Below are 92,976 nucleotides of genomic sequence, written 5' to 3'. Positions count from 1 at the left end.
AAGCGTTGAAAAAGGACATTTTGCCTCAGGCAAAAGTCCGGTGGCGCGGGGTGGAGCAGCCCGGTAGCTCGTCAGGCTCATAACCTGAAGGTCACAGGTTCAAATCCTGTCCCCGCAACCAAATACATAAAAGCCCCGCCACAAGCGGGGCTTTTGTGTATTTACATGCTGGTGACGGTCGATCTGAAACCGCATCAGCGGCCCGCAACAAGGCAAAGCCGACGAAGCGGGACAAAAAGGCCAAATCCTGGCCCACCAACCAAATACAAAAAGCCCGCCGCGTGCGGGCTTTTTGCTATCTGGATGCCAGTGCCCGCCGAGCCGAAACCGCAGCCGCCGCTGGCAACAAGCTCCGCTTCCCCGGCGATGCGACCATCGCGGTTCACGGAAGAGCAGATAATCGGACCTGAGACCGCAATCTCCTCCGGTTTGAGGGAGAGTCCTGGGTTTCGTTTCTGGCCTTATGCGGCCTGTTTTTCCAGCGTGGATTTCCTTGCGAACTCGACCGGCGACATGTTGCCGAGGGCCGAATGTGGTCTGTGGTGATTGTAATCCTCCTTCCATGAGATGATGGCGCTGTGGGTCTCGGATAGGGTCGAGAACAGCGTGTCGTTGAGACACTCGTCCCGGAAGCGCCCGTTGAAGCTCTCCACGAAGGCGTTTTGCATCGGCCTGCCCGGCGCGATGTAGTGCCATTCGGCGCCGGTCCGCCGGCACCATCGCAGGACCGCTATCGAGGCTCGGTGCCGTTGTCGGAGACGATCGTGTCGGGCCGGCGGCGCCAGCGGATGATGGTGTCGAGCTCGCGCACGACGCGCAGGCCCGAGAGCGAGGTGTCGACAACAAGCGCCCTTCGGGCTCGATCCCTGCGCCACTTGCAGTCATGCCGATCAAGTAGCGCGGATTGTTCTTACAATTGGCCAAAATGGCAGGCTGCGCGATGCGTCGGATGAGTGCGCAAATCCAACTTGTCTTATCTTACTATTGATAGTATGTTCATCACATTGGCGAGCATGCAAATGGCTTGGCCCAACAGAGCGCAATCCTGCTCTCCAACTTCAAATGTGAGGAACGATGTCCGACTCGTCCAAGCCTGTAATCGGAATCATTGGTGGAACTGGAGACCTCGGTTCCGGCCTGGCGAAGGCCTGGGCTGCCGCCGGCTACAAAGTCGTGATCGGTTCGCGTAGCCGTGACAAGGCAGTTGCTCTCGCATCCGAACTTGGAGCAGGCATTGTCGGTGAAGACAATGTTGGCGCCGCCAGGCTGGCTGACGTAGTCGTGCTGGCCGTGCCATTCGCAAGCCATGACGCAACGATCGCCGAAATCAAGGACGTCGTTCAGGGCAAGATCGTCGTTGACGCGGCTGTGCCGCTGGTGCCTCCGAAAGTCTCCACCGTACAGCTTCCCAGCGCTGGTTCCGCGGCCCAGATCGCCCAGGGACTGCTGGGGGAGGGGGTCCGCGTTGTCTCCGCCTTTCACAATGTTGGTGCGGCCAAACTGCACAAGGGCGGACGAGCCGAGTGCGACGTTCTGGTGTTCAGTGACGACAAGGAGGCCCGCAATCAGGTCATTGAACTCGCCGGCGCCGTCGCCAACCGTGGTGTCGGTGGTGGCGTTCTCGCAAACTCGGCCGCGGCCGAAGCGCTCACATCGGTCCTGATCTGGATCAACCGTCAATACAAAGTTCCCGGTGCCGGCATCGCAATCACCGGACTCGAGGACGCAAACGCTGCGTAAACTGCCATGGCATCCGTCTCGCTCTCGCTTCATGCAATACCTGGATTGCCCCTGATCGCTCCCGGGGACGATCTCGCCGGCCTGATCGAAGAGGCCCTGCGCAAGTGTGGGCTAGGTCTGATGGACGATGACATCGTCGTGGTGGCGCAGAAAGTCGTCTCCAAGGCAGACGGTCTCTACGTCGAACTTGATAGCGTCGAGCCGTCGCAACGTGCCCGCGACATCGCCGCACAAGTCGGCAAGGATCCGCGCCACGTCGAAGTGGTGCTGCGCGAGGCCGAGGAGGTCGTCAAGGTCGGGCCGCACGTTATCGTGGTTGCTCATAAGCTTGGCTTCGTCATGGCGAATGCCGGCATCGATGAATCCAACATCGAGCATGCCAACGGCAGCCGCGTCCTGTTGCTCCCGCGCGATCCCGATGGCTCTGCATCTGTCCTCAAAGCTCGGCTTGATCAGATGTTCGGGGTCTCTTGCGGCGTCGTCATCAACGACAGCTTTGGCCGCCCATGGCGCAATGGCGTGGTTGGCGTTGCGATCGGAGCTGCAGGAATGCCGGCGCTGGTTGATCGGGTCGGCGCCGAGGACCTGTTCGGCCGAACACTGAAGGTGACCGAGATCGCTGTCGCAGACGAGATCGCCTCGGCAGCCTCGCTGATGATGGGGCAAGCCAACGAAGGCTTGCCGGTGGTTCTTATTCGCGGATATCGGCCAACCGCGCCCGCGCGGCCGGCGGCATCATTGATCCGCTCCCGCGAGAGGGACATGTTCCGATGAGCGCTTCCAAATCAACGGGTCGGGTGGTTGCCCTGTGTGGCGGTGTCGGAGGTGCCAAGCTCGCGTTCGGTCTCGAACGGCTTCTCGGCAACGATCTCACGCTGATCGTCAATACAGGCGATGATTTCGAGCACCTCGGCCTGAAAGTCTCCCCCGACATCGACACCGTTCTCTATACGTTGTCGGGCCTCGCCAATCGCGAACTCGGCTGGGGCCGGCAGGACGAGAGCTGGAATTTCATGAAGGCGCTGTCGACACTCGGCGGCGAGACCTGGTTTCAGCTCGGCGATCGAGATCTTGCCATCCACGTCGAACGAACGCGGCGTTTGAGGACCGGCGAGACGCTTTCCGCCATCACCAGCAGTTTCGCAGCACATTTCGGGATTGCCGCGCAGGTTCTGCCGATGAGTGACGACCGAATCAGCACCGCCGTGGTGACATCGGAGGGAGTGCTGCCGTTCCAACGCTATTTTGTAGAACGGCGTTGCGCCCCGCGCATTGACAGCATTCATTTCGAACGTTCGGTGCGAGCGCGCGCCTCATCTGAGGTTCTGTCCGCTCTGGGTGATCCGCAACTGACGGCGATCATTGTTTGCCCGTCAAATCCTTTTCTCAGCATCGATCCCATCCTGTCGGTGCCGGGCATCAGGGCGGCCATCAAGAAGTCGAGCGCACCCGTGGTCGTAGTGTCGCCCATCATAGGCGGCAAGGCCGTCAAGGGGCCGACGGACAAGATCATGACCGAGCTTGGCGTGCCCAGGACATCGAAGGCAATCGCCGAGCACTATCTCGACCTGATCGATGGACTGATCATCGACCACAGCGATGAACAGGAACGCGAAATCGCCGGCTGCGCGGTTCGTACGGCTTCATCGCTGATGAACACGGATGAAGATCGCGTCCGGCTCGCAGGCGAGGCGCTCGATTTTGCGCGCCACCTCGTGTCGACCCCGCAGCGGCAATTCGGAGGCTGACACTGATGGCCACGATTGCTGCAGCTTCGAAGATATGCGCTCTCGTTCCTGTCAAACGATTGGGCTGGGCAAAATCCCGCCTGGCTCCGCATCTGACGACAGGCGAGCGGAATTGCCTTGCGGAAGCAATGTTGCGCGATGTGCTCGATGTCCTCTCCAAGGTCCCTCAGCTGGGGGGGATTGCGGTCATCACTTCCGACACCGCCGTCGCTTCAATAGCAAACGACTACAACGCCGTAGTCATTGACGACCTCGATGATGCCGGCATCAACAATGCCGTAAGGCGTGGGCAAAGGGCACTCGCAGCCGAGGGCTATGCCGGTGTCTTGGTCATCCCAGGCGACATCCCCTTTCTGAGTGCCCAGGAGATCGAACTGGCCCTGTCGGCGCTCGCCGACTGTAACGTCGTGATCACACCGGCAAACCGTGATGGCGGAACAAACCTGCTCGGGTTCTCTCCGCCCCACGTCATGGACCCCTCCTTTGGGCTGCACAGCTTCAGGCGCCACCTTGCGATAGCCCGGGCGATGGGCCTGGAAGTTGTCGTGCTCCCCCTCGAAGGAGCCGGACACGATATCGATGTGCCCGCCGATCTCTGGTCGGACACGGATGGACCAGCAATTCAGACACGCCGGCTGCTCGCGCGCCTTGGGAAGGATGTTCCCCCTGCTTGCCCCGGCCCTACCCAGGAGCCTCTGTCGCCATGAACCACGCTGCGCTTCTCAACGATTTCGCGCCTGAACGGAGACTGAACCGCGAAGAGGCGCTGAACCTGGTCGAGATCAATGATCTCCAGCCGCTGCTGTCTGCTGCGCGCCATCGTCGGGACTGGGCTCACGGCGACCAGGTCTCGTATTCCCGCAAGGTGTTCATTCCGCTGACCCAACTCTGCCGAGACGTCTGCCACTACTGCACATTCGCGCATCCGCCGCGCAAGGGGCAGCGGGCATTCCTGACCCGCGACGAGGTTTTGGCGATCGCCGAAGCCGGCAAGAAGGCGGGCTGCAAGGAAGCGCTGTTCACGCTCGGCGACAAGCCGGAGCTGCGCTATCGCGTTGCGCGCGAGGAACTGAAGGCACTCGGGCACGAGACGACCATTTCTTATCTTGCCGAAATGGCTGCGGTCGTCCTCAAGGAGACCGGACTTCTGCCGCACATCAATCCAGGTTTGCTGACGAGCGAGGACCTCGCGGCCCTGCGGTCCGTCTCGATCTCGCAAGGAATCATGCTGGAGAGTGTATCGAAACGGCTGTGCGAGAAGGGCGGCGCCCATCACGGTTCCCCCGACAAGGCACCTGCGGCGCGATTGGACACCATCCGCCGTGCCGGCGAAAAGAAGGTTCCGTTCACGACGGGCATTCTGATCGGCATAGGCGAGACGCGGGCCGAGCGCATCGACTCGTTGCTGGCGCTGCGCGACCTTAACGATGAATTCGGGCACATCCAGGAAATCATCATCCAGAATTTCCGCCCCAAGGCTGGAACCAGAATGGCCGACATCGAAGCGCCGGCGCTTGAGGATCATCTTTGGACCATTGCCGTCGCGCGGCTGTTGTTCGAGCCAGGGATGAACATCCAGGCCCCTCCCAATCTTAGCCCAGGCGCGCTGGAGCAGATCGTTCACGCAGGCATCAACGATTGGGGAGGGGTTTCGCCGGTCACGCCGGATCACGTCAATCCTGAAGCACCCTGGCCGCAACTCGTCGAACTCTCTGACGTGACCTCAATGGCGGGCAAGGACCTGGTCGAACGGTTGGCGATCTATCCCTCCTTTGCCAGAAAACCCCTGGAATGGGTCGATGCGGATCTGCGCTTTCCTCTCTACAACCGGATCGACGCCGAGGGCTGGCCACGCAGCGATGACTGGTGCCCAGGCCGCTCCGATCCCATCCCCGCAACCGAGGCGTTTCTGCTCAGCGCAGCTCCCAACCGTGTCGGTGGGAGAGTGCGTGCCGTCCTGGACAAGGCGGCCGAGGGGACGATGCTCACTGAAAACGACATCGTCACACTGTTCCGGGCACGGGGTGGCGATTTCGCCGCTGTTTGTCGGGCGGCCGACGCTCTGCGCCGGCGGGTCAACGGCGACACCGTCAGCTATGTCGTGTGCCGCAACATCAACTACACCAACATCTGCTACTTCAAATGCCAGTTCTGCGCCTTTTCGAAGGGCAAGCTCAGCGAGAACCTGCGCGGCCGCCCCTACGATCTCGAGATGAGTGAGGTCGCAGCGCGTGTGCGCGGTGCCTGGGAGCGCGGCGCGACTGAAGTCTGCATGCAGGGAGGTATCCATCCGTCCTATACGGGCGCGAAATATCTCGAGATCTGCCAGGCGGTGAAAGAGGCGGTTCCGAACATGCACATGCATGCGTTTTCGCCGCTGGAAGTCTGGCAGGGCGCAAAGACACTTGGCATGTCGGTTTCCGATTTTCTCGCGCAGCTGAAGGCGGCCGGTCTGAGCACATTGCCGGGTACGGCAGCCGAAATCCTTGATGACGAGGTGCGGGCGACCTTGTGTGCGGACAAGATCAACACGCAGGAATGGCTCGACGTCATGCGCGCTGCCCACAAACTCGGCTTCCGCACGACGGCAACGATCATGTTCGGCCATATCGAGGGTTACGAACACTGGGCGCGCCATCTCATCAGGGTTCGTGACCTGCAGATGGAAACGGGCGGGTTCACCGAATTCGTGCCGCTGCCATTCGTTCACATGGAGGCGCCGATCTATCTCAAGCGCCGGTCGCGTCCAGGGCCGACCTTCCGCGAAGCCATCCTTATGCACGCCGTCGCGCGTCTGACACTGCATCCGCACATCACCAACATCCAGGCGTCATGGGTGAAGCTTGGGCAGGAGGGCGTGCGGCACTGCCTGAACGCCGGCGTGAACGATCTCGGTGGAACCTTGATGGACGAAAGCATCTCAAGGTCCGCCGGCGCCAGCCATGGCCAGGAGATGACCCCTCAGCACATGGAGGCCATCATCCGCAAAGCGGGCCGCCAGCCGAGGATGCGCAACACTGTTTACGGCGATGCCCCCGCAGTCTCGCGCGAACGGGCCTTCGCCGCTGCCGCTGCGCGAACTGCCTCTGAAAGCACCTCTGCACGCGAACCGGTCTGCGCTGGCTGACAGCCCTATTGCGAGCTGGTTTCGCCGTGGAAATCTTTTGCTATAGGCTAGTCATACTAACATTAGGATGATAATATGACTTAATGATTGCGCGACAGCCAGACTCTACAAGGAGATGACGGAAATGCCTGCACCTGGAGGCGGCCTTCTCGACAAGGTTGAAGTGGTTGATGGCGACATTCGCAGGTCCGCCGTCGAATGCGCGCGCAGCCGTGGCGTTGTATTGCCAACCTTCTCCCAGCTTGCTGGGTCGGCGCCAATTCCGCCATCCATCCTTGACCGTTTGCAGTCGGTTGACCCTGACGCGCCAGATCCTTTGAACCTGTGGCGTGTGAACTGGTTCAATTCGGACGACCGGCGAGGGCAGCAAGCGGTGCCTGCCCATGTCGTATTGCCGCGCAGTCTGACTGGGGTCGAGGCACCGATAGTGGTGTTGCTCGGCGCCCGCTTTCCGATGATCGGTGCACATAAGGTGCTGCCGGCTTACGCCGGGCTGGTGACCTATTTCGTCTCGGGACGTTTTGATCCGCGCCGGCATCGGGCGGTTTGGCCGTCGACGGGCAACTACTGTCGCGGCGGCCTTGCGGTATCACGAATCCTTGGCTGCGATGGTGTCGCTGTCCTGCCCGAAGGCATGAGCCGAGAACGCTTCGAGTGGCTTGAGCGCTGGGCTTCTGATCCGTCTCACATCATTCGCACTGTCGGCACCGAAAGCAACGTCAAGGAAATCTACGACAAGTGTCACGAACTGGCGCAAAGCGCTGACAACGTCATTCTGAACCAGTTTTCGGCCTTCCCGAACTATATGGCGCATTTCGCCTGCACGGGTGCTGCCTGCGAGCGGGTCTTCGACGATGTCCGGGACCAGAACAGCCAGGCAAGGCTGGCTGCGTTCGTCTCGGCAACGGGGTCAGCAGGGACGATTGCAGCCGGCGACAAGCTCAAACAGTCTTACGGGACGCGGATCGCCGCCGTCGAAGCGTTGGAATGCCCGACACTGCTCGAAAGCGGATACGGCGAGCACAACATCCAGGGCATCGGCGACAAGCATGTGCCCCTGATTCATAATGTCCTAAATCTGGATTTCGTGGTCGGTGTTTCGGATCGATCGACGGATCGGTTGAACTATCTCTTCAACACCCCCGGAGGCAGGCATCTGCTGGCATATCGCCTTGGCCTGAAAGACGAAGAGCTATCCTTCCTCGACGACATCGGCATCTCGGGCATTGCCAACATCATCGCCTCGATCAAGCTGGCCAAGCATATGAATTTCGGGCCGCACGACGTTGTCATGACGATCGCGACGGACGGCGCCAGCCTCTATTCGAGCGAGATGGAGGCGATTGGGCGCGGTGAATTCAGCGGCGGCGTTTCCGAGGCAGATGTCGAGCATCTGCTGGCTAGCTGCCTGCACGAAGCTGTTGCTGACAGCCTGATCGAAATGACGGCGCGCGAGCGGCGCAGGGTTTTCAATCTCGGCTACTACACCTGGGTTGAACAGCAGGGCGTGACGCTGAGCGATTTCGACGCCCGGCGCGACCAGTCGTTTTGGCGTGCGGCCGCCGACGCCGCATCCGCCTGGGACGAACTCATCACCGAATTCAATGCCGAAGTCGGCCTGAATTAGCTGCGGACGCTGTCCGTGGCGAGCTAAAGGAGAAACGAAGTGCTTGAAGCTCAACTCGAGCCATACTCACGGCTGAGGGAAAACCTCGCAGCACGTGATCGAAGCCTGCGCGAAAAAGTCATGTCGCTAGAGGAAGCGGCAGGGCTCGTCCAGGACGGCATGAAGGTCGGCATTGGCGGCTCGACCATGTCTCGGACACCGATGGCTTTGATCTGGGAGATCATCCGCCAGCGCCGGCAGAACCTTTCCTGTTCGCGCTGCATCGTGTCGACCGACGGTGACCTTCTCTTTGGGTCCGGGGTTTCGGACCACATCATCACCAGCTGGTTCGCCCAGGGCATCCTCTGGGGCCTCTCCAAGGTGATGCGCCATCACGTCGAAACGCAAGGCAGGCGCTACGAGGAGTGGAGCCATATGGGTGTCGGAATGCGGTTCCGCGCCGGCGGCATGGGCGTTCCCTTCCTGCCAATGCGTGCAATGCTCGGCTCGGACGTGATGCGGCAGCGACCAGAGGCAAAGCCCATCGATTGCCCATTCACGGGCGAAAGGCTTCTGCTTGTGCCGGCGCTCAACCCTGATGTTGCGCTCATCCACGTTCAGCGCTGCGACGCCTACGGCAACGCCCAGATCGATGGCCTGCAATTCATGGACATCGACCTCGCGCTTGCAGCCAACAAGGTCATCCTGACCACCGAGCGCATCGTGTCGAATGACCAGATCCGCCGTCACCCCGATCAGACGAAGATCGCCTTCCTCTGTGTGGATGCGGTCGTCGAGGTTCCTTACGGCGCGGCCCCGCATGAATGCTTCGGCATCTATGAACCAATGCTCAAGCATATGGACGCCTACGTGAAGCAGGTCAATGCCGATCCGGTGAAGGGGATGCAGGAGTACCTTGAGAAGTACTTCTACGGGCCGAAAAACTGGAACGAATACCTGGAGTTGATTGGGCTTGAAGAGCTTCTCGAAGCAAGTCAGCGCGGCAGGAGCATCTACAATGACTGAAGCCCGCAACTACACCGCCTCTGAAATTCTCGCGATCCTGGCGTCGCGCCAGCTCAAGGATGGCCAGGTGGTCTTCGCCGGTGTCGGAACACCGTTGCTGGCGGCAACTCTTGCCCAGCAACTGCGCTGCCCAGGCCTGACCATCCTGTTTGAAGGAGGCGTTGTCGGCGCCTTCGTGGAGGCGGGAAAACTGCCACCATCGACCAACGATCAGCGCTGCACCAAGCGCGCCAACATGGTGCTCGGCAGCGCCGACGTTCTGCTGCTTCTGCAGCGCGGTTATGTCGACATCGGTTTCATGGGTGGGGCCCAGATCGACCAGTTCGGCAATCTCAATTCGTCCTTCATCGGCGATCCGGCCGCACCGAAGACGCGCCTGCCTGGCACGGGTGGCGGCAATGACATCTCGAGCCTCACCAACATGATCGTTGCGATGAAGCACGAGAAGCGGCGCTTCGTCGAGAAGGTCGACTTCATCACCAGCCCTGGCTTCATCCGGGGCGGCAACTCCAGACGCGAAAGCGGTCTACCTGCTGGCGGAATGTTCCGCGTGATTACCGAACTCGCGATCTTCGGTTTCGACGAGACCACCCGTCGAATGCGCGTGCTGGCACTTAATCCCGGCGTTTCCCGCGAGGAAGTGCAGGACAACACCGGCTTCGAACTCGAATTCGATGAGAATCTTCACCTCACCGAGCCGCCAACCACCCGTGAACTGCAAATCCTGCGACAGCTCGATCCCGAGCGGCTTTTCACTGCCTGATTTTCCCGGAGGAAGAACCATGACACTGATTACAAAGACTTTCGGCATCGCCGCGCGCAATTTCGTGGCCTATCCGAACATGCCCGACGCCCGCAAGCTCGTGGAATACGGCGTGCGCGTCGAGGAACTCGGTTACGACTCCGTGTGGGTCTGGGACCACATGCTGCTTGGCGTCGACCCCAACTTCCCGATCATCGACTCGCTGACCGCACTCACCGGGATCGCGGCAAGGACGACCAAGATCCGCATGGGTACGGGCATCCTCGTACTGCCGCTGCGCAATCCCGTGGCTCTCGCCAAGCAGCTGTCATCCATGGACCAGCTGTCCAACGGACGCATGATCATGGGCATGGCGGCCGGTTGGTACAAACGCGAATTCGATGCGATGAGCCTGCCTTTCTCCAAGCGCGGCAAGATCATGGACCAGAACCTCGAGATCATGCGCCGGCTCTGGACCGAAGACCGCGTGACCGGGAAATACAGCATTGCGGATCCGGAAACCGGCGTCCAGCTCGAGTACAACATGTCGAAAGCCGTGATGTACCCCAAGCCGGCACAGTCGCACCTTCCGATCCTCATCGGCGGCTATGCGGATGCGGCACTCAAGCGCGCAGGAACCACCGGCGACGGCTGGCTCACCTATTTCTACCGTGCCGAGGATTTCAAGAAGTCGTGGGACAAGGTCCTCGGCTTCGCCAAGGAAGCGGGCAAGGACCCGAACTCCGTGATGAGCGCCTCGCAGCTGCCGATCATGGTCGGCGCTTCGAAGGAAGCCGTCCGCGAAGACATGATGGATTGGCTCAACAAGGAATGGGATTTCCCTGAACACAGCGACTGCACCCGCGAGAGCGCGATCATGGGCTCGGTCGACGACTGCGTCGAGCAGCTCAAGGCTCACATCGATGCCGGCGTCCAGAAGATCATCTTCGTTCCCTACAAATACGAGATGAAGCAGATCGAAACCATCGCGCGTGAAATCATCCCCCGCCTGAAGGCTCTCTGACCCCAACTCCGTCCTGTTTGCGCTCACCGCGGGCAGGACGGATCTCTTTTTTGCGAACGACACGCCGCCTTATCGGGAGATTGAAATGACTGACCCAAACCGCAAACGAATATTGGACAAAGTTGACGCCTCAAAAGACGAAGCGGTGCGCTTCCTGCAGAAGATGGTTTCGATCCCCAGCGTCACCGGCGACGAGGCGGCAATCCAGGCGTTTCTTCACGGATACCTGAATACGATCGGCCTCGATGTCGACATCTGGGACACCGACTGGCAAGAGCTCAAGAAGCATCCCGGCTACCGACCCGTCGCGCGTGGCTATGAAGGGCGGCCCAACATCGTAGCGAGCGCGAAGGGTTCTGGCGGCGGGCGCTCGCTGCTGCTCAATGGCCACACCGACGTTATTCCCGTCGGCAACGGCGAGGGGTGGAGCGACAATCCGTGGTCGGCGAAAATCGAGAATGGCCGCATCTACGGCCGCGGATCCTGCGACATGAAGAGCGGTGTCGCCAGCCACATCCTGGCCGTGCAGTATCTCAAGGAGCTCGGCATCGATCTCAAGGGCGATGTGCTGATCAACATCGTGATCGATGAGGAAGTCAGCGGTCATGGGACGCTCGACACTGTCATCCGCGGTTACTCGGCCGACGCTGGCATCTCGGGCGAGACCAGCGACCTGCATGTGCAGCCCGCATGCATCGGGCGCATCTGGTTCGAGATCGAAATTCAGGGCAAACCGGCGGGCATCCAGCAGCGCTATCTCGGCGTCAGCGGCATCACGCTCGGTCAGAAGATCGTCGCTGCAGTGCAGGAGATGGAAGACGAGCGCGTCGCAACGGTCACGCATCCGCTTTATCCGAGTGCAATCGATTCCTTGCCGTGCATCATCGGTTCGTTCCAGGCCGGCAACTATCCGAGCGCCTTCCCGGCGACGGCACTTCTCAAGGGCTCGATCGGCACGGTGCCCGGAGAAGATCACGAAGGGGTCAAGCAAAGCCTGGTGAAGAAGATCGCCGAGGCGGCGGCCAAGGATCCGTGGATGAAGGACCACCCCCCTCAGGTGCGGTTCGTCGGCTACGATGCCGAGGCCTCCGAAATCCCGCGCGACCATGCCATCGTGCAAACCGTTTCCCGCAACTATACGGAAATCACCGGCAAGGAGCCGACCATAAGCGGACGCCAGGGTGCTGCCGATACCCGCTTCCTCAACAGCTATGGTCATACACCCACGGTGATCTTCGGCCCTGGCTCGACCGCCATCATGCACGCCAATGACGAGTATGTGTCGATCGACGACTACATTGCGTCCATCAAAGTCATGGCACTTTCCATTTATGACTGGTGCAACGCGGCGCCCTTGGCGAAGTCCTGAAGCCGTAGGTCGTTACCTATCCACGATTTCCGTCAAAGGGGCCGCAAGGCCCCTTTTTCACAAGGCCCCTTTTCACAAGGCATGCCGTCTTTCACATGCATGCCCATCTTTCATAGTGCTCGTCAAAATTCATTCTATCTTACTATAAATAGATTGACTTTGCGAAGAGCCTGACGCACGGTCCTGTCAAGCTCGGCTTGGCCACCAAACTCGAGTGTATGACGACGATGCTCCGCCTGAACTGTTCAGCCAGTTCAAGCTGGCGGCTCAAATCCAGCTTCGCTGTATCGGAGATGCACCTATGCGCTTCGCAACAATTGACCAATCACGCGCCGGGAAAGGCGCCGGAGGAGTTATGGCACCATGAAGGTCGGCGCATTAAAAGAGACGTTTGCGGGAGAGACGCGCGTGGCGGTAACACCGTCGTCGGCGGTGCATCTGGCGAAACTCGGTCATAAGGTCTTCATGGAAGCCGGCGCAGGCAAGGCGTCAGGCTTCAGCGACGCTGATTACATCAAGGCCGGCGTCGCAATCGAGAAGTCGGCAGCCGATCTCGTCAAGGCCGTCGACGTCGTGGTCAAGGTGCGTCAGCCGACCGAGGTGGAACTCAAGCGGCTGAAGATCGGCCAAACGCTGATTTCCTTCTTCTATCCGGGGCAAAACGCGGCACTGCTGAAACTTGCGGAAAAGCAGGCCGTCACGGCGGTCGCCATGGACATGGTTCCACGCATCAGCCGCGCGCAGAAGATGGATGCGCTGTCTTCAATGGCCAACATTGCCGGCTATCGCGCGGTGATCGAAGCGGCCAACAACTTTGGCCGTTTCTTCACCGGTCAGATCACGGCCGCCGGCAAGGTGCCGCCGGCCAAGGTCCTGGTGATTGGTGCCGGCGTGGCGGGGCTTGCGGCAATCGGAGCGGCACGTGGCCTCGGTGCGATCGTGCGGGCTTTCGACGTGCGCCCGGAGGTGGCCGAGCAGATCGAATCGATGGGCGGTGAGTTCCTGTTCCTCGATTTTTCCGACATCCAGGACGGGGCTGCCACGGGCGGTTATGCCGCGCCGTCATCCCCGGAGTTCCGCGCCAAGCAGCTTGAACTGTTTCGTTCTCAAGCTCCGGATGTCGACGTCGTCATCACAACCGCGTTGATCCCCGGCCGCGATGCGCCAAAACTCTGGACCGCCGATATGGTGGCCGCGATGAAGACGGGCTCGGTGATCATCGACCTGGCAGCTGAGCGTGGTGGCAACTGCGATCTGACCGTGCCCAACGAAAAGATCGTCACCGACAACGGCGTCACTGTCGTTGGCTATACCGATTTCCCAAGTCGCATGGGCGCGCAGGCGTCGGAACTCTATGCGAACAACATCCGTCATTTCCTGACCGATCTCACGCCCGGCAAGGACGGCGTCATCAAGCACAATATGGAAGATGACGTCATCCGTGGCGCAACCGTCGCGCATGGCGGGTCGATCACCTTCCCGCCGCCACCGCCCAAGATTGCCGCCATTGCGGCGCAGAAACCCAAGGAAAAGACAAAGGAACTCACAGTCGAGGCAAAGCGCGCCAAGGAACTGGCGGATTCCCGGGCGCAGACCCGCTCGCAGTTTGCGCTGCTCGGCATTGGCGCGGTGCTGATGCTGATCATCGGCCTGTTCGCGCCGCCAAGTTTCCTCGGCCACTTCATCGTTTTCGTGCTTGCCTGCTTTGTCGGCTTCCAGGTGATCTGGAACGTCAGCCATTCGCTCCACACGCCGCTGATGGCTGTCACCAACGCGATCTCCGGCATCATCATTCTGGGCGCGTTGCTGCAGATCGGACTTGGCTCCCAGTGGGTTGTCGTCCTGTCGGCCGTTTCCGTGCTGATCGCCACGATCAACATCGTCGGCGGCTTCCTCGTCACCCGGCGAATGCTCGCCATGTTCCAGAAATCGTAAGGGGAAACCGACATGGAAATCGGACTCACGACCGCAACCTATGTCGTTGCCGCCATCTTGTTCATCCTGTCGCTCGGCGGGTTGTCAGGGCAGGAAAGCGCCAAACGGGCCGTCTGGTACGGCATTGTCGGCATGGCGCTCGCCGTACTTGCCACTCTATTCGCCGCCGGCCCAGTCAACTGGCATATCACCGCGGTTATGATCGCCTTCGGAGCGTTGGCTGGCTGGTATGTGGCCAACCGCGTGCAGATGACGGAAATGCCACAGCTGGTCGCAGCCCTTCACTCCTTTGTCGGCCTTGCCGCAGTGTTCATCGGCATCAATGCCGAGATCACGCTGATGGATGTGTTGGCGGCAAAGGCGTCTGGGGCGACCGAGACTTTCACTGGCTTTGCGGCAGTCCTGGCGCACAAATCACCAGCGGAAATCGCGGTGCTCAAGATCGAAGTGTTCCTTGGCATCTTCATCGGGGCGGTCACTTTCACCGGTTCGATTGTCGCGTTCGGCAAGCTCGCCGGGAAGATCGACGGGAAGGCCAAGAAATATCCCGGCGGCCATGCTTTGAACGCCGCTGCAGCTCTTATCTGCCTGGCGTTCGGTGTTGCCTACTGCATGGGTGTCGGCATTCTGGGCGCCGACGGCATTCTGGGAACGAGCTTCGCCCAACTCGTGCTTGTTTCGCTGGTTGCCGGATTTATCGGCTGGCACCTGATCATGGGCATCGGCGGCGCCGACATGCCTGTGGTCGTCTCCATGCTGAACAGCTATTCCGGCTGGGCGGCTGCGGCCATCGGCTTCACCTTGGGCAACGATCTGCTCATCGTTACGGGCGCGTTGGTCGGCTCTTCCGGTGCGATCCTTTCTTACATCATGTGCAAGGCGATGAACCGCAGTTTCATTTCGGTGATCCTTGGCGGCTTCGGTGGGCCGCAGCAGTTGACCATGCAAATCGAGGGTGAACAGCTCGCCATCGACAGCGACGGCGTGGCTGCGGCACTCAACGAAGCCGAAAGCGTGATCATCGTGCCAGGCTACGGCATGGCGGTGAGCCAGGCCCAGCAATCTGTCAGCGAGCTGACCCGCAAGCTGCGCGCTGCCGGCAAAAAGGTGCGCTTTGCCATCCATCCTGTCGCCGGTCGCTTGCCGGGTCACATGAACGTGCTGCTCGCGGAAGCCAAGGTGCCTTACGACATCGTTTTGGAAATGGACGAGATCAACGAGGATTTTCCGAGCACCGACGTCGTTATCGTCATCGGCTCCAACGATATCGTCAATCCGGCCGCACAGGACGATCCAGGCAGCCCCATCGCCGGCATGCCGGTGCTGGAGGTCTGGAAGGCGAAGACCGTCTTCGTTTCCAAGCGCGGCCAGGGGACCGGCTACTCCGGCATCGAGAACCCACTGTTCTTCAAGGAGAACACGCGGATGTTTTATGGCGACGCTAAAAAATCCATCGACCAGCTGCTGCCGATGCTTGGCTGAACCCCATACGGTACAGTCTTGATGACGCAACAACGTGACGGGTCGACACCGTGAGGCCCTGCGTTTAAATTCATACTATCATCTTATTAATAGTATGATACGATCTGGTTTGAATTGGCTGGCGTCTGTCCTATCAGGATAGGCGCCAACCAGACAAAATGGGAGAGACATCAGCATGACCGAACAAGGCGTCGGCGCGTCATTGCTTCGTAAAGAGGACGATCGTTTCTTGCGAGGACGCGGCCAGTATGTCGGAGACATACGGCTTGCCGGCATGAAGGACGTTGCGTTCGTACGGTCTCCTCTGGCGCACGCCAACATTCGCTCGGTCTCAGCCCATGAGGCCATCCGTGGCCAGGTCGTGCTGCCGGCTGACTTGAAAGGGGTGAAACCGATCGTTGCGGTTTCGGGCTTGCAAGGCTTCAAGGCCTCAGAGCAGCCCATTCTGGCGCATGACAAGGTCCGGCAGGTGGGCGAGCTGCTTGCCATGTGTGTAGCCGACACACGGGCTGCGGCCGAAGACATCGCTGCACAGGTCGATGTCGACCTCGAGGAATTGCCAGCAGTCCACGACATGCTGAAAGCCCGCGAACCCGGCTCGGCCCTGCTGCATGAGCATTGGGGCGACAATGTCTTTCTCGAGACTTTCGTCGACGTAAATTTCGCGGCGGCACTCGACGCTCCCATCAAGGTGACACGCGAAATTTCGACCGCCAGGCAGAACATGTCGCCGATGGAAGGCCGGGGCACGGTTGCCTATTGGGACAGCCGGATGGAGCATCTCGTGCTCTATACCGGGAGCCAGATGCCGCACATCGTGCGCAACGGCCTTGCCGAATGCCTGGGTCTCGACCAGGTTCAGATCCGCATCATATCGCCGGATGTTGGCGGCGGGTTTGGCTACAAAGGGATCTTGCTGCCCGAGGACATCTGTCTGGGGTGGTATGCGATGCGGTGCGGCCATCCCGTTCGATGGCTGGAGGACCGCCGCGAGAATCTGACTGCCGGCACCAATTGTCGAGAGCACCACTACCGCATCACTGGCTACGCTGATCGCGATGGCAAATTGCGTGGTATCGACTGCGAGGCTACAGTCGACTCTGGCGCTTATTCTTCTTATCCGTTCTCGGCATGCCTGGAAGCTGCCCAGGTTGCCTCGATCCTGCCTGGGCCCTACGATTTTCCATCTTACCGCTGCCATACGTGGTCGATTGCGACTAACAAATGCCCGATCCTGCCTTACCGGGGTGTGGCACGTACCGGCGTCTGCTCGGCAATGGAGTTGATCATCGACGCCATTGCGCGCGAATGCGAGCTCGAACCTCATGAAGTACGCCGGCGCAATCTGGTTCGTCCCGAACAGATGCCTTTCGACAACATCACCAAGAAGCACTTCGACAGCGGCAACTATCCTGAAGCGCTCGACAGGGCCATTGCGGCCATTGATCTGCCATCGATCCGCGTGCGTCAGAAGAAGGGGGAGGCAGACGGCCGGCTGATTGGCGTCGGGCACTCGGTCTATTGCGAGCAGGGAGCCCACGGCACATCCGTCTATGCTGGCTGGGGCATTCCGATGGTGCCGGGCCATGAGCAGGCGACCGCGCGTATGACACCCGATGGCGGACTTGAACTCCGGATCGGGGCGCATTCGCACGGCCAGAGCATGGAAACCACCCTGCCACAGGTCGCGCATGAAATCCTCGGCATCGACACCCGCAAGATCAAATTGGTGCATGGCGACACGGAATACACGCCCTATTCGACCGGCAGCTGGGGCTCTCGCTGTGCTGTGATGTCGGGTGGAGCCGTGGCTACGGCGTCGCGTGAGTTGGCGGGCCTGATCAAAAAGATCGGAGCGCACCTTCTGCAAACAGAAGTCGACTCTTTGGAATTGTCCGGCGGGCAGGTCCATGGCGCCAATGGCAGCGTCACCATCGAGGAGATCGCCCACACCTGGTATCGTCGACCCCAGGACCTGCCGGCCGGCGTCGATCCGCGCGGATTGGAAGTGACCATCGGCTACAAGCCGCAGCGCGATTCCGGCACCTTTAGTTACGCTGCCCACGCGGTGGTCGTCGCCGTCGATCCTGAAATGGGTGACATCGAGATCCTCGACTATGTCATTGTCGAGGATGGCGGCAAGCTGATCAATCCGATGGTGGTCGATGGCCAGATCTACGGCGGGTTGGCCCAGGGCATCGGCACTGCTCTTTACGAAGAAATGAATTTCGACGCGTCCGGGCAGCCGCTGGCGTCGACTTTTGCGGACTACCTGTTGCCGGGGCCGACCGAGGTGCCTGCTCCGCGACTTGATCACATGGAAACGCTCGCGCCCTATACCGAATTCGGGGTCAAGGGCATCGGGGAAGGCGGAGCTATCGCGCCTCCTGCCGCAATCAGCAACGCCGTCAACGATGCGCTAAGAGGTTATGGCGTTGAGCTACTTCGATCACCCATCACGCCGCGCCGTGTCCTGGAGGCTATCCAGCGATCGCAGCACAACCAGCCAGCCCGGCAACTGCAGGGAGCCGTAGCGTGAAACCGGTCAATTTCGACTACGCTCGTCCCAAGGACGTCGCTGGTGCCATCGCGCTCATCGGCGATGAGAGCCGTACTGTAAAGGTCATGGCCGGCGGGCAATCGCTTGGTCCGATGCTCAATATGCGTCTTGTGCAACCAGACCTGGTCGTCGACATCACTGGCATTGGCGAACTCAAAGCCGTTACCGATCAAGGCGACCGGATTGTCGTCGGCGCTTGCGTGACGCATGCGGATTTCGAGGATTTGCGCGTGCCCGACGTCACGCACGGTGCGCTGCCGTCTGTCGCCAGCGGCATTGCCTACCGAGCTGTCCGTAACCGCGGCACGATCGGCGGAAGTCTGACACATGCCGACCCGTCTGCCGACTGGATTTCCATCCTGTCCGCCATTGGCGCTTCGGTAACGGTCGCGGGACCCGCTGGTAGTCGTACAATGTCGGTTGAGGACTATATGCTTGGCGCGCTCGAGGCGGATCTGCGTCCCGGCGAGATCCTGGTTTCGGTCAGTATCCCCAAGCTCGGACATGGTGCCCGCTGGGGCTATTACAAGAGTTGCCGCAAGACGGGCGAATTTGCACACGCGATCGGGGCGTTTCTCCATGATCCGGAGAGGGGTGCAAGCCGGGCCGTTATCGGTGCGACAGAAAGCAAGCCGATCGTTGTGGCTGCTGCTACCGCCTTCATTGGTGATGGACAAGGCGACAAACCTGCAAAAGGCTTTGACGCCAACGCCACGGCAAAACTCCTGGAAGCCTCTGGCATGGTCGATCAGATCGATCGTCAGACCCATGTCGTCGCCTTGCGACGCGCCATCGAGCGAGCATACCCAGCATGACAACAATCAATCTCACCGTTAACGGCAAGCAACTTTCAGCAACGGCAGAACCTCGGACGCATCTCGCCGACTATCTTCGCGACTGCCACAATCTGACCGGAACCCACATTGGCTGCGAGCATGGCGTCTGCGGCGCGTGCACGCTTCTCGTCGATGGCGTGCCGACCCGGTCCTGCATTACATTTGCGGTGACGTGCGAACATGCCCACGTCACGACGATTGAAGGTCTGGACAACGACGAGATCGCTACCGAACTGCGGGCAGCCTTTAAACGGGAACACGCCCTTCAGTGCGGCTATTGCACACCAGGGATGATGGTCTCGGCACGCGACGTCGTGCTGAGGATGGAGAGCCCGAGCGAGCATGACATCCGCGTTGCCATGAGCGGGAACCTTTGCCGCTGCACGGGGTATGTCGGCATCGTTCGAGCCGTTCAAAGCGTCATTGAGGCACGACGCAAACGCGGTGCAGGTGCCATTGCCGACGGCAACCGCAAGGTGCTCGGACCGGCGGGTTCCGGCCATTCCAGCGCCGTTGCCGCCAATGGAGCTGCAAAGCCACGCGAGACCTCGCCGACAAAGGCTGCTGCCTCTGTGGCAGTTGCACCGGCGCGCGCCGATGCGAACTGGACGCCACAGACGACGTTTGTGCAGAGCTTCACGGTCGAGCACCCGGTGGATCAGGTGTGGGAGTTCTTCGGACGCATCGGCGAGGTGGCGACTTGCCTTCCCGGCGCGTCACTCAATGGCGAACCTGTCGATGGACATGTCGAGGGGCGCATCAAGGTCAAGGTTGGCCCCATCAGCGCTGAATTTCAGGGTGTTGCAGACGTCAGTCGTGACGATGCCACACGCACCGGCACCATTAGCGGCACTGGCAAGGACCAGCGCAGCAATTCGGCAACGCGCGGCCTGATCGGCTATGCTGTCAAACAGGGCGATAGACCTGGGCAGACCCGTGTTGACGTGACGGTTGGGTTCACACTGACCGGAATGCTGGCGCAATTCAGCCGATCCGGGCTGGTGCAAGACATTGCCAACCGATTGATCGCTGCCTTTGTTCAGAATCTGGAAGCCAAGCTTTCAGCCGGCGAGGGCGCAGCGCCTGCCGTCGCTGCCGAATTTGACGCTGGCTCGCTGTTCACATCGGTGATCATCGGCCGGATAAAGGCGCTCTTTGCCAGCGTGTTCCGGCGCCGGTAAGCCGCCAAGCTGTCAAATCGTCGTCGACCGAAATTTAGAGCAATTCCAGGAAAAGTGTGCAGCGGTTTTCAGTCCGGAATTGCGCAAAAACAAGAAGATAGAGAGTTTCCGCGATTCGAAGAAAAGCGGAAACAATCTACTGGTGCAGCCGGCCTGGCTTGGTCCATTTCGCGCCCTTTGCACAACCAAGTTTGATCGCACCGGGGCTGGATAAATGGTTCTATTTACCGTATATTAGGCTCATGAACATCACATCCAAAATCTACGATCGCAGCCCTACGCCGCTCTACATTCAGGTCGCCTCGGTCATGCGGCAGCGCATCGACCGCGGCGTCTGGCTGCCTGGCGACAAGATATCCACGCTCGAGGAGCTGGAGGTCGAGTTCTCCGTAGCGCGCGTCACGATCAGGCAAGCCATCGACCTGTTGCGACAGGAGGGTCTGCTGGACGCCCAGCAAGGCCGCGGCACCTTTGTTTCGCTTAAGCTCAAGAAGAACCGTTGGTTGAATCTGGCGACCGATCTTGATGCAATGATCGCCAACCTCAAAGACAATGTGCTCAAGCGTGTTCACATCGAGGAAGGCGCTGCCGCTCCCGAACTGAAGGCCGGAGAAGGAACGCCCGCGGAGGGGTATACCTTCCTCAGAAGCGTGCAGTACAACAACGGCGAACCCTTCTCAGTCGTCAATCTGCATTTGGCGAAGCATATCTTCGACAAGGATCGCAAGCGCTTCACCCACTCTGCGGCATTGCCGCAGATCCTGGAAATGCCCGACGTCACGATTTCTCAGGCGCCCCAGACATTCACGATCGGCGTTGCAGATCCCGAGACAGCGAATTTGCTCGAGATCGGTCTTGGAGAACCCACTGCCGACTCCCGGCTTATCCTGATCGATGACAATGGCGTCGCCATCTACGTGGCAAGCATCCATTATCACAAGGACTGCTTTGCTTTGCGGGTCGAACTGCTGGACCACAGCAAGCGCCGCCAACGGACGGCGAAATGACCATCGTCGATGCCGCTCGCTGATATCCTCAACAAAAGCGGCATCGATCGATTTCGTCACCGCCGCTTAACGCGACCCAAGGACTTCAGCCGGCGAGCGGCCAACGATCGCTTCATATCGCGCCCGGTCGGTCGCCCCTTCGGTGTTGATGACAAATACACGCGAGGAAGCATCAAGCCCGAGTTTCGCCCGGGCCTCGTTGGACGCGAGCGCCTGCAACAAACCAGCCAGTCCAGCGCCACCGCTCTCGCCCGCGACGATTGCGGGATCTCCGCCCTGTGGATTTGCCAGCTGGCGCATGGTGTCGGCGGCATTCTCCTCGCTGACCGTCATGAACGCGTCGGCTTTGCGGCTGAGGATACGCCAAGCCACAAGCGATGGCTCATAACATTCGAGCATGGCCATGATGGTGGGCTCCCCGTGCTCGATCTTGACGGGCCGACCGACAACCCCGCTCTCGTAGAGACATGCGGCACGGTCCGGCTCGACCACGATGAATGTCGGACGTTTGGCGCCATAAACAATATCAAAGTGGCCGGCAACCGCTGCAGCCAGGCCGCCAACACCTGCTTGCATGAAGACGTGGGTCGGTGCGGCCGGGAGTTCCTGCAAAGCCTCCTGCAGCATGGCCGTGTAACCCTGCATGACCAACCCCGGAATGCGTTCGTAACCCGGCCACGACGTATCGGACACGACGATCCATCCATGCTCTTGGCAGACACGCTCGGCTTCTGCGACGGAGTCGTCATAGGTGCCCTTGACGCGGATCATCTCGGCTCCGAATTGTGCGATGGCCGCGACACGCTCGTCCGTCACACCCGAATGAACGAAGATCGCAGCCCTGGCTCCGACCAGCGTAGCTCCCGCAGCGACCGACTTTCCATGGTTGCCGTCAGTCGCGCAGCCGACCGTGATGCGCTCAGCTATCTGCCTGACGGCCGGCGTTTGCAGCTCGCTGACATCGACCTCTCTTCCGAGCTCACGGCTCGCTTGCTCGAGTACGAGCCGGATCACGGCATAAGATCCACCGAGAGCCTTGAAGCTGCCGAGTCCCAAACGCTGCGATTCATCTTTCACATGGATTGCCGCAACCCCGACCTCGCTCGCCAGCTGCGTCAGCGCGCGGAGCGGAGTAGGGGTGTGGTTGGGCCGAAAGGTCAGGAACCGTTCCACGGTCCGGGCCGCCTCAAGCCCGAGCATTTCGGCATCGGACCGATCGAGCGGCCGGTTGAGGTCGGCATGCGTATTCATCAGCAGCATGGGATTATCCTTTGGCGAATTCACTGAAGAATAGTCCGCGCGGCCCTCAAAATTTGCGCGATTTAGCCACATCGCACGCAACATCTTTGCAAGTTTGGGGGTGACATGCGCGGCATTGATGCTGGAAGCCTGGATAGCTTCGACCTCGCGATACTCGACATCCTCCAGCAGGACAATTCGACATCCCAGCGGATCATCGGGGAGCGGGTCCATCTTTCCGCCGCAGCGGTCAATCGCAGGATCCAGCGCATGCGCGATGCTGGGGTCATTGTCGGCAATTACTCGACGCTGGATCCCGCAAAAATGGGCAGGCCGATTACAGTCATCGTCGAGGTCCGCATCGAAAGTGAACGGCTGGATCTGCTGGATGCCGCCAAGCGGAGTTTTCAGGCAGATCCGGATGTCCAGCAGTGCTATTACGTCACGGGCGACGCGGATTTTGTTCTCATCGTCACGGTGCCGTCGATGCGCGAATACGATGCCCTGACGCGCCGATTGTTCTTCGAAAACCACAACGTCAAGAAGTTCCGCACACTCGTCGTCATGGAGAGGCTGAAGGCAGGCCTCGCCATCCCGCTTCACAATGCATGAAACATGAAAAGGCCCGGCGGTTTCCCGCCGGGCCTTGAAACTCAGTTTTCGGTGTCGTCGTTTATCAGGAAGACGGCAGGACCACCTTGCCGTCCGTGATGGTGATCAGCGTGCCCTTGGCGAGGTACTGTCCGCTTTCCTTGCCCTCTGGTCCGTCCTTGGTGAAGGTGACATTGCCGTTGAGGGTAGGCACATCCACACCCCAAAATGCCTCGCGGATTGCCTCGGGCTCTGCTTTTCCAGCCTTCTCGATTGCGGTCTTGATGACGAAAATCCCATCGTAACCACGATAGCTCTCGGTCATGCCGGCCGCATTATGGCCAGCCTTTGCCCAGGCGTCGATGAAGACCTTCGACTGGTCCGGATGCGGCGTCTTGGCTGCATCCCAAGGCGCAAAGAAGACCATATGCATGGTGTTGTTGGCGGCGGCGCCGGCCTGCTGGATCAGCTGGTCAGGGTTCTGCGACCCGCCGGTGGTGATGATCTTCTTGGTGATGCCGAGGGCTGCAACCTGCTTCAGCACCAGCGTCAGCTGCTCGACGCCCGTCGTGACAATGATCGTGTCGGAGTCGGACGCTTTGATCTTCGACAGCTGGGCACCCATGTCCTCGGCGCCCTGGTCCATGGTTTCAGCAAGGCCGACCTCGACGCCGTTTTCCTTGAACATCGCCGTGAAGTCCGTGATCGTGCCACGACCCCAGTCGTTGTTGATGCCAAGGAAGTCGACCTTCTTGATCCCGAGCGAAGGAAGCAGCGGCTGGAAGATCTTGGCCTCCACCCAGGATGGCGGGGAGATGCGGAAGATATAGGGATTGCCCTGTTTGGTGATCTTGCTCGACGACGACGTTTCGACCAGCATCGGCACCTGGTACTGCATGAGCTTGGGCATCACCGCAAGCGTGAGGCTCGAACCCCAGGCACCCATCATGATGGGAACCTTGTCGCTGGTGATCAGCTTTTCCGCGACGGCTGCCGCCTCGGTCGGATTGCTCTTGTTGTCTTCGATGACAAGCTCGATCTGTTTGCCGAGGATACCACCGGAAGCATTGATCTGTTCAGCTGCCAGCTTGGCGCCGTTGACGATGTAGGTGCCGGAGGCGGCAAAGGCGCCGGTCAGCGGTTCGTTGACACCAATTTTGATGGTGTCTTCAGCAGCTGCAGTTCCATACGCCACACCCGCCATTACCAGCGCGACGCTGACTTTACTCACGATGTTAATGAGCCTACTCATGCGAATTCTCCCCTTATTTGACTGCACTTTGCGCGCTCTCACGACAACGCCGCCTCTTTCGTGGCGGCGCATCACTGCAAGGATTGGAAACAGGCAGACGAACTTGCGCTCCTCCCGAGTGCGAGCAAGCAGTGGTACTATCATCCCATTATTAGTAAGATAGCGCAAGCGCTTTTCGCGTTGATTGACCAGCATCCTGGCGCGGCCTACCGGCGGTCGCCAAAGCCTCGTGGGCAGGCATTGCCGGTTCATCCCACATTCACCTGGATATCACGCTGCAACTGGCACGCGTTTCCGGTGCGGGTGTCATGCAGGTTTCGATCAAGAAAATCCTCTTCGCTAATCGCTCGGAGATCGCGATCCGCGTCTTCCGCGCCGCCGACGATCGAAGACTGTCGCGGTCTAGGCGGAGGAGGACAAACTCCCGGCTGGCTGCGTGGAAACGCGGCGAACGTCCGCTCGACGAACACTGCCAGCGCTGGCGGTCCTTATGGCGAGGTCTCGGCCTTGCCCGGCGACATGCGCGCCCGTGCTGTTGCCAGCGCAATGGCCGCCCCATGGGTCGGCTTGGAGTTGCTGCGCGCGGCAAGGAGCCAGCCAACGGGAACGACGCTTAGGCGAGGGCGAGCAAACTCGCATCGTTGTGTTTATCGGAACAATGCGACCGAGGGACGCTTTCTATGACGCCCCTCGATCAACCGTTCATCCGCTACTGCAGCTTTGGGAACGCACAAGCTATGCGTGAGCCAGCCCTGCTCCCAGATATGCCTCGCGGACATGCGGATCATTGATCAGCTTTTCGCCAGGCCCCTCGAGGACCATGGAGCCCGCTTCGAGCAGATAGGCATGGTTACACATATCGAGCGCGGCGAAGGCATTTTGTTCGACCATCAGAACTGTCGTCCCGGCATCGCGGATACCTTTGATGATGTCAAAGGTCTGAGAAACGATGTTTGGGGCGAGACCGAGCGAAGGCTCGTCGAACATGATCAATTTGGGCCGCGACATCATCGCGCGGCCGATCGCAAGCATCTGTTGTTCGCCGCCCGAGAGGGTTCCAGCGATCTGCTTGCGCCGCTCGGCCAGTCGTGGGAAGAGGCCAAAGATGTGGTCAATGTCCTGCCGGATGAGAGCGGTGTCCTTGCGCAGATAGCACCCGACCTCAAGATTCTCGAGCACGGTCATCTGGCCGAAGACGCGCCGTCCTTCCGGGCAATGGGCAATGCCCAGGGACAGAATACGGCTTGCGGTTCGACCTGTGATCTCCTCGCCGTTGAACAGGATACTGCCGCTGGCGGCCGGTACCAAACCCGAGATTGCTCTCAAGGTGGTGCTCTTGCCGGCACCGTTCGCGCCGACAAGGACCACGAGCGAGTTTGCCGGAACCTTCAGCGAAACGCCTTTCAGCGCGGTTACCTTACCATACCGACATACAAGATTCTTTATCTCGAGCATGTGTTCACTCCTTGACCGGGGTATGCAACGAGGTCCGGATGCGAATTGTTGCTTCCTTGGGTTCAGACCACGACCCGGTCGGATTTGCCCCGATCAGCACCACCATCGCGTTCGCGAAATCCTTGAGGGACGGATTGCCGAAGGAGACGGTTTTCCCAAAGCGGCAGATAAGCTTCTTGATCTCAAGCATGCTTCACCCCTTGACCGAGATATGCCTGGATCACTTCCGGATCATTCTGGATTTCCTTTGGGGTTCCGTTCGCGATGATGCGCCCGTAGTTCAGGACCACGATCCGGTCGGAAATGCGCATCACCATTGGCATGTCGTGCTCCACGAGCAGGATCGTCGTGCCGCGACTGCGGAGCTTGTTGATCAGTTCGATGAAGCGCCCTGTCTCTGTGGCGTTCATGCCTGAAACGGGTTCATCGAGAAGCAGGGCTGAAGGCTGTGCTGCGAGGGCGAGCGCAACGCCGAGCAGTCGCTGATCGCCATACGGCAAACCCGAAGCCCGCTCCTTTGCCTGGTGCTCGATGCCAACGAGGCGCAGGATTTCCCACGCCTGATCACGCAGCTCTGCCTCGGCCTTACGTTCCCGCGGCAGTGACAACAGCGTGCCCAGCAATCGAGCGGACGTCTTCCGGTGCAGACCGATAAGCACATTGTCGAAGACGGAAATCTTGTCGAACAGATTGGTGCGCTGAAAGGTGCGTACCAGCCCAAGTGACGTCACCTGGTGCGGTTTGAGCCCGGCAAGCGACGTGCCTCGAAACGAAACCCGTCCCTTGGTCGGTCTTTGAAACCCGGTGATGATGTTGAATGCAGTGGTTTTGCCGGCCCCATTGGGGCCGATGAGGCTGACCAACTCACCCTCATTGACATGGAAATTCATGTCGGAGATCGCGATCAATCCACCGAAATGCATCGCCACGTTTTCGACACTCAAGATGGCCTTGGTATTCTGCGCTGAGGTCACGAACGTGCTCCTTTGCCGGGCTCCATTGCAAGCTCGGCACTTTTAGCGGTTGCTCGGCTGAACCAGCGCTCGATCGCCGGGACAATCCCTTCAGGCAGGACGAAGACGATCAGGATCATCAACGCGCCGTAGAGGATCCATTGAACCTCCGGGCCGACGTAGTTGCGCAAAATGACCGGAGCAATTCCGAAAATAAGGCCCCCGACAACCGGCCCGGCAAGCGTTCCCTTGCCGCCGGTGATGACCATGATCACCATGGTCACAGTGTTGAGGAACATGAAGATCATCGGGTCGATAATCTGGATGTAGTGCGCGTAAAGTGTCCCGGAGACGCCGGCAATCGTGCCGGCAAAGACGGCTGCAAGCACCAGGTAGCGCGTGACGCTTATGCCGACGGAGGTCGCCAGAATCTCGTTCTCGCGCAGTGCGATCATCGCCCTGCCGTAGGGAGAGTCGATCAGCCGCTTGATGATGATGTAAGTGATGACGATAAAGGTCAACACGACGTAGTAGTTCGCCCCCTTGCTCCACAGCGTGGCGTAGCCGATCGGCTCGAAGCCAAGCGTCAGCGGCGGGATGCCGGGCAATGCCAAGGGGCCATTCGTCAGTTCGATCCAATTGAGTGCGATCAGCCGGATGACTTCGGCAAAGCTGACGGTGACGATGACGAAATAGGCGCCGCGCACGCGGAATGCGAGCTTGCCGATCAGATAGCCACAGAGCCCCGCTACCGCGCCGCCCAAGACGACGCCGATGACTGGAGGCCAAGGCTCATGGGTGATTTGATAGGCGAAGATTGAAACGCTGAAGCCAAGCGACGTCAGCGCGCTGACATAGGCGCCAATTCCGAAAAAAGCGACGTGCCCTAGGCTTAGCTGGCCCGTATAGCCGAGCAGCAGATTGAGACTCATGGCCGCGAGCATGAAGATGCCGCATACGACGAGCGTGTGGAGGTAATATTGGTCGGTCAACCAGAGCGGAACGCTGAGGAAGAACGCCAGCACCAATAGGGTAAAAATACGGCTCATCCGACGCGCTCCGATCTGGCGAACAGGCCCGTGGGCCTAAACAGCAGGACGATGATGATGATGAGGAAGCCCATGGCGTCGCGGTAACCGGACGAGATGTAGCTGGCTCCCATTTCCTCGGCGAACGCCAGAATGAAGCCGCCAAATGCCGCGCCGGTAATGTTTCCCAGGCCGCCAAGAATGACGATGGCGAATGCCTTCAATGAAGCCAGGTCGCCCATCGCCGGCGCAACCACGAAAACAGGGCCGAGGAGCGCCCCGGCGGCCGCGGCGAGAGCCGAGCCTAGCCCGAAGGTGATGGTGTAGATCGCGCTCGTGTTGATGCCCATCAGCGCCGCGGTCGAGCTATCCTGGAATGTTGCTCGCATCGCCTTGCCAAGCTTCGTGCGATTGATCAGCACGTAGGTGGCTGCGATCAAAGCCAGCGCGACGAAGAGAACAAAGACGCGGACGCTGGAAAGCGATACTGGGCCCAGAGTCAGGGGCTCAATCGGGAAAGGCGAGTTGATGGACTTGGCAACGCTGCCCCATATCAGGATTTCGGTGTTCTGAAGCACGATCCAGGCGCCGATCATGATCAGCATGGTGGTGTCGATATCGGCACCGCGCTTGGATCGGAGCAGTAGATATTCGATCGCAGCGCCAAGAACCATGCCGGCGCAGATCGCGAAGGCGATCGCCATGTAGAAGTTCAGTCCCAGCACGACGGCAAAGAAGTACATCATATATGCGCCGAAAGCGTAAAGCTCACCATGTGTGAAATTTACAATACGCATGATGCCGAAGATAAGCGTGAGACCTATCCCAAGCAGTGCATAGGTCCCGCCCATGATTAGGGCGTTGGCTAAGTGTTGTAAGAACTGATCCAAGACGACTCCTCACCTCTTTTTATGCTGTTGCGATTCTGATCGCCTAGGCAACCACGCCGCATTTCCTTAGGGAGACAGCCAGAGACGACGCCGTCACGAGACGCAACCGTCGCCTCGATTGGTTGGCTTCCGCGGACCTTTATCGGTCGGCGGAGGTCCGGAGTCCCATCAGGCTAGTTCCTCCCTGACAACGGCGCTGCCCGCCCTCAAGGCCAGGGCAACCCGGCCAAAGGCAATTCTTACTATCATTAGAATAACCGTATCTTAGAATAACCGCAAGGCCTTTTTGGCTGCTACGCGCCATTGTGTTTGACAGGGCTTTCCACGCTCGCGGAAGCGAAATGGTTCGCTGGCGGGGGCGACCCTGTCAACGCTGTCGATCGAATGCGGAACTGGCATTGCCAGTTGACCTGCAATTCAAGACGATCAGGGCTTGCCGAGCATAAGGAGAAGCCGTTGGTGGTCAGCTATCATGGCCGCTCCATGAAGCCGGCCTGCCACGTCACGGAGGTGAAGGCGGCATCGTTTGCCGCGCTTGACAGCGGCGCCAATCCTCGAGTCCTGGGCCGAGATCCATGTGAACGGGGGCATTTCCGCTGGAAAATCCCGAGCCATCATAGGCAAGGCAGGCGAACAAGTGGCAGTGAAGCCCGCCGCAAAGCTGACCTTTGAGGTCGCGATGGCATCGCTCCGATACAGCTTCACAAGGCATCGATGCCGTTAATCCGAAGCAGCGAAATGCGTGTCGCACCAGCCGGCTGCGCGTCGCGTTGCAAGCCGCGGTGCCGATGGCTGGCGGAGAAGGGTCGCCAGGACAGTTTCTTCAGATCAGTTTCTTATTGTGGGGATAGCTCGCCATCCGGGACGCAACCCTGCTGCGGCTAGGATCGGGCCAAGCTGCGGCAACCGGCGCGTTTCCGGGGCACGTTCGATGCAGCAAATCACAAGCGTGGCATGCCCGCCGGTCGCATATGCCGTTTTTGAGCGGCGATGCGGAACGGCGCATTCGAGGCGCCGTATCCCGTGTAGTTGCCGCGACGTTCGACGATCTCGAAGATGAAGCCTTCGCCCCAGGTCGGCGCGTAGAGCTGGAAATATTCGCCGAAATCGTCTCGGTCGTAGAGCATATTGTGATCGCGCAACCTGTCGGCCAGTTCCGGCTCAAGGCCAAATCTCGCTTCCACATCGTCATAATAATTGGGTGACATCTGCAGTGGTTCAAAACCCCGTGCCTTCAGCGCGGCGGCGGTTGAAAAAATGTCATCGCAGGCAAAGGCGAGGTGTTGGACGTTCGAGCCGAAGCTCTCTGCGATGAAATGGCCGGCAAGTGTCCGGCGGTTCCCGGCACCATTGAGCGTCAGGCGCAACGAACCATCGTCATTTTCAATTGCCTGGCTTCGAACGATGCCGGAGGGGTCAATGACGTCGACCAGGGGAGCTTTGCGGGTCTGGAAGATCGACGTATAGAACAAAAGCCAGGTCAACATCTCGCCGTGATCCATGGTCTGCCCGACGTGATCAACGCGGGTTAGTCCATCTGCAAGAAGTGCCGCGTTGCCTTTGAGGGGGCGGAACTCGACGTCCCAGACGCGCGACAGCTCCGACTTGTCGTCGATAAAGTAGAGCAAGCTCCCGCCGACGCCGCGGATCGCCGGTATCAGGAGTTCGCCCGAACCGACAGGCTGTTCGAACGGCTCAGCACCCAGCAGACGTGCGCGCTCTACGGTTGCCTGTGCATCTTCCACCTTGAGCCCGATAGCGCAGACGGACGTACCATGCACAAGAAAGGACGAGTGAGCGAAGCCCTCCTTTTCGGTGTTGACCACTATATTGATCTTGCCCTGCCGGTAGAGCGCGACACTCTTGGAGACGTGGAGACCGCAATGGCCAAAGCCGAGGCCATGCAGGAAGCGGTCGAGTTCGGCAGCGCCAGCCCGGTCGGTGGCGAATTCGACAAACTCGACGCCATGAACGGCAACGCGATCCGGCATTTCAGGCAAAGTGACCTGCAGTGCTGGCTCTGCTCGGTGTACCTGGTCCATCAGATTGACCAGCGACCGGCGGCCATCGATGGCAATCGCCCTGGCTGCCCCGCCGCGGAACGCGTCGTTGAATATCTCGAGCGAAAGGTAGCCGTCGTAGCCGGTGGCTGAGACCGCCTGCATGAATTCGCGGACGGGCAAGTCACCTTCGCCGGGCATGTTGCGAAAGTGGCGGCTCCAGTAGAGCAGATCCATGTCGATCGCCGGTGCGTCGGCGAGCTGGACGATGAAAATCTTGTCCTTGGGGATGGAGCGTATCGAAGAGACGTCGATGCGGCGCGCCAGCGTGTGGAAAGAATCCAGGATCAAGCCAATGTTGGGGTGATCGGCGCGGCGCACGATCTCCCATGCGTCGCGATGGTCGTTGACATGCTTGCCCCAGGCGAGTGCTTCATAACCGACACGAAGTCCGCGCCTGGCTGCGCGTTCGCCCAATTCGCGGAAGTCTGCGGCGGCGCGGTCGATGCCGCCCAGTGCTACGGGCGACACGCTCGAGCAAACCAGCATCAGCTCGGTGCCAAGCTCGTGCATGACATCGAATTTTCGTTCGGCACGGTCGAATGCGCGACTGCGCTGCGGTTCAGGCAGGCCTTCGAAGTCGCGAAAGGGCTGGAACAAGGTGATCGCCAACCCGGCATCGCGCGCCATCTTGCCGGCATCCGCCGGCGAGCCGTCGAAGGCGACGAGGTCATTCTCGAAGATTTCGATCCCGTCAAAGCCCGCTTCAGCAATGGCCGCCAGCTTGTCGGCAAAACCGCCGCTGATCGAGACCGTAGCGATCGAAGTCTTCACCAGTGCCTCCCGCATGCGCATAATGTACGAACTAGTTCGTTTACACTATGCCTGTGGGTCTGATGGATCAAGGCCGCGCAGTGCCGCTCCTGCTCAGCGCATCGCGAAGCGCAGCACCATGTCGATGGAATTGCGCTTCAGTCGCGCCAGCTGTTCTTCGGTGCCGAAGTCGCGGCCAAATATCTTGGAGAAGGTGGCTCGGTTGGAAACATTGAAGAAACACAGCGCACTGACCTGCCAGTGCAGTTCTACCGGGTCGATGCCCTCGCGAAAGACGCCTTCGGACACGCCTCGCGCATAGATGCGCGCAATGTGGTCGATTGCGGTGACGTTGAGTTCGCGAATTGCCTCCGAGCGCTCCAGAAACTGGCCGTGATGAATGTTTTCGATCATCACCATACGGATAAATTCCTCGTGCTGGTGATGATGGTCGAAGGTGAATTCGACCAGTCGCGACAGTGCCGCAACAGGGGGCAGCCCCTCGATGTCGAGTTTTGCCTCGCCCTCGCGCACAAGACGGTATGCGTTTTCCAGCGCGCTGAGGTAAAGCCCTTCCTTGTCTCCGAAGTAATAGTAGATCATGCGCTTGCTGGAACGGGTGCGCGCTGCGATCTCGTCAATGCGGGCGCCCGACAGACCGTTCAGCGCAAACTCCTCCGAGGCGATTTCCAGAATATTCTGCCGCGTCCCTTCCGGGTCCTGCGTGCGCGTCGTCGCCCCCTTGGCTCTTCGTCGGTTCCTGGCCTGGTCCGCCTTTACTTCACTGTCCATCGTGCTCCTCGGCCCTGGTCGTTGACTAAACTAACCAGTTCGTACATTGTGCGTCAAATCGGGCGCAGCCATTTACCGGCCAAGCCCGAACAAACACAAGAGCAGCGCTGAGGCTGCCGACCAGCAGTATCACATGCGGCCAGGGAGGAACGGTTGCAGCTTTCGGACGCTTCGTTCGCCGACATGCTTGGGCGCCTGGTGGCCAAGACCAAGGCTGGGGACGCAGGCTCGTCAGGCTCCGTGCAGGTCGGTTTGGTGGGCCGCGGTATCCAGTTGTCCCGCTCGCCGGTCATGCATGAACGCGAGGGAGCGCGGCTTGGCATCAGCTACAGCTATGTGCTGATCGACTTCGACCGACTTGGCTTGGAAGACAATGCGTTGGGGAACGTCATTGCGGCTGCCGAGAAGATGGGCTTTGCCGGACTGAACATCACCCACCCCTTCAAGCAAAACGTGATCGGGCATCTCGACTGGCTGGCACCCGAAGCCTCGGCGATAGGTGCTGTCAACACCGTGGTTTTTTCGAACGGTGCGCGCCAGGGGCACAACACCGACAGCTGGGGCTTTGCCGAGAGTTTCCGCGAAGCGATGGCGCGTTGTTCACTGGGCCGCATAGTGCAGTTCGGCGCCGGCGGCGCTGGCGCAGCGGTGGCTTGTGCGCTTGTTGAACTCGGTGCCGGCGAACTGCGCATCATCGACAGCAACGAGGAGAGGGCGCATCGTCTGGCAGAGCGGATGACGGCGGGTTTCGGCAAGCATGTGCTGGCGGCGACCGATGTTGCCGGTGTGATCGCCGCCGCAGACGGTATCGTCAACACAACGCCCGTTGGCATGGCCAAATATCCCGGCATGCCGTTTCCGGCCGTATTGCTTCGGGCCCATCACTGGGTTGCTGAGATCATATATTTCCCCGAAGAAACCGAATTGCTGAAGCGGGCACGAGCATTGGGCTGTCGGGCGCTCTCGGGAACCGGAATGGCGGTTTACCAGGCGGTTCGCGCCTTCGAGTTGTTCACCGGCATGGCCCCGGACCGCACGGCAATGGCTGGCCACTTCGAGGCGGCGCCATGACGCGGTTGATAAGGATTTGGCCCGGACAAGAACGATCGCCGCCATAAGGGCGGCGCGGTCGAAAGATCAACGCGCTTAGAAGGCGCTTGAGCAATGGAATGGAATTCAAGGGAGGAAAACCATGACACTGAATGTGACACGCAGACATTTCCTGATTGGATCAGCGCTGGCCGCCACGGCTATGCCGTGGCCGGCGCTGGCCCAAGACAAGCCCAAGCTGCGCTTTTCGGCGGTGTTCTCGGAGAAGGATATCCGCGCCGAAATGATGAGCATGTTTGCCGACGCCATCAAGGACGACTTCGTTTTCGAAGGCTACTATGGCGGCAACCTGTTCAAGCAGGGCACCGAACTCGTCGCGCTCCAGCGTGGCAATCTCGAGATGGGCAACGTCGCGCCACAGGACATCTCCAAGCAGATACCTGCCTGGTCGATCCTGACTGCGGGCTATCTCTTCCGCGATGCCGCCCACCTGAAGGCCTTCTTCGCCAGCGAGGCCGGCGCCGAGATGAAGAAGCTGACCGAGGACCAGCTTGGCATCAAGGTGCTCGGTCCAACCTATTTCGGCGTGCGTCAGGTCGGGCTGAAGTCGGACAAGGAGGTCAAGACCCCTGCCGACCTGGCCGGCGTCAAGCTGCGTATGCCAGGTGGCGATGCCTGGCAGTTTCTGGGTACGGCCCTTGGCGCCAACCCGACGCCGATGGCCTATGCCGAGGTCTACACCGGCCTCCAGACCGGCGCGATCGACGGCCAGGACAATCCGCTGCCCAATGTCGAGAACATGAAGTTCTACGAAGTGATGTCGCAGATCGTGCTGACCTCGCATCTCGTCGGCTTCGACCTGCTCACCATCTCGAAGAAGACGTGGGACGACATGGGCGCCGACAAGCAGGCGAAGGTCCAGGCGGCCGCCGATGCGGCGATCGACTTCTCCACCGAAAAACACCTGACCCACGAGAAGGAACTCGTCGAGACGTTCAAGGGCAAGGGGCTGAAGATCTACGAGCCTGACGTCGCTGCATTCCGCAAGCACGTTCAGGAACAATACCTTGCCTCGGAACTTGCCAAGGACTGGCCGGCTGGAATGGTCGACAAGATCAACGCGCTGTAGACGCGGCTTGCGGGGCTGGCCATGGCGGCCGGCCCCGCCTTCCTCCATCGCAGCGGCTGTGCCTTCCGGACTGATGATCATGAATCCCAGGATGAACCGAATAGGCGGCTGGCTCTATCGCCGCGCGGAAGACGTTCTTGCCGCCATGCTGGCAGTGATGTTCTTCGCCTTTCTTCTCCAGATATTCTTTCGCTATGTGATGAACTGGCCAACCGGCTGGACCAACGAGCTGAGCGCCATCCTTTGGATATGGATCGTGCTGTGGGGCGCCGCGTTCGTGCTGACTGAGCAGGAAGAGATGCGTTTCGACCTGATCTACGCTTCCGTCGGCCCGCGCGTTCGAAGTGCCATGTTCCTGATCTGCGCGGCATCGATCATCTTGCTTTATGGCATCTCTTTACCGGCTGTCGTCGACTACGTCAGCTTCATGAAGGTCGAAAGCAGCGCCTACATGAAGATCCGCTTCGACTGGGTGTTTTGCATCTACGTCGTCTTCGTCATCGCCATCATCATGCGCTACCTCTGGCTCTCGTGGCAGGTTCTGCGCGGCTCGGCGCCGGAGGAGTTTGATCCAACCAAGGCAGGATCCGGCGTATGAACCTCGCCAGTCCCTTTTCCCTCGCGATCGTCGCGATCACGGCGCTGGCACTGCTGGGCCTGCCCGTAGGGCACGCGATGATTGCGGGCTCGATCCTCTACCTGTTCATGGCCGGTCTCGATATGGGCACGGCCGCGGAGCAGTTTCTCAACGGGATGTATTCCAACTACATCATTCTCGCCGTGCCGCTTTTCATCCTTGCTGCCGAGTTGATGAACATCGGCTCGATGACAGAACGGCTGATGACCTTCTGCAACGCCTTCGTTGGCCGTTTCCGGGGCGGGCTTGCCCAGGTCAACGTGCTCCAGTCGATCATCTTCGCCGGCATGTCGGGCTCGGCCATCGCCGACGCCGCCGGCTCGGGCAAGATCATGCAAAACATGATGACGGCCGACGGCAAGTACCCGGCGAGCTATGCTGCGGCGTTGACCGCGGCAACGGCGGTGATCGGCCCGATCATCCCGCCCTCGATTCCGATGATCATCTATGCGCTCGTCTCCGATGCCTCGATCGGCTACCTGTTTCTCGGTGGCGTCATCCCCGGCCTGTTGATGGCGCTGTTCCAGATCATCCTCGTTGCCGTCCATGCCCGCACCCGCAATTTCCCCGTCGAACCACCGACGCCTGTCCGCGAACTGCCGCTCATCACCTGGCGGGCGCTGCCGGCCCTGTTGATGCCGGTCGTCCTGCTCGGCGGCATCTATTCGGGCATCACGACGCCGACCGAAGCTGCTGCCATCGCCGCCGCCTACGCACTGCTCATCTCGGTTGTGCTTTATCGAAGCGTCAGCTTGAGCGACTTCTACAGATCGGTGCTGGCGAGCGCGCGGACCAGCGCCTCGATCGGCATGCTGATCGCTGGCGCGATGGTCTTCAACTATGTCGTCACGGTCGAGAACATCCCACATTCGCTGAGTGTTCTGCTGACGGGCTGGGATTTGTCACCGACAGGATTCCTGATCCTGGTCAACATCGTGCTTCTGGTGCTGGGCTGCGTGCTGGAGGGAACGACGATCATTCTCGTCATCCTGCCGGTGTTCATCCCGACCGCCAACGCGCTCGGTATCGACCTGGTGCATTTCGGCGTGATGAGTGTGGTCAACATCATGCTCGGCCTGGTCACGCCGCCTTATGGCCTTCTGCTTTTCATCATGACCAAGATAGCCAACGCGCCGCTACGCCACATCGTCCGCGATGTGCTGCCTTTCTTCTATGCAATGATCGTGTCGCTGGCGCTCATCACCTTTTTCCCCTCGCTGGTGCTTTGGCTGCCCAGGTTGCTCGGCTACCAGGGCTAATTTTTCGACGGAGACCAACATGTCCAAGCCGATCTTTGTCATTAACGGCCCGAACCTCAACCGGCTCGGCAAGCGCGAGCCGGAAATCTACGGAACCACGACGCTTGCCGAGGTGGAGGCCATGTGCCGCAAGGCAGCGGGGGAGCGCGAGCTTCGCTTCCATCAGTCCAATTTCGAAGGCGAGATCGTCAATTGGATCCACGAGGCGATCGACGAGGAGGCGGGCATCGTCATCAATCCCGCTGCCTTTACCTTCACATCCATCGCCATCCTTGACGCGCTGAAGATGTCATCTCGACCGATCATCGAGTTGCACATATCCAACATCCACCGGCGCGAGGCGTATTATCACAGTTCGTTTGTATCCAAGGTTGCGACAGCCGTGATTGCCGGTCTTGGACCGAATGGCTATGCAGTCGCGGTGCGTGCGATGCTGGAACTGCCCGGTTCTTGATGTTCGCACCGCCCAATGCTTCGGTCGATGCAGAGCATGCGCCAAGGCAGCGACACACGGGTGATGACTTGGCGGAGAACATCGCGAGGTTGCCCGATACGCCCAGACAGACGGCGTTGGAATGATCGTTCCCGCGGCAGCTCCACTCCCGAACCGCCTGCTGCGATGCCAGTGTCGCGGACAGCTTTGATTCAGAAATCGGAAACCAGGCTGTTTGGGCCTAGCCGGTTGGGACCAACCAACCGGATACCCCAGAACGCGACGAAAGATCTGATCTCAATACCTATGACACTGAGCCGACTGGTTCGCCTGACCGCCTGCTGGTGTCGCAGGCGGCCAGAGTTCTAAAGCACTTCTATCCCACGGCGTCGTCCTTTGGCGAGCTTGCCGAACAAGTTCCGTCCTGAGATCCCCGGCGAGGCCACGGATCAGGTTTCAACCTCAGCAAGGGCTCACACCCACGATCGGCTGGGCATAGAGAAGCGCGCCGAGGAAATTCACCTCAACGAGGTGTGCTTAATTTTGACCGCGGCAAAAGAATGCCTTGACCCCATGTCTATCTAGCGTTACGCGTAACATATTACTACGTACAACGTCTCGTTTGACATGGAGGAATGTCGTGTCTCAGCTTCGGGGTGTCTGGAAGTCGTTGCTAGTTGGGGGATTGGTCGCGTTGCTTGCAGGCGCCTCCCTAGGTCCTACTCAAGCCCAAGAAGCCCTTGAGCGGATTAAGGCTCAAAAAACGGCGCGAATTGGACTGTCGAATTTCGCCCCGACGTCATTTGTTGGCGCTGACGGAGAGGTTACCGGCGTGTCCCCTGAACTCGCGAAGGCGTTTCTCAAAAGCGTTGGCGCGGACAACGTCGAAGGTGTCGTCGGCGAATTTGGGTCGCTTATTGGAGGGCTCGAAGCGGGACGGTTCGATATGATCGCCGTCGCAATGCAGATTCAGCCCAAGCGTTGCGAACAGATCGCGTTTGGCGACCCAGAGCTGCAGTTTCTGCAGGGCTTTGTCGTGAAAACGGGCAATCCGCTCGATTTGCGGAGCTTCAAGGATATCGCGACCAACCCGAACGCACGCCTAGGGCTACTCACTGGAGCCGGGCAAATCCGGTTCGCGGACGTCGCAGGAATCGGCAAAGACCGACAGGTTCTATTTCCAGATTTCGAGAAGGCGGTGGCCGGTCTTCAAGCGGGAAGGGTTGAGGCGGTGACGGGGGCCGGCATCGCGTTAAAGCATATCGTCCTGACCCTCGGCCAGCCGGATGTCGAATTCGCTGAGCTCGAAGTGCAGCCGTCGGACGAGAACGGCAAGCCGGTAATAGCTGTTGCAGGAATGGGGTTCCGCAAAGCCGATAATGACTTGCGCGAAGCCTGGAACGCCTGGTTCCATCAGGCTCGGCAGAGCGGCGAGGCGCTAAAGATCGTAACACCGTTCGGTATAGCAGAGAGTGATATTCCGGGCCTCGACGTCACCGCAGCCTCGATCTGTCCCTGAACCCATCACGATCACGGCAGCTCCTGCTTACAATGGATAGCCCCATCGAAAGCCTGTCTCCGATCAGCTTGCGCAACCAGGCAATAAGTGTGTTGCGGGCGCAAATCCTGATCGGAGCCCTCGAGGCAGGTCGGCTCTATTCGGTCGGCGAAGTTGCCGATCAGTTGAAGGTCTCACCAACACCTGTGCGTGAGGCGCTCCTGCATCTCGCCGACGAGGGATTGGTCCTGATGGTACGCAATCGGGGGTTCTCGGTACGGGAGTTTGACGCTCACGATCTCGAGGAACTGGTTGAATGCCGCCTGATGCTTGAGGTGCCGATGGCGGGAAAGCTTGCCCGCGGTGGCAGGCTGAAGAATCTCGAAGTGCTCAGGTCGCTGGCCAGGCGGACGGAAGTTGCGGCGGAGGCTGGCGACATGGCCGATTTCCTGGCTTCCGACAGGGAGTTTCACGCTCTGCTTTTGTCAAATTCGGGGAATCAGCGGCTGGTTAGAATGGTCGGAGCGCTGAGGGACCAGACTCGCCTCTACGGCCTTGTCCATCTTCGTGGTTCCCGCGATCTACTGGCGACCGCCAGAGAGCATCGTCAGTTGCTGGACCTAATCGATGAAGGGCAAGCGTTTGGCGCCAAGCGCTTGATGCGAAAGCACCTGCTTCACACCCGCGGCATCTGGGCAGCCGAAGCTAGGAGCAATCCACAAAACGCTAATCTTAATGCCCCTCCCAATAGTGGGCTGACTGACCTCGGACCCGCTCAACGCACTCCAACACAGTGAATAAGGTAAGCAGCTATGTCGAATGACCGAAATCGCGCTAAAGTCGCAGAGGCGGCAATGTCCTTGCGCGGGGAAGCCGTAAGGATGCTTGCCGAGATGTCGGCCATTCCGGCAGATGGAACAACCGGCGAAGGCTATCCCGAAACGGTCGGTTACATCGCGACGGCGCTTTCAGAATTTACGCGCGCCGAGAAGATCGATGTCCCAACCAGCTACCTGGAAGCGTTGTGGGGTAAAGATTTGGCTTTGGCCCGGGAGTACCTTCCCGTCTCGCAATTTGCCCCACGGACGATCGTGACCGCAACAGCTGCCGGCGCGAGTAACGAGATCGCCCTCCACCTGACCAACAATTACGACCTGTACTGGGGAGCGCGTAAGGAACGTGCTGCAACCGTCGCACAAATTCTAGCGCTCAAGGCTCTGATGCTGAGTGGGGTTCGCCTAAACCGATCGGTCTTCCTGTCGGCAACACCGGATGCCTACATTGGCGGGGAAAGCGGTGCAGGCTACCTCGTGGCGCATGACATCGGTCGCGCAAAGGCCGTTCTGGCAGGCAGCCTCGGTGGACCCGACATAATAACGGCGGGCTACAAGGGACATTTTTGGGCGAAAATCACAACCCACGGGAAATCAACTCACGGCTCCCGCCCGATGGAGGGGAAGAACGCCATCGACGCCATGATGGTGGTCCAGGAGAAGATCAAACGTCTGGCGGCGGAACTCGCGACAAACGTCTCGCCTCTTCCCATAGTCCCCGAACATGCCAATGCCCCTACCATTGCCATGTGCCGCATCGAGGCTAACCTCGAGGCGACTTTCATCCCGGACAGATGCTCGCTCGGCATCGACCGCCGGCTCAACCCCGGTGAGACGCTGAGTCGGGCGATGCGAGATCTTGAGGACCTGGTTTCCGAGGCGGCCCGTGAGACGGGCTGCTCGATCAATATTCATTTTCCGCATAAGGTGGAGCCGACCTACACGCCGCCAGAAGACGCGCTCCATGCCACGTTGCGGCAAAACGTCAGGAACACCATCGGGCGCGAGCCCCGATCACTCATTTGGTCGCATTATCTAGGTCTGCATTATTTTTCGGACGCCTGGGGCAGCGCCGCAATTGCCTATGCACCCGGTACAGTTGACCATGGAAACGTTCATGTAACCGGAAGCGAACGCACGGTGACTGACGACGAGCTCGCAGCTACGGTCCAAATCCTGGCGTTGACGATTCATGACTATGTCAATCGCTCCTCGACGGCGAACGCGTCGTCCCCGCAGGAGGAGTAGTCATGCCGAAGTCAAATGTTGCATTGGTGACCGGAGCGGGTTCGGGTATCGGTCGCGCTACGGCGATCGCGTTCCTGAAGGCTGGCTACAAAGTCGTTTTGGCCGGCCGCCGGACCGAACCTTTGGAGGAGACTGCGACGATTTCCGGGGCGAAGTCCGCCCAAGTATTGGTGGTGTCCTGTGACGTCACCAGTCCTGAATCGGTCGGCAGGCTCTTTGAGCGCTGCCGCGAAAGGTTCGGACGGCTCGATGTCCTTTTCAACAACGCAGGCGTCACGCGCGGAGGATCGATAGAAGAAATTTCTTTCGATGACTGGACCTCGACCGTGGCGACGAATCTGACGGGTCCTTTCCTGTGCACGCAGGAGGCGTTTCGCCTAATGAAGAGCCAGGTGCCGCGTGGCGGCAGGATAATCAACAACGGCTCATTGTCCGCGCAAGTGCCGCGTCCGGAATCAGCTCCATATACGGCGACAAAGCATGCCATTACGGGTTTGACGAAAACGACCTCCATCGATGGTCGCAAATACGATATCGCCTGCGGACAGATCGACGTCGGCAATGCGCTCACTGAAATAGCGCGTGACATGATAAAGCGTTCGAGGGCAGGGGGCGCTTACACGAGCGAAGAGCCGGTCATGGACGTCGAGCATGTCGCGAGCTCGATCATCCATATGGCGAGTTTGCCGCTGGATTCCAATGTACTGTTCATGACCGTGATGGCAACGAAGATGCCGTTTGTCGGGCGAGGATAAAACAACTTCTCGCTTGGCAGAGCCTCAAGCGTCCTGCCATCTAGAGCGCGTCGATTCGATATGATCGGTGATTATTTTCTTCAACGCATTCTCGTCCCTGCGCGACGCGGCGGCAACCAGCTCGAGATGCTGATTTGCCGCTGCGACGATCTCCCGCGAGCCGAGCTTCGAGCGGAGTCCGCGCAGTCGCGCACGGTCCTTGTAATTGATAATGAGTTCGCTGAGGTGCGGCATCCTCAATGGCTCCAGAAAGGTCGCGTGAAACCTGCGGTCGACGTCAATGTAGGCGACCACGTCGCTCGAGTGCGCGGCCTCGACTGTTCCTTCGGCAATGGTTGTCATATGCTTCACGTGCCCTTGGTTCATCAGCATGCCGGCTTCGACGGTCGCTGGTACTTCGAGCAGCATGCGAATTTTGTGCAGTTCCTCGAGTTCCTCGGCTGTGACCTCGGGGATGGAAAAGCCCACGTTCTTGTGGATCTCAAGGAAGTTATCCCGCGCGAGATCGAGCACCGCCTCCCTGATCGGGGTCGGGGAAACCTTCAGAGTCGCCGCAAACTGACCCACCGAATATACCTCTCCGGGCGTCAGTTCACCCGACATGATCTGAGCAAGCAGGATTTGCCTGACACGTTCGCGCAGGCTCGGCGCTTGGGTTATCGCGATGTTGTCCATGTGGCTTCCTCGCTTCAACATTTGTCGGCAGCTTCTTAAAGGGTAGCGGAAAAACGGTCGAGAGAAAAGTGTTGACGGGAACACGTAATATGTTACACATAATATGGTAATGGAGAGAGAAGATCGATGCGCCAAGCGATTACGTTGCCGGGACAGCCGGCGAAGCTTTATTCGGATGTTGTCAAAGCGAAGGGAACGCTCGTGTTTCTCGCCGGGCAAGTAGGGTGGAGAAGCGACGGCTCCTGGGGCGAGAGTTTCGAAATCCAGACTGAGCTTGCTCTCGACAACATGAACGCGGCGCTGGCGGCTGCTGGCGCATCACTAGAGCAAGTGGCGAAGGTCACCGTTTATCTGGCGGACGCCCGATACGGCGATGTCTTCAATGAAATCTACGCACGATATTTCCAGTCCGATCGACCTGTACGGACGCGCATCCAGACAGGATTGCTGGCTCGCGAATGCTTGGTCGAGATAGATGTCATCGCAGTGGTTGCGTCATAGAACGCATAAGATGGAGGTGGGTATGAGCTCGAATTCGCTTTCCCGCATGTCGCGGCGGGTCCTCATTAGTAGTTGCTTTCTGGGCGCGATTTCCCTGTCGATCGGCACAGCTGTGGCCCAGGACGACAGCCTCGCCAGAATCCAGGCAGCCGGGAAGGTCAAGATCGGCTTCGCCAACATCAACCCCTACGGCTACGTCGGGCCAGATGGCAAAATCACTGGCCAGTCTCCCGAATTGACCAAGGCTTTCTTCGCGGACATGGGCATCGCCGACATAGAGCCGGTCATCACCGACTTTGGCACGTTGATCGGCGGACTTGTCGCTCAGCGTTTCGATATCGTCAGCACCGGCATGCTCATCCAGCCGGAGCGTTGCAAGATCGTCTCTTTCGGCAATCCGGAATACCAGATGAACCGGGCCTTCGCTGTGAGAGCTGGCAACCCGAAGGCGCTTACCAGCTTCGTCGCGCTCGCCAAGAATCCGGCCGCCAAGCTAGGAATGCTGACCGGCGCAGGCGAACTGCACCTCGCGGAACTCGTTGGTATTCCCAAGGACAGGCAAGTTCTATTCCCGGACCTGTCTGCAGCGGTTGCCGGGCTGCAGGCTGACCGGGTCGATGCGGTGGTCGCATCCACAGTGACGATCCGCCAGGCGCTGGCGCGCGCGAACGACGCGCAGTTGGAATTCGCAACGCTGACCGAGCAGCCGGCTGACGAAACAGGCAAACCCGTCGTCGGATATGGAGGAATGGCCTTCCGCAAGGAGGACAAGACGCTGCGAGAGGCATGGAACGCCTGGTTAGCGGAAAACCTCAAGAACGGCAGAGTCGCGAAGATCATCGAACCCTTTGGTTTCGGTGCCGAGACACTTCCGCCCGAAGGCATCACCGCTGACGACGCCTGCGCCGCGAAATGACAATAAACGAAGCTACAAGGAGCGACGTTATGAAAGGTATCTCACGCCGCAGCATACTCGCTGCATTCGTCGCGACGACAACCATCATCTCGCCTGGTTTGTCATTCGCGCAGTCTGAGAGTGCCACCACGCTCACCAAGATCAAACAAGATGGCTTCGCGCGGGTCGGGTTCTCGAACTTCAAGCCATGGGGCTACGTGTCGGATGCTGGCGAACTATCCGGTGTCGAACCTGCCGTCGTCAGGGCTTTCCTGAGTTCCGTCGGCGTCGAGGCGATGGACGGCGTATTGACCCAGTTCGTATCCATGATCCCGGCGCTGGAGGCAGAGCGGTTCGACTTCATCGCTGCGGGAATGCAGATCAGACCGGCACGCTGCGAACAGATTGCGTTCGGCGAACCGGAGTGGAAAAGCACCCAGGCATTCCTGACGCGCGCCGGCAATCCTTCGAACCTCACGAGCCTCGACGACATAATTGCCAATCCCAAGATGCGCCTTGGCGTGGTCGGTGGCGGGACTGAAAGGGAATATGCGAGCATCAATGGAGTTCCTGATGCGCAAACGGTCATCTTTCCCGACCTGCCGACAGCAACCGCCGGGCTCAAGGCTGAACGCGTCGACGTCCTGATGTTCACGTCGATCACGGGGCGGGGATTGGTGGCGAAGGGAGAGCATCCCGAACTACAATATGTCGCTATGTCCAAGCCGCCGTTAGACAAGAACGGGGCACCTGTCGTCGGGTACGGGGCGATCGGTTTTCGCAAGTCGGATCCCGAACTCCTGGCCGCGTGGAACGGATGGTTGAAGCAGGCGAAGCAATCAGGCGAATTGCTAAAGCTGCTCGAGCCTTTCGGTTTCACCAAGGACGACCTTGCGCCCGAAGACGTCACGACCGGCGAGCTTTGTGAACCGAAATAGGCGAGCGCAGTATCGACATGGATTTCCTGCTCCAAATCTATCCCGCATTGCTGCGGGGCGCCTTCGTCACCATGCTGCTCACGTTGACGTCAGGCGCCGCCGCGCTGGCGGTGGGCTTTGCCGTCGGACTCGCCCGGCTCATTCCGTCGCGATGGGTGTCCGTCCCGCTCACGATTTACGTCGAGGTGTTCAGGAACACCTCCTCGCTAGTGCAGATCTTCTACTTTTTCTTCGTGCTGCCACTGGTGGGGATAAGGTTTGAGGCATTCACGACAGGTTGCGCCGTGCTTGCGCTGAACTTCGGAGCTTATCTCTCCGAAGTTGTCCGCTCATCGATCCTGTCAGTTGACAAGGGGCAGTACCACGCAGCGATCGCTCTCAATATGCCGGTTCTGCTTCGCTATCGCCGCATCATCATTCCGCAGGCGATTCCAGTGATGCTTCCCGCATTCGGCAACTACGCCCTGGAAATGCTCAAGGCGACGTCGCTGGTATCCCTGATTACCATTACCGAACTCACTTTCTCCGGGGCCCAGCTCGTTCAGTTCTACGGTCACCCGACGGAAATCTACCTGTCGATCTTCGTCATCTACCTGATCCTCGCCATCCCCTTCATTGTTCTCAACCGCAATCTCGAAAAGCGGGCGGGTGGCAAATGGAAGGCAAGGGTGCCAACGACATGACCTTCAGTCTGCAAACCATGTTGGACGTGCTTCCAGCCTTGCTGCGGGGAACCGTGGTCACGCTGCAGGCCACCGCCGCCGGAATCCTGCTGGCGCTCGCACTCGGCCTTTTCCTTGCGATCGCACGGCGCGGCAGCAACCGCGCAATCGTCGTGGTCATCGACCTGTTCGTTACCGTGATCCGCAGCACGCCGCTGCTGATCCAGCTTTATCTGCTGTTTTACGTGCTGCCGCTCTACGGACCTTCCCTCAGCCCGCTCGTCACCGGCGTCTTGGGACTCGGCGTCCACTACAGCAGCTACCTCTCGGAAGTTTTCAGGGCCGGCATCGACGCCGTTCCGAAGGGCCAGTGGGAGGCGTCCGTTGCCCTTCAGATGCCCCGAGCAAAAACTTGGTGCCGGATCATTCTTCCGCAGGCGTTTCGGATTGTTCTTCCACAAATCGGCAACTACATGATCTCAATGTACAAGCATGCGTCACTATTGGCGACGATAACGGTCGTAGAACTTCTTGGTGCAGCTTTAAATTATGCCGGAGAGACATTCAGATATCTTGAAGTCCTTACACTTGTTGGCGTTATATATTTTATCATCGGCTATGTGTTCTCCAGAATTATCAAGTATATCGAACTTAAGTTGGCGTACTGAGGAAAGGTGTGGTCATGGGCATTGCCGTCATCCCCAAGGGAGGTCACGTGTTGGACAAGTTTGAAAGCCCTGCATCCGAGCTGCCTGCGGTCGAATTCGTAGATGTATCCAAATCGTTCGGCGCTCTGCGCGTCATTGACAATCTAAGTCTGAGGATAAGGCGTTCGGAACGGGTGTCGTTGATCGGTCCGAGCGGATCTGGCAAGACAACCATCCTGCGGCTTCTGATGACGCTGGAGAAGCCCAGCGAAGGGACAATCAAGGTCTTTGGCGGCGCGCTCAGTGCCGGCGGCCGTGGATTGCGCGAAAGCGAAGTCGCACCGCTGCGCGCCAAGATCGGCATGGTTTTCCAGCAGTTCAATCTTTTCCCGCACATGACAGCGCTTGCCAACGTGATGGAGGCGCCGGTCCAGGTCTTGCGGATGCCGAAGCCCGACGCCAAGGCGCTGGCCGAAAGCCTGCTCGAACGAGTTGGATTGAAGGAAAAGGGCGCATCCTACCCTTCAGAGCTGTCGGGCGGCCAACAGCAGCGCGTGGCCATTGCCAGGGCGCTGGCGATGAAGCCGCAGATCATGCTTTTTGACGAGATCACGTCGGCGCTCGATCCTGAGGTCATCGGAGAAGTGCTCGATGTGGTCCACAGCCTGGCGCACGAGACAAAGATGGCCATGCTGGTCGTCACCCACGAGATGGGTTTTGCCCGCGATATCGCCGACCGCGTAATCTTCATGGAGAAGGGAAGGATCGTGGAGGAGGGCAATCCGGCTAAGCTATTCGCCTCACCGGACAATATTCGCACGAAAGCCTTCCTCAACGCCGTCAAACGTTGATGTCGCGGCCGCTGATCCGATTATCTTGAAACTCAGGTAGTGAATGTGAAGAATATACGGTTCATCGACGAAGCTCAGTCGAAGGCGGGGCTCGGCTTCCGCGAGCTGGTCGACGCTTTGGCGGCTGGCTTCCCCGTCGGCTGCGAGGCGCCGCTTAGACACCACCACGTCATTGCAAGTCCGGGGCAGCCGGACTCGACGTTGCTGCTCATGCCAGCCTGGGACAGCGTCGCGGGACCTGACCGGCTGCTCGGTGTCAAGCTGGTGACCGTTTATCCCGGCAACACTGCCAAAAGGCTTCCCGGCTTGGCATCCACCTATTTGCTCTTCGATGCCGGGACAGGCCAGGAGATCGCGCTAATCGACGGCAACGTTATTACGGCAAGGCGCACCGCGGCCACGGCCGCGTTGGGTGCGCGCTTCCTATCGCGTGTCGATGCGGGTACGCTGCTCCTGTTCGGTTCCGGAAGGGTCGCAAGCCTTGTGCCCGAGGCAATGCGGACCGTCCGTCCGATCGAGCGGGTGATGATATGGGATATCCGGCGCGATGGCGCGGCGAGCCTGGCTGACGAGCTCGAGCGCCAGGGTTTCGAGACATCGATTGTCGACGACGTCCAGGCAGCCGTGGCGTCCGCAGACATTATTTCGGCGGCTACGCTCGCTACCGAGCCGCTGTTCGACGGGGATTGGGTTCGACCTGGGACACATGTCGATCTCATCGGCTCCTTCACGCCAAAGATGCGAGAGGCCGACGATAGGCTCATCGCCAAGGCGGCCCTCTATGTCGACACGCTCGACGCGCTCCATGAAACCGGCGACTTGATCCAGCCGATCGAGGCGGGAGCGATCGATGCCGACCACATAAGGGGCACCATTGCCGACCTGTGCCGCGGCACGGTCGTCGGCCGAAGCAATGACAGGGCCATAACGCTCTTCAAGGCGGTTGGGAGTTCGCTCGCCGATCTGATCGCTGCGCGGCTGATCTATCATTCGTTGTCCATATGAAACCCGGTCGTGTCGCCAACGCATGAATTGTGTGCGGACAGGCCAGCCATTGATAAGGTGACTTGATGCGTTCCGATCGGCTTGTTCAGATCGTCAGCAGCCACGCCGAGGGCGAGGCAGGAGATGTTATAATCGGTGGCGTGGCGCCGCCGCCGGGGGCTTCAATCTGGGAACAGGCGCAGTTCATTGCGAAAGACGAAAGCCTTCGCAATTTCGTCCTGAACGAGCCGAGGGGTGGTGTTTTTCGTCACGTCAATCTGCTGGTACCGCCGAAAGATCCGCGTGCGCACATGGGATGGATCATCATGGAACCGGCCGACACGCCGCCGATGTCCGGCTCGAATTCAATGTGCGTTTCGACAGTGCTGCTGGAATGCGGCATCGTTCCGATGCAGGAGCCGGTCACGCGGCTGGTACTCGAGCCCCCGGGCGGCCTGATCGAAGTGGAGGCAGACTGCCGCAATGGCAAGGCCGAGCGCATCCGTGTCCGCAACCACGCCTCGTTCGCCGACAGGCTGGACGTCGTGCTGGAAGTTGCCGGTATCGGCACCATCAAGGTTGATACCGCCTGGGGCGGCGACAGCTTCGTTATCGTCGATGCATCCCTTCTAGGGCTTGAGATCAAGCCCGATCAGGCGCGCGACATCGCCGAACTCGGGGTTCGTCTGACGAACGCAGCGAACGAGCAAATCGGCTTCTCGCATCCGGTTAACGGGTGGAACCACATATCGTTCTGCCAGGTAACGGAGCCCGTCCACTACCGAGAGGGTGTGCTCAGCGGTGCCAGTGCCGTTGCAATACAGCCGGGAAAGATCGATCGCTCGCCTTGCGGCACCGGTTGTTCGGCTCGCATGGCGGTGATGCACGCCAGGGGAGAAATGCAGGTCGGTGACCGATTCAGGGGCATTTCGATCGTCGGCACGGAGTTCGATTGTGTCATCGACAGCGAAGTTGATCTCGCCGGCCGGCGTGCAATCTCTCCGATCATCTCAGGCCGCGCTTGGATAACCGGCACGCACCAGCACATGCTCGACCCGTGCGATCCGTTTCCCACAGGATACCGGCTCTCCGATACGTGGCCGGTAACGAAAAACTTCTGAAGGCGTGAGACCACGGCCGCCTTCATCACGTGCAGCGCAGCAACGCTTTATCGCCAAACAGAGCATTCGCTCGCAAAGGCATTATTCAGGGACATATACATGAAACAAGCGATCACTCTTCCCGATCATCCGGCCAAATATCCCTACTTTTCCGACATCGTCAAAACGGAAGGCACGTTCGTCTTCGTGTCGGCGCAGGCGGGGCGCGGCGACGACGGCAACTGGAGCGGAAGTTTCGCCGAACAGCTCGACAGAGCCATTGCCAACCTGCGCCGGACGCTGGAGGCAGGCGGTGCGAGCCTCGACGATGTGGTACAGTTGACGGCATTTCTGTCGGATGCCCGCAACGGCGACGCCGACTGCCGCCACGGCAACGTATTCAACGAGGTCTATGCCCGGCATTTCAAGGCGAATTGGCCGGTGCGCTCACGCGTGCAAGCAGTGCTGCACGATCCTCGTTGCCTAGTCGAACTGGACGCCATGGCGGTGATCGACGACTAACGACCGAGGTCTGCAACCTAGCTGGCCCGCAGGGATTGGCGCACCGCTTCGATCAATCTCGATAATCATCGAGGCGGCGCTTGCCGGCATGGGTAATGCACTGCTCTCACGGCACCTGATCGAGCAGGAGTTGAAATCCGGCGAGCTTCGGGTCGTTCTCAACCTTGGATGACATCGTGCTACCGGAGGTGAGTACGCCCTCCGCCACAAACCAGCACTTCTTCCTTTGGCTGACAAGTCAGGTTGGACGTCTAGGTTGAGCGCGGCCATGTCCCGGCCGCCGAGGCGTTGGCGAATGTCAGCTATCCGCCGAGCTCGCTCCGATAGCGGACCAACGGCTTCCGGCCCCAAGTCGGTCATTCCAGTCGCCGCTTCCGTGCACCGTTTTGGGTGCCGTCTGTCTACCCCATATGGATGTTTCCTGGGGCTATCTCTTCTTAAACTGCGATCTGAAGCAAATGTCGGATTCGGTAGTTGCGTGTCCCCGCAACCAGATACCAAAACAGCCCAGCTTGTCTGGGCTGTTTTGGTATTGGGACGCTGGTGACGGTCGCGTTGAAGCCTCAGCCCCGCCTGCAAAGGAGGCGACGGCCGAAAAAGCGGGACAAAAAACCAGGTCCTGTGCCAAACCAATCCTTCCAAACTCTCCAAGTTCGATCGCCGGCAACAAGCTCCGCTTCCCTGGCGTTGGTAGCTCATCGTCTTCACCGACCATAAGCTCAAAGTCACAGGCGCAAAGCCTGGCACAAAAACCTTGATGACGACACTCTCGTGAGCCTTGCCCAGCAGCCTGTCGCTCGGTCCAGTTCAGGATCGTGCCCAGTTCCCCATACAGCGTAGCTCGATCTCGCCGCGCTTTGCGCCAGGTGTCAGAATGAAGCGGGCGGCCGTCGGTCGGACTTCGTCGGCTTCCTTGATCGTGTAGTGTCGGATGGTCGAGACGTCCTGCTCGAGATCCCGCGAACTACCGTCAACGTGATTGCGGCGCGGCCATGATTTCGATCAACGGGGGAATATCGCTTTGCTTGGTTGACATGCCGGAACAAAAAGGCCTGACTGCCCAGCACACTGTCTACACTTTTTGTGATGGCGGCGGCGCCTGTCAGGCGACGCTCCTGAAGCGACATATATTGAAACCGAAGCGATTTATATTGAAGGATATTGGCCCTTGAAGATACATTTTTCCCTTTTGATGACCACTGCGTTGATTGCGATGAGCGCGGGGACGGCGCGGGCGGAAAACGTGACTACCGAGACCGCCCCCGCCGGCATGGCGTATGCTGACGCGACGGACTGGAGTGGGATCTACGCCGGCCTGCATGTCGGTTTCGCCGACGGCGCCGCGACGCAAGGGGAACAATGGGTTCCTGGTTTTGAGGCAGGCTTCGAGCTTGATGGCTTGCTCGCCGGCGGCCAGGTCGGCGCTCTGGCGCAGTTCGGTCACTTTGTGCTCGGTGTGCAGGGCGATGTCTCCGGGGCTGGCCTGAGCGGCAACTACGACTTCGGCTTCGGGCCATTTCCCAACATCTCCATGGAGGTCAACTGGCTGGCCAGCCTGACCGCCCGTGGCGGTGTCGCCTTTGACAGCGTGTTGCTCTACGGCCTGGCCGGTCTGGCCGTGGCGGATACTACAATAAAGTACCCGGGAGGATCCGCCGACCCCACATACACCGGCTACACGGCTGGCGCAGGCGTCGCTTTGAAACTCAATGCCAATTGGTCGGTTTTCGGTGAGTACGCCTATTACGGGCTTGGCGAGCAAGAGTTCGATGGGGATACCTACGACCTCAACTTTTCAAGCGGCAAGGTCGGCTTGAACTACAAGTTCTGATCCGTCCTGACGGGATTGGCTGCGCCGGCGAGAAGCACTTCCGCCGGCGAGAAGCACGCTTCCGCCGGGCCGACGACCTGAAGGTGGGCCTGTCCTTGCTCGATAGACCGCTGACCTATCCCACCGGCGGCACATAAGCCTTGAGGCCAAACGCCGTCAGCACCATCGACAGCAGGAAGAAACCGACCGCCACGCAAAGCGCAATCCGCGCGAAACTACCATAGACGTCGCGCATGACGGTGCCGAACACCCGCCGCGCCGGATCATCGAGCGGGCGCGACTTCTCGTCGAGATAGAGCCAGATCTCGGTGCGCCTGGGGGCCTTGGTGCCGGCGGTCATCGCTTTCCACATCAACACCAGCGCCATCATCAGTGTGAGGAAAGCGCCGCTGCGGAATGCCGATACCGGATTGAAGGAGAAGCCGACCATGACGCATCCGATCGCGAGCGATCCGAACATGACCGCGCGCCCGACGCACTCCACAGCGACCCGCCTGATCTCGTGCATTGACACATCCTGGCGATGAACCCGCCCAAGGTGGACCGACGCCCAGGCTGCGCGCAAATCACATTAAGGCGAATGCCGCGCGGAAAAGCACCTCAAGGATCGAGCTTCACGAAACGGGCCGGCTTGCCGACATGTTCGGTGCGGCTGTCGGACCCGCCTTCGACGTGGCGTGCCGGTCGCCCTATGCCGCGGTGGAAAATTGGCCGATATTGTCGGCGCTGGGAGACAAGCGGGACATCCGAGCTGGGCATTCAGCAAACTCGCAGGAGCGGACATGAAGCCGGCGACCGGCGCGACACCCCTGATTTCAATGGCGGCGACGGCGCTCGACACCGAAACGACCGGGCTCGACGCCACCAAGGCCCGTATCCTGCAGATCGGCGCAGTCGGCATCTGGCATGGCAAGATCAAACCGGAACGCCGCTTCGAACTTCTCGTCGATGCCGGCGAAGCTGTGCCACCTGCGGCTTCCCGCATCCACGGCATTACCGACGACCAGCTCGTCGGCCAGCCGGATTTCACCGCAGCCTGGGACCGGTTCCAGCATTTCACCGGACCGCGTGTTCTCGTCGGCCACTCCATCGGCTTCGACCTGGCGGTCATGGAGCGCGAATGTCGGCTTGCGAACCTGCCCTGGACGAAACCGCGCGCGCTGTGCGTGCGCCTTCTTGCGACGGTGGCCAATCCCAACCTGGCGGACCATTCGCTGGACACGCTCGCCGCCTGGCTGGGCGTGGAGGTTGCCGGCCGCCACACGGCTCTGGGGGACGCGATCACGGCAGGCAAGGTCTTCGTTTCGCTGCTGCCCGAATTGCGCAGGCGCAACGTCCGGACGCTGGGCGAAGCCGAACTGGCGTGCCTTGCCCTTTCGCGCGATCTTGAAGCCGGCCATCGCGCCGGCTGGAGCGAACCGGTGTCGCGTCCTCAAACTCCTGTTTTCCAGTCGGTCGATCCCTACGCTTACCGCCACCGCGTCGGCAGCCTGATGAGCCACCCCCCCGTGGTGGTGACATCGGGCCAAACCATGCGGCAGGCGATAGAGCTGATGGTCACGCGAAAGATCAGCTCCCTGCTGGTGTCCGATGCTGGAGAACCGAACCGACCGGTCGCCGACTACGGCATCGTCACCGAGCGCGACGTGATGCGGCGACTGTCCGGCAGTGGCGCCGATGCGCTGGACCTGCCGGTCGGCACCTTCGCCTCCAGGCCGCTCGCCGCCGTGCGCGCCACAGCCTTTGCCTATCGCGCCATCGGGCGCATGGACAGGCTGAAGATACGTCACCTTGCCGTGCGTGACGATGCCGGAACGCTGGTGGGCGTGCTGTCGGCGCGTGACCTGCTGCGACTGCGTGCCAGCGAAGCGATCAACCTCGACGACCAGATCGAACATGCGACGGGCGCCGCCGAACTGGCGGCGGCATGGGCCACGCTTGCCGGCGTCGTGCGCTCGCTGCTCGCCGAAACGATCGACCCGCGCGTCGTCGCCGAGATCATCTCCGAGGAGTTGCGCGCCATGACCCGCCGGGCCGCCGTGCTGGCGGAGCTTGCCATGCAGGCGCAGGGTCACGGCGCGCCGCCCTGTCGATACGCCGTGCTGGTGCTCGGCTCCGGCGGACGCGGCGAAAGCCTGCTGGCTCCCGATCAGGACAACGCCATCGTCTTCGAGCGCGGCGAACCCGATGGTCGGCAAGACCTCTGGTTCAAGATGCTTGGCGAAAAGCTTGCCGATACGCTCGACGCTGCCGGCGTGCCATACTGCAAGGGCGGCGTCATGGGCCGCAACGCGGCGTTCCGCGGCAGCCTCGAAACGTGGAAGAACCGCGTCGAGGAATGGGTCCGGCGCTCGCGGCCCGACGACCTGCTCAACGTCGACATCGTCTATGATCTGAAGCCCGTGCACGGCGACCTGGCGTTGAGCGACGCGCTGTTCGACCATGCCTATGCACGCGGCCATGCCGAGCCGGTCTTTGCCAAGCTCCTCGGCGAACAGATCGTTTCGGACAACCCGTTCACGCTTCTGGGCGGCCTGCGGCTCCACGACGGCCGGCTCGATATCAAGATGCATGGCCTGTTCCCGATCGTCGCGGCGGCGCGGACGCTGGCAATTCGCCACGGCATCCGGGCACTGAGCACGCGCGACCGTCTCGAGGCGTTGATCGCGCTCGATGTCGGCGGCGAGCAGGACATGAAGGCAATGCTGGCCGGCCATTCGTTTCTGATCGGGCTGCTGCTCGATCAACAGATTCGCGACGTCTATGCCGGCGTAACCGTCTCCAACCGCGTCGATCTGGCCGCAATCCCGCGCGAGCAGCAAGGCGAGTTGAAGACGCTGGTCAGGCGTCTTCAGTCTGTGCCGGGGCTGGTGCGCGACCTGATGTTCGCCTGAGACCCGTCAAGCGCCGGGCGGGCCCAAAAGTTCATCGACGATTGCGGCGCGATCGGCCAGTTCCAGCAGGTCCTCATGCGCTCTCAGGATGTTCATCCTCAGGAAGTTGAAGATGTAGTCATAGTCGTTGGTCAGCAATTCGGGATGGATCGGCACCGCCTCGAACACCATCCGCGCCAGCGGATCAGGGATCTCCCGCACCGGCCGCGGCGCTCCGGCCTGGGCCGCCGCAAGTCTGCCGCGCACCAGCGCGGCCGCGTCCTCCCAGAAGGTCTCAGGCGAGCCGTTGGGAACCGGGTGTTTTGCAAAACTGATGCGGGCGACCCGCTCGATCGCTGTCTCGAGGCTACGCTGGCGCCCGGCTGCAGCCTCGCGCAGCGACCCTTCGACCATCTCCGCGACCATGGCGTAGCAGGGCGGGTAGGCACGCCAGCGCGCCTGATCGAGCGCGCTCTGGAACTCCTTTTCGCTGAACAGCTTCTGCCAGAACACGCCCGCACGCACGCGACAGAATTCGACGATGCACTTCTGCGCCAGGAACGAGGCGCGCGCATCCATGAAATCTGCCAGATCGGCGGTACTGTGGATCGGCGTGGCCTTGCGGAGAAATCCCGGAAGAAGACCATCGAGAAGGCCCATTGCAATTTTCCCTTCGTCTGCCGCGCGCTGCCAAGCGTTAGCCTTCGCGACACCTCTTAGCCAGCCCGCCGAACCGATTCTAAAGTCGAATAACGGGCGGTTGCAAATGTAGCTATCGTGCACGCAGCGTCGGCTGAGTCCATCATGACGCCAACGCTTGCCAGATTCCCGTTTTGGGGGAGCTTGGCGACTTGCTGAACGGCCGGTTGGTCGGGGAGAATCTGCACAGGCTGTCAACCAAGGGAGGGATCAACGCGATGGCGACGCCGGACCGCGTAAGCTACTGGAATAAGACCCGCAGTCTCATGTTTCTAATGCTTGGGCTGTGGTTTTTCTTCGGATATGTCATCCATTTCTTCGTCGGCCCACTCAACAATATCGTCATTCTGGGCTTCCCGCTGGGCTTCTACATGGCCGCGCAGGGTTCGCTCATTGCTTTCGTCGTGATGCTTTTCTGGTTTGCACGCAAGCAGAACAGCATCGACGAAGAGCACGGCGTGTCGGAAGAGTGAGGGGGGAACCATGGCAACGACGACAACCAGCGGCGGCGGAGATTTCGTCTCCAATCTAGGCCGCATCTACACAATCTACACCGGAGGCTTCATAGCCTTCGTCATCCTCATGGCGATCCTGAGCGCCGCCGGCGTGCCGAATGTCATCATCGGCTACATGTTCGTCGGCTTCACCATCCTGATCTATGCCGTCATCGGCATTCTTTCGCGGACCATGCAGGTCGGCGAATATTATGTCGCCGGCCGCCGCGTGCCCGCGATCTACAATGGCATGGCGACAGGTGCGGACTGGATGTCGGGCGCTTCTTTCGTCGGCATGGCCGGTACGCTCTATCTGCTCGGCTATGATGGCCTTGCCTTCGTCCTGGGCTGGACTGGCGGCTACGTTTTGGTCGCGATCCTGGTCGCGCCATATCTGCGCAAGTTTGGCGCCTATACGGTGCCCGACTTCCTTTCAGCGCGCTATGGCGGCAATCTGGCCCGCTTCATCGGCGTGGTCGTGCTGTTTTCGTGCTCTTTCACCTATGTCGTCGCGCAGGTCTATGCGACCGGCATCATCTCGGCCCGCTTCCTCGGCCTCGACTTCAACGTCGCGGTTTATGTCGGCCTTGCCGGCATTCTGGTCTGCTCCATGCTTGGCGGCATGCGCGCAGTCACCTGGACGCAGGTTGCCCAATATATCGTGCTGATCATCGCCTACCTCATTCCGGCGATCTGGATGTCCACGGTCAAGACCGGCGTCCCGATCCCGCAGCTCATGCAAGGTACGGCGCTGGCCAACATCACCGCGCTCGAAACCGCCCAGGGCATTGCGGTCAACCACATCACGCCGTTCGTCCATGGCGGCTATAACGCGCTCAACTTCTTCCTGCTCATCTTGTGCCTGATGGTCGGCACCGCTTCGCTGCCGCATGTCCTGATGCGCTACTTCACCACGCCTTCGGTGCGTGAGGCGCGCGTCTCGGTGGCATGGTCGCTGCTGTTCATCTTCATCCTCTACTTCACGGCGCCGGCCTATGCCGCCTTCGCCAAGTGGACCATGCTCGACCTGGTGGCTTCCGGCCTGACACCCGACAACATCGCCGAGAAGGCGGGATGGATGATGCGCTGGGCCGCAGCCGACAACGCGCTGGTGCAGATTTGCGGCAAGGCTGCCATCGACACGGCCGCCATCGCCGCAGCCTGCGCGGAACAGGGCGTGACCAATATCGGCTTTGCCAACATCAACCTCAATGCCGACATGATCGTGCTTGCCACGCCCGAAATGGCGGGCATGCCCTATGTCATCTCGGGCCTTGTCGCAGCCGGCGGTCTCGCAGCCGCGCTGTCGACGGCCGACGGCCTGCTTCTGGCCATCGCCAACGCGCTCAGCCACGACATCTACTACAAGATGATCGACCAGAACGCGCCGACGGCGCGCCGTCTGGTGGTGTCGCGCGTCCTGTTGGTGGTGGTGGCGATCGCGGCGGCCTATGTCGCCTCGACCAAGCCGGCCGACATCCTGGCAATGGTGTCCTGGGCGTTCTCGCTTGCGGCGGCAGGTCTCTTCCCGGCGCTGGTTCTCGGCGTCTGGTGGAAGCGTGCCAACTCGGCAGGCGCGATTGCCGGCATGATCGCAGGTTTCGGCATCTGCCTCTACTATCTGCTGGGCACCCGCTACGGCGCGGTCGGCTTCGTGGAGATGTGGAGTGGCCTGTCGACGGCAACGGCCGAGCAGTTGGCCAAGTTCGAGGAGCTCAAGGCCGCCTTTGCAGCCGCCGCTCCCGATGCTCAGGCAGCCGCCTGGGCTGCGTTCGACAAGCATGCGCAGACCATCGCGAACTGGGGCGGGGTGAAGAACCTGTCGGCCGCGGCGTTCGGCCTGCCTGTCGGCTTCGCAGTCATGTATGTCGTCTCGCGCCTGACCAAGGAGCCGTCACACGAGCTGCAGGAGTTCATCGAGGAGATCCGTATTCCTCGCGGCAAGACGATCATGGAAGAAAAGACGGCCTGATCATCGCATCGGACGTCAAGGGAGGGGTCCGCACAGGACCCCTCTTTCTTTTTTGCGCGATGCCGCTATGGCTCGCATGATCGCCAAATGATCCCCATTGGACCCCGCGCATGAACGAATTCTGGAGCTACTGGTATTTCCACCTGCCCAATTTCGTGTTGGCGGCAGTGATGTACACCTTGATCGGGCGGCTGGTTCTCGGTTTTTTCGTGCCCGAGAACTGGGACAACTTCATCTGGCGCGGCTTCCGCTTCGTCACTGACCTTGTGGTGCGCGCCGTGCGCTACGTCACGCCTGGTGTGTTGGCCCAGCCGGTCGTGCTGATTTTTGCGGCACTGTGGCTGATGGCGCTACGGCTTGGCTATTTCGTGTTGCTCTTCAACGCCGGGCTGGCACCCGGCGCAACGGCGGGGAACTGAGACATGGAACGAACGGGTCTGGTTCCGGTGATGGCGATCGCCATCGTCAACGGTATATTCTCCCCCTGGGTGCTTGTGCTTTTCGTGCTTTACCCGGTCTGGTACCCATCCTGGGCGCCACCGACCAGCCAGTTCGTCTATATGGCGAGCGCACTCATCCTGTCGACGCTGACCCTTATGGTGGCAGGCGTTCCGGCTGCGCTTTACGAACGGCTTTCGGCGCGCCCCCAAAGTGTCGTCGTTGCGTCGATCTGGCTTGGGTGCGCAGCGCTTCTGACGCTGCCTGCAGTGCCTAACATCATGCGGGCCTTAGGCGGCTGATCTGATCGCTGAGCGGTCATGAGATCCACCGGCACGACCGAATGTTCACATCGCGCATGAGGCGACGTTGCCACGACCGATGCAGATCCGAAAATCATGGCGTTGCAGACATCAAGAATCGCCGGTACCGCGCGTCTGGCGATTATCTGTCCGCATTGATACGGTCCGCCGGCAAGACCCTCTATGGCGACGGTCATGAAATCTAGGCGTAGCCGAGACCGGCTCACCGTCGAAACCCGTCAACAGGCAGCGCTACCTCGATTGCACGACCCTGACGTCAAATCTCCGCGAAGATGAGCTTGGCAGCCGATGAACAGACAGGAATTATTATGGTTCTTGCTGCTTGTGGCCACCGGGCTGGTCGTCGCATCGTTGGTCATAGCGCCCTTGCAATGACACAGGCTCCTCGTCCTCGCCAACGTGACGGCGAAAGTCTCCAGCGGGCCATTTCATATCGGGGCCTGTAGGTCCGCTGCTGAAAACCTGAGTTGCCAGGCTGCCTGTCCGTTCCCGGCCCCGATGCTGCCGACCAGCAACGCGCCGCAAGTCGGCCGTCAATTTGCACTAGGCGCCTGCCAGCCGTGCTCGCTGCAGCGGCACCAAGCTACTCCAGAGCCGCCGATTTGTTTGGCGACCTGGAATGCCTCTGCAGACGTCTACCGCTGGATTGTCCAGAAGGTTTCAAAGGGCAGCCACCGGGCCCAAACGGTAAGCCCGTATCATTCCCCATCATTCGATCCGGGGAGCTCGAGGTACCGAGCGCACGGCGTTGCCGAGATCGCTGACGAATGCGCCTACGCTGGCGGCGGCTGAACCCATCGCAACTCCTCTGGCGATGGCGTGCACGATTTCACTGCCGACGACGACACCGTCAGCGATGGCTCCAAATGTTTGCACGTCATCGGCGGACTTGATGCCGAACCCGACACAGACGGGCAATGCGGTAAAGGCTCGGATGCGCCTGACGAGTTGACGTACCTTTTGCGGATCGGGTGTAGCGAGGCCGGTAGTCCCATGGGTCGAGACGCAATAGACGAAGCCGCTCGCCTGACCCAGCTGTTGCTTGAGCCTGATATCGCTGGCATTCGACGATATCAGGCGGATGAAGTTGATGCCGGCCTTGAGTGCGGGGATGCACAGCTCGGCGTCCATCTCCGGCGGCAGGTCGACGATGATAAGGCCATCGATGCCGGAAGCGACCGCGTCGGTGAGGAAGCGGTCGACGCCGTAGATGTAGATCGGGTTGTAGTAGCCCATCATGACGATCGGCGTGTCGTTGTCGCCGGCGCGGAATTCGCGCGCCATCTCAAGTGTCCTGGCCAGTGTCTGGCCGGCCTTCAGCGCGCGCAGGCCGGCAGCCTGGATCGCCGGGCCGTCGGCCATCGGGTCGGAAAACGGCATGCCGAGCTCGATGATGTCGCTGCCGGCCTTGGGCAACGCCTTCATGATCGACAGCGAGGTCTCGTAGTCGGGGTCGCCGCCCATGAAGTAGGTCACCAGTGCGGGGCGTCCCTCGGCCTTCAGCTTCGCCATGCGGCGGTCGATGCGGGTGGTCGTCATGATCAGATCTCCATGCCCAGCATCTTGGCCACCGTATGCACGTCCTTGTCGCCGCGGCCCGACAGGTTGACGATCATCACCTTGTCCTTGCCCATCTCAGGCGCGACCTTGACCGCATGCGCAATCGCATGGGCGGATTCGAGTGCCGGGATGATGCCTTCGACCTTGGTGGTCAGCTGGAACGCCTCGAGCGCCTCGTCGTCGAGGATCGGCACATAGTCGACCCGGCCGCTGTCGCGCAGCCACGAATGCTCGGGGCCGACGCCGGGATAGTCGAGACCGGCCGAGATCGAGTGACCGTCGAGGATCTGGCCATCGTCGTTCTGCAGCAGGTAGGTGCGGTTGCCGTGCAGCACGCCGGGCTTGCCGGCGCTCATCGAAGCGCAATGCTCGATGCCGTCGAGACCACGGCCGCCGGCTTCGATGCCGACGATCTTGACGCTGCGGTCGTCGAGGAAGGGATGGAACAGGCCAATCGCATTCGAGCCGCCACCGACGGCAGCGACGATCATGTCGGGCAAACGCCCTTCCTGTTCGAGGATCTGAGCGCGCGCCTCGGTGCCGATCACCGACTGGAAGTCACGCACGAGCTCCGGGTAAGGGTGCGGGCCGGCGGCGGTGCCGATCAGATAGTAGGTGTCGTGGACGTTGGTGACCCAGTCGCGCAGCGCCTCGTTCATCGCGTCCTTCAACGTGCCGTGGCCGGCACTGACCGGGCGCACTTCGGCACCGAGCAGCTTCATGCGGAAGACGTTGGGCTTTTGCCGCTCGACGTCAGTGGCGCCCATATAGACGAAGCAGGGGAAGCCGAAGCGGGCGGCAACGGTGGCCGACGCCACGCCATGCTGGCCGGCACCTGTTTCAGCGATGATGCGGGTCTTGCCCATGCGCTTGGCAAGCAGGATCTGGCCGAGGCAGTTGTTGATCTTGTGCGAGCCGGTGTGGTTGAGGTCCTCGCGCTTGAAATAGATCTTGGCGCCGCCGCCAAGGCCCTTCGCTGCGGAAACGTCACGAAGATGGCGGGTCAGGCCTTCGGCGTAATAGAGCTTGGAGGGCCGGCCGGCATAATGGGTCGACAGGTCACTCAACTCGGCCTTGAAAGACGGATCGTTCTTGGCCTCGTCCCAGTGGCGCTGCAGGTCGAGGATCAGCGGCATCAGCGTCTCGGCGACGAAGCGGCCGCCGAAAATGCCGAACATGCCCTGTTCGTCGGGCCCGGTGCGGAAGGAATTGGGCTCAGTCGGCTGGTTCATGGCTATTCCCTGGTTTGGTGGCGCATTGTCACCTTGCGACAAGGGAACAGGTCAAACCGTATCGGTGTCCTTGCGGGGCGCTGAGAGGCCAATGATTACAGCTCGTTATGGTGAAATGAGCGGATAATGTGCTGCCCTACCTGTCCCCTCGGTGCAGATGGACAACCAGTGTCGCCATGCCTATCCTCTTTTCCAGGATGGTGCCCGACCTGACTTACGCTTCAAATCGGCTCGCCAGCGTGCCGGGCCTTTGGTTCGGCAGCGCGCCCGAAGCTGTGGCTGCCCTGTCCACGCGCTACCGTCCGCATCGGCTCTTGCTTGCCGACACCAAGGCAGGCCTTGATTTCCGTCATCACGCAATCGTCTGCGAGGGCGCTTCCCTCAACCTTCTCCGTTATGGTCCCGAACTCGTCGTCGATGCCGGTACGTTCGACACCTTCTACATGCTGGAGTTTCCGCTCAGCGGTGGCGTCGACATCCAGTATGGCGACCGACGCGTATCCTCACGTCTGGGCAGCGGTCTCGTGTTGTCGCCGGGCAGTCATATCAGGTCGACCTGGCGCGCCGACACCACGCAAGTCATGCTGCGGCTGGAGCGGAACTTCGTCGAGCAGGCCTGGCAGCGTCACACAAATGAGGCCAGGCGGCGCACGCCGATCTTCCAGGCCGAGCTCGACCTTGAGGCTTCGGCCGGCCGGCGTATCGCAAGGCTGATCGGAATGATGGTCGAAGAAAAGATCGAGGCTGGTTGTGCTGCCGCACTCTCGCCGATGCCGCTGGTGAATGCGGTACTCGCGACCTTGTTCGAACATGTTCCAGTAAAAGCGGTCGCCACCGTCGAATCCGTGGCAGCCGGGCCGGTACCGGCCTATGTCAGGGACTTTCGCAGGTTGCTGGACGCGCCTTCGTACCTGCCGTTGACAGTTGCGGAGCTGGCGGCGGAACTGGACGTCTCGACGCGAACGCTGACCACCGGCATGCGACGCTTCACGGGCTACTCTCCGCATGACTATCTGACGATGCGTCGCATGGAACATGCCCGCAAGTTGCTGGATCAGGGCGGCATTTCCATCATGCAGGTGGCAGAGCGGGTCGGTTATGCAAATGCCGGACGGTTTGCCGCATCCTTCCGCGCCTATTGCGGCGTCAATCCATCACGGTTGTGCGAACACGACAGCCGTTGATCCGTACATTTGCGGAAGCAGCTGTCCGTTCTGGGAAGCAAAACGGCTCCTGACCTCAGGACCTCGTTGACAAGCCGCCTGTCTAAGCCTGCACCTGACGCAAGGGATGGAGGTGCAGATTGGGCGACAATACGCTTTTGGTGGTGGACGTGGGTTCGTCGGCGTTGAAAGCCGTGCTGTTTAGCGCGCGCGGGCAGATGATCGCATCGGCAGCCCGGCCGATCGCGACGCGCTCCACCGCCGAGGGATTGCATGAGCAGGACCCCGACGATTGGTGGTCTGCGCTGCGTGCCGCGGTAGGGCAGCTTGCCGACAGCCATTCGATTTCTGCCATCGCATTTTCCGGCTCGATGCAGAATCTCATCGCCTTGCGCAGCGACGGCAGTCCAACTGGCCCGGCAGTGCTTTATTCCGACCGCCGCTTCGAAGGAAGCGAGATCGATCGGCTCAGCGCGCGGCTGCCTGCGGACTATGCGCAACGAACCGGAAACCGGCTCGACCCGGCTCATACGATCCTCAAGCTGATGGCGCGCCAGCGCTTTGCGCCGCATGCGGCCAACCAGCCCGTGTTGTGGACCTTCGGCGCCAAGGATGCACTGACGTTCCGGCTGACAGGCAATGCCGTCATCGATGCGACGACGGCATCGACCACCGGGCTGATGAACTTCGCGCAGCGCTCCTGGGATGCCGATCTGCTTGCCGTGGCGGGTGTCGACGAAATCGCGCTGCCGCGGATTCAGCCGGCAGACACCGTCGTCGGCCATGTGACGCCGGCAGCGGCCGGGCAGACAGGGCTGCCGGTCGGCATCCCGGTGTTCAACGGATCGGGCGATGCCGGTGCAGCGACATGGGGCGCCTCAGCCGATACCCCAGGCATGGCATATTGCTACCTCGGCACGACCGGATGGGTCGCAACCACACTCGACCATGCGCAAGCGGCACCGCCGCGCGACACCTATTCGCTGGCGGACGCGATGCGGCCGGACCGGGTGATCATCATCTCGCCGTTCCTGACCGCGGGATCCGCCCTCGACTGGCTGGCAAGGACGACAGGCCGGCCGATCGAACAACTGCTCGACGATACTGCGCTCGCCAGCCCGGGCGCTGCCCTGTTTTTGCCCTATCTCGGCGGCGAGCGCGCCCCGTTTGAAGACAGCCAGGTGCGCGGAGCCTTGCTCGGGCTTAGCCACACGAGCAATGCAGGTGAGCTTGCTCTTGCAGTGATGGAGGGTGTTGCGTTTGCCGTGCGGCACAATCTGGAGGCTGCCGGTTTGCCGCGCACGACCTTGACGGTGATCGGCGGCGCGGCCCGTCACGCCCAGCAGCGGCAAATTCTCGCTGATGCCCTTGGTCGCGACATCGCCATACCCGGTGACAGCGAAACCATGACGGCAATGGGTGTCCTGAGGATGGTCGCCGCTTCCGCCGGCATCACGCTTTGCCCCGCCGCGCCGGCAACGGTCATAAAACCGAGGTCCGAACGCGCAGCCTGCCACGAGCAACGATACGCCGCCTATCTCGCCGCGTCTTTATTCGCGCGGCAACTGTCGCACTCTTTGGCCTGAACCCGACACATCTTTTAGAGCGCTCAATCGACAAGGAGGAAGTCATGAGAACGCTTACGACACTACTGGCCGCCGGCATCTTTCAGTTCGCAGCATCCGCGCATGCGGAAGACATAGCGGTGCTGACGCCATATCTCAGTTCGGTCGCCACCAACGAAATGATCGAGACCTTCAAGACAGAGTCGGCCGCAAAGGGTTGGACGGTCAATGTCGTCGACACCCGCGGCGACTTCCAGCAATTGGCAAGCCGTGTCGAGGATGTCGCCAATGCCGGGGTAAAGGCCATCGTCCTGGTCAGCGTCGATCCCAACCAGATCGGCGACCAGGTTGCCGCTGCCGCCGACAAAGGCATCCCGGTTATCGTCCTGGACGGCGCGCTGGCAAAGGGCGTCGCAATCAACATCACGACCGACAATTTCGCGCTCGGCAGCCTGCTCTCGGATTATCTGTTCAAGGCTATGGGCGACAAGGGCAACATCGTGAAGTTCTTCCACTCGGCGCATCCCGGTGTGCGCCAGCGTGAGCTGGCGCTCGACAAGGCACTCGGCGAACATCCCGGCATCAAGGTGATCGCCGAACATTATGTGCAGGTTCCCGGCCCGATCGACAACGCTCGCCAGGCCATGGAGACTTTTGTCCGCCAGTATGGCGACGAGATCAACGGCGTGTGGGCGGCCTGGGACGAGCCGGCGATCGGTGCCTTGCTGGCCATCCAGAGCGACAAGCCCGATTCCAAGGCCCTGATCGCGGGCATCGACGGCAACCCGCAGGCAATCGACCTGATCAAGCAATGCAGCAATCTGGTGGCCACGGTGCGGCAGGACTTCCCCGGCATTGCCAGGACGGCAGTGAAGGAGATTGCAGCCGTGATCGAAGGCAAGAAGCCGGAGAAATCCGAAATCTTCGTCAGCGCCAATGTGATCGACCGAGCCAGCCTCGGTGTGAGCTGCAACTAGAGCAATTCCAGGAAAAGTGCGTAGCGGTTTTCCGTCCGGAATTGCGCAAAACAAGGGGATAGAGCGACTCCGCGATTCGAAGAAAAGCGGAAATGCTCTAGCAGGCGGCATCATGCTGGAAGTCGAGGGGGTGACAAAACGGTTCGGCGGGGTGGTGGCGCTCGACGGTGTCTCGCTGCGCGCTGCCGCAGGACGGGTCCATGCCCTGCTCGGCGAAAATGGCGCTGGAAAGTCGACGCTGCTCAAATGCCTTTCGGGCGTCCATCGGCCGGATGGCGGCGGCATGGCGCTCTCAGGCCAGGGCTTTGCCCCGGCGAACCCGACCGAGTCCGAACAGGCGGGCCTCCGCTTCGTGCACCAGGAGCTGAACCTGGTGCCGGGCTTCACCGCCTATGAGAACGCTTTTGTCGGCCGTCCCTATCCGCGCCGCGGTGGCGTGATTGACTGGGCGACGATGCGGTCCCGCTTCAAGGCGGTGCGGGATCGGCATGGCCTCGACCTCGACATCGACGTTCCGGTGGCGCGTCTGTCTGTCGCCAAGTGCCAGATCGTCGAGATCCTGCGTGCCCTGATGGACGAGGCCCGAGTGCTCGTCCTCGACGAGCCGACCGCATCGCTGAGTGAAAGGGAAGCCGCGACCCTGCATGGCATCATCCGGCAGCTGGCGAGCCACGGCTGCGTGGTGATCCTCGTATCGCACCGCCTCGACGAGGTGTTTGCCATTGCTGACGACTACACCGTCCTGCGCAATGGCTGCACGGTCGGCTCCGGCCAGGTCTGCGACATCGACCGCTCTGGTGTCGTTGCATTGATGGCCGGCGGCGCATTCGACCTGGAGCGTGTCGCTGCGCCGGCGGCGGCCGGCGCGCCCTTGCTGCACCCGCCTTTGCTGCACCCGCCTTTGCTGCACCCGCCTTTGCTGCAATTGTCCGGCTTCAGCCCGTCGCCTGTGCGCGACGGGCTCGACCTGAGTGTCCACGCCGGCGAGATCGTCGGTCTTTACGGCGTGGTCGGCAGCGGCCGTTCCAGCCTGCTGAAATCGATCTGGGGCGCAAATCCGCTTGCACGAGGCGGGCTGACGCTCGACCGCAAGCAACTGCCCCCCGCCGGCATCTCCAGGCGCATCCGCGAAGGTGTCGCTTATGTGCCGGAAGACCGCCGCGGTCGCGGGCTGGTCATGCAGCACTCCATCCTCGACAATGTGCTGCTGCCCCGCCTGCCGCTTTACCGTGCGATGCGTCGCTTGCCCGTCGTTTCCTGGCAACTGGCGCGGCGTGGCGTGCGAAAGCTCCTTGGCGACCGCAGCGTCAAATACGGCCGGCTTGGCGATCGCATCTCGACCCTGTCCGGCGGCAATCAGCAGAAGATCATGATCGGACGTTGGGTCGGGCCCTCCTGCCGCCTGTTTCTGCTCGACGAGCCTACCCGTGGTGTCGACGTGCGATCGAAGGCCGAGATCCATGCTTTATGCCGTCGGCTCGCCGGTGAAGGAACGGCAGTGCTGTTCGTCACCAGCGACATCGAGGAACTCGTCATGCTGGCACAGCGGATCCTGGTGATGGCGCATGGGCGCATCACGCTCGATGCGGCCAATCGCGATCTGTCGCGCCAGGATATCGTCCATGCCGCTTTCGAAACGACAAAGGAGCTGACATGACCCTGGTTTCGCGCTTCGGCACGCTTCTGGGGCTTGGCGTAATCGTCGCCGTGTTCTCCGTGCTGTCCCCACACGGCTTTGCGCAGGGCTCGAACCTGATCAACATCACCCAGCAGATGTCCTTGCTGGCAATTGTCGCCCTTGGCGCTGCGTTCGTGATGTCGTTGTCGGAATTCGACCTTTCGATCGGCGCGGTCGTGTCCATGGCCGGTATCGTTTCCGTCACCCTGTTCGGATCGGGCTGGGGCATCCTTGCCACCGTCATCATAACGCTCGGCGCAGGCTTTGCGGTGGGCTGCATCAGCGGCTTCTTCGTTGCGATCTGGCGCGTTCCGAGCTTCATCATGACGCTCGCCATGGGGACGATCGTCGGGGGCATGACGTTCTGGGTGAGCGGCGGCGCCACGCTGTTCAGCAACATACCCGTTGGCTTCCGCGACATCGGCCGCGGCTATGTCGGCGGCATTCCGGTGCTGACGCTGTGGGCGGTGGCAGGCACGCTGTTTGTCGCCTTCATCCTCGATTGGACCGAGCTTGGAAGGCGCATCCTTGCCATTGGCGGCAACCGCGAGGCCGCACGCCTCGCAGGCGTCGGCGTGGTCCCGGCGACGGTCTGGGCTTTTGGTCTTTGCACGCTCATGGCCGCGTTGGCGGGCCTGCTGCTGACGGCCAGGCTTGGCAGCGCCCACCCGACTGGCGGAAACGGCTTTCTGCTCCAGGCCTATGCCGCCGCCTATCTCGGCATGACCGCCTTTCGTGACGGGCAGCCAAACGCCGCGGGCACGCTGTTGGGCGCAGCGATCATCGCGGTTGTCGCCAACGGCCTGACCATTCTCGGCGTCCCCAATTACCTGCAGGACATTTTCACCGGCCTGATCATCATTGCCTCGGTGATGGTCCGCAATTTTGGGAGAGCAGCGGATTGAGTGCCACGCATTTCGCGTATGATCGCGTCGCGCAGTCACTCGCAACCGAGCTGACGGACAGCCTGTGGCGCGCCGGCGACGAACTGCCGTCGGAGATGGACCTCGCAGCCCATTTCAATGTCACCCGCCGCACTATCCGCAAGGCTCTGGCCATCGTCGAAAAAGATGGCCTGATCACAAAAGGCAAGGGGCGGCGAACTCGTTTTCGCGGCAAGACCATCGACTGGTCACACGACATGGTGACAGGCCTTCCAGCAGCGGCGCGACGAGCAGGCCTCAGATTGTCGACACGGGTCTTGGAGATCGGCGAGGTGCCGGCCGGGCTCAGCGAGGCGCGCGCGCTTGGTCTGCCGCTTGGTGCCCCAGTCACCGAACTCTGGCGGCTGAGGCTTCTCGACGGCAAGGCCATGGTCCAGCAGCGGTCGGTGCTGCCAGTCGATATACTGGCGTCGATCGCGCCGGCTGACCTTGTCAGGCATTCGCTCTACGATCTGGTTCGTCGCGTCAGCGATGTCGGTCAGCTGTTCGTCACCGAGGAGCATTTTTCGCCGTCTGAGGCGAGTGCAAGAGAAGCCAGCTTCGCCATCGTCGAGGAGAGCCGGCCGGTGATGCGTGTGACGCGCATCGTGGCATGCGCGAAAAGACCGGCCGAATACTCCAATTCGATCCTGCTTGGACCGCTCTTTCGCTTTTGACGCCTGCCAGGCCAAGGGCGCGCCAAGCTGCGAAACGGAGCTCGAAGTCGCTAGCTTCGATCATGCTGCAGCCTTCGTTCCAGAGACCGGCTGTAGCGCGAAATGAAAAAACAGAACGCGACATAGATCAGGGCGACGAAGATGTAGCCCTCGAGCGCGAAGCTGCGCCATTGTGGGTCGCCCAGCGCCTGCTTGGTGGCAAGCAGAAGGTCGGTGAGACCGACGATGCCGACAAGCGAAGTGTCCTTGAACAGGCCGATGAACAGGTTGGCGATTGCCGGGATGGCATGGCGCAGCGCCTGCGGCACGACGACGAGCAGCGACGTTTGCCAGTAGGTCAGGCCGAGCGCTTCGGCTGCCTGTTCCTGGCCTTCGGGAACGGCCTGGAGGCCGCCGCGAATGGCTTCTGCGAGATAGGCGGCGCTGAACAGCGTTATGGCGGCCAGCGCGCGCAACAAGGCGTCGACCTGGACCTTGCCGGGCAGGAACAGCGGAATCATGAACGAGGCCATGAAAAGCACGGTGACGAGCGGGACGCCGCGCACCATCTCGATGAAGGCGACGCAGATCGACTTGACGACGCGCAGGCGAGAACGCCGGCCAAGCGCCAGCACGACGGCGAGCGGGAATGCGCCGACCATGCCACTGAGCGCGAGGAAGACGGTCAGCGGCAGGCCACCCCACAGGTCGGTGGGTACATATTCGAGGCCAAGCGCGCCGCCACGCATGAGCACGATGATGGCGGTGACGCCGATGGCCCAGCCGGCGACGACGGTGCGCCAGCCAAAGCGCAGCGAGCAACTGGCAAGCACCAGCATGATGGCGAGTGCCAAGGCAGCGAGCGGGCGCCATTGCTCGGCATAGGGGTAGCGGCCAAACAGGATCAGCCGATATTTTTCGTGGACGAACGACCAGCAGGCACCGCCATTGGCGCGGCAGACATCGGGAGCGGCGGCGACCCATGTCGCATCGATGAAGGCCCAGCGCAGCAGCGGCGGGACATAGATGACGAATGCGGCGACCATGGCCAGCGTCAGCAGCGAGTTGCCGACGGAGCCGAACAGGCGCTGGCGCAGTTTCGGAACGGCTGCGCTCATTTCATCCCCACCAGCGCGACACGCGCATTGTACCAGTTCATGAACGCCGAGATCGACAGGCTCATGGTCAGGTAGACCGCCATCAGGATGGCGATGACCTCGATGGCCTGGCCGGTCTGGTTGATGATCGTATTGCCGATCGACATCAGGTCGGGATAGCCGATGGCGATGGCCAGCGAGGTGTTCTTGGCCAGGTTGAGATACTGGCTGGCGAGCGGCGGCACGGCGACCTTGAGCGCCTGCGGCATGATCACCAGGCGCAGCGTGTGGGCGCGGCTGAGGCCGAGCGAGGCTGCAGCCTCCGACTGGCTGCGGCTGACCGACATGATGCCGGCGCGCAGGATTTCGGCGATGAAGGCAGAGTTGTAGAGCGACAGGCCAATCAGCAGCGCGGTCAACTCAGGCGTGACCAGTCCGCCGCCGGAAAAGCCGAAGCGTGTCGGCTCCGGCACGTCGAAAGGCGTTGAGGCGGCGAGGAACAGCAGCGCGGCTATCGCTGGGCCGAGCAGCAGCACGGCGCGCGGCCACAGCAAGGCGGGCGCACCGGTCAGGTCGGCGCGGCGGCGCGACCAGGCGACATAGGCAAGGGCGGCAGCGGCACCGGCGATCAACGCGCCAAAGACAAGGCCCGCGCCGGAATGCAGGATGGGAAAATGCAGGCCGCTTTTGGCGAGATACAGTCCCGGCAGAAGCTGCGGCGCAGCGGATGCGGCCGGCAGCATCTGGGTCAGCACCGCATACCAGACATAAAGCTGGAGCAGCAGCGGCACATTGCGGACGAGCTCGACATAGGTGGTGGCCAGCGGCTTGACGAGCGGATTGCGCGACAGCGAGGCAACACCGACGATGGTGCCGACGATGGTCGACAAGACGATGCCGAGGATAGCCACGACCAGCGTGTTGAGCAGGCCGACGAGCAGAGCCTTGGCGAAGGTGGAGCTGGCGCTGTAGGCAATGAAACTCTGGCCGATTTCAAAGCCGGAGGCCTGCCAGAGGAAGCCGAAGCCGGTGCGGATCGAACGCTCTTCGAGATTGCCGATCAGGTTGATGGCAAGGAATGCGATGATGCCCGCGACGAGCGCGAGCACCATGGCCTGGGTGGCGACAGCGCGAAAGGCCGGATCGCTCCAGCCTCCCGCCAAACGCATAAAATGAGATGCGCCGGTCATCGGCTCATCGCACGGGCAGGGCGTACATCTGGCCGCCCTGCGTCCACAGGGCGTTGGCGTTGCGCTCCATGCGCAGCGGCGTCTTCGGGCCGACATTGCGTTCGAAGATCTCGCCGTAGTTGCCGCCACGCTTGATGGCGCGATAGGCCCAGCCGGCGTCGAGACCGAGCTTTTCGCCCATGTCGCCGGAGGTGCCGAGCAGGCGCTGGATGGTCGGGTCCTGGCTGTCCTTCATCTGATCGACATTGGCCTGGGTGATGCCCTTCTCCTCGGCCTCGATCAGCGCCATCAGCGTCCACTTGGCAACCGTGTACCATTCGAGGTCGTTGCGGCCGACGACGGGACCGAGCGGTTCCTTGGAGATCATTTCGGGCAGGATTACCCATTCGTCGGGGTTGGGCGCGTCTGACGCGCGAACCGACGACAGGTAGGACATGTCGGCGGAGAACGCCTGGCAGCGGCCGGAGAAGAAGGCGGCGCGCGCCTCGTTCTGGGATTCGAAGACGACAGGGGTGAACTTTTTGCCGTTGGCACGGAAGTAGTCGGCGAGGTTGAGCTCGCTGGTGGTGCCGGTGGCGGTGCAGATGGAGGCGCCGTCGAGGTCGAGCGCGCCCTTGAGGTCAAGCGACTTAGGCACCAGGAAGCCCTGGCCGTCATAGAAATAGACCCCGGCATAGAGCAGGCCGAGCGAAGCGTCGCGGGTCAGCGTCCAGGTGGCGACGGTTGTCAGCATGTCGACTTCACCCGATTGCAGGGCGGTGAAGCGCTGCTGGGGGCTGAGCGGCACGAACTTTTCCTTGGCGGCGTCGCCAAGCACCGCCGCCGAGACGGCGCGACAGAAATCGGTGGTCAGGCCGGTCCACTGGCCCGAGCTGTCGGCGATCGAGAAGCCGCCGATGCCGGTGGAAACACCGCAAACGACTTCACCGCGCTGGCGGATGGCGTCGATGGTGGCGCCTGCCTGTGCCGGCGCGCTTGCGCCGGCAGCAGCCGCCAGAAGCATGGCAGCAGCCAGCCCGTTGTTGAGCAGGTTGTTCATTGGATTTCCCTCCCTTGGTACTCCGGCTTGCCCTTGGTCACTGTGGCCAAGGGTTGCGGAGAGTTGCCGCCGCCCCCCTTGGACGGCGTGCTCCGGTTCGACCGGTATGAGACGGCGCGCTTCGACCGGGCGCGCCGGACTTTCAGGTGACGGCGCGGCGCCTGTTGAAGCGCTCTTCGCGCCAGCTGCCCGATGTCATCACGTCGTTGAAGGCATCGGCGGCGCGGTAGACGTCGGCGAAGCTGAGATAGGCCGGCGCGAAGCCGAAACGCATCATGTCGGGCGCGCGGAAATCGCCGACGATGCCGCGCGCCATCAGTGCCTGTACGACCGCGTAGCCATTTTCGAAGGTGATCGAGACCTGGCTGCCGCGGATGGCGTGGTCGCGGGGGGTGACCAGTGTGGCGCCGTGGTCGCGACAGGTTTGCTCGACCAGGTCGATGAACAGGTCCGACATCGCCAGGCTCTTGGCGCGAATGTCGGCCATGGCGACGTCCTCGATGGCGGCAAGACCGGTATTGAGCGCGCGCAGCGACAGGATCGGCTGGGTGCCGCACAACAGACGCCGCGCGCCATTGTCCGGGCGATAGCCGACCTCGAAGGCAAACGGCGCGGCATGGCCCCACCAGCCCGAAAGCGGCTGGCGCAGCGTCGCCTGGTGGCGTTTGGCGGCATAGATGAAGGCAGGCGCACCAGGACCGCAGTTCAGGTACTTGTAGGTGCAGCCGATGGCCAGATCGACATCGCAGGCGTCAAGCTCAACGGCGATGACACCGGCGCTGTGGCAAAGATCCCAGATCGCAATGGCGCCGGCGGCGTGGATGCGGCTGGTGAGGGCGGCCATGTCGCGCAGTTCGCCGGACTTGTAGTCGACATGGTTGACCAGGACGACGGCGGTGCGCTCGTCGATCAGCTCCTCGATGTTGTCGGCATCGACGCCTTCAAGCAGGAGCTTGATATCAGGGCGGCCGGCGACGACGCCTTCGGCGACATAGAGATCGGTCGGGAAGCTGCCGGCCTCCGCCACGATGGTGGTGCGGCCCGGGCGCAGCGACAGGCCAGCGTGGAGCGCCTTGTACACGTTGATCGAAACCGAGTCGCAGGCAACGGTCTGTCCTGCTGCTGCACCGACCAGCGCGCCGATGCGGTCGCCCAGCGTGTCGACAAGCGAGAACCAGTCGGCATCGTTCCAGCTCTGGACGAGACCTTCGGCCCATTCCTTGCGCACGGCAGCCTCGATGTCGTCGAAAGCGGCCACGGGCGCTGGTCCGAGCGAATTGCCGGCGAGATAGACCTTGCCCTGCGGAAGATGGAAGCGCGCCTGCAAATGGCGCAGCGGGTCGGCCGCGTCGCGCTGCTCGATCTCAAGCGGCACACTTGCCACCTTCACGGATACTGCCTGGTTCATCGTGCCTCTGCTGTCGTCGCCATGGGCTTCGTATATGCGAAACCTATCGGCTTCGATCATTCTTCTGATTATCGAAGCTGTCAACAGATATATATAATTCGACTTCCGCTGCGGTGTTATATATAACCATCCAGATTATATGAGGGGGACGCATGGACGAGACCGAGGTCGGCACCAAGACGGAATTCGCGTATCGCACCTTGCGCCAGGAGATTCTGGAAACCCGACTGATGCCGGGCACGCCGCTGAAGCTCGGCGCGATGCGAGACGCCTACGGCATTGGCTGGACGCCGCTGCGCGAGGCGCTGTCGCGGCTGGAGGCCGAATATCTTGTCATCTCGAGCGCCAACAAGGGCTACACCGTCGCGCCGGTCTCGCTGGAAGAGCTGACCGATCTGACCAATGCACGCCGGCTGATCGAACTGCCCATGCTGGCGGACTCCATCGCCAATGGCGATGAGGCGTGGGAGACAGCGCTGGTGGCGGCGCATTTCCGCCTGTCGCGGTGCAAGCCCCCGGTCGAGAATCCGCAAGAGCAGGTCATCAGCGACTGGAAGGAGCGTCACGAAGCGTTTCACCTGGCACTGCTTTCGGCAAGCAAGTCGCAATGGCTGATGCGGTTCTACATGCAGATCAAGGATCAACTGCGCCGGCATCATCGCATTCTGGCAATCACGCCCGGCCTTGCTGCGTCGAAAGGGCCGGAATGGCGCGAAAGCACCACCTACCAGGCGCTGCGCGATGCGCTGGCGCTCGAGCCGCATACCGAGTTGATGAACGCGGCGCTCGATCACGATATCGACCGCGCAGTCTCCTTGCTCGGCGCCCATATCGAGCTGACCAAGCAGGTCTACGTGGCGGTCGATTTCACCGGCTGATCCCGATGCCGGCAGTTGGCTGAAACCTTGGCGTGCGCGTCTTTTGTCGCGCCCGAAACCGACACTGTGACGACAACAAGCATACATTCTTCGAGGACGCCCATGGCCACCGCTTCTTCCAATTGCAGCCCGACGCTTGTGCTGCTCAACGGCAGGGTCGTCGCTGACGACGGCATTCACGCTGCTGTGGCGATTGCCGGTCAGCGCATTGCCGCACTTGGCACATCGGCTGAAATTGCAGCGCTGGCAACGACTGATACCGAGATCATCGATCTGGCCGGACGAACCGTCGTTGCCGGATTTGTCGACGGCCACGCCCATATGGATCGCGAAGGCCTCAAGAGCACGCTGCCGTCGCTTTCGGGGTGCCGGTCGATCGAGGACATCGTCGACAAGATCGCCGCAATAGCCGCTACCAAAAAGCCGGGCGAGTGGATTGTGACCATGCCGATCGGCGAGCCGCCAAGCTATGAGGATGTGCTGTCGGGCATTGCCGAAGGCCGCTTTCCCGATCGCTGGGATCTCGATCGCGCGGCCCCCGACAATCCGGTCTATATCCGCTCGATCTGGGGCTATTGGCGCTCGACCTTGCCGCTGGTCTCGATCGCCAACAGCGCCGCGCTCAAGCTGGCCGGCATCGACGCGGCGACAGTTGCGCCGACCGGTTCGATCGAGATCTGCCGCGACGATGCGACCGGCGAGCCGAACGGCATTTTCATCGAGACCAACAAGATGCCTGTCGTCGAGCTGTCGCTGATGCGGCAGGCGCCGCATTTCAGCCCGGCCGAGCGCGTGACGGCACTCGCTGCCTCGATGCAGGCCTATAACCGCGCCGGCACGACGAGCGTGTTCGAGGGGCACGGTGTCGCCTCGGAGGTGCTCGACGCTTATCGCGATGTTCGGGCGACGGGCCGGCAGACCGTGCGCGCCGCGATGATCTTCAGCCCGGCATGGGGTTCGACCTCACCGGAAGACTGCCGTGCACTGCTGAAATCATGGGGCCATTGGCTGGCCGGCCGTGGCCTTGGCGACCAGTGGCTCGCCATGTCCGCCCTGTATGGCGAGATCGACAATTCGGTCGAGCGCGAGCTGCGCAGCGCGGCCTTCCCGCAGACCGGTTGGGCCGGCTTTCACTACAATTCGTCGTTGCCGCGCGACGCGCTGAAGACGGTCCTTGTCGAGGCGGCGCGCAATGGCATCCGCGCCGTCGGCATCCTGCCGAACATGCTCGACCTGTTTGCCGAGGTCGACGATATCGCACCGATCTCCGGTCAGCGATGGGTGCTCGGCCACATCGTCAGCCTGACGCCGGACCAGGTCAAGCAGGTCGCCGGCCTCGGCCTCGCCGTCACCACCCATCTCAGCGCCTATCTCTACAAGCGCGGCAGCGAACTGGTCGAAAAACTGGGGCGCGAGCGCGCCGGCGAGATCGTGCCTTTGCGCGCGCTGCGCGATGCCGGGGTGCCGATCTCGTTTGGCAGCGATAACGTCCCGCTCAGCCTGTTTCATTCCATCGCGCATGCCGTCAACCGCCGCGACCGGCTAGGCGCGCTGATCGCGCCCGAGCAGGCGCTGACGCGCGAAGAAGCGCTTGAATGCGCAGCCCTTGGCGGTGCGGCACTAACCTTCGAGGAGGCGGAAAAGGGCAGCATCACGGTTGGCAAACTGGCCGATCTTGCCGTGTTGTCGGCCGATCCGCTGAGCTGTGCCGCCGAGATGGTTTCGCAGATCGGCTCGGAATTGACGGTGGTCGACGGCCGCATCGTCCACCGCCAACTGTGAGCCGGCCAGCCGCCTGATAGAGCCAGCAGTCCCGAAAGCCCGCCATGAACAAGCAGAACGCCGAACATGTCTTTCTCGACTACGATCAGGAACGGCTCGACCTGAACTACAACCAGAGCGCCTGGGCGGCCAACGCCAGCGAGATCATTGCCTGGTATCGTGCGGCGAGCCTGGCCGCGCATCAGCGACTGGGGTGCCGGAGCCTCACTTACGGCTGCGGCGGGTTCGACCGGATCGACCTGTTTTGTGCCAATGAGCCGGGCGCGCCGCTGGTGGTCTATGTCCATGGCGGCGCATGGCGAACGCTCGACCGCCTCGACAGCGCCTTCGCTGCCGAGGCTTTCGTGGCCGCCGGGGTGAATTTCGCGGTGCTCGACTTCGCCAGCATTCCCGACGCGCGCCTGCCCGATATGGTGCGGCAGGTTCAGCGCGGTATCGGCTGGCTGTCGGATCACGCGGCCGAGCTTGGCTGTGATGCCAACCAGCTGCTGGCCATCGGTCATTCGTCTGGTGCTCATCTCGTCGCATCTGCCCTGACTGCCGAAACGGATAGCCAGATTGCGCCCGGCATGGTGAAGGCCGCGATGTGTGCCAGCGGGTCCTATGATCTGGAAGGGGCGATGCTGAGCGCGCGTGGGGCCTATTTGAAGCTGAGCAATGAGGAGGTGCACATGTTCAGCCCGATGCGCCATCTCAAGCGCATCAGCTGCCCGCTTGCCGTCGCCTATGGTGAGGCCGAAACTGACGAATACTGCCGGCAGGCAAGAGCGCTGCATGCCGGCCTGGTTGAAGCCGGCAAGCCAGCTGACTTGCTCCTCGTCCAGGGCCAGAATCATTTCGAGGTCAGTCAGACATTGGCCGATCGGGATGGCATACTCTTTCGCGAGGCGATGAAGCTTTTGTCCAATCTCTGACGCCCTGGAGCAGCCGCATCATGGCGAACGCCGTTTAAGCTTCGTCATGTCATGCAACCTTGCGTCACAGCCCAAACGACTGGTGATGGGCGAGCGCGACGTGCCCGTGCCATTGACAATGCGTCCTCAAGATTCAAACATACGTTTGAAACAAGCATTTCAAATGGGCGTTCACCTCGGCTTGGCTGGGTGTCCCGGACACTGGAGGCTGTCGTGCATAAAAAACCAGATGGGTCGTTCGTGGCGCTGATCACGCCGATGAACGCCGACGGCTCGGTAGATCTGGCCGGGTTTGGCAGCCTGCTCGATTTTCACCGGCAAAACCACACAAAGGCGATCCTGATCATGGGTTCGACCGGGGAGGTCTCGATGCTGACCCCCGAAGAGCGGCGCATGATCATCACCGAAACGGCAAAGATGCCGCGCGGCGACATGCTCCTCTACTTCGGCTGCACGGGATCCAACACCCAGGGCACGATCGATTTGGTGCGCTATGCCAAGAACCAAGGCGGCGACGGCGCCATCATTGCAGCGCCTTCCTACATCTGCGCCGACAATGAATCGATCGTCGAGTATGTTCTGGAGGTCTGCGATGCGGTCGACTTCCCGATCGGCTTTTACAACAATCCTCCGCGCGTCAAGACGGACCTGCACTGGACCGACATCCAGCGCATCTCTGCCCATCCGAACATGGTCGTGCTCAAGGAATCGACCACGCGCGTCGGCCAGGTAGCCCAGGTCTGCCGTGCCGATCTCGACATCTCGGTCATGTGCTGCTGCTCGCCGAATCTCGGCTTGGTGATCCCGACCATGGCGCTGGGCGGCCATGGCACCGCCAACATGACTGGCAACATCATCCCGCGCGAGATGGCGATCATCTCCAAGCCATGGGTTTCAGGCGAAGACGCATTCGCCTGCCGCTCGGCCTGGCTGCGCAACTTGCCGATGCTGCATTTTGCCTATGCAGCCGTTAATCCGGTTTCGATGAAGTCGCTGATGGCAGCGGTCGGCCTGCCGGCGGGACCGCTGCGCAAGCCGCTCCGGGCCGCTGATCCCAGCTTGCTTGAAGACGGCATCCGTATCGTGCGCGAACTCGAGCTCGACAGGGCCTACGGCTACCGGCTGGCGCGCTGACTGGTGGCCACGGCTGCGTACTTCCAGATCGAAACGCGGCACCGGTGGCCGAGGCTCCGCGGGTACATATCCTCAGATTTGACGCCGATGAGAGCAGCACGCAAACCGGCTTTCGGCTATGAGGTGGTATGGACGCAGCTGAAGACAGAACCGGCCGGCACGACGATCGCGACACGCGTCGTGCATTGCTGCATGCGGCGACCTTCGTGTTCGCCGATCGTGGGTTCGATGCGGCCACGCTGCGGGAAGTCACCCGGGCGGCGGGGGCGAACATTGCGGCGGTCAATTATCACTTCCGCTCCAAAGACGAATTGCTGCGCCTGACGCTCGAGCAATGCCTCGGCCCGCTGAACGCAGCGCGCCTGGGGGCAATGAAGGCATGTGAGGGCGACCCGCAGCCAACCCTGCGCACCGTGCTCCGCGCGATCGTGGCACCGCTTGTCGAGCTCAGCCTCGACGAGCGCGGGGGGCGCGCGGCGATCCGCCTGATGCTGCAAACCAAGGCTTTGCCGCGAGCCTTGACCAATGAAATCTTCGCCGAGCAGTTCGACGAACTCCATCGCTTATCCCGCCGAATGCTGCAGCGGGCGGCGCCTGAGCTCGGTGAGGCGCAGATCGCGCTGCGCTATGAATATATCCGCGGCGCCATCTTGCACATCGTTGCTGACCTCGATCCGAATGCCCGTCGCATGCCCGGGCTCGAGGATATCCAGGATCACGTCAGCAACAGCGCCCTGATAGACGACATCATCAGCTTCTGTGAGACCGGCTTTTCCACGAGCGACTGATCCGATCAGCCACATGACAACAGATGGGCTGCGCATGCCGCGCCGGCGGTCGCATGCAAAGGATCTGATTGTCTTCTCGCATGGCTGAGATGGCGAGGTCTGGAATGCGCGCCCAAAACAGTGCCATTGGCAGGACTGCCGATTGCATGCCGCGGAGGCTCAGCTTTTGCGCAGGTGAGGTGGATAGGCGACCTCCCGCCGAAGGGCACTCGGCGGGGTCGCATTGAACCGTCCCCAGGCGCGACGCAACTGCCGGCTCGAGCTGTAGCCGACGCGCTCTGCAACCCGCTCCATGTCGAGCCTCGTCTCGTTCAGAAGCTGCTGGGCCAGTGCGACGCGCAGCCGGTTGAGATAACTGGGGATGCTCATGCCGGTTTGATCGTTGAACAGTCGGCTGAGGTGCCTGGGGCTGGTTATGGCGATGTCGGCCAATGCTGTAAGCGACCAGTCTCGCGCCGGATCGGCCGTTATTGCATCTTGTACCCGATGGATGGCCGCGTGGATGTGGTTCCTGCCTTCCAGCCATGGCGAAAGCTGTGGGTCAGTTCCGAGGCGGCGGAAATAGACGACGAGCGACTTTGCCACGGCGGCGGAGACCGCCTGGTTGGTGAGCCGGCCGATGATATGCAGCATCAGATCGATACCGGCGGTGATGCCGGCGCTGGTATAGCGTTCGCCATCCTCGACATAGAGCCGGTTCTCCAGCACCTTGGCCAAAGGCGCGATCCGGGCGAGACGTTCGCAGTCGGTGAAATGCGTGGTGCATTTGACCCCGTCAAGCAGCCCCGCTCGCCCCGCCAGGAGAGCACCCGAGCAGATCGACACGAGCAAAATGCCTGGCTTCAAGCTGCGCCGCAGCCACTGGACCAGTTCGTCGGAGCCTTCATCGGCTGCCTCGAACGGCTGGCCCGCGTCCATCGGCTCGTCGGTGTCACCTGCAAGCACGACCATCGCACCTGGCTCGATGGTCTCGGGCAGTGGCGAGATGCCGGTGACACGCAGCCCGATCGAGGTCGTAACCTCTGGCAATGCGCCGACATAGGTGACGTCGAACTGCACGTCGGGCTGCAGCCGATTGGCATAGCGCAGGGCCTCCATTGGCCCCGCGACATCGAGCAGCAAGGTCCGCGCCGGCAGTACCACATAGGTCGGAACCCGACGCGGCACTGTCATGCCGCGGCAGCCATCGTCTCGCCGGCCAGAGCTTCGGCAATCGTGCAGACGCGGGCGAAGCGTCCATCGAGCACGGCTGCCGTGCGGGCCTTGATCTCTTCGGCCGTCCAGGTCTTTCCGGCCGCATCGGTCAGCGGCATTGTATGGGTCGCCTCGGTAACGTAGTCGACCTGCCAGCCGAGATCCGACCCATGGCGGGTGGTCGTCTCACAGCACTGTTCGCTGCGAATGCCTGAAATGACGAGGCGACGGATGCCGTTCTCGATCAGGTAGACTTCAAGCGGCGAGCCGACGAAGGCGGAATGCCTGAACTTGAAGAACTCGAGGTCGGGCTTGTCGAGCTTGAGTTCCGCAAGCGGCCTGACGAAACCCGAGGCGAGAGAGAAGATGCCTTCTGGCTCGGCATGGAACACGCGCACGATCTTCCAGCCCTTTTGAATTGCACCATCGATAAGCGCCTGCTGGTTCCTGAGATAGGTCGGGCTATCCACCTCCGCCCAGTTGGCGCGTTGACGGAAACTTTCCTGGGCATCGATGACAAGTAGCGCGGTATCGGTCATTTCTGGACACTCCGTGAGCCATGGTGTGCCGCAATCCTAGACCTTGTGTCGGGGGACTCCAGCCATTCACCGGACAAAGACCGGACAAAAAAGGACAACATGGATGATAATCAGATCACACTGGTTGTCAGTGACCGATGCAGCTTCCGCACTGATCTTCAGTGACGATGCCTTCGTGCCGGCGCGGCTGCGCATAGCGCAGCCGCGATCACGGCGGCAGAAGCGCCATGTCGAACTGACGAGCCTCAGGGCCGACTGGTTGAGACCGCGCCATCGACGATCCAGGCAAATACGCCGGTGGCCCCGACGCAGCTTGTTCGCCAACTGATGGTTGCTACGCCAGACCGAGCCGCTGTTTGCGCTTCGTCGCCCACGCCGTGATCAGCTGGTCGGCGGTCAGGCCCATGAAGGCGACGCAGAGGCCAAGCACGAGGCCCTTGCCGGCATCGTTGAAGGTCAGCGCGCGGAAGATCTCCTGGCCGATGTCCTTGGTGCCGATGAAGGCGGCGATGATGACCATGAACAGCGCAAACATGATCGTCTGGTTGATGCCGAGCATGATCTCGGGGAAAGCCAGCGGCATGCGGATGTTCCACAGCAGCTGCCTTTGCGTGCAGCCCGAAGTGATGCCGGCCTCGACGATTTCCTGCGGCACGTTGCGCAGGCCGAAGATGGTGTAACGCACGATCGGGATCATCGCATAGATGATGATGGCCGAGATCGCCGCGACGTCGCCGACCTTGAACAGCATGATGACAGGGATCAGGTAGATGAAGGACGGAAAGGTCTGGAAGGTATCGCACAAAAGCTTGGCGATGCCGGTGCGGCGTTCGCTGCGCGAGGCCCAGATGCCGATCGGCAGGCCGATCGCGATGCACAGCAGCACCGCGACCGTCACCATATAGGCGGTGATCAGCGAGCGCTCCCAGTAGCCGGCAAAGGCGATGAACAGTACGAAGCCGGAGACGGTGAGCGAAAGCCTGAGGCCGCCGAGCGACCAGCCGGCGGCGGCGACAAGTGCTACCATCGCCGTCCACGGGATCGACTGGAACAGGTCGCGGATCGGGATCAGCACGTAGAGCAGCATGGCGTTGCGCAGATATTGCAGCGGGTCATAGAGCGTCAGCGTGATCCAGTCGACCAGCGCGTCCCAGAACGGTGCGGTGCTCAGCGCGAGCTCCGCAGGCCAGGCCTGGGCGTAGGGCGTGATTGCGGCCAAGAGCAGCGAGGCGGCAATGACGGCCAGCGCTGCGGCGAGGAACGGGAAACGTTCGAGCAAGGTGGCGTCGGTTGCTGCATGTGCGGGTTGCTTATGGGCGGCGGCGCGGCTCAGCTGGTCGAGCGTGATTGCCATCAGCACGATGGCGACGCCGCTTTCCAGCGCCTGGCCGATCTTCAGCGCCTGCAGGCGAAACAAAAGGTCGTGGCCAAGGCCACGCGCGCCGACGAAGGAGGCGATGACCACCATCGCCAGGCACTGCATGATGACCTGGTTGACACCGACCAGCAGCGGCTGTCGGGCGGCGGGGATCTCGACCATCCACAAGGTCTGGAAGCGGGTGCAGCCGGCCATCTTGCCGGCCTCGCGGACCTCTTCGGCAACACCCTTGAGACCGAGTATGGTGAGGCGGGCCATCGGCGGGATGGCGAAGATGACGGTGGCGATGGTGCCGGCCTTGTGGCCGACGCCGATGAACACGGCGATCGGGATCAGGTAGGAAAAATGCGGCAGCGACTGCAGCACGTTGAGCAGCGGCACGATGAGCGCTTCGAACCACTGTTTCTTGACTGCGAGAATGCCGATGCCGAAACCGATGAGACCAGCGATGGGGGCAGCGACCAGCACCACCGACAAGGTGATCATCGACAGCTCCCATTTGCCGAAGATCGCCATGTAGGCGACGCAGCCTGCCGCCAGGGCGCCAAGCCGCCAGTCTTTCAGATACCAGCCGAGCACGCCCGACAGGCCGGCGGTCATCACCCAGGGCATGGCGGCGATGCCGAGCTTGGGAAAACCGGCGACCAGCAGGCCTTCGACGAAGGCCAGCGGCCAGGTGATCAGCTCGGCAATGCCGCGCGTCAGGTCGCGGAACGAAAACAACCCGAAGATGGCGTCGTCGCGCAGGTGCCCGATGACCGTGTTGGCCCAGTCGACGAAGGGGATGGTCCAGCCTTTGGGCACCTGCACCGCCCAGTCGGGCAGCACGGAGGCGGCCAGCAGCAGGATGGCGAAAGGCAATATGACGAGCAGCGGCCTGGTCATCGACGCAAGCTGGGTCTGCGGTTCCATCGACTCCTGGCGGGGCAGTGTCGCGGCGCTCATGCACACGCCTCCTTGCCATAGAGGGCGTCGATCAAGCCGTTACGGGCCAGCGTGCCGACAAGGACGCCGCCATCGTCGACGACGTCGACCGGGCGTTCCGACAACAGCACCTGGCGGGCGACGCTGGCGAGCAGCGCCTGGGCCTGGACGGCTGCCGCGTCGGGGGTGCGGGCGGATGCGGGCGCCATGATCGATCGCACCGACAGCAGGCGGTCATGCGCGACGTTGCGGGTGAACTCGGCGACGTAAGGCGTGGCCGGGCAGGTGACCAGTTCTTCCGCCGTGCCGAGCTGTTCGACGACGCCGTCCTTCATGATGGCGATGCGGTCGGCGACGCGAATCGCCTCGTCGAAGTCGTGGGTGATGAAGACGATGGTCTTGTTGAGCACCTTTTGCAGGCGCAGGAATTCGTCCTGCATCTCGCGGCGGATCAGCGGGTCGAGTGCCGAAAACGGCTCGTCGAGGAACCAGACGTCGGGGCCGACGGCGAGCGAACGGGCAATGCCGACGCGCTGCTGCTGGCCGCCGGAGAGTTCGCGCGGATAATAGGCCTCGCGGCCCTTCAGCCCGACGAGTTCGATGACCTCGCGGGCGCGGGCCTCGCGGCTGTGCCGGTCGGTGCCACGGACCTGGAGCGGGAAGGCGACATTGTCGAGTACGGTGCGGTGCGGCAGCAGCGCGAAATGCTGGAACACCATGCCCATCTTGTGGCGCCTGAGTTCGATCAGTTCGCGCTCGCTGGCGGCGAGGATGTCGCGGCCCTCGAACATGACCTCGCCCGACGTCGGCTCGATCAGCCGTGCCAGGCAGCGCAGCAGGGTCGATTTGCCCGAGCCGGACAGGCCCATGACGACGAGGATCTCGCCCGGCATCACGTCGAACGAGACGTTGCGGACGGCGGGGACGTAGCCTTCGGCCCTGATGGTTTCGATGGAGGGGTTGTTGTGGTTGCGGCGCAGCAAGCCGGCGGGATCGGAGCCGTAGAGCTTCCAAAGGTTGCGGCATGCGATTTTTGCTTCGGACATGTCGGGTCTGCCTCTCGCCAAAGGGGGCCGATTGCGTATGCGCGGCGGTGGCGCCCGCATTTGCGCGGGCGTCACGACGCCATGACGGGACGGATGGATGCCGGGATTAGCTGGCGGAACCCAGCCAGGCCTTCCAGCGTGCCTCGTTGTCGGCCAGCCATTTGTCGGCGGCCGCCTCGGGCTCCATGTTGTCGATGTCGGCGAGCTTGGCCTGCACGGCGATGTCCATGTTGGAGAAGTTGATCTTCTGCAGGATGGCGTAGGCCTTGGGCCACTTGGTCGGGAATTCCTTCCAGGCGGCGATCTTCAGATAGCCATCCTTCGGGTTGCCGCAGTCATAGGACAGTTCCTTGTTCGAACCCCAGGCCGGATCGTCCTTGCACTTGGGATCGAAGGCCGGGAATTCGACGAACTTGCCGTCATAAAGCGCCTCGACGAAGTTCGGCGTCCAGTTGAACAGGACGATCGGCTCCTTGCGCTTGAAGGCGGATTCGAGTTCGGCCCACAGTGCCGCCGACGAGCCGGCATTGACGACCTCGAAGTTCATGGCAAGGGCCTCGACGCGCTCGGCGTCATGCTTGAGCCAGTCGACCGGACCGCCGAGGAACCGCCCCTTGGGCGCGGTCTCTGCCGTGGCGAACTTGTCGGCGCAGGCGTTCAGCGCCTCCCAGGCGGGCAGGCCGGGGCAGACTTCCTCGACATAGGTCGGGTACCACCATTCTTCGCGGGTCTTGGCATCATGGGTGGCGGCATCGACGACGCAGCCCTCCTTGACCACCTTCTGGAACGCAACGCCGAAGGCGCCTTCCCAGACCTCATGCACCAGGCTGACGTCGCCTTCGCACAAAGCGGTGTAGACGACCTGGCTGTCGGCGGAGACATACTCGACCTTGGCGCCGCCCTTTTCGAGCAGCTTGCCAACGATGTGGGCGCCGACGATCTGGCTCGACCAGTTGTGGGTCGGGATCTTGATGACGTCGGTGGAATCCTGGGCGAACGCCGTGCCGGCCGCAAACGCCATGATCGTGGCCATGCTTGCGGACTTCGTGAACTTGCTCATTGAAGCTCCCATTGTTTTGAGTTGCGATCGTTCCCGTGGAGTTTTGGATGTTGGCCTCTATGGGCCGATGCCTTTTCCGCTCCAGCCCGGCAAACATAGCGGTGAGAAGTGAACCGGTGTCGGTCGGGGTGTAAAAGTCGTGGGCCGACTTGTGAAATGATGTTAATGGGGCGGGTCGCACGACCAAACGCGCCGGCTGTTTTCCGGTTGAGAGCCACAAGGCCAGCGCAGAAGCGCCATCATCTTCGCGCTTTTGTATCGGAGGTTGCCGGACCGCCCCGGTCTTGACCTGCAACAATGTCTTGGCCTGAAACAATGTCTTGGCCTGCAACCAGGTCTTGGCTTGCAGACGCCCGCTCCGATAAAAGGAGCTGGTTCGGCCATCTTGTGGCATGTCTCCGTGGTGATCGCGCTATGAACCCCAGCATTCTTGTTGTCGATGACGACCCGGATATCCGCAACGTGATCGGCATTGCGCTGGAACGGGCGGGCATGCATGTCCATCAGGCGGCCAACGGGCGCCTGGCTCTGGAGCAGTTGCGGCGACACCAAGCCGACCTGGTGGTGCTGGACATTGGAATGCCTGTCATGGACGGGGTCGAATGCTGCAAGGCCATCCGCGCCAGCTCACATGTTCCGATCGTCTTCCTGACCGCGCATGACGACGAAGTCGACCGGATCGTAGGCTTCGAGCTTGGGGCGGACGATTATGTCAGCAAGCCGTTCTCGCCGCGCGAACTGCTGCTGCGGATCAAGGCCATACTGGCACGAGGCAAGCAGGCAGTTGGCATCACCAGGCACGGCGACCTCACGCTCGATAGCGAACGCCACATCTGCGCCCTTGCCGGAAAGGATCTGGCTTTGACGGCAACGGAATTTTCGGTGCTGGAAATCCTGTCGGCCCGACCCGGCATCGTCGTTGGCCGTGGGGCGATGATCGACAAGGCCTATGGCGGCAACAACACCTTGTCGGGGCGTACAGTGGACAGTCACGTGCGCAACATCCGCGCCAAGGCCGCGGCCCTTGGTTACGCCGACGTGATCGAAACGGTGAGAGGGGTGGGGCTGCGGCTTGGCAATTGCATCGCTGGACCTTGTACCGCGTGACCCAGATAGCCCGGAAATGGCGGCCGTCAATGTCGCTGGTGGTGGCGCTTGTCTGCGCAAGCCTGCTTGCGGTGCCGATCGTGGCGACGCTGGCGTTGCAGATCGGAACGAACCGGCTCGTCAACGAGACGGAGGCTTCGCTGATCAAGCAGGCGGCGATCTATGCCGGGGCCTATGTTGTGGCTATCGAGGCCGGGTCGCCCGAAGCAGAAGGGTCCCTGCCTGGATACTATCTGCCACCGTCCAAGCGCATATTCTGGAGTGCGGCGTCACGAACCTTTCGACCGCTGCTGAACCTGCGTCAGGATGTGGTCGAGCCTGTCCGCCCCGATCCCGTGCCCACCACGGAGCGGCTCGATCCGCGATATCTTAGGATTGCGCCGGGGCTGAGTGCCCTGGCCGACAATGCCAGCCGTACGACGCTTTCGACTGTCGTTTTCCTCGACCATCAAGGGATCGACTTGCTCGCCCGCGAGCCGGCGAGTTTTGCCGCGGTGCCGGAGGTTCGGCAGGCGCTGCAAGGCGATGTCGGGGCGGCACTGCGCTGGCGCAGTGACGCGGGCACGCGGTTTCGCCTGGCAGCGCTTGGCGGAGGCACAGGTTTCCGGGTGCTGATTGCCTATCCTGTCATCAGCCAGAATCGGGTTATCGGCGCGGTCTACTTGTCCAGGACCGCGCCAGGGCTGACGGAGTATTTCGCCGGCGAGCGCATCGCCTTCAGCGTCCTGGTCGCGGTGACGTTGCTGAGCGCCGCTGTCGTTGGAACCTTGCTGGTGCGGACGATGCTCCGGCCGATCCGCGCCCTGCGCCACCAGTCGAGAGCTGTCGCCGGTGGCGGCCATTTTGAACTTGCTCCGCTCGGCCATTACGGCATGCGGGAGATTGCCGAACTCGGCGAGGCCGTCATCACCATGGCGGGCACGCTGTCGCGGCGCAGCAAGGAAATCGGCATCTACACCAACCACGTGACCCATGAGCTCAAATCGCCGGTTACCTCGATCATGGGTGCTGCCGAGCTTCTCGAGGATGGCCACCTGTCCAATGAAGCGCAGCACAGCCTGATCGGCACCATCAAGGCCCAGGGGCAGCGGATGGACTTGCTGCTGCACCAGCTCCGCGACATGACGAGGTCGCGCGAGAGCTTGCGCGGCAAGCCCGGTCGGATCAGGGAGATGCTGCCCGAGATTGCCGAGCTCGATATCAGCCTGGCTCCGCTGGATGCCGTCCTGCCGCTGTCGGTTGCACATGGACAAACGGTGCTTTCGCATATGGCACAGAATGCGCGCCACCATGGGGCGACCAGGCTCGAGCTGGTCTGGGCTGGACGGATCCTCAGGCTTTCAGACAATGGTACGGGGTTTGCCGACATCGACCTTGGCCGCCTGGCCGAGCCGTTCTTCACCACGCGCCGGGAAGAGGGTGGAACCGGCCTCGGCCTGGCCATCGTGGTTGCCATCCTCGACCTTTATGGAGCGCGCCTGACGCCAGTCGCGAATATCGGCGGCGCCGTTTTCGAGATCGCGTTCGACTAGTTCCTGTCGCCTGCACAGAATCTGCACGCGGGTTGCACCACTTCGAGGTCGAAACCAGCTCGCCCGAAAACTAGACAATGGAGGGCAACGGGCCTGCAGGCCTCGATCCACTAGGGGTAGACCTATGAAATTGAAACGTTCTCTCGGTCTTGTCTTGGCGCTTGGCGCCGCGATTGCCGCCAGCTCCGCCATGGCAGGGGATAATCCCGCCAATCGATATGCCAATGCCTACAAGCAGTATACGGGCGCGGCATGCCCGCTGGCGGCGGACAAGATCGAACATTTCGTCTATTTCAGCCGGGATCGCGAGGCGATCCGCGACCATGCCTTCTTGACCAGCGATCGCTTTGTCGGCGCGCAGATCATGTATGCGTGGCGCCAGCTCGAACCGACTGAAGGACAGTATGATTTCTCGTTGATCCAGTCCGACGTCGACTATCTCGCCAGGCATGGCAAGCGGCTGTTCATCCAGTTGCAGGAAGCGTCCTTCTCGCCCGAGTACAAGCCGGTGCCCGACTATCTGTTGACGGGCGACTATGATGGCGGCGTCACCGCGCAATACACCGACGGGGGGGCTGTCGAAGGCTGGGTCGCCAAGCGATGGAACGCCAAGGTCCAGCTGCGTTTTGCGGCACTTCTTTCCGCACTTGGCAAGCAGTTCGACGGCGTGATCGAAGGCATCAACCTGCAGGAAACGGCAATCGGGGTTTCGCCTGAGACGGATAGGTCCTTTACCCCGGACAAATATGTTGCGGCGCTCAAATCCAACATGCGTGCCATGAAAACGGCGTTCCCGACCTCGACCACCATGCTCTACGCCAACTTCATGCCGGGCGAATGGCTGCCTTGGGAGGACAAGGGATATCTCCGCGGAATCTATGAGTTTGGCGACAAGATCGGCCTCGGCATGGGGGCTCCCGATCTCATGTATATGAAAAAGGGTCAGCTCAACCATGCCCTGGCAATGATGCATGAAGGCAAGTTCACCGTGCCGCTTGGCATTGCGGTGCAGGACGGCAACTATGTCGGCGAGACGGGCTCGACGAATGTGGTGGCCAAGCGCACCAACCGGGTGCCGGTCCTCCATGCCTTTGCCCAGGATTTCCTCAAGGTCAGCTACATGTTCTGGGTCAATCAGGAGCCATATTTCGCAGAAGACGTCCTGCCTTGCTTCTCGGCGAGGAAAGGCTGACGTGGCAGAATCCAGGCCGTGATGGCGAAGGCCGGCGTCGCATTACAGTTGCGCCGCCGGCTCGTTTCATCCCTCAGGCAGTGCAGCATTCGCGACGTTGCCGCTTTGCCTCGGACATGCGAGCGCTGCAAGCTCGTTGCCGGTGCGGGCCGACTTGTGAAATGATGTCAACAAAGTCGGGAGGACAAGATGGCATGCGGGTTCAACATCACATCGTGATCGTCGAGGACGATCCGGTCACGCGGGCCAAGCTTGCCGGCTATTTCCTGGCCGAAGGCTACAAGGTCAGCGAGGCCGGCGACGGCGAGCAGATGCGTGCCATCATGTCGAGGCATCCGGCCGATCTGCTGATGATCGACATCAACCTGCCGGGGGAGGACGGCCTCAGGCTGACGCGCGAGCAGCGCGAACGATCCGACGTCGGCATCATCCTGGTCACCGGACGCACCGATACCGTCGATCGCATCGTCGGGCTTGAGATCGGGGCGGACGACTATGTCACCAAGCCGGTCGAGCACCGCGAGCTGCTCGCCCGGGTCAAGGGGCTGCTGCGCCGCGTCGGCAAGGGCCGGCAGCCGCCTGTCGCCTCAGGCTCGCGCCAGTTCCATGGCTGGACGCTGGAGGTGGCGCGGCGCACGCTGCAGGCCGCCGACGGCACCTTCGTCGAGCTGACCGGGGCCGAGTTCAAGCTTTTGTCGGTGCTGACGGCCAATCCCGGCCAGGTGCTGTCGCGGGAGCGGCTGCTGCACGAGATTTCCAGGCGCGAATGGGATGCCAGCGACCGCACCGTCGACGTGCTGGTCAGGCGCCTCAGGCAGAAGCTGAGCGACAACCCGCGCACCCCGCGCATCATCGTCACCGCCCATGGCGAGGGTTACTTCTTTGCACCAGACGCTGCTCCGCACGGGCGCGCCACGGCTCTCCCGTAGGACTCCTAAGCCGGGTGGACGGGGGCGGCACTGCCTTCGAGCGTCTTTTCCCCGAACATTTCTTCCCATTGCCGCGAGCCTTCCCCAAAGGCCGTTTCGCAGGCGCTGACGATCTGCCTGAGCTCGCTTGCCGGCCTTTGTGCCGCCGCTGTTTCGAGCGTCTCGGCTGCCTGCAGCAGGCGCGGGAAGCCGAGCGATCCGGCGGTGCTGCGGGTGGCATGGGCGAGGTCGCGCAAGGCTTCGCGATCATCCGCCTTGACGGCGTCGCGCATCGCCTGGAAGCGCCTGGGCAGGCTGTCATGGGCGATGCGATGCAGCCGCCGCACCGTCTCGGAGCCCAGGGCATCGATATCGGCCTTGAAGGCGGCGACGTCGAGCGCCGCTGCGTCATGGGCCTGCTGTGGCGGCAGGGTGGGGCCACCGAGCGAAGCGACAGCGTCGAGCAATTGCTCGTGGACGATCGGCTTGGCAACGAAGGCGTCGACGCCGGCATCGAGATAACGGGCGATGTCGGTCTTGAAAACATGCGCCGACATCGCCACAACAGGCAGGTCGGGGGCCGCAAGCGCCTGCCTGATGCGCTTCATCGTCTCGATGCCGTCGATGCCGGGCAGGCTGACGTCCATGACGACGAGATCGGGCCGGAAGTCGGCGATCGCCTCGAGCGCGAGATAGCCTGTGCTGACCGCCTTGACCCGGTGGCCGGCATTGGCCAGCACGGTCGTTGAGACCAGCCGCGTGGCGTCGTCGTCCTCGACCACCAGGATGTTGCAGGATGGCGGCTTGGCCTTGCGCGAGCGGCGCTGCTTTTCAGTCGAAAGCTCGGCGGCCTTGGCCTTGCGCAGCGACATGTCGAGCGAGAAGGTGCTGCCCGCACCGGGCTCGGAGGCGACCTGCAGCTCGGCGCCGATCAGGCTGGCGAATTCGCGGCTGATGGCAAGGCCAAGCCCGGTGCCGCCGAAGCGGCGGGTGATCGAGGCATCCATCTGGGTGAAGGGCTGGAAGACGTCCTGCTGGCGCTCCGGCGCGATGCCGATGCCGGTGTCGGTGACGGCGAGGCGCAAGGTCTGCATGTCCTTGCGGTTGGCGACCACCGTGACGTCGACACGGACCTGGCCGTGCTCGGTGAACTTGATGGCATTGCTGACGAGGTTGAACAGGATCTGGCGGATTTTGCCGGCATCGCCTGTGAAGGCTTGCGCCAGCTTGCGGTCGAGGACCAGCCCGAGGTCGAGGCCCTTTTCGGCGGCCATAGGGCGCATGAAGGCGACAACGCCGCCGACCAGCTTGCCGAGGTCGAAATCGATCTTGTCGACGCCGACATTGCCCGACTCGACCTTGGAGTAGTCGAGGATGGCGTTGAGGATGCCGAGCAGTGCTTCGCCCGAACTGGCGGCGACCGACAGGTGCTCGCGCTGCTTCGGCCCCAGCCTGCTGTCGGCAAGCAGGCGCATCATGCCGAGCATGCCGGTCATTGGCGTGCGGATCTCGTGGCTCATCGTTGCCAGGAAGGCCGACTTGGCGCTGCTTGCCTGTTCGGCGCGGGCGCGCGCCTCGTCATGGTCGATCGCCTCCTGGCGCAGGCGGGTGTTGACCAGCCTGATCTGCTCGGTCTGTTCCTCGACGAGCTGCTGCAGCTCCTCGCGGTGGCGCCGGAGCTCGTCGGTGATGCGGGCGCGCTCCTGCTCCAGCTCGAGGCGGCGGCGCGACTCGTCGCGGAACTGGTTGACGGCGACCGCCATGGTGCGCAGCTCGTCGTCGCCGCTGTCGGTGACGGTGACGTCGAGATCGCCCGCCGTCAGGCGCTGCATGGCGCGCGACAGGCCGCTGAGACGGCGCACGAGATTGCGCTCGACATAGAACCAGACGATGGCGCCCGAAGCGAGGATGGCGCCAAGCAGCGTGACGACAAGCACGATGACGCCGATGCGCACCGCATTGTCGGCACGTTCGGCCGTGGTGCGGGCGAACTCGTCGGAGCGGTCGAGAATGTTGCGGGCGATCTGGTTCTGCGTCACGGCGAGATCGCGGTTGGCTTCGGCCATCGCGTCCAGGCTGCCGGCGAGGTCGATGACGCGCTGGCGGCGGCCGAAGATCGAGCCTGACACCGGCGCGTCGCCGGCCGCCGCCTCGATGGCGCCGAAGAACTCCATGCCCTGCTTGCGCCGGACGGGGTCGTCGATGCTGAGGATGCGCCGCCGGATGACCTTGACGTGGTCCTGGAAGATGCCGCTGATCTCGTTGATCTCGGCCCGGGTTTCGGCGCGGCCGAGCCGGTTGATCAGCAGGCTGATCTGGGCGCTGCGGTGGCGCAGTTCATACATGCGCTCCATCAGGTAGATGTCGTGCTCGATCAGCCGGTCGAGGGCGATATAGGCGTCCTCGCGGCGCCCCGCTTCGCCGATCAGGCCGTAGAGGCTCGCCGTCACAGCCGAAGCGCCGGCCGAGGCGTTGGAGATCAGCGTTTCCGACAAAAGCAGCACCGACTGCGCCGCCGAGGTCGCCGCCTCGGCGCCGTCGCGATAGGCCTTGTCCTCATCGAGGCGCTGGCGCACCAGCTCGTTGTTTAGCTTGAGATTGGCCAGCATCTTTTCGACCGAGCCGGCGAAGGCCTCGACCAGTTCGGGGTCGATCGACAGGCGCCGGACTTCGGTGAGCGACTTGACGATCTCCTGCGACAGCGTGGCGAGCTTGGCCTGTTCGGCAAGCAGACCGTCGCGCGAGGTGACGGCGGCAAGGGCCGGGGCGGTGGCGATCAGCTTGGCGCTGAGCTCGGCGGTGCGCTGGGTCGCTGCCACCGCCGGCAGGGCCTGGGCGTTCACCACCGCCTGCGCATCGGCAATGTTGCGCAGGATCAGCCAGCTGACGATGCCGGATGTCAGGGACAGTGCGGTGATGCACAAGAAGGCGAGGAACAGCCTCCCGCCGATGCCGAACCTATGAAGCATGGCTCATATAACCATGGTTTGCGCGGCAAGCGGAAGCTGTCTCCAGTGCTGCGTGTCCGATTGGACGCGCAATGCGACGCTGTCGAACTTTGCATGGGGCATGATCCTGCCCGAAAATCGATTTTGATTTTCGGGGTCATGCATTAGCGTAACATGATGCGTGCCCCCGCCCCAAGCCGAAGCCTGAACCTGGTTGCCACGACCTTTGTGGCGTGCGTCCTGGCCCATTCCGCCGTTGCTGCGGAAACGACATGGAAGCTCAACGCCTGGGAGCCGCCATTCGACTATTCGCGAAAGCCTGTCACGATCGACTACCAGCCGGTCGCCAGGGCGGCCAAGCCGTGGCGGATATGCGCATCTTATCCGCATCTCAAGGATTCCTACTGGGTCAGCGTCAATTACGGCATGGTCGAGCAGGCGCGCACGGCCGGCGTCAAGCTGACCGTGGTCGAGGCCGGCGGCTATCCCAATCTCGACCGCCAGATCGAGCAGATCCGTACCTGCAGCGCCACTGCCGACGCGCTCATCGTCGGCACCGTGTCCTATGAGGGCCTGACGCCGACGATCAGGGAAATCGCCAGGCGCATCCCTGTCATCGCCGCGGTCAACGACATCGACGACGCCGGCATTGCGGCGAAATCGGGCGTCTCGTGGGAAGAGATGGGCCACTCCATCGGCGCCTATCTGGCGCGGCTGCATCCGGCCGGCACCATGCCGGTCAGCGTCGCCTGGTTTCCCGGGCCGAAGGGTGCCGGCTGGGTGAAGTTCGTCGAGGCCGGTTTCCAGCGCGCGCTGAAGCAGAGCTCGGCCGAGATCGCGGCGGTCAAATGGGGCGACACCGGCGTCGAGATCCAGTTGCTCTTGATCGAGGAGATGCTCGAGGCCCAGCCCGACATCGACTACATCGTCGGCAGCGCGCCGACGGCCGATGCCGCGGTCAGCATCCTCAGGGCCCAGGGCCGCGCCAACCACGTCCAGGTGCTGGCCGACTATTTCACCCACGGCACGTTCCGCGAGATCAACCGCGGCAAGGTGGTGGCGGCGCCGACCGACTCGCCGCCGCTGCAGGGGCGTATCGCCATCGACCAGGCCATCCGGGCGATCGAAGGTACGCTGCGCTACCGCCATGTCGGGCCGCCGGTCGAGGTGATCGACAGGAACAATGTCCAGTCGCTCGACCTCGAGCGCTCGCTCGCCCCGGCGTGGTTCAAGCCGACCTTCGAGGTGCAGTAGCCAGTTACAATTTTTCACATCCTGCGCGGGGATTTTCACCTGGCTTGGCGGACTGGTTCACAGCCGGCTGTTAAGCTGAGCGATGGCTGTGCTGCGAGGAGGCGATGATGGTTGCGACGGTTTATCCTGAGGTGGTGTCGGGCCCTCCGCGTCCGAGCCTGATCCTTCAGCCTGGGCTTTTGCTGCCCGGCATGGAGCGCTACCACGTGCCGGGCTTGGGTGCGGTGTTGATCGACATCGAACCAGGCGACCAGCTGAGCGTGCGCA

81 protein-coding genes, 1 tRNA gene and 2 pseudogenes are annotated in these 92,976 nt (G+C 61.5%); 59 read left to right on the top strand and 25 right to left on the bottom strand.

Annotated features, from left to right (window positions below; translation table 11 throughout):
- Positions 1-44: 44 nt before the first annotated feature.
- Positions 45-121 (top strand) — tRNA-Met (locus tag IHE39_RS27295).
- Between the two features lie 340 nt (positions 122-461).
- Here the strand turns inward: IHE39_RS27295 and IHE39_RS27290 are convergent.
- Positions 462-850: pseudogene (locus tag IHE39_RS27290) on the bottom strand (integrase core domain-containing protein); the annotation flags it as partial.
- 224 nt (positions 851-1,074) lie between these two features.
- On the opposite strand from IHE39_RS27290, the gene npdG reads away from it, so the two are divergent.
- The 16 genes from npdG (at position 1,075) to IHE39_RS27210 (ending at position 21,383) form a co-directional block, all read left to right on the top strand.
- Entirely contained in the window at positions 1,075-1,740 is a 666-nt protein-coding gene (npdG, locus tag IHE39_RS27285) for an NADPH-dependent F420 reductase (RefSeq protein ID WP_192568698.1), read from the top strand.
- Between the two features lie 6 nt (positions 1,741-1,746).
- Complete coding sequence (gene cofE, locus IHE39_RS27280; RefSeq protein WP_192568697.1) at positions 1,747-2,514, top strand: coenzyme F420-0:L-glutamate ligase; 768 nt, start codon at positions 1,747-1,749, stop codon at positions 2,512-2,514.
- A complete protein-coding gene (gene cofD / locus IHE39_RS27275; RefSeq protein ID WP_184770890.1) occupies positions 2,511-3,488 on the top strand; it encodes a 2-phospho-L-lactate transferase in 978 nt (325 codons plus the stop codon). The genes cofE and cofD overlap by 4 nt, the downstream gene beginning before the upstream one ends.
- Positions 3,489-3,493: 5 nt before the next feature.
- On the top strand, positions 3,494-4,195 hold the full coding sequence (gene cofC, locus IHE39_RS27270; protein ID WP_192568696.1) for a 2-phospho-L-lactate guanylyltransferase: 702 nt from the start codon (positions 3,494-3,496) through the stop codon (positions 4,193-4,195).
- A complete protein-coding gene (gene cofH, locus IHE39_RS27265) occupies positions 4,192-6,615 on the top strand; it encodes a 5-amino-6-(D-ribitylamino)uracil--L-tyrosine 4-hydroxyphenyl transferase CofH (RefSeq protein ID WP_192568695.1) in 2,424 nt (807 codons plus the stop codon). The genes cofC and cofH overlap by 4 nt, the downstream gene beginning before the upstream one ends.
- A gap of 124 nt (positions 6,616-6,739) precedes the next feature.
- Positions 6,740-8,242 carry a pyridoxal-phosphate dependent enzyme gene (locus tag IHE39_RS27260; RefSeq protein ID WP_192568694.1) on the top strand — a complete coding sequence of 501 codons (1,503 nt, stop codon included), beginning with the start codon at positions 6,740-6,742 and terminating at the stop codon, positions 8,240-8,242.
- 39 nt (positions 8,243-8,281) lie between these two features.
- Entirely contained in the window at positions 8,282-9,247 is a 966-nt protein-coding gene (locus IHE39_RS27255; RefSeq protein ID WP_184770882.1) for a CoA transferase subunit A, read from the top strand.
- The gene (locus IHE39_RS27250) at positions 9,240-10,010 is read left to right on the top strand and encodes a CoA-transferase subunit beta (RefSeq protein WP_184770880.1); all 771 of its coding nucleotides are present in this window, start codon (positions 9,240-9,242) and stop codon (positions 10,008-10,010) included. The genes IHE39_RS27255 and IHE39_RS27250 overlap by 8 nt, the downstream gene beginning before the upstream one ends.
- A gap of 19 nt (positions 10,011-10,029) precedes the next feature.
- Complete coding sequence (locus IHE39_RS27245; RefSeq protein WP_192568693.1) at positions 10,030-11,013, top strand: LLM class flavin-dependent oxidoreductase; 984 nt, start codon at positions 10,030-10,032, stop codon at positions 11,011-11,013.
- Between the two features lie 85 nt (positions 11,014-11,098).
- Positions 11,099-12,382 (top strand): ArgE/DapE family deacylase, encoded by a 1,284-nt coding sequence (locus tag IHE39_RS27240; protein WP_184770877.1) that lies wholly within the window; start codon positions 11,099-11,101, stop codon positions 12,380-12,382.
- Between the two features lie 363 nt (positions 12,383-12,745).
- A complete protein-coding gene (locus tag IHE39_RS27235) occupies positions 12,746-14,317 on the top strand; it encodes a Re/Si-specific NAD(P)(+) transhydrogenase subunit alpha (RefSeq protein WP_192568692.1) in 1,572 nt (523 codons plus the stop codon).
- A 12-nt stretch (positions 14,318-14,329) separates the two neighbouring features.
- A complete protein-coding gene (locus IHE39_RS27230) occupies positions 14,330-15,799 on the top strand; it encodes an NAD(P)(+) transhydrogenase (Re/Si-specific) subunit beta (protein WP_192568691.1) in 1,470 nt (489 codons plus the stop codon).
- 175 nt (positions 15,800-15,974) lie between these two features.
- Positions 15,975-18,338 (top strand): xanthine dehydrogenase family protein molybdopterin-binding subunit, encoded by a 2,364-nt coding sequence (locus tag IHE39_RS27225; RefSeq protein WP_184770871.1) that lies wholly within the window; start codon positions 15,975-15,977, stop codon positions 18,336-18,338.
- Positions 18,335-19,174, top strand: a complete 840-nt coding sequence (locus IHE39_RS27220) for an FAD binding domain-containing protein (RefSeq protein ID WP_192568690.1) — start codon at positions 18,335-18,337, stop codon at positions 19,172-19,174. Before IHE39_RS27225 ends, IHE39_RS27220 begins: the two co-directional genes overlap by 4 nt.
- Positions 19,171-20,376: a xanthine dehydrogenase family Fe-S subunit gene (locus IHE39_RS27215; protein WP_192568689.1), complete on the top strand. Its 1,206-nt coding sequence runs from the start codon at positions 19,171-19,173 to the stop codon at positions 20,374-20,376. Before IHE39_RS27220 ends, IHE39_RS27215 begins: the two co-directional genes overlap by 4 nt.
- Positions 20,377-20,618: 242 nt before the next feature.
- On the top strand, positions 20,619-21,383 hold the full coding sequence (locus IHE39_RS27210; RefSeq protein WP_184770865.1) for a GntR family transcriptional regulator: 765 nt from the start codon (positions 20,619-20,621) through the stop codon (positions 21,381-21,383).
- A gap of 66 nt (positions 21,384-21,449) precedes the next feature.
- On the opposite strand, the gene IHE39_RS27205 is transcribed toward IHE39_RS27210, so the two are convergent.
- Positions 21,450-22,643 (bottom strand): diaminopropionate ammonia-lyase, encoded by a 1,194-nt coding sequence (locus tag IHE39_RS27205; protein ID WP_192568705.1) that lies wholly within the window; start codon positions 22,641-22,643, stop codon positions 21,450-21,452.
- 105 nt (positions 22,644-22,748) lie between these two features.
- On the opposite strand from IHE39_RS27205, the gene IHE39_RS27200 reads away from it, so the two are divergent.
- Positions 22,749-23,234, top strand: a complete 486-nt coding sequence (locus IHE39_RS27200) for an Lrp/AsnC family transcriptional regulator (RefSeq protein WP_184770861.1) — start codon at positions 22,749-22,751, stop codon at positions 23,232-23,234.
- 64 nt (positions 23,235-23,298) lie between these two features.
- On the opposite strand, the gene IHE39_RS27195 is transcribed toward IHE39_RS27200, so the two are convergent.
- The 8 genes from IHE39_RS27195 to IHE39_RS27160 all read right to left on the bottom strand — a co-directional run bounded on the left by IHE39_RS27195 (position 23,299) and on the right by IHE39_RS27160 (position 32,396).
- The gene (locus IHE39_RS27195) at positions 23,299-24,417 is read right to left on the bottom strand and encodes an ABC transporter substrate-binding protein (RefSeq protein WP_434781347.1); all 1,119 of its coding nucleotides are present in this window, start codon (positions 24,415-24,417) and stop codon (positions 23,299-23,301) included.
- 783 nt (positions 24,418-25,200) lie between these two features.
- A complete protein-coding gene (locus tag IHE39_RS27190) occupies positions 25,201-25,920 on the bottom strand; it encodes an ABC transporter ATP-binding protein (RefSeq protein WP_184770857.1) in 720 nt (239 codons plus the stop codon).
- A 4-nt stretch (positions 25,921-25,924) separates the two neighbouring features.
- The gene (locus IHE39_RS27185) at positions 25,925-26,110 is read right to left on the bottom strand and encodes a hypothetical protein (RefSeq protein WP_192568688.1); all 186 of its coding nucleotides are present in this window, start codon (positions 26,108-26,110) and stop codon (positions 25,925-25,927) included.
- On the bottom strand, positions 26,103-26,843 hold the full coding sequence (locus tag IHE39_RS27180) for an ABC transporter ATP-binding protein (protein ID WP_184770916.1): 741 nt from the start codon (positions 26,841-26,843) through the stop codon (positions 26,103-26,105). Before IHE39_RS27180 ends, IHE39_RS27185 begins: the two co-directional genes overlap by 8 nt.
- A gap of 47 nt (positions 26,844-26,890) precedes the next feature.
- Entirely contained in the window at positions 26,891-27,922 is a 1,032-nt protein-coding gene (locus tag IHE39_RS27175; RefSeq protein ID WP_192568687.1) for a branched-chain amino acid ABC transporter permease, read from the bottom strand.
- Positions 27,919-28,791, bottom strand: coding sequence for a branched-chain amino acid ABC transporter permease (locus IHE39_RS27170; RefSeq protein ID WP_184770851.1), 873 nt, complete (start codon positions 28,789-28,791; stop codon positions 27,919-27,921). Before IHE39_RS27170 ends, IHE39_RS27175 begins: the two co-directional genes overlap by 4 nt.
- A 941-nt stretch (positions 28,792-29,732) precedes the next feature.
- Entirely contained in the window at positions 29,733-31,625 is a 1,893-nt protein-coding gene (locus IHE39_RS27165) for a TIM barrel protein (protein ID WP_192568686.1), read from the bottom strand.
- A 93-nt stretch (positions 31,626-31,718) separates the two neighbouring features.
- Complete coding sequence (locus IHE39_RS27160) at positions 31,719-32,396, bottom strand: TetR/AcrR family transcriptional regulator (RefSeq protein ID WP_192568685.1); 678 nt, start codon at positions 32,394-32,396, stop codon at positions 31,719-31,721.
- A gap of 153 nt (positions 32,397-32,549) precedes the next feature.
- On the opposite strand from IHE39_RS27160, the gene IHE39_RS27155 reads away from it, so the two are divergent.
- The 9 genes from IHE39_RS27155 (at position 32,550) to IHE39_RS27115 (ending at position 41,238) form a co-directional block, all read left to right on the top strand.
- Complete coding sequence (locus tag IHE39_RS27155) at positions 32,550-33,467, top strand: shikimate dehydrogenase (protein WP_246485651.1); 918 nt, start codon at positions 32,550-32,552, stop codon at positions 33,465-33,467.
- Positions 33,468-33,588: 121 nt separating this feature from the next.
- Entirely contained in the window at positions 33,589-34,575 is a 987-nt protein-coding gene (gene dctP, locus IHE39_RS27150) for a TRAP transporter substrate-binding protein DctP (RefSeq protein ID WP_192568684.1), read from the top strand.
- A gap of 91 nt (positions 34,576-34,666) precedes the next feature.
- Positions 34,667-35,173, top strand: coding sequence for a TRAP transporter small permease (locus tag IHE39_RS27145; RefSeq protein ID WP_312880880.1), 507 nt, complete (start codon positions 34,667-34,669; stop codon positions 35,171-35,173).
- Positions 35,170-36,471, top strand: coding sequence for a TRAP transporter large permease (locus IHE39_RS27140; protein ID WP_184770840.1), 1,302 nt, complete (start codon positions 35,170-35,172; stop codon positions 36,469-36,471). The genes IHE39_RS27145 and IHE39_RS27140 overlap by 4 nt, the downstream gene beginning before the upstream one ends.
- 19 nt (positions 36,472-36,490) lie before the next feature.
- The gene (gene aroQ, locus IHE39_RS27135; RefSeq protein WP_184770838.1) at positions 36,491-36,925 is read left to right on the top strand and encodes a type II 3-dehydroquinate dehydratase; all 435 of its coding nucleotides are present in this window, start codon (positions 36,491-36,493) and stop codon (positions 36,923-36,925) included.
- Between the two features lie 619 nt (positions 36,926-37,544).
- Positions 37,545-38,423 (top strand): ectoine/hydroxyectoine ABC transporter substrate-binding protein EhuB, encoded by an 879-nt coding sequence (gene ehuB / locus IHE39_RS27130; protein WP_192568683.1) that lies wholly within the window; start codon positions 37,545-37,547, stop codon positions 38,421-38,423.
- Between the two features lie 32 nt (positions 38,424-38,455).
- Entirely contained in the window at positions 38,456-39,199 is a 744-nt protein-coding gene (locus tag IHE39_RS27125) for a GntR family transcriptional regulator (RefSeq protein ID WP_192568682.1), read from the top strand.
- Between the two features lie 84 nt (positions 39,200-39,283).
- On the top strand, positions 39,284-40,483 hold the full coding sequence (locus tag IHE39_RS27120; protein WP_192568681.1) for a peptidase dimerization domain-containing protein: 1,200 nt from the start codon (positions 39,284-39,286) through the stop codon (positions 40,481-40,483).
- Positions 40,484-40,485: 2 nt separating this feature from the next.
- Positions 40,486-41,238 (top strand): SDR family oxidoreductase, encoded by a 753-nt coding sequence (locus tag IHE39_RS27115; protein WP_192568680.1) that lies wholly within the window; start codon positions 40,486-40,488, stop codon positions 41,236-41,238.
- Between the two features lie 24 nt (positions 41,239-41,262).
- On the opposite strand, the gene IHE39_RS27110 is transcribed toward IHE39_RS27115, so the two are convergent.
- A complete protein-coding gene (locus tag IHE39_RS27110; protein ID WP_192568679.1) occupies positions 41,263-41,913 on the bottom strand; it encodes a GntR family transcriptional regulator in 651 nt (216 codons plus the stop codon).
- 126 nt (positions 41,914-42,039) lie between these two features.
- On the opposite strand from IHE39_RS27110, the gene IHE39_RS27105 reads away from it, so the two are divergent.
- The 11 genes and pseudogenes from IHE39_RS27105 (at position 42,040) to IHE39_RS27060 (ending at position 50,844) form a co-directional block, all read left to right on the top strand.
- Positions 42,040-42,414: a RidA family protein gene (locus IHE39_RS27105; protein ID WP_192568678.1), complete on the top strand. Its 375-nt coding sequence runs from the start codon at positions 42,040-42,042 to the stop codon at positions 42,412-42,414.
- A 22-nt stretch (positions 42,415-42,436) separates the two neighbouring features.
- Positions 42,437-43,330, top strand: a complete 894-nt coding sequence (ehuB, locus tag IHE39_RS27100) for an ectoine/hydroxyectoine ABC transporter substrate-binding protein EhuB (protein ID WP_192568677.1) — start codon at positions 42,437-42,439, stop codon at positions 43,328-43,330.
- A gap of 29 nt (positions 43,331-43,359) precedes the next feature.
- Complete coding sequence (gene ehuB / locus IHE39_RS27095; protein ID WP_192568676.1) at positions 43,360-44,247, top strand: ectoine/hydroxyectoine ABC transporter substrate-binding protein EhuB; 888 nt, start codon at positions 43,360-43,362, stop codon at positions 44,245-44,247.
- 17 nt (positions 44,248-44,264) lie between these two features.
- On the top strand, positions 44,265-44,930 hold the full coding sequence (locus tag IHE39_RS27090) for an amino acid ABC transporter permease (protein ID WP_192568675.1): 666 nt from the start codon (positions 44,265-44,267) through the stop codon (positions 44,928-44,930).
- Positions 44,903-45,577, top strand: coding sequence for an ectoine/hydroxyectoine ABC transporter permease subunit EhuD (gene ehuD / locus IHE39_RS27085; RefSeq protein ID WP_210327703.1), 675 nt, complete (start codon positions 44,903-44,905; stop codon positions 45,575-45,577). The genes IHE39_RS27090 and ehuD overlap by 28 nt, the downstream gene beginning before the upstream one ends.
- 14 nt (positions 45,578-45,591) lie before the next feature.
- Positions 45,592-46,407: an amino acid ABC transporter ATP-binding protein gene (locus IHE39_RS27080; RefSeq protein WP_192568674.1), complete on the top strand. Its 816-nt coding sequence runs from the start codon at positions 45,592-45,594 to the stop codon at positions 46,405-46,407.
- A gap of 39 nt (positions 46,408-46,446) precedes the next feature.
- Positions 46,447-47,412: a bifunctional Delta(1)-pyrroline-2-carboxylate/Delta(1)-piperideine-2-carboxylate reductase gene (gene lhpI / locus IHE39_RS27075; protein WP_434781346.1), complete on the top strand. Its 966-nt coding sequence runs from the start codon at positions 46,447-46,449 to the stop codon at positions 47,410-47,412.
- Positions 47,413-47,477: 65 nt separating this feature from the next.
- A complete protein-coding gene (locus IHE39_RS27070; RefSeq protein WP_192568673.1) occupies positions 47,478-48,512 on the top strand; it encodes a trans-3-hydroxy-L-proline dehydratase in 1,035 nt (344 codons plus the stop codon).
- 99 nt (positions 48,513-48,611) lie between these two features.
- Positions 48,612-49,013: a RidA family protein gene (locus tag IHE39_RS27065; RefSeq protein WP_154387577.1), complete on the top strand. Its 402-nt coding sequence runs from the start codon at positions 48,612-48,614 to the stop codon at positions 49,011-49,013.
- Between the two features lie 58 nt (positions 49,014-49,071).
- Positions 49,072-49,176: pseudogene (locus IHE39_RS30815) on the top strand (LysR family transcriptional regulator); the annotation flags it as partial.
- A 1,005-nt stretch (positions 49,177-50,181) separates the two neighbouring features.
- Complete coding sequence (locus tag IHE39_RS27060) at positions 50,182-50,844, top strand: outer membrane protein (protein ID WP_192568672.1); 663 nt, start codon at positions 50,182-50,184, stop codon at positions 50,842-50,844.
- 115 nt (positions 50,845-50,959) lie between these two features.
- Here IHE39_RS27060 and IHE39_RS27055 read toward each other — a convergent pair whose 3' ends face one another.
- Positions 50,960-51,352 (bottom strand): hypothetical protein, encoded by a 393-nt coding sequence (locus IHE39_RS27055; RefSeq protein ID WP_184770835.1) that lies wholly within the window; start codon positions 51,350-51,352, stop codon positions 50,960-50,962.
- A gap of 274 nt (positions 51,353-51,626) precedes the next feature.
- On the opposite strand from IHE39_RS27055, the gene IHE39_RS27050 reads away from it, so the two are divergent.
- A complete protein-coding gene (locus IHE39_RS27050) occupies positions 51,627-53,738 on the top strand; it encodes a DUF294 nucleotidyltransferase-like domain-containing protein (protein ID WP_192568671.1) in 2,112 nt (703 codons plus the stop codon).
- 6 nt (positions 53,739-53,744) lie between these two features.
- Here the strand turns inward: IHE39_RS27050 and IHE39_RS27045 are convergent, their stop codons facing one another.
- On the bottom strand, positions 53,745-54,500 hold the full coding sequence (locus IHE39_RS27045; protein WP_192568670.1) for a hypothetical protein: 756 nt from the start codon (positions 54,498-54,500) through the stop codon (positions 53,745-53,747).
- A 68-nt stretch (positions 54,501-54,568) separates the two neighbouring features.
- Between IHE39_RS27045 and IHE39_RS27040 the strand changes: the two genes are divergently transcribed.
- From IHE39_RS27040 to IHE39_RS27025, 4 genes are all read left to right on the top strand, one after another.
- Positions 54,569-54,889, top strand: coding sequence for a DUF4212 domain-containing protein (locus IHE39_RS27040; protein ID WP_246471090.1), 321 nt, complete (start codon positions 54,569-54,571; stop codon positions 54,887-54,889).
- 10 nt (positions 54,890-54,899) lie between these two features.
- Entirely contained in the window at positions 54,900-56,882 is a 1,983-nt protein-coding gene (locus IHE39_RS27035) for a sodium:solute symporter family protein (protein ID WP_192568669.1), read from the top strand.
- Positions 56,883-56,992: 110 nt separating this feature from the next.
- Positions 56,993-57,301 carry a YggT family protein gene (locus IHE39_RS27030; RefSeq protein WP_184770821.1) on the top strand — a complete coding sequence of 103 codons (309 nt, stop codon included), beginning with the start codon at positions 56,993-56,995 and terminating at the stop codon, positions 57,299-57,301.
- A 3-nt stretch (positions 57,302-57,304) separates the two neighbouring features.
- Positions 57,305-57,622: a hypothetical protein gene (locus IHE39_RS27025; RefSeq protein WP_192568668.1), complete on the top strand. Its 318-nt coding sequence runs from the start codon at positions 57,305-57,307 to the stop codon at positions 57,620-57,622.
- Between the two features lie 729 nt (positions 57,623-58,351).
- Here IHE39_RS27025 and trpA read toward each other — a convergent pair.
- Both trpA and trpB read right to left on the bottom strand, forming a co-directional pair.
- On the bottom strand, positions 58,352-59,182 hold the full coding sequence (trpA, locus tag IHE39_RS27020) for a tryptophan synthase subunit alpha (protein WP_192568667.1): 831 nt from the start codon (positions 59,180-59,182) through the stop codon (positions 58,352-58,354).
- Between the two features lie 2 nt (positions 59,183-59,184).
- Positions 59,185-60,435, bottom strand: a complete 1,251-nt coding sequence (trpB, locus tag IHE39_RS27015; protein ID WP_184768431.1) for a tryptophan synthase subunit beta — start codon at positions 60,433-60,435, stop codon at positions 59,185-59,187.
- 176 nt (positions 60,436-60,611) lie between these two features.
- On the opposite strand from trpB, the gene IHE39_RS27010 reads away from it, so the two are divergent.
- The 6 genes from IHE39_RS27010 (at position 60,612) to IHE39_RS26985 (ending at position 67,418) form a co-directional block, all read left to right on the top strand.
- On the top strand, positions 60,612-61,619 hold the full coding sequence (locus tag IHE39_RS27010; protein WP_246485650.1) for a helix-turn-helix transcriptional regulator: 1,008 nt from the start codon (positions 60,612-60,614) through the stop codon (positions 61,617-61,619).
- A 119-nt stretch (positions 61,620-61,738) separates the two neighbouring features.
- Positions 61,739-63,184, top strand: a complete 1,446-nt coding sequence (locus IHE39_RS27005; RefSeq protein WP_192568666.1) for a xylulokinase — start codon at positions 61,739-61,741, stop codon at positions 63,182-63,184.
- 44 nt (positions 63,185-63,228) lie between these two features.
- A complete protein-coding gene (locus IHE39_RS27000; RefSeq protein ID WP_192568665.1) occupies positions 63,229-64,140 on the top strand; it encodes a sugar ABC transporter substrate-binding protein in 912 nt (303 codons plus the stop codon).
- A gap of 112 nt (positions 64,141-64,252) precedes the next feature.
- On the top strand, positions 64,253-65,797 hold the full coding sequence (locus tag IHE39_RS26995) for a sugar ABC transporter ATP-binding protein (RefSeq protein ID WP_192568664.1): 1,545 nt from the start codon (positions 64,253-64,255) through the stop codon (positions 65,795-65,797).
- Complete coding sequence (locus IHE39_RS26990; RefSeq protein ID WP_192568663.1) at positions 65,794-66,723, top strand: ABC transporter permease; 930 nt, start codon at positions 65,794-65,796, stop codon at positions 66,721-66,723. Before IHE39_RS26995 ends, IHE39_RS26990 begins: the two co-directional genes overlap by 4 nt.
- Positions 66,720-67,418 carry a GntR family transcriptional regulator gene (locus IHE39_RS26985; protein WP_192568662.1) on the top strand — a complete coding sequence of 233 codons (699 nt, stop codon included), beginning with the start codon at positions 66,720-66,722 and terminating at the stop codon, positions 67,416-67,418. The genes IHE39_RS26990 and IHE39_RS26985 overlap by 4 nt, the downstream gene beginning before the upstream one ends.
- A 50-nt stretch (positions 67,419-67,468) precedes the next feature.
- Here the strand turns inward: IHE39_RS26985 and IHE39_RS26980 are convergent, their stop codons facing one another.
- From IHE39_RS26980 to kynU, 4 genes are all read right to left on the bottom strand, one after another.
- Positions 67,469-68,515: an amino acid ABC transporter permease gene (locus IHE39_RS26980; protein WP_184770803.1), complete on the bottom strand. Its 1,047-nt coding sequence runs from the start codon at positions 68,513-68,515 to the stop codon at positions 67,469-67,471.
- On the bottom strand, positions 68,512-69,663 hold the full coding sequence (locus IHE39_RS26975; RefSeq protein WP_210322410.1) for an amino acid ABC transporter permease: 1,152 nt from the start codon (positions 69,661-69,663) through the stop codon (positions 68,512-68,514). The genes IHE39_RS26980 and IHE39_RS26975 overlap by 4 nt, the downstream gene beginning before the upstream one ends.
- Before the next feature lie 25 nt (positions 69,664-69,688).
- Positions 69,689-70,723: an amino acid ABC transporter substrate-binding protein gene (locus IHE39_RS26970; protein WP_184770799.1), complete on the bottom strand. Its 1,035-nt coding sequence runs from the start codon at positions 70,721-70,723 to the stop codon at positions 69,689-69,691.
- Between the two features lie 142 nt (positions 70,724-70,865).
- Positions 70,866-72,131, bottom strand: a complete 1,266-nt coding sequence (kynU, locus tag IHE39_RS26965) for a kynureninase (RefSeq protein ID WP_192568661.1) — start codon at positions 72,129-72,131, stop codon at positions 70,866-70,868.
- A gap of 152 nt (positions 72,132-72,283) precedes the next feature.
- On the opposite strand from kynU, the gene IHE39_RS26960 reads away from it, so the two are divergent.
- The 5 genes from IHE39_RS26960 to IHE39_RS26940 all read left to right on the top strand — a co-directional run bounded on the left by IHE39_RS26960 (position 72,284) and on the right by IHE39_RS26940 (position 77,627).
- A complete protein-coding gene (locus IHE39_RS26960; RefSeq protein WP_115734446.1) occupies positions 72,284-73,009 on the top strand; it encodes a GntR family transcriptional regulator in 726 nt (241 codons plus the stop codon).
- Positions 73,010-73,111: 102 nt separating this feature from the next.
- Complete coding sequence (locus IHE39_RS26955) at positions 73,112-74,791, top strand: amidohydrolase (RefSeq protein ID WP_192568660.1); 1,680 nt, start codon at positions 73,112-73,114, stop codon at positions 74,789-74,791.
- Positions 74,792-74,835: 44 nt separating this feature from the next.
- A complete protein-coding gene (locus IHE39_RS26950; RefSeq protein WP_192568659.1) occupies positions 74,836-75,705 on the top strand; it encodes an alpha/beta hydrolase in 870 nt (289 codons plus the stop codon).
- 213 nt (positions 75,706-75,918) lie between these two features.
- The gene (locus IHE39_RS26945; protein ID WP_192568658.1) at positions 75,919-76,839 is read left to right on the top strand and encodes a dihydrodipicolinate synthase family protein; all 921 of its coding nucleotides are present in this window, start codon (positions 75,919-75,921) and stop codon (positions 76,837-76,839) included.
- Positions 76,840-76,967: 128 nt separating this feature from the next.
- Positions 76,968-77,627 carry a TetR/AcrR family transcriptional regulator gene (locus IHE39_RS26940; RefSeq protein WP_192568657.1) on the top strand — a complete coding sequence of 220 codons (660 nt, stop codon included), beginning with the start codon at positions 76,968-76,970 and terminating at the stop codon, positions 77,625-77,627.
- 159 nt (positions 77,628-77,786) lie between these two features.
- Here IHE39_RS26940 and IHE39_RS26935 read toward each other — a convergent pair whose 3' ends face one another.
- The 5 genes from IHE39_RS26935 to IHE39_RS26915 form a co-directional block, all read right to left on the bottom strand.
- Entirely contained in the window at positions 77,787-78,800 is a 1,014-nt protein-coding gene (locus IHE39_RS26935) for a GlxA family transcriptional regulator (protein WP_192568656.1), read from the bottom strand.
- The gene (locus tag IHE39_RS26930; RefSeq protein WP_192568655.1) at positions 78,797-79,360 is read right to left on the bottom strand and encodes a cysteine hydrolase family protein; all 564 of its coding nucleotides are present in this window, start codon (positions 79,358-79,360) and stop codon (positions 78,797-78,799) included. Before IHE39_RS26930 ends, IHE39_RS26935 begins: the two co-directional genes overlap by 4 nt.
- A 334-nt stretch (positions 79,361-79,694) precedes the next feature.
- A complete protein-coding gene (locus IHE39_RS26925; protein WP_192568654.1) occupies positions 79,695-81,683 on the bottom strand; it encodes an ABC transporter permease in 1,989 nt (662 codons plus the stop codon).
- A complete protein-coding gene (locus IHE39_RS26920; protein WP_192568653.1) occupies positions 81,680-82,708 on the bottom strand; it encodes a quaternary amine ABC transporter ATP-binding protein in 1,029 nt (342 codons plus the stop codon). The genes IHE39_RS26925 and IHE39_RS26920 overlap by 4 nt, the downstream gene beginning before the upstream one ends.
- Positions 82,709-82,814: 106 nt before the next feature.
- Complete coding sequence (locus tag IHE39_RS26915) at positions 82,815-83,768, bottom strand: ABC transporter substrate-binding protein (RefSeq protein WP_246485649.1); 954 nt, start codon at positions 83,766-83,768, stop codon at positions 82,815-82,817.
- Positions 83,769-84,182: 414 nt separating this feature from the next.
- On the opposite strand from IHE39_RS26915, the gene IHE39_RS26910 reads away from it, so the two are divergent.
- The 4 genes from IHE39_RS26910 to torR all read left to right on the top strand — a co-directional run bounded on the left by IHE39_RS26910 (position 84,183) and on the right by torR (position 88,528).
- Positions 84,183-84,875 carry a response regulator transcription factor gene (locus tag IHE39_RS26910; RefSeq protein ID WP_192568652.1) on the top strand — a complete coding sequence of 231 codons (693 nt, stop codon included), beginning with the start codon at positions 84,183-84,185 and terminating at the stop codon, positions 84,873-84,875.
- Positions 84,872-86,407 carry a histidine kinase dimerization/phospho-acceptor domain-containing protein gene (locus tag IHE39_RS31010; RefSeq protein WP_192568651.1) on the top strand — a complete coding sequence of 512 codons (1,536 nt, stop codon included), beginning with the start codon at positions 84,872-84,874 and terminating at the stop codon, positions 86,405-86,407. The genes IHE39_RS26910 and IHE39_RS31010 overlap by 4 nt, the downstream gene beginning before the upstream one ends.
- A 124-nt stretch (positions 86,408-86,531) precedes the next feature.
- Positions 86,532-87,599 (top strand): hypothetical protein, encoded by a 1,068-nt coding sequence (locus tag IHE39_RS26900; protein WP_192568650.1) that lies wholly within the window; start codon positions 86,532-86,534, stop codon positions 87,597-87,599.
- Positions 87,600-87,793: 194 nt separating this feature from the next.
- Positions 87,794-88,528: a two-component system response regulator TorR gene (torR, locus tag IHE39_RS26895; RefSeq protein ID WP_192568649.1), complete on the top strand. Its 735-nt coding sequence runs from the start codon at positions 87,794-87,796 to the stop codon at positions 88,526-88,528.
- A gap of 5 nt (positions 88,529-88,533) precedes the next feature.
- Here torR and torS read toward each other — a convergent pair whose 3' ends face one another.
- The gene (gene torS, locus IHE39_RS26890) at positions 88,534-91,476 is read right to left on the bottom strand and encodes a TMAO reductase system sensor histidine kinase/response regulator TorS (protein WP_192568648.1); all 2,943 of its coding nucleotides are present in this window, start codon (positions 91,474-91,476) and stop codon (positions 88,534-88,536) included.
- Between the two features lie 153 nt (positions 91,477-91,629).
- On the opposite strand from torS, the gene torT reads away from it, so the two are divergent.
- Positions 91,630-92,709 carry a TMAO reductase system periplasmic protein TorT gene (gene torT / locus IHE39_RS26885; protein WP_246485648.1) on the top strand — a complete coding sequence of 360 codons (1,080 nt, stop codon included), beginning with the start codon at positions 91,630-91,632 and terminating at the stop codon, positions 92,707-92,709.
- The last annotated feature ends 267 nt before the right edge of the window (positions 92,710-92,976 follow it).

This window comes from Aminobacter carboxidus (assembly GCF_014863355.1).
Lineage (GTDB): Bacteria > Pseudomonadota > Alphaproteobacteria > Rhizobiales > Rhizobiaceae > Aminobacter > Aminobacter carboxidus.
The sequence above is the reverse complement of the archived record's forward strand: the minus strand, read 5'-3'. Positions and strand labels throughout refer to the sequence as shown.

Bases quoted from the DNA above. Each gene is read 5' to 3' on its own strand.
- IHE39_RS27115 (WP_192568680.1), top strand. From the start codon at position 40,486: ATGCCGAAGTCAAATGTTGCATTGGTGACCGGAGCGGGTTCGGGTATC.
- IHE39_RS26975 (WP_210322410.1), bottom strand. From the start codon at position 69,663: ATGCGTTTGGCGGGAGGCTGGAGCGATCCGGCCTTTCGCGCTGTCGCC.
- IHE39_RS26920 (WP_192568653.1), bottom strand. From the start codon at position 82,708: ATGTCCGAAGCAAAAATCGCATGCCGCAACCTTTGGAAGCTCTACGGC.
- IHE39_RS27205 (WP_192568705.1), bottom strand. From the start codon at position 22,643: ATGCTGCTGATGAATACGCATGCCGACCTCAACCGGCCGCTCGATCGG.
- IHE39_RS27145 (WP_312880880.1), top strand. From the start codon at position 34,667: ATGAACCGAATAGGCGGCTGGCTCTATCGCCGCGCGGAAGACGTTCTT.
- IHE39_RS27035 (WP_192568669.1), top strand. From the start codon at position 54,900: ATGGCAACGACGACAACCAGCGGCGGCGGAGATTTCGTCTCCAATCTA.
- IHE39_RS27140 (WP_184770840.1), top strand. From the start codon at position 35,170: ATGAACCTCGCCAGTCCCTTTTCCCTCGCGATCGTCGCGATCACGGCG.
- ehuB (WP_192568677.1), top strand. From the start codon at position 42,437: ATGAGCTCGAATTCGCTTTCCCGCATGTCGCGGCGGGTCCTCATTAGT.
- IHE39_RS26925 (WP_192568654.1), bottom strand. From the start codon at position 81,683: ATGAGCGCCGCGACACTGCCCCGCCAGGAGTCGATGGAACCGCAGACC.
- IHE39_RS27010 (WP_246485650.1), top strand. From the start codon at position 60,612: ATGCCTATCCTCTTTTCCAGGATGGTGCCCGACCTGACTTACGCTTCA.
- IHE39_RS27250 (WP_184770880.1), top strand. From the start codon at position 9,240: ATGACTGAAGCCCGCAACTACACCGCCTCTGAAATTCTCGCGATCCTG.
- trpA (WP_192568667.1), bottom strand. From the start codon at position 59,182: ATGACGACCACCCGCATCGACCGCCGCATGGCGAAGCTGAAGGCCGAG.
- npdG (WP_192568698.1), top strand. From the start codon at position 1,075: ATGTCCGACTCGTCCAAGCCTGTAATCGGAATCATTGGTGGAACTGGA.
- IHE39_RS26955 (WP_192568660.1), top strand. From the start codon at position 73,112: ATGGCCACCGCTTCTTCCAATTGCAGCCCGACGCTTGTGCTGCTCAAC.
- IHE39_RS27200 (WP_184770861.1), top strand. From the start codon at position 22,749: ATGCGCGGCATTGATGCTGGAAGCCTGGATAGCTTCGACCTCGCGATA.
- ehuB (WP_192568676.1), top strand. From the start codon at position 43,360: ATGAAAGGTATCTCACGCCGCAGCATACTCGCTGCATTCGTCGCGACG.
- IHE39_RS27120 (WP_192568681.1), top strand. From the start codon at position 39,284: ATGCTTGCCGAGATGTCGGCCATTCCGGCAGATGGAACAACCGGCGAA.
- IHE39_RS27245 (WP_192568693.1), top strand. From the start codon at position 10,030: ATGACACTGATTACAAAGACTTTCGGCATCGCCGCGCGCAATTTCGTG.
- IHE39_RS27065 (WP_154387577.1), top strand. From the start codon at position 48,612: ATGAAACAAGCGATCACTCTTCCCGATCATCCGGCCAAATATCCCTAC.
- IHE39_RS27105 (WP_192568678.1), top strand. From the start codon at position 42,040: ATGCGCCAAGCGATTACGTTGCCGGGACAGCCGGCGAAGCTTTATTCG.
- IHE39_RS27185 (WP_192568688.1), bottom strand. From the start codon at position 26,110: ATGCTTGAGATCAAGAAGCTTATCTGCCGCTTTGGGAAAACCGTCTCC.
- IHE39_RS26910 (WP_192568652.1), top strand. From the start codon at position 84,183: ATGAACCCCAGCATTCTTGTTGTCGATGACGACCCGGATATCCGCAAC.
- IHE39_RS26940 (WP_192568657.1), top strand. From the start codon at position 76,968: ATGGACGCAGCTGAAGACAGAACCGGCCGGCACGACGATCGCGACACG.
- IHE39_RS27235 (WP_192568692.1), top strand. From the start codon at position 12,746: ATGAAGGTCGGCGCATTAAAAGAGACGTTTGCGGGAGAGACGCGCGTG.
- IHE39_RS27190 (WP_184770857.1), bottom strand. From the start codon at position 25,920: ATGCTCGAGATAAAGAATCTTGTATGTCGGTATGGTAAGGTAACCGCG.
- IHE39_RS27030 (WP_184770821.1), top strand. From the start codon at position 56,993: ATGAACGAATTCTGGAGCTACTGGTATTTCCACCTGCCCAATTTCGTG.
- IHE39_RS27160 (WP_192568685.1), bottom strand. From the start codon at position 32,396: ATGGACAGTGAAGTAAAGGCGGACCAGGCCAGGAACCGACGAAGAGCC.
- IHE39_RS27240 (WP_184770877.1), top strand. From the start codon at position 11,099: ATGACTGACCCAAACCGCAAACGAATATTGGACAAAGTTGACGCCTCA.
- IHE39_RS26935 (WP_192568656.1), bottom strand. From the start codon at position 78,800: ATGACAGTGCCGCGTCGGGTTCCGACCTATGTGGTACTGCCGGCGCGG.
- IHE39_RS27080 (WP_192568674.1), top strand. From the start codon at position 45,592: ATGGGCATTGCCGTCATCCCCAAGGGAGGTCACGTGTTGGACAAGTTT.
- trpB (WP_184768431.1), bottom strand. From the start codon at position 60,435: ATGAACCAGCCGACTGAGCCCAATTCCTTCCGCACCGGGCCCGACGAA.
- IHE39_RS27175 (WP_192568687.1), bottom strand. From the start codon at position 27,922: ATGAGCCGTATTTTTACCCTATTGGTGCTGGCGTTCTTCCTCAGCGTT.
- IHE39_RS27025 (WP_192568668.1), top strand. From the start codon at position 57,305: ATGGAACGAACGGGTCTGGTTCCGGTGATGGCGATCGCCATCGTCAAC.
- IHE39_RS27180 (WP_184770916.1), bottom strand. From the start codon at position 26,843: ATGCATTTCGGTGGATTGATCGCGATCTCCGACATGAATTTCCATGTC.
- cofE (WP_192568697.1), top strand. From the start codon at position 1,747: ATGGCATCCGTCTCGCTCTCGCTTCATGCAATACCTGGATTGCCCCTG.
- IHE39_RS26930 (WP_192568655.1), bottom strand. From the start codon at position 79,360: ATGACCGATACCGCGCTACTTGTCATCGATGCCCAGGAAAGTTTCCGT.
- IHE39_RS27210 (WP_184770865.1), top strand. From the start codon at position 20,619: ATGAACATCACATCCAAAATCTACGATCGCAGCCCTACGCCGCTCTAC.
- torR (WP_192568649.1), top strand. From the start codon at position 87,794: ATGCGGGTTCAACATCACATCGTGATCGTCGAGGACGATCCGGTCACG.
- IHE39_RS26915 (WP_246485649.1), bottom strand. From the start codon at position 83,768: ATGAGCAAGTTCACGAAGTCCGCAAGCATGGCCACGATCATGGCGTTT.
- kynU (WP_192568661.1), bottom strand. From the start codon at position 72,131: ATGAACCAGGCAGTATCCGTGAAGGTGGCAAGTGTGCCGCTTGAGATC.
- IHE39_RS27230 (WP_192568691.1), top strand. From the start codon at position 14,330: ATGGAAATCGGACTCACGACCGCAACCTATGTCGTTGCCGCCATCTTG.
- IHE39_RS27110 (WP_192568679.1), bottom strand. From the start codon at position 41,913: ATGGACAACATCGCGATAACCCAAGCGCCGAGCCTGCGCGAACGTGTC.
- IHE39_RS27000 (WP_192568665.1), top strand. From the start codon at position 63,229: ATGAGAACGCTTACGACACTACTGGCCGCCGGCATCTTTCAGTTCGCA.
- IHE39_RS27125 (WP_192568682.1), top strand. From the start codon at position 38,456: ATGGATAGCCCCATCGAAAGCCTGTCTCCGATCAGCTTGCGCAACCAG.
- IHE39_RS27195 (WP_434781347.1), bottom strand. From the start codon at position 24,417: ATGGCGGGTGTGGCGTATGGAACTGCAGCTGCTGAAGACACCATCAAA.
- cofD (WP_184770890.1), top strand. From the start codon at position 2,511: ATGAGCGCTTCCAAATCAACGGGTCGGGTGGTTGCCCTGTGTGGCGGT.
- IHE39_RS27070 (WP_192568673.1), top strand. From the start codon at position 47,478: ATGCGTTCCGATCGGCTTGTTCAGATCGTCAGCAGCCACGCCGAGGGC.
- IHE39_RS26960 (WP_115734446.1), top strand. From the start codon at position 72,284: ATGGACGAGACCGAGGTCGGCACCAAGACGGAATTCGCGTATCGCACC.
- IHE39_RS26980 (WP_184770803.1), bottom strand. From the start codon at position 68,515: ATGAGCGCAGCCGTTCCGAAACTGCGCCAGCGCCTGTTCGGCTCCGTC.
- dctP (WP_192568684.1), top strand. From the start codon at position 33,589: ATGACACTGAATGTGACACGCAGACATTTCCTGATTGGATCAGCGCTG.
- IHE39_RS26995 (WP_192568664.1), top strand. From the start codon at position 64,253: ATGCTGGAAGTCGAGGGGGTGACAAAACGGTTCGGCGGGGTGGTGGCG.
- aroQ (WP_184770838.1), top strand. From the start codon at position 36,491: ATGTCCAAGCCGATCTTTGTCATTAACGGCCCGAACCTCAACCGGCTC.
- IHE39_RS26900 (WP_192568650.1), top strand. From the start codon at position 86,532: ATGAAATTGAAACGTTCTCTCGGTCTTGTCTTGGCGCTTGGCGCCGCG.
- IHE39_RS27090 (WP_192568675.1), top strand. From the start codon at position 44,265: ATGGATTTCCTGCTCCAAATCTATCCCGCATTGCTGCGGGGCGCCTTC.
- IHE39_RS27055 (WP_184770835.1), bottom strand. From the start codon at position 51,352: ATGCACGAGATCAGGCGGGTCGCTGTGGAGTGCGTCGGGCGCGCGGTC.
- cofC (WP_192568696.1), top strand. From the start codon at position 3,494: ATGGCCACGATTGCTGCAGCTTCGAAGATATGCGCTCTCGTTCCTGTC.
- IHE39_RS26990 (WP_192568663.1), top strand. From the start codon at position 65,794: ATGACCCTGGTTTCGCGCTTCGGCACGCTTCTGGGGCTTGGCGTAATC.
- IHE39_RS27050 (WP_192568671.1), top strand. From the start codon at position 51,627: ATGAAGCCGGCGACCGGCGCGACACCCCTGATTTCAATGGCGGCGACG.
- IHE39_RS26950 (WP_192568659.1), top strand. From the start codon at position 74,836: ATGAACAAGCAGAACGCCGAACATGTCTTTCTCGACTACGATCAGGAA.
- IHE39_RS26970 (WP_184770799.1), bottom strand. From the start codon at position 70,723: ATGAACAACCTGCTCAACAACGGGCTGGCTGCTGCCATGCTTCTGGCG.
- torT (WP_246485648.1), top strand. From the start codon at position 91,630: ATGATGCGTGCCCCCGCCCCAAGCCGAAGCCTGAACCTGGTTGCCACG.
- IHE39_RS27260 (WP_192568694.1), top strand. From the start codon at position 6,740: ATGCCTGCACCTGGAGGCGGCCTTCTCGACAAGGTTGAAGTGGTTGAT.
- torS (WP_192568648.1), bottom strand. From the start codon at position 91,476: ATGCTTCATAGGTTCGGCATCGGCGGGAGGCTGTTCCTCGCCTTCTTG.
- cofH (WP_192568695.1), top strand. From the start codon at position 4,192: ATGAACCACGCTGCGCTTCTCAACGATTTCGCGCCTGAACGGAGACTG.
- IHE39_RS27215 (WP_192568689.1), top strand. From the start codon at position 19,171: ATGACAACAATCAATCTCACCGTTAACGGCAAGCAACTTTCAGCAACG.
- ehuD (WP_210327703.1), top strand. From the start codon at position 44,903: ATGGAAGGCAAGGGTGCCAACGACATGACCTTCAGTCTGCAAACCATG.
- IHE39_RS27225 (WP_184770871.1), top strand. From the start codon at position 15,975: ATGACCGAACAAGGCGTCGGCGCGTCATTGCTTCGTAAAGAGGACGAT.